The organism is Peribacillus sp. P4_B1 (genome assembly GCF_056402395.1).
Genome location: NZ_JBFUHM010000006.1, coordinates 1 through 115,343, shown reverse-complemented (window position 1 = coordinate 115,343; position 115,343 = coordinate 1). Strand labels below are relative to the sequence as shown.

The 115,343-nt window shown below is 39.8% G+C and carries 112 protein-coding genes, 1 tRNA gene, 3 pseudogenes and 2 riboswitches; of the genes and pseudogenes, 80 read left to right on the top strand and 36 right to left on the bottom strand.

What is annotated here, in order from left to right; genetic code table 11:
• Positions 1 to 14: 14 nt before the first annotated feature.
• The 3 genes from AC1DVK_RS05275 to AC1DVK_RS05265 form a co-directional block, all read right to left on the bottom strand.
• Positions 15 to 443 (bottom strand): GNAT family N-acetyltransferase, encoded by a 429-nt coding sequence (locus AC1DVK_RS05275; protein WP_061462129.1) that lies wholly within the window; start codon positions 441 to 443, stop codon positions 15 to 17.
• Positions 444 to 447: 4 nt separating this feature from the next.
• Entirely contained in the window at positions 448 to 963 is a 516-nt protein-coding gene (locus tag AC1DVK_RS05270) for a YjcG family protein (RefSeq protein WP_089364809.1), read from the bottom strand.
• A 90-nt stretch (positions 964 to 1,053) separates the two neighbouring features.
• Positions 1,054 to 1,776, bottom strand: coding sequence for an alpha/beta hydrolase (locus AC1DVK_RS05265; RefSeq protein WP_477625995.1), 723 nt, complete (start codon positions 1,774 to 1,776; stop codon positions 1,054 to 1,056).
• A gap of 192 nt (positions 1,777 to 1,968) precedes the next feature.
• On the opposite strand from AC1DVK_RS05265, the gene AC1DVK_RS05260 reads away from it, so the two are divergent.
• The gene (locus AC1DVK_RS05260; RefSeq protein WP_061462132.1) at positions 1,969 to 2,526 is read left to right on the top strand and encodes a phosphatidylglycerophosphatase A family protein; all 558 of its coding nucleotides are present in this window, start codon (positions 1,969 to 1,971) and stop codon (positions 2,524 to 2,526) included.
• Positions 2,527 to 2,543: 17 nt separating this feature from the next.
• Here AC1DVK_RS05260 and AC1DVK_RS05255 read toward each other — a convergent pair whose 3' ends face one another.
• Entirely contained in the window at positions 2,544 to 2,765 is a 222-nt protein-coding gene (locus tag AC1DVK_RS05255) for a hypothetical protein (RefSeq protein ID WP_061462133.1), read from the bottom strand.
• A 215-nt stretch (positions 2,766 to 2,980) separates the two neighbouring features.
• Here AC1DVK_RS05255 and AC1DVK_RS05250 point away from each other — a divergent pair.
• The 3 genes from AC1DVK_RS05250 to AC1DVK_RS05240 all read left to right on the top strand — a co-directional run bounded on the left by AC1DVK_RS05250 (position 2,981) and on the right by AC1DVK_RS05240 (position 5,391).
• Positions 2,981 to 3,052, top strand: a tRNA-Val gene (locus AC1DVK_RS05250).
• Between the two features lie 966 nt (positions 3,053 to 4,018).
• A complete protein-coding gene (gene truA, locus AC1DVK_RS05245) occupies positions 4,019 to 4,756 on the top strand; it encodes a tRNA pseudouridine(38-40) synthase TruA (protein ID WP_089364811.1) in 738 nt (245 codons plus the stop codon).
• Between the two features lie 110 nt (positions 4,757 to 4,866).
• Positions 4,867 to 5,391: a type 1 glutamine amidotransferase domain-containing protein gene (locus AC1DVK_RS05240; RefSeq protein ID WP_477625994.1), complete on the top strand. Its 525-nt coding sequence runs from the start codon at positions 4,867 to 4,869 to the stop codon at positions 5,389 to 5,391.
• Positions 5,392 to 5,501: 110 nt separating this feature from the next.
• Here the strand turns inward: AC1DVK_RS05240 and AC1DVK_RS05235 are convergent, their stop codons facing one another.
• Complete coding sequence (locus AC1DVK_RS05235; protein ID WP_477625993.1) at positions 5,502 to 6,194, bottom strand: YetF domain-containing protein; 693 nt, start codon at positions 6,192 to 6,194, stop codon at positions 5,502 to 5,504.
• 580 nt (positions 6,195 to 6,774) lie between these two features.
• On the opposite strand from AC1DVK_RS05235, the gene AC1DVK_RS05230 reads away from it, so the two are divergent.
• The 4 genes from AC1DVK_RS05230 to AC1DVK_RS05215 all read left to right on the top strand — a co-directional run bounded on the left by AC1DVK_RS05230 (position 6,775) and on the right by AC1DVK_RS05215 (position 11,758).
• On the top strand, positions 6,775 to 8,877 hold the full coding sequence (locus AC1DVK_RS05230) for a YhgE/Pip family protein (RefSeq protein WP_477625992.1): 2,103 nt from the start codon (positions 6,775 to 6,777) through the stop codon (positions 8,875 to 8,877).
• A gap of 298 nt (positions 8,878 to 9,175) precedes the next feature.
• The gene (locus AC1DVK_RS05225) at positions 9,176 to 10,018 is read left to right on the top strand and encodes an ABC transporter ATP-binding protein (protein ID WP_061462137.1); all 843 of its coding nucleotides are present in this window, start codon (positions 9,176 to 9,178) and stop codon (positions 10,016 to 10,018) included.
• Complete coding sequence (locus AC1DVK_RS05220; protein ID WP_061462138.1) at positions 9,951 to 10,709, top strand: ABC transporter permease; 759 nt, start codon at positions 9,951 to 9,953, stop codon at positions 10,707 to 10,709. The genes AC1DVK_RS05225 and AC1DVK_RS05220 overlap by 68 nt, the downstream gene beginning before the upstream one ends.
• Before the next feature lie 35 nt (positions 10,710 to 10,744).
• Positions 10,745 to 11,758 carry an aliphatic sulfonate ABC transporter substrate-binding protein gene (locus tag AC1DVK_RS05215; protein ID WP_477625991.1) on the top strand — a complete coding sequence of 338 codons (1,014 nt, stop codon included), beginning with the start codon at positions 10,745 to 10,747 and terminating at the stop codon, positions 11,756 to 11,758.
• Between the two features lie 155 nt (positions 11,759 to 11,913).
• Here AC1DVK_RS05215 and AC1DVK_RS05210 read toward each other — a convergent pair whose 3' ends face one another.
• A complete protein-coding gene (locus tag AC1DVK_RS05210; protein WP_477625990.1) occupies positions 11,914 to 12,852 on the bottom strand; it encodes a DHH family phosphoesterase in 939 nt (312 codons plus the stop codon).
• Positions 12,853 to 13,319: 467 nt separating this feature from the next.
• Here AC1DVK_RS05210 and AC1DVK_RS05205 point away from each other — a divergent pair, with 467 nt between their 5' ends.
• Genes AC1DVK_RS05205 through AC1DVK_RS05195 form a run of 3 tightly spaced genes read left to right on the top strand, consistent with a single transcriptional unit; the run spans position 13,320 to position 16,062 of the window.
• On the top strand, positions 13,320 to 14,507 hold the full coding sequence (locus AC1DVK_RS05205) for a CaiB/BaiF CoA transferase family protein (RefSeq protein ID WP_477625989.1): 1,188 nt from the start codon (positions 13,320 to 13,322) through the stop codon (positions 14,505 to 14,507).
• 14 nt (positions 14,508 to 14,521) lie between these two features.
• Positions 14,522 to 15,727 carry an acyl-CoA dehydrogenase family protein gene (locus tag AC1DVK_RS05200; protein WP_410860819.1) on the top strand — a complete coding sequence of 402 codons (1,206 nt, stop codon included), beginning with the start codon at positions 14,522 to 14,524 and terminating at the stop codon, positions 15,725 to 15,727.
• Between the two features lie 23 nt (positions 15,728 to 15,750).
• Positions 15,751 to 16,062 carry a DUF3870 domain-containing protein gene (locus tag AC1DVK_RS05195; RefSeq protein ID WP_061462142.1) on the top strand — a complete coding sequence of 104 codons (312 nt, stop codon included), beginning with the start codon at positions 15,751 to 15,753 and terminating at the stop codon, positions 16,060 to 16,062.
• 134 nt (positions 16,063 to 16,196) lie between these two features.
• On the opposite strand, the gene AC1DVK_RS05190 is transcribed toward AC1DVK_RS05195, so the two are convergent.
• Both AC1DVK_RS05190 and AC1DVK_RS05185 read right to left on the bottom strand, forming a co-directional pair.
• On the bottom strand, positions 16,197 to 16,631 hold the full coding sequence (locus AC1DVK_RS05190; RefSeq protein ID WP_477626011.1) for a hypothetical protein: 435 nt from the start codon (positions 16,629 to 16,631) through the stop codon (positions 16,197 to 16,199).
• Between the two features lie 22 nt (positions 16,632 to 16,653).
• Positions 16,654 to 16,707 (bottom strand): annotated as a pseudogene (locus tag AC1DVK_RS05185) (hypothetical protein); the annotation flags it as partial.
• Positions 16,708 to 16,858: 151 nt separating this feature from the next.
• Here AC1DVK_RS05185 and AC1DVK_RS05180 point away from each other — a divergent pair.
• Together AC1DVK_RS05180 and AC1DVK_RS05175 are read left to right on the top strand one after the other, a co-directional pair.
• Positions 16,859 to 17,950, top strand: coding sequence for a CotH kinase family protein (locus tag AC1DVK_RS05180; RefSeq protein WP_477625988.1), 1,092 nt, complete (start codon positions 16,859 to 16,861; stop codon positions 17,948 to 17,950).
• A 157-nt stretch (positions 17,951 to 18,107) separates the two neighbouring features.
• Positions 18,108 to 19,079, top strand: coding sequence for a TRM11 family SAM-dependent methyltransferase (locus AC1DVK_RS05175; protein ID WP_477625987.1), 972 nt, complete (start codon positions 18,108 to 18,110; stop codon positions 19,077 to 19,079).
• A gap of 214 nt (positions 19,080 to 19,293) precedes the next feature.
• Here the strand turns inward: AC1DVK_RS05175 and AC1DVK_RS05170 are convergent, their stop codons facing one another.
• From AC1DVK_RS05170 to AC1DVK_RS05155, 4 genes are all read right to left on the bottom strand, one after another.
• Positions 19,294 to 19,503, bottom strand: a complete 210-nt coding sequence (locus AC1DVK_RS05170) for a DDE-type integrase/transposase/recombinase (protein WP_410860773.1) — start codon at positions 19,501 to 19,503, stop codon at positions 19,294 to 19,296.
• A gap of 439 nt (positions 19,504 to 19,942) precedes the next feature.
• On the bottom strand, positions 19,943 to 21,145 hold the full coding sequence (locus tag AC1DVK_RS05165) for a M14 family zinc carboxypeptidase (protein ID WP_410860774.1): 1,203 nt from the start codon (positions 21,143 to 21,145) through the stop codon (positions 19,943 to 19,945).
• 89 nt (positions 21,146 to 21,234) lie between these two features.
• Positions 21,235 to 21,378, bottom strand: coding sequence for a hypothetical protein (locus AC1DVK_RS05160; protein WP_477625986.1), 144 nt, complete (start codon positions 21,376 to 21,378; stop codon positions 21,235 to 21,237).
• 57 nt (positions 21,379 to 21,435) lie between these two features.
• Positions 21,436 to 22,392 (bottom strand): MBL fold metallo-hydrolase, encoded by a 957-nt coding sequence (locus tag AC1DVK_RS05155; protein ID WP_410860776.1) that lies wholly within the window; start codon positions 22,390 to 22,392, stop codon positions 21,436 to 21,438.
• Between the two features lie 342 nt (positions 22,393 to 22,734).
• On the opposite strand from AC1DVK_RS05155, the gene AC1DVK_RS05150 reads away from it, so the two are divergent.
• Complete coding sequence (locus AC1DVK_RS05150) at positions 22,735 to 23,712, top strand: 2-hydroxyacid dehydrogenase (RefSeq protein WP_410860778.1); 978 nt, start codon at positions 22,735 to 22,737, stop codon at positions 23,710 to 23,712.
• 400 nt (positions 23,713 to 24,112) lie between these two features.
• A complete protein-coding gene (locus AC1DVK_RS05145; RefSeq protein WP_477626009.1) occupies positions 24,113 to 25,336 on the top strand; it encodes a multidrug effflux MFS transporter in 1,224 nt (407 codons plus the stop codon).
• A 148-nt stretch (positions 25,337 to 25,484) separates the two neighbouring features.
• Here the strand turns inward: AC1DVK_RS05145 and AC1DVK_RS05140 are convergent.
• Positions 25,485 to 25,892: pseudogene (locus AC1DVK_RS05140) on the bottom strand (transposase); the annotation flags it as partial.
• A gap of 262 nt (positions 25,893 to 26,154) precedes the next feature.
• The gene (locus AC1DVK_RS05135) at positions 26,155 to 26,940 is read right to left on the bottom strand and encodes an SDR family oxidoreductase (RefSeq protein WP_089364705.1); all 786 of its coding nucleotides are present in this window, start codon (positions 26,938 to 26,940) and stop codon (positions 26,155 to 26,157) included.
• Between the two features lie 205 nt (positions 26,941 to 27,145).
• Between AC1DVK_RS05135 and AC1DVK_RS05130 the strand changes: the two genes are divergently transcribed.
• From AC1DVK_RS05130 to AC1DVK_RS05030, 21 genes are all read left to right on the top strand, one after another.
• Positions 27,146 to 28,132 (top strand): Gfo/Idh/MocA family protein, encoded by a 987-nt coding sequence (locus AC1DVK_RS05130; protein ID WP_061462151.1) that lies wholly within the window; start codon positions 27,146 to 27,148, stop codon positions 28,130 to 28,132.
• A gap of 109 nt (positions 28,133 to 28,241) precedes the next feature.
• Positions 28,242 to 28,550, top strand: coding sequence for an iron-sulfur cluster assembly accessory protein (locus AC1DVK_RS05125; RefSeq protein ID WP_477625985.1), 309 nt, complete (start codon positions 28,242 to 28,244; stop codon positions 28,548 to 28,550).
• Between the two features lie 21 nt (positions 28,551 to 28,571).
• Positions 28,572 to 29,693 carry an NADH-dependent flavin oxidoreductase gene (locus AC1DVK_RS05120; RefSeq protein WP_477625984.1) on the top strand — a complete coding sequence of 374 codons (1,122 nt, stop codon included), beginning with the start codon at positions 28,572 to 28,574 and terminating at the stop codon, positions 29,691 to 29,693.
• 477 nt (positions 29,694 to 30,170) lie between these two features.
• Entirely contained in the window at positions 30,171 to 31,580 is a 1,410-nt protein-coding gene (locus tag AC1DVK_RS05115; RefSeq protein ID WP_089364708.1) for a GH1 family beta-glucosidase, read from the top strand.
• Between the two features lie 625 nt (positions 31,581 to 32,205).
• Positions 32,206 to 33,846, top strand: a complete 1,641-nt coding sequence (locus tag AC1DVK_RS05110) for a SulP family inorganic anion transporter (protein WP_477626008.1) — start codon at positions 32,206 to 32,208, stop codon at positions 33,844 to 33,846.
• 84 nt (positions 33,847 to 33,930) lie between these two features.
• Positions 33,931 to 34,344: a MerR family transcriptional regulator gene (locus AC1DVK_RS05105; RefSeq protein WP_410860781.1), complete on the top strand. Its 414-nt coding sequence runs from the start codon at positions 33,931 to 33,933 to the stop codon at positions 34,342 to 34,344.
• Positions 34,345 to 34,571: 227 nt separating this feature from the next.
• Complete coding sequence (locus AC1DVK_RS05100) at positions 34,572 to 36,086, top strand: carboxylesterase/lipase family protein (protein WP_477625983.1); 1,515 nt, start codon at positions 34,572 to 34,574, stop codon at positions 36,084 to 36,086.
• A 6-nt stretch (positions 36,087 to 36,092) separates the two neighbouring features.
• Positions 36,093 to 36,407, top strand: a complete 315-nt coding sequence (locus tag AC1DVK_RS05095) for a hypothetical protein (RefSeq protein ID WP_477625982.1) — start codon at positions 36,093 to 36,095, stop codon at positions 36,405 to 36,407.
• A 426-nt stretch (positions 36,408 to 36,833) separates the two neighbouring features.
• Positions 36,834 to 37,094, top strand: a complete 261-nt coding sequence (locus AC1DVK_RS05090) for a kynureninase/PvdN C-terminal domain-containing protein (RefSeq protein WP_477625981.1) — start codon at positions 36,834 to 36,836, stop codon at positions 37,092 to 37,094.
• A gap of 1 nt (position 37,095) precedes the next feature.
• Entirely contained in the window at positions 37,096 to 38,457 is a 1,362-nt protein-coding gene (locus AC1DVK_RS05085; protein ID WP_089364712.1) for an amino acid permease, read from the top strand.
• A 17-nt stretch (positions 38,458 to 38,474) separates the two neighbouring features.
• Positions 38,475 to 39,320, top strand: coding sequence for a tryptophan 2,3-dioxygenase (gene kynA / locus AC1DVK_RS05080; RefSeq protein WP_477625980.1), 846 nt, complete (start codon positions 38,475 to 38,477; stop codon positions 39,318 to 39,320).
• A 464-nt stretch (positions 39,321 to 39,784) separates the two neighbouring features.
• On the top strand, positions 39,785 to 40,438 hold the full coding sequence (nadD, locus tag AC1DVK_RS05075) for a nicotinate (nicotinamide) nucleotide adenylyltransferase (protein ID WP_410860784.1): 654 nt from the start codon (positions 39,785 to 39,787) through the stop codon (positions 40,436 to 40,438).
• 279 nt (positions 40,439 to 40,717) lie between these two features.
• Entirely contained in the window at positions 40,718 to 41,749 is a 1,032-nt protein-coding gene (locus AC1DVK_RS05070; RefSeq protein ID WP_410860785.1) for a sulfate ABC transporter substrate-binding protein, read from the top strand.
• A 76-nt stretch (positions 41,750 to 41,825) separates the two neighbouring features.
• Positions 41,826 to 42,656, top strand: coding sequence for a sulfate ABC transporter permease subunit CysT (gene cysT / locus AC1DVK_RS05065; RefSeq protein WP_375166307.1), 831 nt, complete (start codon positions 41,826 to 41,828; stop codon positions 42,654 to 42,656).
• Positions 42,657 to 42,685: 29 nt separating this feature from the next.
• Positions 42,686 to 43,552: a sulfate ABC transporter permease subunit CysW gene (cysW, locus tag AC1DVK_RS05060; RefSeq protein ID WP_477626007.1), complete on the top strand. Its 867-nt coding sequence runs from the start codon at positions 42,686 to 42,688 to the stop codon at positions 43,550 to 43,552.
• Positions 43,553 to 43,562: 10 nt separating this feature from the next.
• Positions 43,563 to 44,627 carry a sulfate/molybdate ABC transporter ATP-binding protein gene (locus tag AC1DVK_RS05055; RefSeq protein WP_410860786.1) on the top strand — a complete coding sequence of 355 codons (1,065 nt, stop codon included), beginning with the start codon at positions 43,563 to 43,565 and terminating at the stop codon, positions 44,625 to 44,627.
• Between the two features lie 520 nt (positions 44,628 to 45,147).
• The gene (locus tag AC1DVK_RS05050; RefSeq protein ID WP_477625979.1) at positions 45,148 to 46,524 is read left to right on the top strand and encodes a C40 family peptidase; all 1,377 of its coding nucleotides are present in this window, start codon (positions 45,148 to 45,150) and stop codon (positions 46,522 to 46,524) included.
• A 208-nt stretch (positions 46,525 to 46,732) separates the two neighbouring features.
• Positions 46,733 to 47,179, top strand: a complete 447-nt coding sequence (locus tag AC1DVK_RS05045) for a hypothetical protein (protein ID WP_061466005.1) — start codon at positions 46,733 to 46,735, stop codon at positions 47,177 to 47,179.
• Positions 47,167 to 47,466, top strand: a complete 300-nt coding sequence (locus AC1DVK_RS05040) for a YxcD family protein (RefSeq protein WP_089364719.1) — start codon at positions 47,167 to 47,169, stop codon at positions 47,464 to 47,466. Before AC1DVK_RS05045 ends, AC1DVK_RS05040 begins: the two co-directional genes overlap by 13 nt.
• A 60-nt stretch (positions 47,467 to 47,526) precedes the next feature.
• Positions 47,527 to 47,703, top strand: coding sequence for a hypothetical protein (locus AC1DVK_RS05035; protein WP_477625978.1), 177 nt, complete (start codon positions 47,527 to 47,529; stop codon positions 47,701 to 47,703).
• Between the two features lie 248 nt (positions 47,704 to 47,951).
• Positions 47,952 to 48,929: an aldose 1-epimerase gene (locus AC1DVK_RS05030; RefSeq protein ID WP_477625977.1), complete on the top strand. Its 978-nt coding sequence runs from the start codon at positions 47,952 to 47,954 to the stop codon at positions 48,927 to 48,929.
• A gap of 41 nt (positions 48,930 to 48,970) precedes the next feature.
• On the opposite strand, the gene AC1DVK_RS05025 is transcribed toward AC1DVK_RS05030, so the two are convergent.
• Complete coding sequence (locus AC1DVK_RS05025; protein ID WP_061462169.1) at positions 48,971 to 50,359, bottom strand: amino acid permease; 1,389 nt, start codon at positions 50,357 to 50,359, stop codon at positions 48,971 to 48,973.
• A gap of 522 nt (positions 50,360 to 50,881) precedes the next feature.
• On the opposite strand from AC1DVK_RS05025, the gene AC1DVK_RS05020 reads away from it, so the two are divergent.
• The 3 genes from AC1DVK_RS05020 to AC1DVK_RS05010 all read left to right on the top strand — a co-directional run bounded on the left by AC1DVK_RS05020 (position 50,882) and on the right by AC1DVK_RS05010 (position 52,735).
• Entirely contained in the window at positions 50,882 to 51,046 is a 165-nt protein-coding gene (locus tag AC1DVK_RS05020; protein ID WP_081108733.1) for a YezD family protein, read from the top strand.
• Between the two features lie 179 nt (positions 51,047 to 51,225).
• Entirely contained in the window at positions 51,226 to 52,011 is a 786-nt protein-coding gene (locus AC1DVK_RS05015; RefSeq protein ID WP_061462170.1) for a serine hydrolase, read from the top strand.
• A 157-nt stretch (positions 52,012 to 52,168) separates the two neighbouring features.
• Positions 52,169 to 52,735 (top strand): YdcF family protein, encoded by a 567-nt coding sequence (locus tag AC1DVK_RS05010; RefSeq protein ID WP_089364727.1) that lies wholly within the window; start codon positions 52,169 to 52,171, stop codon positions 52,733 to 52,735.
• Positions 52,736 to 52,790: 55 nt separating this feature from the next.
• Here AC1DVK_RS05010 and AC1DVK_RS05005 read toward each other — a convergent pair whose 3' ends face one another.
• Positions 52,791 to 53,051, bottom strand: coding sequence for a hypothetical protein (locus AC1DVK_RS05005; protein ID WP_089364722.1), 261 nt, complete (start codon positions 53,049 to 53,051; stop codon positions 52,791 to 52,793).
• Between the two features lie 330 nt (positions 53,052 to 53,381).
• Between AC1DVK_RS05005 and cspC the strand changes: the two genes are divergently transcribed.
• Positions 53,382 to 53,582 carry a cold shock protein CspC gene (gene cspC, locus AC1DVK_RS05000; RefSeq protein ID WP_010331195.1) on the top strand — a complete coding sequence of 67 codons (201 nt, stop codon included), beginning with the start codon at positions 53,382 to 53,384 and terminating at the stop codon, positions 53,580 to 53,582.
• A 124-nt stretch (positions 53,583 to 53,706) separates the two neighbouring features.
• On the opposite strand, the gene AC1DVK_RS04995 is transcribed toward cspC, so the two are convergent.
• Positions 53,707 to 53,874 carry a hypothetical protein gene (locus AC1DVK_RS04995; RefSeq protein WP_164855016.1) on the bottom strand — a complete coding sequence of 56 codons (168 nt, stop codon included), beginning with the start codon at positions 53,872 to 53,874 and terminating at the stop codon, positions 53,707 to 53,709.
• 384 nt (positions 53,875 to 54,258) lie between these two features.
• Between AC1DVK_RS04995 and AC1DVK_RS04990 the strand changes: the two genes are divergently transcribed.
• Complete coding sequence (locus AC1DVK_RS04990) at positions 54,259 to 54,546, top strand: hypothetical protein (RefSeq protein WP_089364723.1); 288 nt, start codon at positions 54,259 to 54,261, stop codon at positions 54,544 to 54,546.
• Positions 54,547 to 55,058: 512 nt separating this feature from the next.
• On the opposite strand, the gene AC1DVK_RS04985 is transcribed toward AC1DVK_RS04990, so the two are convergent.
• Together AC1DVK_RS04985 and AC1DVK_RS04980 are read right to left on the bottom strand one after the other, a co-directional pair.
• Entirely contained in the window at positions 55,059 to 56,291 is a 1,233-nt protein-coding gene (locus tag AC1DVK_RS04985; protein ID WP_477625976.1) for an aminopeptidase, read from the bottom strand.
• 414 nt (positions 56,292 to 56,705) lie between these two features.
• Positions 56,706 to 58,193 carry an aldehyde dehydrogenase family protein gene (locus tag AC1DVK_RS04980; RefSeq protein ID WP_061462174.1) on the bottom strand — a complete coding sequence of 496 codons (1,488 nt, stop codon included), beginning with the start codon at positions 58,191 to 58,193 and terminating at the stop codon, positions 56,706 to 56,708.
• A gap of 270 nt (positions 58,194 to 58,463) precedes the next feature.
• Between AC1DVK_RS04980 and AC1DVK_RS04975 the strand changes: the two genes are divergently transcribed.
• Positions 58,464 to 59,669 (top strand): MFS transporter, encoded by a 1,206-nt coding sequence (locus tag AC1DVK_RS04975; RefSeq protein ID WP_477625975.1) that lies wholly within the window; start codon positions 58,464 to 58,466, stop codon positions 59,667 to 59,669.
• A gap of 35 nt (positions 59,670 to 59,704) precedes the next feature.
• Here AC1DVK_RS04975 and thiE read toward each other — a convergent pair whose 3' ends face one another.
• From thiE to tenA, 5 genes and pseudogenes are all read right to left on the bottom strand, one after another.
• Complete coding sequence (gene thiE / locus AC1DVK_RS04970) at positions 59,705 to 60,337, bottom strand: thiamine phosphate synthase (protein WP_061462176.1); 633 nt, start codon at positions 60,335 to 60,337, stop codon at positions 59,705 to 59,707.
• Complete coding sequence (thiM, locus tag AC1DVK_RS04965; protein ID WP_477625974.1) at positions 60,318 to 61,133, bottom strand: hydroxyethylthiazole kinase; 816 nt, start codon at positions 61,131 to 61,133, stop codon at positions 60,318 to 60,320. The genes thiE and thiM overlap by 20 nt, the downstream gene beginning before the upstream one ends.
• Entirely contained in the window at positions 61,130 to 61,936 is an 807-nt protein-coding gene (thiD, locus tag AC1DVK_RS04960; protein ID WP_284471402.1) for a bifunctional hydroxymethylpyrimidine kinase/phosphomethylpyrimidine kinase, read from the bottom strand. The genes thiM and thiD overlap by 4 nt, the downstream gene beginning before the upstream one ends.
• The gene (gene thiW / locus AC1DVK_RS04955; RefSeq protein WP_477625973.1) at positions 61,905 to 62,426 is read right to left on the bottom strand and encodes an energy coupling factor transporter S component ThiW; all 522 of its coding nucleotides are present in this window, start codon (positions 62,424 to 62,426) and stop codon (positions 61,905 to 61,907) included. The genes thiD and thiW overlap by 32 nt, the downstream gene beginning before the upstream one ends.
• A 14-nt stretch (positions 62,427 to 62,440) precedes the next feature.
• Positions 62,441 to 63,117: pseudogene (gene tenA, locus AC1DVK_RS04950) on the bottom strand (thiaminase II).
• A 94-nt stretch (positions 63,118 to 63,211) separates the two neighbouring features.
• Positions 63,212 to 63,316, bottom strand: a riboswitch (TPP riboswitch).
• A gap of 159 nt (positions 63,317 to 63,475) precedes the next feature.
• Positions 63,476 to 63,580: riboswitch (SAM riboswitch) on the top strand.
• 176 nt (positions 63,581 to 63,756) lie between these two features.
• Between tenA and AC1DVK_RS04945 the strand changes: the two are divergent.
• Positions 63,757 to 63,945, top strand: coding sequence for a Fur-regulated basic protein FbpA (locus AC1DVK_RS04945; RefSeq protein WP_061462181.1), 189 nt, complete (start codon positions 63,757 to 63,759; stop codon positions 63,943 to 63,945).
• A gap of 251 nt (positions 63,946 to 64,196) precedes the next feature.
• Positions 64,197 to 64,391, top strand: coding sequence for an aspartyl-phosphate phosphatase Spo0E family protein (locus AC1DVK_RS04940; RefSeq protein WP_125160892.1), 195 nt, complete (start codon positions 64,197 to 64,199; stop codon positions 64,389 to 64,391).
• Positions 64,392 to 64,461: 70 nt separating this feature from the next.
• Here the strand turns inward: AC1DVK_RS04940 and AC1DVK_RS04935 are convergent, their stop codons facing one another.
• On the bottom strand, positions 64,462 to 64,968 hold the full coding sequence (locus AC1DVK_RS04935) for a GNAT family N-acetyltransferase (RefSeq protein WP_061462182.1): 507 nt from the start codon (positions 64,966 to 64,968) through the stop codon (positions 64,462 to 64,464).
• A 223-nt stretch (positions 64,969 to 65,191) separates the two neighbouring features.
• Between AC1DVK_RS04935 and AC1DVK_RS04930 the strand changes: the two genes are divergently transcribed.
• From AC1DVK_RS04930 to AC1DVK_RS04905, 6 genes are all read left to right on the top strand, one after another.
• A complete protein-coding gene (locus tag AC1DVK_RS04930) occupies positions 65,192 to 65,893 on the top strand; it encodes a DUF459 domain-containing protein (RefSeq protein ID WP_410860791.1) in 702 nt (233 codons plus the stop codon).
• A 126-nt stretch (positions 65,894 to 66,019) separates the two neighbouring features.
• The gene (locus AC1DVK_RS04925) at positions 66,020 to 66,328 is read left to right on the top strand and encodes an MFS transporter (RefSeq protein ID WP_477625972.1); all 309 of its coding nucleotides are present in this window, start codon (positions 66,020 to 66,022) and stop codon (positions 66,326 to 66,328) included.
• A 366-nt stretch (positions 66,329 to 66,694) separates the two neighbouring features.
• Positions 66,695 to 66,871, top strand: coding sequence for a DinB family protein (locus AC1DVK_RS04920; RefSeq protein ID WP_477626006.1), 177 nt, complete (start codon positions 66,695 to 66,697; stop codon positions 66,869 to 66,871).
• On the top strand, positions 66,796 to 67,185 hold the full coding sequence (locus tag AC1DVK_RS04915; RefSeq protein WP_477625971.1) for a hypothetical protein: 390 nt from the start codon (positions 66,796 to 66,798) through the stop codon (positions 67,183 to 67,185). The genes AC1DVK_RS04920 and AC1DVK_RS04915 overlap by 76 nt, the downstream gene beginning before the upstream one ends.
• Before the next feature lie 149 nt (positions 67,186 to 67,334).
• A complete protein-coding gene (locus tag AC1DVK_RS04910) occupies positions 67,335 to 67,799 on the top strand; it encodes a M15 family metallopeptidase (protein ID WP_089364166.1) in 465 nt (154 codons plus the stop codon).
• A 124-nt stretch (positions 67,800 to 67,923) separates the two neighbouring features.
• Positions 67,924 to 68,466: an acyl-CoA thioesterase gene (locus tag AC1DVK_RS04905; protein WP_061462186.1), complete on the top strand. Its 543-nt coding sequence runs from the start codon at positions 67,924 to 67,926 to the stop codon at positions 68,464 to 68,466.
• A gap of 193 nt (positions 68,467 to 68,659) precedes the next feature.
• Here the strand turns inward: AC1DVK_RS04905 and AC1DVK_RS04900 are convergent, their stop codons facing one another.
• Positions 68,660 to 69,295, bottom strand: a complete 636-nt coding sequence (locus AC1DVK_RS04900) for a Bax inhibitor-1/YccA family protein (RefSeq protein ID WP_089364152.1) — start codon at positions 69,293 to 69,295, stop codon at positions 68,660 to 68,662.
• A gap of 493 nt (positions 69,296 to 69,788) precedes the next feature.
• Between AC1DVK_RS04900 and AC1DVK_RS04895 the strand changes: the two genes are divergently transcribed.
• From AC1DVK_RS04895 to AC1DVK_RS04855, 9 genes are all read left to right on the top strand, one after another.
• Complete coding sequence (locus tag AC1DVK_RS04895; protein ID WP_410860796.1) at positions 69,789 to 70,814, top strand: ABC transporter ATP-binding protein; 1,026 nt, start codon at positions 69,789 to 69,791, stop codon at positions 70,812 to 70,814.
• On the top strand, positions 70,792 to 71,718 hold the full coding sequence (locus AC1DVK_RS04890; protein WP_061462189.1) for an ABC transporter ATP-binding protein: 927 nt from the start codon (positions 70,792 to 70,794) through the stop codon (positions 71,716 to 71,718). Before AC1DVK_RS04895 ends, AC1DVK_RS04890 begins: the two co-directional genes overlap by 23 nt.
• Before the next feature lie 15 nt (positions 71,719 to 71,733).
• Positions 71,734 to 72,699, top strand: a complete 966-nt coding sequence (opp4B, locus tag AC1DVK_RS04885; RefSeq protein WP_061462190.1) for an oligopeptide ABC transporter permease — start codon at positions 71,734 to 71,736, stop codon at positions 72,697 to 72,699.
• A 22-nt stretch (positions 72,700 to 72,721) separates the two neighbouring features.
• On the top strand, positions 72,722 to 73,621 hold the full coding sequence (locus AC1DVK_RS04880) for an ABC transporter permease (protein WP_061466008.1): 900 nt from the start codon (positions 72,722 to 72,724) through the stop codon (positions 73,619 to 73,621).
• A 17-nt stretch (positions 73,622 to 73,638) separates the two neighbouring features.
• Positions 73,639 to 75,402, top strand: coding sequence for an oligopeptide ABC transporter substrate-binding protein (gene opp4A / locus AC1DVK_RS04875; protein ID WP_477625970.1), 1,764 nt, complete (start codon positions 73,639 to 73,641; stop codon positions 75,400 to 75,402).
• 149 nt (positions 75,403 to 75,551) lie between these two features.
• The gene (locus AC1DVK_RS04870) at positions 75,552 to 75,686 is read left to right on the top strand and encodes a hypothetical protein (RefSeq protein WP_286141056.1); all 135 of its coding nucleotides are present in this window, start codon (positions 75,552 to 75,554) and stop codon (positions 75,684 to 75,686) included.
• A 36-nt stretch (positions 75,687 to 75,722) separates the two neighbouring features.
• Positions 75,723 to 75,860, top strand: a complete 138-nt coding sequence (locus AC1DVK_RS04865; RefSeq protein ID WP_155727262.1) for a hypothetical protein — start codon at positions 75,723 to 75,725, stop codon at positions 75,858 to 75,860.
• Between the two features lie 90 nt (positions 75,861 to 75,950).
• Positions 75,951 to 76,997, top strand: a complete 1,047-nt coding sequence (locus AC1DVK_RS04860) for a M42 family metallopeptidase (protein WP_477625969.1) — start codon at positions 75,951 to 75,953, stop codon at positions 76,995 to 76,997.
• A 180-nt stretch (positions 76,998 to 77,177) separates the two neighbouring features.
• Complete coding sequence (locus AC1DVK_RS04855) at positions 77,178 to 77,381, top strand: hypothetical protein (RefSeq protein WP_477625968.1); 204 nt, start codon at positions 77,178 to 77,180, stop codon at positions 77,379 to 77,381.
• Positions 77,382 to 77,388: 7 nt separating this feature from the next.
• On the opposite strand, the gene AC1DVK_RS04850 is transcribed toward AC1DVK_RS04855, so the two are convergent.
• Positions 77,389 to 77,811: a pyridoxamine 5'-phosphate oxidase family protein gene (locus tag AC1DVK_RS04850; RefSeq protein WP_477625967.1), complete on the bottom strand. Its 423-nt coding sequence runs from the start codon at positions 77,809 to 77,811 to the stop codon at positions 77,389 to 77,391.
• Between the two features lie 184 nt (positions 77,812 to 77,995).
• Between AC1DVK_RS04850 and AC1DVK_RS04845 the strand changes: the two genes are divergently transcribed.
• Both AC1DVK_RS04845 and cphA read left to right on the top strand, forming a co-directional pair.
• The gene (locus AC1DVK_RS04845) at positions 77,996 to 78,808 is read left to right on the top strand and encodes a cyanophycinase (protein ID WP_477625966.1); all 813 of its coding nucleotides are present in this window, start codon (positions 77,996 to 77,998) and stop codon (positions 78,806 to 78,808) included.
• Positions 78,805 to 81,426 carry a cyanophycin synthetase gene (cphA, locus tag AC1DVK_RS04840; protein ID WP_477625965.1) on the top strand — a complete coding sequence of 874 codons (2,622 nt, stop codon included), beginning with the start codon at positions 78,805 to 78,807 and terminating at the stop codon, positions 81,424 to 81,426. Before AC1DVK_RS04845 ends, cphA begins: the two co-directional genes overlap by 4 nt.
• Positions 81,427 to 81,566: 140 nt before the next feature.
• Here cphA and AC1DVK_RS04835 read toward each other — a convergent pair whose 3' ends face one another.
• The 3 genes from AC1DVK_RS04835 to AC1DVK_RS04825 form a co-directional block, all read right to left on the bottom strand.
• Complete coding sequence (locus AC1DVK_RS04835) at positions 81,567 to 85,826, bottom strand: S8 family serine peptidase (protein WP_477626005.1); 4,260 nt, start codon at positions 85,824 to 85,826, stop codon at positions 81,567 to 81,569.
• 465 nt (positions 85,827 to 86,291) lie between these two features.
• A complete protein-coding gene (gene yidC, locus AC1DVK_RS04830) occupies positions 86,292 to 87,077 on the bottom strand; it encodes a membrane protein insertase YidC (RefSeq protein WP_284471386.1) in 786 nt (261 codons plus the stop codon).
• Positions 87,078 to 87,104: 27 nt separating this feature from the next.
• Entirely contained in the window at positions 87,105 to 87,398 is a 294-nt protein-coding gene (locus tag AC1DVK_RS04825; RefSeq protein WP_089364146.1) for a hypothetical protein, read from the bottom strand.
• A 198-nt stretch (positions 87,399 to 87,596) separates the two neighbouring features.
• Here AC1DVK_RS04825 and AC1DVK_RS04820 point away from each other — a divergent pair, with 198 nt between their 5' ends.
• Positions 87,597 to 87,884: a hypothetical protein gene (locus AC1DVK_RS04820; RefSeq protein WP_141133682.1), complete on the top strand. Its 288-nt coding sequence runs from the start codon at positions 87,597 to 87,599 to the stop codon at positions 87,882 to 87,884.
• A gap of 19 nt (positions 87,885 to 87,903) precedes the next feature.
• A complete protein-coding gene (locus AC1DVK_RS04815; RefSeq protein ID WP_477625964.1) occupies positions 87,904 to 88,074 on the top strand; it encodes a hypothetical protein in 171 nt (56 codons plus the stop codon).
• A 52-nt stretch (positions 88,075 to 88,126) separates the two neighbouring features.
• Here the strand turns inward: AC1DVK_RS04815 and AC1DVK_RS04810 are convergent, their stop codons facing one another.
• A complete protein-coding gene (locus tag AC1DVK_RS04810; protein ID WP_089364143.1) occupies positions 88,127 to 88,954 on the bottom strand; it encodes a glycerophosphodiester phosphodiesterase in 828 nt (275 codons plus the stop codon).
• Positions 88,955 to 89,172: 218 nt separating this feature from the next.
• On the opposite strand from AC1DVK_RS04810, the gene AC1DVK_RS04805 reads away from it, so the two are divergent.
• Positions 89,173 to 90,489, top strand: a complete 1,317-nt coding sequence (locus tag AC1DVK_RS04805; protein ID WP_176432002.1) for an MFS transporter — start codon at positions 89,173 to 89,175, stop codon at positions 90,487 to 90,489.
• A gap of 40 nt (positions 90,490 to 90,529) precedes the next feature.
• On the opposite strand, the gene AC1DVK_RS04800 is transcribed toward AC1DVK_RS04805, so the two are convergent.
• Complete coding sequence (locus AC1DVK_RS04800) at positions 90,530 to 90,946, bottom strand: organic hydroperoxide resistance protein (RefSeq protein ID WP_089364142.1); 417 nt, start codon at positions 90,944 to 90,946, stop codon at positions 90,530 to 90,532.
• Positions 90,947 to 91,139: 193 nt separating this feature from the next.
• Here AC1DVK_RS04800 and AC1DVK_RS04795 point away from each other — a divergent pair, with 193 nt between their 5' ends.
• The 3 genes from AC1DVK_RS04795 to AC1DVK_RS04785 are packed head-to-tail and all read left to right on the top strand — an operon-like array spanning position 91,140 to position 94,355.
• A complete protein-coding gene (locus tag AC1DVK_RS04795) occupies positions 91,140 to 91,523 on the top strand; it encodes a GntR family transcriptional regulator (RefSeq protein ID WP_410860805.1) in 384 nt (127 codons plus the stop codon).
• Positions 91,520 to 92,419, top strand: coding sequence for an ABC transporter ATP-binding protein (locus AC1DVK_RS04790; protein WP_410860807.1), 900 nt, complete (start codon positions 91,520 to 91,522; stop codon positions 92,417 to 92,419). Before AC1DVK_RS04795 ends, AC1DVK_RS04790 begins: the two co-directional genes overlap by 4 nt.
• Positions 92,394 to 94,355: a DUF6449 domain-containing protein gene (locus AC1DVK_RS04785; protein ID WP_477625963.1), complete on the top strand. Its 1,962-nt coding sequence runs from the start codon at positions 92,394 to 92,396 to the stop codon at positions 94,353 to 94,355. The genes AC1DVK_RS04790 and AC1DVK_RS04785 overlap by 26 nt, the downstream gene beginning before the upstream one ends.
• Positions 94,356 to 94,484: 129 nt before the next feature.
• Here the strand turns inward: AC1DVK_RS04785 and AC1DVK_RS04780 are convergent, their stop codons facing one another.
• The gene (locus AC1DVK_RS04780; protein WP_061462203.1) at positions 94,485 to 94,688 is read right to left on the bottom strand and encodes a cold-shock protein; all 204 of its coding nucleotides are present in this window, start codon (positions 94,686 to 94,688) and stop codon (positions 94,485 to 94,487) included.
• 865 nt (positions 94,689 to 95,553) lie between these two features.
• Here AC1DVK_RS04780 and AC1DVK_RS04775 point away from each other — a divergent pair.
• From AC1DVK_RS04775 to nhaC, 6 genes are all read left to right on the top strand, one after another.
• Positions 95,554 to 97,128, top strand: coding sequence for a peptide chain release factor 3 (locus AC1DVK_RS04775; protein WP_477625962.1), 1,575 nt, complete (start codon positions 95,554 to 95,556; stop codon positions 97,126 to 97,128).
• 1,117 nt (positions 97,129 to 98,245) lie between these two features.
• Complete coding sequence (gene dcuS / locus AC1DVK_RS04770) at positions 98,246 to 99,847, top strand: DcuS/MalK family sensor histidine kinase (protein ID WP_477625961.1); 1,602 nt, start codon at positions 98,246 to 98,248, stop codon at positions 99,845 to 99,847.
• Positions 99,844 to 100,551, top strand: coding sequence for a response regulator (locus AC1DVK_RS04765; RefSeq protein ID WP_477625960.1), 708 nt, complete (start codon positions 99,844 to 99,846; stop codon positions 100,549 to 100,551). Before dcuS ends, AC1DVK_RS04765 begins: the two co-directional genes overlap by 4 nt.
• A 296-nt stretch (positions 100,552 to 100,847) precedes the next feature.
• Positions 100,848 to 102,542, top strand: coding sequence for an NAD-dependent malic enzyme (locus AC1DVK_RS04760; RefSeq protein ID WP_477625959.1), 1,695 nt, complete (start codon positions 100,848 to 100,850; stop codon positions 102,540 to 102,542).
• Between the two features lie 121 nt (positions 102,543 to 102,663).
• Complete coding sequence (locus tag AC1DVK_RS04755) at positions 102,664 to 103,611, top strand: AEC family transporter (RefSeq protein ID WP_089364133.1); 948 nt, start codon at positions 102,664 to 102,666, stop codon at positions 103,609 to 103,611.
• A 728-nt stretch (positions 103,612 to 104,339) separates the two neighbouring features.
• Positions 104,340 to 105,719 (top strand): Na+/H+ antiporter NhaC, encoded by a 1,380-nt coding sequence (gene nhaC, locus AC1DVK_RS04750; protein WP_427087240.1) that lies wholly within the window; start codon positions 104,340 to 104,342, stop codon positions 105,717 to 105,719.
• Between the two features lie 129 nt (positions 105,720 to 105,848).
• On the opposite strand, the gene AC1DVK_RS04745 is transcribed toward nhaC, so the two are convergent.
• On the bottom strand, positions 105,849 to 107,042 hold the full coding sequence (locus AC1DVK_RS04745) for an FtsW/RodA/SpoVE family cell cycle protein (protein WP_089364132.1): 1,194 nt from the start codon (positions 107,040 to 107,042) through the stop codon (positions 105,849 to 105,851).
• Positions 107,043 to 107,333: 291 nt separating this feature from the next.
• On the opposite strand from AC1DVK_RS04745, the gene AC1DVK_RS04740 reads away from it, so the two are divergent.
• From AC1DVK_RS04740 to AC1DVK_RS04715, 6 genes are all read left to right on the top strand, one after another.
• Complete coding sequence (locus AC1DVK_RS04740; RefSeq protein WP_477625958.1) at positions 107,334 to 107,603, top strand: hypothetical protein; 270 nt, start codon at positions 107,334 to 107,336, stop codon at positions 107,601 to 107,603.
• Between the two features lie 57 nt (positions 107,604 to 107,660).
• Positions 107,661 to 107,873, top strand: a complete 213-nt coding sequence (locus AC1DVK_RS04735; RefSeq protein ID WP_477625957.1) for a hypothetical protein — start codon at positions 107,661 to 107,663, stop codon at positions 107,871 to 107,873.
• Positions 107,874 to 108,177: 304 nt separating this feature from the next.
• Positions 108,178 to 109,740 (top strand): aldehyde dehydrogenase family protein, encoded by a 1,563-nt coding sequence (locus AC1DVK_RS04730; RefSeq protein WP_477625956.1) that lies wholly within the window; start codon positions 108,178 to 108,180, stop codon positions 109,738 to 109,740.
• Positions 109,741 to 109,995: 255 nt separating this feature from the next.
• Entirely contained in the window at positions 109,996 to 110,769 is a 774-nt protein-coding gene (locus AC1DVK_RS04725; protein ID WP_089364129.1) for a TerC family protein, read from the top strand.
• Positions 110,770 to 111,123: 354 nt separating this feature from the next.
• On the top strand, positions 111,124 to 111,867 hold the full coding sequence (sigI, locus tag AC1DVK_RS04720; RefSeq protein ID WP_061462214.1) for an RNA polymerase sigma factor SigI: 744 nt from the start codon (positions 111,124 to 111,126) through the stop codon (positions 111,865 to 111,867).
• Entirely contained in the window at positions 111,864 to 113,108 is a 1,245-nt protein-coding gene (locus AC1DVK_RS04715) for an anti-sigma factor domain-containing protein (RefSeq protein WP_477625955.1), read from the top strand. Before sigI ends, AC1DVK_RS04715 begins: the two co-directional genes overlap by 4 nt.
• A 55-nt stretch (positions 113,109 to 113,163) precedes the next feature.
• Here the strand turns inward: AC1DVK_RS04715 and AC1DVK_RS04710 are convergent, their stop codons facing one another.
• On the bottom strand, positions 113,164 to 113,361 hold the full coding sequence (locus AC1DVK_RS04710) for an alpha/beta-type small acid-soluble spore protein (RefSeq protein ID WP_061462216.1): 198 nt from the start codon (positions 113,359 to 113,361) through the stop codon (positions 113,164 to 113,166).
• A 232-nt stretch (positions 113,362 to 113,593) separates the two neighbouring features.
• Between AC1DVK_RS04710 and AC1DVK_RS04705 the strand changes: the two genes are divergently transcribed.
• Complete coding sequence (locus tag AC1DVK_RS04705) at positions 113,594 to 114,946, top strand: TrkH family potassium uptake protein (RefSeq protein ID WP_477625954.1); 1,353 nt, start codon at positions 113,594 to 113,596, stop codon at positions 114,944 to 114,946.
• A 158-nt stretch (positions 114,947 to 115,104) separates the two neighbouring features.
• Here AC1DVK_RS04705 and AC1DVK_RS04700 read toward each other — a convergent pair.
• Positions 115,105 to 115,343: transposase (locus tag AC1DVK_RS04700; protein ID WP_477625953.1), on the bottom strand; the 239-nt coding region annotated here is incomplete at its 5' end.

Genomic DNA, 115,343 nt, shown 5'->3' with positions numbered 1-115,343 from the left:
ACAGCGTTTTTATATCATAAAATGGTCTTCGTCATCGTTTTATGAGGAATGCCAGCATCCATGAATTCGTCGGAAACGATCTCATATCCTAACTTTGAATAAAAAGGAATCGCGTGCACCTGGGCATCAAGCTTTAATTGAGGTACTTCCCGTTCGCTTGCGTATTCCTCAATAGCGTTCATGATCATGGCACCGGCACCATTCTTTCGGCCCGATGATAGTACACAAATGCGCTGGACTTTACCAATGTTGTCGATGACCCTGAAGCGCCCGGCACCTATTGGCTGATCCTGATCATCATATAAAACGAAATGTGCAGACTCTTCTTCATATTCATCGATCTCTTCTTCAAGAGGGACTTTTTGTTCTTGGACGAATACTTTTTTTCGAATCATATAAGCATTTTCAAGCTCTTGGCTGTTCTCTGCAATTTTTACAAACACGAAATCATTCAGCTCCTAATCTAAATGTTTCATAAACGGTCCATGCCCCATCTTCAAGCTGATACAGCAAGTGAACTCGTTTCACCTCTTCTTCATGGCTAACGTCAAGCATGCTTAATTGGCCTAAAACATCAGAATGCTCATTATCGGATAAATCTTGAGCGATGGTAATATGCGGGACGAATGCATGTTCATTTTCACTTTTCATGAATTCCTCATTATTAAGTGCATCATGCAGCTCTTGAAGCCCTTCGGATAATTCCACTTTGAAATAAATAGTATTGCTTACGGGTTGGAAGGACTTCGCTTTCGTTACGTTCATCGTAAAAGGACTGCACTTTTGAGCAATGCCTTTTAATTGTTCCGCGATCGTCGAAATTTCCATATCCGTCGCTTCGAATGTTGGTTTAAGCGTTAAATGCGGTGGAATGAAAGCATATTTCGTATCATACCTTTTTCGATAGGAGTTAGCTAAATCTTGAAGTTTTTTTGAAGGGAAAATTGCAACACCATATTTCATAAATAAAACCTCCTGATATTTTTTTATTGTTGTATTATAGTTGGACATGTTTTTCTTGAAACCATCTCAAAAGAGATGATTACGAGTAAGTTAGAACATTTCCAATAGTGCTCTTTTTAAATCTGCCTGCCAATATTTCCAGGTATGATTACCTTCAAATTCTTCATAGAAGCATGGAAATCCTTTTTGGTTTAATAATTTATGCAATTCCCTGTTGGGTTCTATGAAGTTTGACCTGTTGCCATCAGTCGTCGGAACATCAGTTTCCCCAGTCCCGATCACATGGTAAAGTTCGAGGAGATGCGGATCCTCAAAATTACGTACAGCATCCATTACTGCTTCATTGGCAAGTGGCGACTGCATGATGCATTTCCCGAATGTATGGGGATACTTTAGTGCGGCCAATAAAGAAACTGTACCACCAAGAGAGTCACCTATCAAAGCTCGACCATGTCCCATTTGATAGGTCGGAAATTCATCATCTAAAAACGGGACAAGTTCATGGGCAAGAAAACGTATGTATGCAATGTGCTGTTCCCCGTCCGGATGATATTTGCTCCTGCGGTCAAAGCGGTCTTTATAGGGAATGCCGACAACGATGATATTCTCGATCTCTTCGTTCCCTAATAGTTCATCGGCTACGCGACCAATTCGGCCCATTTGAAAATAATCACGGCCATCCTGAGCAATCACAAGCGAATATTTATACAGTGGCGAAAAATTAGCAGGCAAGTAAACAAGTAGTTCCAACTCTTCTGCTAAAGCTTCGCTTTTAAACATGTACTCTTTAATTGTGCCTTTGCGTAAACTCATTTTCCCGCACCTCGATGATAATTAATAATGAAAAACAACTTACTTGACTATTTTAGCATAGCCTAGCGATTTTTTCCTGTGAGAAGAATTTAGAATAGAATATTTTCATTATATTTTCTAAAAATTTAAATTATAAGGTGCTATAATACTAGCATATAGGAAAATAATACAATAAAAGAGGTGGCGAATAAAATGGCAGATGTACAAGTACACAGCAGGGAAGTAACAAAGGCGGCTAAACGAACATTAATAGAGCGTGGTGTAAGTGTGGAGGCAATTGCAAAAATCGTTTTTGAATTGCAGTTCCCGTATAAAGCTGATCTTAAGCTGGAGGAATGCATCCACAGCGTCGAGCGTGTCCTGTTAAAAAGGGAAATTCAACATGCCATTTTAGTCGGTGTGGAGCTGGATAGACTGGCAGAGCAAAAAAAGCTATCAGAGCCCCTGCAATCGATTGTTGAATCTGATGAAGGGTTATTCGGAGTGGATGAAACGATTGCCTTTGGTGCAGTACTCGGTTACGGAAGCATTGCTGTAACGACCTTTGGCCATTTGGATAAAAATAAAATAGGCGTCATTCACGAACTCGATAAGAAGCAAGAAGGAATCGTGCATACCTTCCTGGATGATATCGTTGCAAGTATTGCCGCGAGTGCCGCCTCAAGGTTAGCTCATCGTCTGAGAGATGAAGAAGAATCGTTAACTGAACAGGAAAAGGACATTCAGGAAGAAGAAGAGTTGATCGGTTGAATCTTGTCGACCAATTTTCATCCCGACCTATCAAACCTGGCCTTAATGAGGCGGGCAGAAAGGATATTGTCCATTTTAAATGTCCGTTTTGTCTGCCTTAGAAAACAGAATGCGTGAAAATTGCCTGGATAAATTTCAAGCACCTGGATTTTCCGCTGCGTAATCTTTCCTTGTTCGGAGAGATAAATTATCTCTAATGGAGCGTTTTCTTCCATATGTTTTCGAAGTATATATTTCATTCCTTGTCACTCCTTTGCTGACTTACTTGCAATCATTATATGCGAACGTACGTTTCTTATGCAAGTGAAAAGGGAACGCCAGTTCTTGTTTTGCGGATAGGCAATAAAAAATAAGATGAAAATAAAACTTTTTTAATATAATGCGTTGACTTTTTAACAAAAAAACATATAATAAATTATGTGCTTAAGTATTTTACTAATCAGTTATTACATACGACTTGTTAGCTCAGTGGGAGAGCACTTCCTTGACAGGGAAGGGGTCGTGGGTTCGAATCCCTCACAGGTCATCCGAACGGCGAAAGCATTGCTAAGCAATGTTCTTGCCGTTTTTTATTTTAAATCAACGACTGTATGATGGGTTCAAGGTAAACACCATAGAATGCCTAAAAACCACTTCACGCTAAAATATGTGAGGTGGTTTTTTTGCTTTTAAATTTCGAATTCAAGAATTTCATGAAGAGAAAGCACTTAAGTAACATTCAATTATGCTAGGTTTACTGTGAAGAAAATGAATTTGTAAATGTTAAGATGTTACTGCTAACATCAGTTTCTTTTCCTTGTATTGCAGTATGGATTTTCCAAAGGGCATTTCTATTACAGTATCGAGTATGCTGGACATATAATTTGAAAGTTGTTAAGCATTACTATACTCAGGTAGTCATCTCTAAGGAATAAAGACGCAAAAACTTTTGAATGACTCGTTCGTTGCATGACGTTAGCCTCTTTGGTAGACTATGCAGAAGTACATTTGACTTTGGCTAGGATTTACTATGGAACGGCATAGAGCTTCCCATTTTCAGGTTTCGTTTGGGACATCTCACTTTAGTAGGAGAATAGAAAGGGATACAGCTTTATAAAAAGAAATAACCCATGAATCACACATACATTTTCCATATGTGGAGTGTGTGTCAAATCAGTTTTAAAAGTGTAACCCAATCATACAGGGTCCCGATGCTAACTCTAATTTCGTGGGGATCTTTTTCATGTCTATCCTTTTTCTATCTTTTCCTTCTCTCCTCTCCCAAAAAAGTAAGAATTCTTTAATTTAACTCGAACGGCAGGGGGCAGTGAAACTTCTAAGGAATAATTTTTGGATGTACAAAAATACATTACAAAAATAAAAACTTAACAATTTGATGTGTTTCTAAGAAGAAACCATCTTTTCTCATAAAGCAGGGGTTGTATGTGGGCTTGTAATTTATCAAGAATTTTCTGTTTAGATGACTATACAGGAATAATATAAGGAGGAAGCAATGAACAATTATAAATTGACCATTCAATATGATGGCGGGCGTTATAGAGGCTGGCAACGACTCGGTAATAGTGATGATACGATTCAAGGGAAAATTGAAAATGTATTAACGGAAATGGTAGGGGAAAAAATTGAAATCATCGGATGCAGCAGAACGGATGCCGGTGTACATGCCCTTGCCCAAATAGCCAATTTTAAGATCGGTGAAAATCTGACTGAAGTTGAAATCATGAATTATTTGAATAGATATTTACCACGGGATATCAGCATTGTCGAGGTTAGGCTAGTTCCTGAACGTTTTCATGCCCGTTATAATGCTAAGGATAAAACCTATTTGTATAAGATCTGGAACGAGCAATATACAAATCCTTTCATGCGAAAGTACAGTATGCATGTAGAGGAAAAGCTGAATATCACAAGAATGAAAAATGCATGTCAACATTTTATAGGTGAACATGATTTCACTGCTTTTTCAAATGCAAAGTCTAAGAAAAAGTCCATGGTGCGTGAAATATATTCCATTGATATAGAAGAAAATGCCGGTTTTATCGAAATTGCAGTGCGAGGCGATGGATTTCTTTATAATATGGTTAGAAAGATTGTCGGGACGTTGATAGAAGTTGGGTTGGGTGAAATAGATGCTGAAAATATACCAAGTATTTTAGAGTCAAAAGAAAGAATCCAAACGGGTCGTATGGCGGAGGCAGCTGGTTTGTACTTGGTAAAGGTTGATTTTTAGGCCGGATGTTGATGCATCGGTAATTGTATGTTAAGTGTACAGGCAGTAGAAAAAGGGAAGTAATAGGGAAGAATGGTAAAGCGGAAAGTACGAAAGAAGGAGAGATTTTCATGAGATTAGCAGGAAAGAAAATAATCTGTCTTGTGCACCATGATTTTGAAGATTTAGAGCTCTGGTATCCGATTTTACGTTTAAAAGAAGAAGGGGCGATTGTTCACCTCGCTGGTGAAAGGGCGAATGAAACATACATTGGAAAATATGGTGTACCAGCCATTTCTGATTATGAGTATGGCAGTATCAATGCTAGAGAATATGATGCCATTCTTGTACCGGGCGGTTGGGCACCCGACAAAATTCGCCGGTTTCCTGAAGTGTTATCGCTCCTTCAAAGCATGGAAGAAAATAAAAAAACCATTGGGCAAATTTGTCACGCTGGTTGGGTGTTGATATCCGCGAAAATTTTACAGGGGAAGAATGTAACGAGTACACCTGGCATTAAAGATGATATGGAAAACGCAGGGGCAACTTGGATAGATGAGCCCGTCGTCGTAGATGGAAACCTTGTGTCAAGCAGACGTCCACCTGATCTGCCGGATTATTTAAGAGAATTGATAAACGTGATTGAAAAGGGTTAAATCCATAGTACGGTGAAAAAGTGGTTTTTCCTTCTGGAAAAACCACTTTTTCTTTCCATACCCGAATTTATTTTTAATACTGATTATGATACTTACTGAAATGCTAAAGATCATTCCCTTGATTGATCCTTAAACAAGTCAATAGACAAATTTCCTTTTGTCCCTACGACAGCATAAGAGATGTCAATAACAGAAAGGTTTCTTTTTCTAAGTTCAGCCATTAACCATTCGTCATCGTAGGTTTGTTTGGATAAGTTTTCGTATAGGATCTTCCCATCATAGACCATCTCTATCGGTATAGTTCCAGCTGAGGACCGTATAGCCAAATCCTGTTTGGTGGTATTTTGGTATTTTGTTTTTTTTAATACAGAAAGGGAGCCATTTATCTCTAATATGGCACACTCCACTTCATCAAAATGGAAGATATCCTTGCCCCGCAAAGCCTGTTTAAGAGAATCCAGTGAATACCCCATTCGCTGCATGGACTCCTCAAGAATCTGTCCTTTCTGAATTAAGGCAACAGGTTCTCCAGCAATCCATTTTCCGAAGCGCGGATTTCGAACCGCTACAAGATTCAGTATAAAAACGACGGCACCCATAATAATCATTGCAAGGATAAAATACAAGAATTTAATTTTAATATTGAATGCTAGATTGCCTGCAATTGTCCCCATCGTAATTGAAGCGATATAAAGGTGATAGGTCCTTTGGGCAATCGTCTGTTTACCGAGCAGATGGACAAATACCCATAATAAAATAAAAGCTGTAAAGGTTCGAAAGATGATTTCAACAGATCCTGGCATGACTATTTCTCCCTTTTAAAAATCCCGACAGTTCGTTTGTCATAGTATGTTCTTACAGCAAGCCCATTATTCTGTAATTTGGGTGCGAAAGTTGAAGAAGAATTAAGTTTTTTAGGGTCGTGGCCATATTTTAAATATTCCATAAAGGGAGCGATTCTTTAATAAGGATTGGTTTTCTTCCTGAACGAAGGCATAAGTCAAAAATAGGTAGGGAAACTAATTGGATTTTTTTGTAATTAATTTGATCAACTATTAAAAATGAGGTATACCAGTTTACATGTCCCTTTTCAATAAAAGGGACCCTATAGTTTTCGGCCTTACATTTTTTTATATCGTTCACTGTTTCAATATGCATTCCTGAATCAGTATCATCACTGTGTGTTTCAAAAATCAACATAATTATGAAACGTACTTCCTTATAAATCAGGCATTCAAAATAGGTGAAATAGGAAGCAAGTAGCATATCGTTACTTGCTTCTTTTTATTTGGTGTCGAAAATCCATGGATATGTTTACTTAGTATTGATTTAGAACATTTTTCGAATAATAGTATCAAAATACTTTTTGCACGGGGGTATGTTTTGAGTAATATTCGGGAGATATTCATTGACGATTTAAAATGCATTTATAAAAATTTCTTTATTTGTATCGTTGTTGTGTTTCTTATGTTCATCCCATCCATTTATGCGTGGTTTAATATTGTTGCATCATGGGACCCATATGCAAATACGGAAGGAATCCTTGTCGGTGTTTCAAATAATGATAAAGGTGCGGAGTTAAATGGCGAAGCCGTAAATATAGGCAAGGAAGTTATAGAGGGGTTAAAGGGAAACAAAGATTTGGGCTGGAGATTCACAACTCAAAAAGAGGCGTTAGCAAAAGTGGAAAAGGGGGATTATTACGCATCCATCATCATTCCAGAGAATTTTTCGGAGCATATTGCGACAATCATGACCGATGACCCTATTAAAGCGGAGATTGATTATTATGTGAATGAAAAAATCAATTCCATTGCTCCTAAAATTACGGCAGCGGGGGCCAACAGCATTGTGGGAAATGTGAGCAAAAGCTTTATCAAATCAGCTAGCGGGAGTATTCTTGCAATCTTTAATGAACTGGGAATCACCTTGCAAAATGAGTTGCCGACAATTCAGAAAATGAAGAATATGGTGTATTTATTAGAGGGAGAACTTCCGGAGCTTGAACAAAATCTGAAAATCGTACAAACACATGTGAAAAGAGCAGAAGAAATCATTAAAATGGTCAATGATGGTCTAGATTCAATAGAAGGTTTAACATCACAAAAAGACAAATTGGTGTCAGGTGTTTCCAATTATGTAGACTCAACCAAGCAGGCATTTGCCGAAATCCATCCACTCTTGAAAAATGATATTGCGAGCATCAGGAGTGATAATGAATCGATTTTAGTGCTTGCAAATAGGTTAGCGGATCAGGATTTGTCCGGTAATGAGGGGAATCAGCTAGTTGAACAAGGGAGAACGAGGATAAATAAAGAGTTATATCTTTTGGACAGTATGTATAACTTATTGGTGAGCGTCAATCAATTTAGTGAAAAAAACCGCCTTCAGCCAGAAATAAATCTAGTGGATGGTTTACGGGATAATGCTTCGGATCAACTTCAAGCACTGAATGACCATTCCTTCGACTCACTTAGAAATCTTGGTGAAAATAATGATGAAGTCTTGGGAAGCTTCCAGGATACCTTTTCAAAGGAGACAGGACCAAAATTCAATGAAATTTGGGCTGAAACGGATACTATATTACAGAATGCCCAGCGTATGCTTGAGGAGGGAAGCCAAGCTCTTCCTGAAGTGAAGACATTGTTGAATGAGACGAATCGAACGTTAGTAACTCGTACGGGAGATATCGATAAGTTACAGGATAAATTTCCGGAGATCGAGGGAAAAATCAAGGCTCTGGCTTCTAAAATGAGAGAAATCGATAAATCTTATAATATGGAAGAAGTGATTGATTTCCTAAAGAATGATATTGAACAGGAAAGTGACTTTTTCTCGGAGCCAGTATTGCTCAATAAACACAGTTTATTTCCCATTCCGAACTATGGATCTGCCATGTCCCCCTTCTTCACGGCACTTTCCCTCTGGGTGGGTGGGACAATATTGATTTCCATGCTTAGCGTGAGCGTCACACAAAAGGGTTACAGTCCATATCAAATTTATATTGGCAGGTACCTTATATTCTTCATCATTGGATTGATGCAGGCATTAGCCGTATCCATCGGTAACCTTTTTCTGATTGATGTATATGCAGTAGATAAATTCGAGTACGTCATGTTTTCCGTCTTGATAAGTACAGTATTTACTTTAATGGTCTACACCTTCGTATCGGTTCTGGGGAATGTTGGGAAGGGAATAAGCGTAGTTCTGATGGTGCTTCAAATATCAGGCTCGGGAGGCACCTTCCCCATTCAAGTAACACCGCCATTTTTCCAACATATCAACCCCTTCCTGCCGTTTACCTATGCCGTTGGTTTACTTCGTGAATCAGTTGGAGGGATAACCTGGAGTGTCGCTGGCAAGGATATATTCATCTTATTCCTCTATTTAATAATCACGCTCAGCTTTGGCATCATATTGAAAAAGCCACTGCATGAAAGGACGCAAAAGATGAAGGATAAATTGTATGGAAGCAGGATTTTTTAAGTTACTGAATGGAGCGGTGACCTCGGTTAACATAACTGAAATGAAGGCATGAAACTGGATACTGAAAAATCAGCCTGAACCCTTGAAAAGGGCTCAGGTTTTTTATTTGTTGAATGGAATTTGTTTATATGAACCTTTATGTAAAATTGGAATATTTATCAATACATTGACAGTTTAATAGAAAGATACCGATAAATTAGAATTTTTGCATTTTTATTGTTGACAAAAACCATTGGATTAATCATTATTAAGAAATAATGTTTAGTTAATCGGTGCGATATAAAAGTGGGGTGACTTTATGTATTTAACAATAGATGGCATTGAAAAAAGTTTTTCGAATGAAAAGAAAGAAAGCATAAAGGTGCTCGATGAGATTAATATAGAGGTCGAGAAAGGAAGCTTCGTTTCGATCGTCGGACCTTCAGGATGTGGCAAATCGACACTCCTTTATCTAATTGCCGGCCTTGATAAGGCTGATAAAGGTGAAATACGTGTAGCTGGAAAAAAGGTGATGAAGCCAGGTCCGGAGCGGGTTGTAGTGTTTCAAGAGGCTGGGTTATTTCCTTGGTTGACGGTTCTTGAAAATGTTACATACGGATTGAAGTTAAAGAAGATTCCCAAAGAAGAGGCTAAAGCCAAAGCATTGGACATTTTAAAAATGGTTCACCTCAGCAGATATGTTGACTCCTATCCACATCAACTCTCGGGGGGGATGAAACAGAGGGTAGCCATCGCAAGAGCGCTGGTGATGGAACCTGATATCCTGTTGATGGATGAACCATTTTCTGCTCTTGATGAGCAAACGAGGATGGTCTTGCATAAAGAGCTGCTCGAAATCTGGAGAAAAACTAAAGTGACCATTTTTTTCGTTACCCATAATATTCGTGAGGCTGTTCAGCTTTCCGAAAAAATTATCGTCTTTGCAACCCGTCCCGGGAAAATTAAAGAGACGATTTCCGTCCCTTCCATGAAAGATGGAGTTATGCCGGATAGTGTAACTTTGCATACTGAACAAAGGGTTCTATCGATCTTGCAGGAGGAAATTGAAAAAGTGCTGAAGGAGGAAATGGGGAATGATTACAGCTTTAAGACGAATCATATTCATCGCGATGATAGCGGGGATATGGGAAGTCACATCTAGACTTTCCAGTCTTCCGGACTTCATGTTTCCCAGCCTGACTCAAGTGTTGGAAACTCTGTTTAATGGACTAGTAAGCGGACAAATAACCGAAGCCATCGGAAAAAGCCTTGGCCGTATCCTAATCGGCTTCACGATTGCCATTATAATAGGTCTAATCTTAGGATATTTCATTTGGCGCTTTAAACTGGTTGAGGATACGCTTGGATTCGTAGTGACTGCTTTACAATCCATCCCGAGTATCGTTTGGTTCCCTTTGGCAATAATTTGGTTTGGATTGAATGATTTTTCAATTCTCTTTATCGTCACGATCGGCGCAACTTGGACGATGACAGTTAATGCAACAAGTGGATTCCGGAATGTGCCCCAGCTGTATCAACGTGTTGCCAAAACATATGGATCAACCGGTTTTCATTTTCTGCGTACCGTAATTTTACCAGCATCTGTTCCACAAATTATATCCGGGCTGCGAATTGCATGGGCATTTTCTTGGCGTGCATTGATGGCAGGTGAATTACTTGGCGGTGGCGGCGGTCTTGGACAGTTGCTGGAAATGGGCAGATCACTTGGACAAATGGATTTGGTCATCTCCGTAATGATCATTATCGCAATCATTGGAACAATCGTGGATAATGTTGTCTTCTCACGCCTAGAGCGTAATGTTCAACTGAAATGGGGAGTAAACCAACGGTAGATTAATAAGATTATAGTGTAAAAGGAGAGGGAAATATGCTGAAAAAATCATTTTTTGCCCTTATTATGTCCGTATTGTTAATCGGAATAGTAAGCGGATGCACACAATCCACCAGTAAAGAAGAGGAAAAAGGCTCTGGTAAACAAACTGTGAAAATTGGATATTTTCCTAATTTAACTCACAGTGCAACGATCATTGCACTTGAAAAAGGCTTTTTTGAAGAAGAGTTCGGTAAAGATGTTAAGATTGAAACCAAAACAGTGGCCAATGGCGGATTATTCATGGAAGCAATGGCTACAAACGCTATTGATGTCGGAACGGTTGGACCTGGTCCATTGCTTAACTTTTACGTGAAAAACCCTGAATACCATCTGATCTCTGGCGCTGTTAATGGCGGTGCCGTTCTAGTGGCCAGCGAGAACAGCAAGGTAACGGATTTAAAAGATTTGGACGGTAAAAAAGTAGCGATTCCCGTCATTGGGAGCACACAGGATGTCATGCTTAGGAAAGCTCTTCAAGATGTTGACTTAAAACCGACTACAAATGGGGGAACAGTTGAGTTGTATGCGGCAGCCCCTGCTGACACAACCGCTCTCTTTGTCCAAAAATCAGTCGATGCAGCTGCTACCCAGGAACCATGGGGGTATGTATTGGAAAACCAGGCAAAAGGAAAGTTAGTGCTTGACTGGGATCAATTTGCATGGGGAAAAGATTCACCTAATACGGTAGTGGCTGCAAGCCAGAAGTTCTTGGATAAAAAGGGGCTCGCTGCTTCCTATTTGAAAGCGCATGAAAAAGCGGTGAAGTTTATACAGGACAACCCTGAAGAAAGCCAAAAACTGGTTATTAAGCATTTGAAGGAACTGACTGGAAAAGAATTAAGTAAAGAAGAAGTGGCTTCAGCATTTTCACGCTTGGAAGTGACAACTGAAGTTAATGAGCAAGTCATCCAGGAAATGGCTGACATAAGCAAAGAAGCCGGTTATATTCCTAGCAGTGATATAAAAGGCATGATCGATCTATCAACTCTTGAAAAATTGTCCAAGTAAATTGTAATGAGAAAGCGCCTCAGCCATCCAGGCTTGGGCGTGTTTTTGTATTCCGGTAAAGGTCGAAAAAATCTAGTTTAGGTCGGATTAATCCGTTATAATGGCCTGAGAAGATGATTATACATATAAACACGGCACTGTCATGAACTCCTGTATTATGGACAGACTCGATCCAATGCCTGAATAACATGATCAACCTCTTCCCAGGAATGGATGGTAGCACCTGACGCCAGTGAATGTCCTCCCCCATTGAATTGACGTGCGACAGAAGCGATGGGAATACTCCGTGAACGAATCCTGACACGGATTTCAGAAGGATATTCGATGAAGAAAGCCCAGATTTTGGTTCCCCTTACACTTGATAGAGTATTTACTAAATTCGAAGCTTCGATTCGATCTATTCCATACATATTTAACAAATCCTCCGTAATAATGAAGTAAGCTACCCCTTTATCGGTTACCTTGAAGCTCATGAGAATGTCTTTTTGAAGTCTTGAAGAGTTTTTCGACTTTATATTAAGCCAGTTATGGATTCTTTCTGGCTGAAAATTATAAGTTCTTAAGTACGAAACCATTTTTAATGTCCTAGGAGTGGTATTCCCATTCATGAAATTCCCTGTATCACCTAGAATTCCTGCATAAAATGATTTAGCTGCTTCTTTATTCATGATAAAGCCTTCTGGAAATTGCAAAAATAAATCAACAAGCATTTCACTTGCAGAGCTATAAGAAGGGTCGACCCAAGAAAGGTCACCGAATTGTTCATATTCGGGGTGGTGGTCAATTTTGATCAGCAGGTCCCCGTGATCATAGCGGGAATCACTTATCCGTGAAAGGTTGGCGGTATCACAAACAATCACTAATGCCCCTTTGTATTTTTTATCGGTAATGACATCCATTCCACCAATGAATAAAAGCCTATCCACTTCTTCGCCAACCACAAAAACTTCCTTGGCAGGGTAGGAGTGCTTCAAAAGCCGTTGTAAGCCGATTTGTGATCCCAATGCATCGGGGTCCGGATTAACATGGCGGTGAATGATAATGGTTGGGTATTTCTTGATCGCTTCGATTATTTCCTTTTTTTTATTGACCATATTGCCATCTCCCTTTGAATCTTTCCTTGTCTGTCGACCGATAATTGATTGTATGGAAAATTCTCATTTTAAATATAGACAGTTATGTATATCCAATCATCACATGCCTCACGAATAAAGGCAATTCCAATTACTTTAGCTTGAGGGAGACCTGGAAGTATTTTTATATTAAACGGGAAGTATGCTAAAGAGTATTTCAGTGGAAGTAATAAAAACACCCAACAAAGTTATTGCAAAATTCAAAAAATGAAACTATACTTAATTTACCAAACCGATGACAACAAGTTACCTTGTTGCATGGCCGGCTTGTCATAAATCTGGAATTCATAAAAATTGACTTGGTTCACTTGATCTTCCTTTGCAGGAAGACAGTTCGTGGATAAGGGTCAGTGAAACATCAATGTATGACATTGTTGGTTTTACTGGCTCTTTTTTGTGTATCCTGATAGTTTGAAAGGGGTGATGATATGAATGGAGCTTTGGAAGGAGTCAGGATTATCGATGTTTCCCGTGTTTTGGCGGGACCGTTCTGTTCAATGATTCTCGGTGATTTGGGTGCGGATGTAATTAAAATTGAGCATCATGAATCAGGTGATGAAACGAGAGGGTGGGGTCCGCCATTCGCCCAAGGAGAAAGCGCTTACTATTTATGTGCCAATCGAAATAAGCAAAGCATGACCTTGAATTTAAAATCTGAACAAGGGAAAGAGATTTTCCAAAAATTAGTGTCTTCAGGGGATATAGTGATTCAAAATTTTAAGACGGGTACATTGGAAAAAATGGGGTTAGGTTATGAAGACTTAAAGGAAATTAACCCTAAATTGATCATGGCCTCGATTACGGGATTTGGTTTAACCGGTCCTTATAAAGATTTGCCTGGCTATGATTATATCATTCAAGCAATGAGTGGTTTGATGAGCATCACAGGAGAAAAAGATGGAAGCCCCGTGAAGGTCGGAGTGGCCATAGCTGACATATTGACTGGCTTGTATACAGGCATTGGCATTCTATCCGCTTTACATCATAGGGATAAAGAGGGGGAAGGACAGGAAATTGATATTTCGTTAATGGATTGTCAGGTTTCTTCATTGGTGAATGTTTCCAGCAACTATTTATTCAGTGGCTTGACCCCTGAACGAATGGGAAACCAACATCCCAATATCGTTCCATACCAGACGTTCCGGACAAGGGATGGGGAGCTTGTCGTGGCTGTAGGAAATGATGATCAGTTCAGGAGATTCACAACCGTTTTAGGCAGACCTGATTTAGCAGAGCAGGAACAGTTTAAGCATAATGAAAAACGTTTGCAAAACAAGGAAGAATTAATACGGATTATAGAGGATTCGTTGAGAGGAAAGACAAAGAAAGAATGGAAAAGGCTGTTTGATGATGCAGGGATACCCAATGGTCCGATTAATGATATCGCAGAGATGTTCGAGGATCCACAAATCATCGCAAGAGGCATGTTGGTGAACATGGAACATCCGACAATCGAAAATCTTAGAGTGACGGGATCGCCCCTGAACCTTTCGAAAACGCCGGTTACGATGAGAAAGCATCCGCCGTTGTATGGTGAGCATACCGATTCCATTTTGGCTGAAATTGGATATAGTCCAGACCAAATAAGCAAATTCAAGGAAAATAAAATTATTTAGGAGGAATTTTAATGATGAATTTCGAATTAACAGAAGAGCAGCAAAGTGTAAAGAAAGTGGTAAGGAAATTCGTGGATAGGGAAATTATCCCATATATTCAAGAGTGGGATAGGCAGGGTCAATTCCAGCCACATATTTTAAAAAGATTAGCGGAATTGCAGTTGATGGGCGTTTGTATACCAGAAGAGTACGGTGGAGTCGGAATGGATTATAATACCCTGGCCATCGTTTGTGAAGAACTGGAGCGAGGCGATACGGCTTACCGAACCGCAGTTTCTGTACATACAGGGTTGAATAGCATGACCCTGCTGCAATGGGGGACGGAAGAACAAAAACGGAAATACTTAGTTCCTCAAGCAAAAGGGACCAAGATTGGCGCTTTTGGGCTGACTGAACCGAATGCAGGATCTGATGTAGCGTCAATGAAATCAACGGCAAAACGTGTTGGGGACCATTATATCCTGAATGGATCAAAAACTTGGATTTCGCTCTGTGATTATGCAGATCATTTCCTTATTTTCGCCAAGACGGATCATGATGCCGGCTCAAGGGGAATTACCGCTTTTATAGTGGAACGGACTTTTGAGGGAGTGGAGTCGAAAGCCATTAAAGGGAAATTAGGAATCCGTGCGGGGAATACAGGCGAAGTCTTTTTAACGGATGTAAAAGTTCCGGTGGAGAATAGGCTTGGTGAAGAAGGTGAGGGCTTTAAAATCTCCATGTCGGCATTGGACAGCGGCCGGTTTACAGTGGCCGCAGGTGCTGTAGGTTTAATTGAAGCAAGCCTTGAAGCAAGCTTGAAGTATTGCCATGAACGAAGTACCTTCGGAAAAGAGATTGGCAGGCATCAGCTCGTTCAACAGATGATTGCCAAGATGACCGCAAATTTAGAGATTTCAAGATTGCTGGTCTTTAAAGCGGGTACCTTAAAAAATCAAGGAAAAAGGAATACGAAGGAAACATCACTTGCCAAGTGGATATCATGTAATGCTGCTAACGAAGCGGCCAATGATGCTGTTCAAATTCATGGTGCCTATGGCTACTCGGATGAATATCCAGTCGAACGTTTTCTCCGGAATTCAAAGGCTCCGGTCATTTATGAAGGAACCCGTGAGATTCATACTGTAATGCAGGGTGAATACGCTCTTGGCTACAGACAAGATAAAGGGCTTCGCAAGCAATTGCCTGCATGGCCCTTCGAGCAAATTTCCGTACATTAATTATAGATAGAGGAGATCAGATGATGAACACATACTTTATTGCAGGGCATGCAAAACTTCCACAAGGGATGGCAGCGAGAAATATATATGATTCCATCACGATCACGGTAGAACTTGATTTTAAACATGGTGTCATTGTCGAGGCTTCCTGTACACTTGCTACAGAACATGGCAGGGAATTCATTCGTCACCTGCTGCGAGGGTATTGCCTGAAAGATGGTATCGAAGAATTGATTGATCGTGTACAAAAGTATTATCGTGGGAAAGCTGGTCAAGCCATTCAAGCAGGACTGAAGGATGTGTATGCACAGTTCGAATTGGTCTCCGTCAAATAAGGGAAAATGGAAGGATCCTACCGGTATGTGAAACCGATAGGATCCTTTTTTGAGGATTAAAAAATCATTCAATTTTCGTTTACAGGATATAAAAAAGAGGCGTTGATGTAAACACCTCTTTGTCTTATAAATTATTAAAATACATGAAAAGGGACGATGAAACTAGAAGCCCCAATTCCATTTCCTGTTGCCGCTGCCGTGGTTAGAAGATCTCCGATTTCTGCTAGTACGTCTTTGGTTTCTGGATGTAGATCTCCGATTTCTGCTAGTGCGCCTTTGGTTTCTGCAAGTAGATCTCCGATTTCTGCTAGTGCGCCTTTGGTTTCTGGATGTAGATCTCCGATTTCTGCTAGTGCGCCTTTGCGTGCTGCAAGTAGATCTCCGTTTCCAGCAAGATCCCCATCGTGTGCCGGAAGTGGACCTTTTCCAGCAAGTGGACCGATTTCTGCTAGTGCGCCTCTGAGTGCTGCAAGTGGACCGATTCCTGCTAGTGCGTCTTCGAGTGCTGCAAGTGGACCGTCTTTTTTTGTTTCTTTTACGTGAAGAACGGCAATTTGAACGTGGGTCATTAAACATGAAATCGCTTAACCCGAAGGAATTGGCTCTATCCACCGCATTTTGTATATCACGAATGATGTTTGACATATATATCCTCCTTTCTATACGTTAGACTATTCGGCTTGTACGTAATGTGCTAGTGATAAACGCACAACTTTTTTGAAAAAAAAAGTTGTTTTTTTGTGACGTCCTTCGCTTTTTCCCATAATTTAATAGGAAAGTGAAAGGGAAGGGTTATATGAATAATGACCAGAAGCTGCCTGTATATCAGCTTTTTATTCCACCGGTAAATTTAAAGGAACTTCGCAGGGATATATGGTGCAATGATCCTTTACCTGCAAAGTTAACCATTAACAGAAAAAAATTGGATATTGATATTGTTTACCGTGGCTCACATATCCGCGGTTTCCAGAAAAAGTCTTATAATGTAGTCTTTTATAAACCTAATACTTTTAGGAATGCTAAGGAAGTTCATTTAAATGCTGAGTATAAGGATAAATCTTTACTAAGAAATAAATTATCCTTAGACTTTTTTGCGGATATCGGGACTTTATCACCGAAATCCCAGTTTGTTTTCCTGAATCTGAACGGGAAGGACGAGGGAATATATCTAGAATTGGAATCAGTGGATGAATTTTATTTGAAGAATAGGGATCTTCCTAAGGGATCAATTTTCTATGCAGTGGACGGCGATGCAAATTTTTCATTGATGAGTGATTTGGATAAAGGAATCAAAAAATCATTGGAAATGGGATATCAAAAAAAATGCGGGTCAGCAAAGGATGAATTATATTTACAAGAATTGATTATCCAAATCAATACAACTTCAAGGGCGGATTTTGAAAGGGAAATCGTAAATTATGTCGATGTGGAAAAGTACCTGCGCTGGCTGGCTGGTGTCATATTCACGCAAAACTATGATGGGTTTGTTCACAACTATGCCCTGTATCGAAATGGAGATACTGGACTCTTTGAAATGATTCCATGGGATTATGATGCGACATGGGGCAGGGATGTTAACGGAAAAGTGATGGAAGAGGATTATGTGGGAATCGAGGGATTCAATACATTGACTGCTAGAATTCTTGATGTAAGGGCATTTCGTGTTCGATACCAAAGACTCCTAAAAGGGATTTTGAACACCCGGTTTAACGTTAAGCATATGAAACCCATCATTCAGGGAATGCATGATCAAATAAGTCCTTATGTTTCAAAAGATCCATATATCAAGGATAATAAGAAAACTTTTGATAATGAGCCTGATTTTATCCTGAAATTCATAGAGAGCCGTGCAAAGTATATAAAGGGTCGGCTGCATAAATTAGATTAATGATTTCCATACTTTAACTTTGAAAATTATAATTGGAAATGGGAAAAAATAACGGGAGCATGAAAGAAAAGCATTCCTGTTGTTTTTTCTGTACGATTCCATTTGCTTTTCCATCCTATTACAGCTATGTTTGATAGAAAGATATAATCTATAGCAAATGAAGGATGGGAATGGATTGACTAATCAAAGCCGTATACCGGCATATATATACACCTTTACGTGCAGCCCTGACGAACGCTCATTATCTAAAATGGAGATGCGCTCGTTCTTTGGCTTTGAGGCTTCAGAAAATATACTAAAAAGTGATATAAAAATTGAACCGAGCAGAAGTCCCTTTATAAAAGGACGGGTCGATATCATGTTTGAAGGGGATAGCATATCCGAAATTGTTGAGCAAGTGAAGGATATAAAATTGCCTGATTCGACGTTCAAAGTGTTATTCGTAAAAATTAATGATCTTAATAAAGAAGAAAAAATAGATTATGATGGACAGCGTGAAATTGAACGGGAGATTGGCTGGCACATTCAGGGGGATGCCGATGTGAGAAATCCTGATCAGGTTTATGGAATAGTGACCCTGGGCGGCCGTTGGTATTTTGGGAAGTATGTAAAACCTGAAGCGGTTTGGTTACATCATATGAAGAAGCCGCGTGAATATTCAACAGCACTTAGCACACGAGTGGCGAGGGCCATTGCCAACATAGCCGTTCCACATCCAGATGGAGTGAAGGCCATTGATCCATGCTGCGGAATTGGAACGGTATTGGTGGAAGCACTATCAATGGGGATAAATATTGTTGGCCGAGATATCAACCCACTTGTTACTGACGGTTCCAGGGAGAACATTGCCTATTTCGGACTCGAAGGTGATGTAACTACAGGTCCGATTTCGGAGGTCACCAGTAAATATGATGTAGCGATTATCGATATGCCTTACAATTTATATACGCATGCGACGCCGGAAGATCAGCTATCGATCCTTAAACATGCGAGGGGCTTTGCTGACAAGGTCGTTGTCGTTACGATTGACACGATGGATCATATGATTGAAGAAGCAGGATTTGAAATTGCTGATCGCTGTGTAGCGAGGAAAGGCATTTTTTCCAGACAAGTTGTAGTGTGTGTATAAGTTTCGTCAGCAAGGTGAAAAAAGCTGAAATCTTTAAGAATTTGAAGTTACCCCTGTAAAACAGACAACTAAAAAGGCTAAGTTGCCATCTGGCATCGATATTCTATCGGTGCGATGTGGCAGAGTCTTATTTGGAATCGTTCACAATGGCTGCTTGTAGTTATTTTCAGATTCAAAGTGATTTACAAAAATACATTCTGATTCAATACAAGCATTATAAATGACAGTTTCCCTTACGAAAGGGGCTTCCAATAACACCCAGTTGTGCTAATTGCTTATGATAGGCGTGAGATGTGTATTGAAACCCTTGATCCGAATGGAGAATGGTTCTGTACACATTTCTTTTTTCTGTTACTGAATTTAATCTATCCAACACAAGATGTAAATCCCTTCCGTGAAGACAACTTCCAAGCAATAATCTCATTGTTATAATGTCTTATACGCAGATAAATAATGAAAATCCACACTTCAGCAAATATAGGTAATATCCCTAACGAGTACTTCAGTGGGCTCTATTCTGAAATTTCCGTTCAAATGTGGATAGGTTCTAGAGTATTCGCCTTTAAAGAAACGCGGTTTCCCTTCTAATAATGGACTGTACTTGTAATTCCCACATTAAGCATATACTTTTTTGTGAATGACGAAAAAGCCTCGACCGCAATGCAATTTTCACTCGAGGACATCTATACCATTTAGAAAACTTTGAACTGCTTGAATCTTTAACTCACAAGAGTAGCGTTATTTTTTCCAGGCATAATAAAATCCCTCTCCAAGAATGAACGTTTTTTACACTGTCCACTTAGAGGGGATAATATCAATTTATCTATTGAGATAGCCGCCTTTAAATTTAAGTTTCAACGTGATTAGAATCCCGGTGTAGATGAACTTTCAGGAATATTTTCATAGTCTGATGGATTAAGATTATGAACCGATCCATCTGTTACACCATTGATAATACCCATTAGACCCGTTTCAACCGTGTTTACTAGCTGGCCTTTCTTTTTTTGCCCAAAGTTTTGTGTTTGTCCACTTACTTCAAATAGAACCGTACCACTTCCGTTTAAAGCAAACGTTCCTAAAGCAGTACCTGGCAGGTCGATAGATTGATCGTACAATGAAATATTTGTAAACACGGAATTCCCTTTTGCTTGTAGTGCGTTATACGCAGTAAGTGTCAACTGACGGGAGAAATCATATTTAAAATTATCTGCATACTCTGCATATTTAGCCCCTGCAGGAGTGCTTGGGTTGGCAACGAATTTTCCGGATATTGACATTGTTACACGATCATCAGTTCCTTCGATATATGGGAACCCTTGGTGATGAAGGTCGATAAAAACATCCACTTTACCAAATTTCGATTTTAACCCTTTATATATGTCACGTACCGTTTGCGATTCAGGTGTAATAAACCAGCCCGGCTTTTCAGATGCCCCCGGGAAGTCTTGAGGCTTTGGTACATAGTTAAGGTTTGGATTAAAGTCACGATTAACATCAAATCCCGGTTTGCTAGCATAGTCGTCTCCAGATCTGGGAATCGTGTAATAGTTCCAAGCGGGTTTCACATTTGAAAGTTGTGGGAATTTCCCTACAACCTCTGACCATGTCATCTCATTTCCACGGCGATCAAGCTCTGAGGCGTCTACGTTCATCATTGGAATAGCAACGATTGTTAATTCATCAAGCATTTTCTTTACCTCAGGCGAGTTGCTTTGACCAAGGTTTTCAAGAATGTTCAATAACGCAACAGTTCCTGTTTTTTCATTTCCGTGAATTTCACTTTGAATAAGAACGACTTTGTCACCATGACCGACCGTTACCTTGTGAATGGAACGCCCCTGATTTGTTTGTCCAGCCACTTCTACTTTTACTTTCCCTTTACTCACTTGCTCAAGTTGATTTAATTTTTTTACAAGCTCGTCATAATTAAGGAATGCTTCAGTAGAAAGATTCGTTCCACCTGTCGGGTTTGGTCCTCGTTCAGCAAAGCTGACATTAGGGCCAAGTAATGCTGCTGCTATTACTGTTGAACTTAAAACCTTAAAAAGCTTATTTTTCACATTCATTCTCCTTTTTTGAAAATATCCAATATTCAGATAAATTCTTCGTTTTCTCTTCTTTTTCCTGTTGGATTATTAAAAACACCTAAAAAGGCCTATAAATGTGAAAAGAAAAATTCAATCCAAAATGACAGTTCACCACGCAGCGCAATTTTCATCCGACGGTATCCATACCATTTAGATAACCTTGAACTGCTTGAATCTTTAACTTTCAAGAAGCTATTATTTTTTCTAGACATAGTAAAATCCTCACTGAGGGGACAGTGGGGATAATATCTATTCAGCCTTATTGATTGTCACTTAGTTTGATAATGAACTACATATTCGATAAGTTGTTTCTTGACCTTCCCCTGATATTCCAAGTAATCCAAATGGCCGATGATTTCTGACATGACGAGCGGGAATTCTGATGTATACTTTTGTTTGTAAAATTCCTTTGCCAGTTCATTTCCTGTAGAAATTCCAGATTCTATTAAGGCCAGGATTTTTTGTGACTTTCTCTCAATGCTATTGAGTCTTTTTTCAATCAATGGACCAGGTTGTTCCATGATGTTGCCGTGACCTGGTAAGAGGAGATTCACCTGTAATGCTAAACATCGCTTTAATGAGTCGATATGATCGACAAGGGTCAGCATCCTATTGCCGTTTTCATCAGGTTCGATCAAGGCGTTACTTGAAATATGTTCAATCAATAAATCACCGGAAAGAAGCAGTTTCCCTTTTTGGTCAAGGAAAGCAATTTGATCCGGGGCATGCCCGGGAAATTCGATCACTTCAAAATTCAGCCATTGTTTTCCTGTGATTGCGATGATGTCACAATTCAGTTTTTGATCTTTATTATTGTCGACCGCGTTGAAAAGGTATGCTACTTGTTTATCTCCAAGTTCGCCACAGCCCATCTCAATGTAAAGCTGCTTATAAAATTCTATTCTCATATTTAAGAAGTCAGGGTCCCGTTTTAGACGGGGAACGGATTTAGAATGGGCATAGACGGGAATAGGATGGAGTTCAGTAATCCGGTTGACCAAACCAACATGGTCCCCATGATGATGGGTTAATAAAATTCCCGTGATATCCCCAACGGTAAATCCATTTTCCTTTAAGGTTTGCTGCAGTGCATTCCAGCAAACGTCATCATTCATACCAGCATCGACTAATGTTAAAGATTCATCCTGTTTGACTAAATAAAAGTTTATACTTTTTAAAGATAAAGCGCTTGGAGCTATAATTGGATAAATTTTATTGTTTTTCATGAACGTCCCATATCCTCCTAAATCGAGATAAACTTCATCTGAAAAATTGCGACATTACTAAATAAAGTAAGAATAGAATTAAAAGGTTATTATTTATGATTAGTTGAATGAAATGAAACTGTCAAGCGGAAGCTTTCAGATAAACAATAATTTAATAGTAAGAATGATTGGAAATGAATGGTCTAATTATCTAGTTTATTTTAAAATTGAATAAACAAGCCGGTTACTTAGCCAATATTATCATTACTTATTTTGAAGTCTTATATGAAATGAAATCTGAATGCATGACGAATGAAGCAAGTGTGGCTCCATGAATAAAAAAACGGTATGGGGGGTTATGGTTTGAAGCCTAAAATTTATATTACAAGGAAATTGCCGGAACAAATCATCGATGGTCTTAGTGGGAATTATGATGTCAGGATGTGGGACCAAGAGGATATACCGGTCCCTAGAGAAGTCCTTGAACAAGAAATGCAAGAAGTAGACGGGCTGCTTTGTTTGTTGACGGAACAAATCGACGAGTCACTGATTGAAAAGGCGGCTAATCTGAAAATCATCGCGAATATGGCAGTAGGCCATAATAATATTGATGTTCAAAGTGCAACTAAACGGGGCATCATGGTAACGAACACACCGGGGGTCTTAACGGAAACGACAGCCGATTTAACCTTCGGCTTGCTCCTTGCAACGGCAAGGAGGTTGATGGAGGCAGAAGATTATTTAAGGAGTGGGAGATGGGAAACGTGGTCGCCAATGCAACTGACCGGACAAGATGTAAACGGTGCGACGCTGGGTATCATCGGGTTAGGGAGGATTGGTGAAGCCCTTGCAAAAAGAGCAAAGGGATTTGATATGAACTTAGTTTATTTTAATCGTAGCCGAAAGTATGAAAAGGAAAAAGAATTGGGAATCGAATATCAGCCCCTTGAAAAATTGCTCCAAATCTCGGATTTCGTTTGTGTCATGCTGCCGCTCACACCGGAAACCGCTTATATGATCGGCAAGGAGCAGCTGGGATTAATGAAAGGGACGGCTGTGCTCATTAATACCGCAAGAGGCGGGATTATTGATGAAAACGCGTTATATCAGGCGCTGAAAAATCAGGAGATTTGGGCGGCTGGACTGGATGTATTTGAAGAAGAACCCGTTCCTTTGGATCACCCTCTGCTTACATTGCCCAATGTGGTTACATTACCCCATATCGGGAGTGCAAGTATTGCCACAAGATTAAAAATGGCAACTCTTGCTGTACAAAACTTGAAGGAAGGATTATCTGGTGATTCTCCCCGTAATTTAGTATTGTTGAATAAAGGAAAATGACCCCAAAATGGGGTCTTTTTTATGGGGAATTTCAATCGATACCTTAGTCATAAGCCGAAGTTGAAAATAATGTTTAAATGAAGTCACATCTGAAGGTGGGGAATTGTTTCGCCTTTAAAAGGTGGAATTTGTTTTAAGAGGGCCGTGTTTGCCTTAGGTTCGCAGTATCAAAATCAAGTATCCTGATATTTGATTTTGTTCTTTTCACTGAGATTTTGGAGTTTCGAAGCATAGGCAGATTAATAGGGAACCACATTGAAGGATTGCTGTCAGTAAGCATCCAATTCAAGTGAAGCATACTTATCGTAAATTGTTCGGGTTTTTTGTAAAATAAAGAAAGTCGGGTTTTATTTAGGGAAAAAAACAATTAGTTGAAAGGGATAGGGTAATAATGATTGAAATGAAAGAAACGATATCAACAGGCAACGAAATGACTAAATCCAAAAGGCTGTGGATGGCTCTTATGCTGGGGTCTTTTGCAGCGATTGGACCATTGTCACTTGATATGTATTTACCGGGTCTCCCTAGACTAGCTGAGGATCTGAAAAGCAGTACGTCTTTAGCCCAGCTGAGTTTGACTGCCTGCTTGTTAGGATTAGCTTTAGGCCAAATTTATTTAGGGCCGCTAAGTGATGCAAAAGGAAGACGGACACCGTTAATCATATCATTATCCATTTATAGTATTTCATCACTGTTATGTGCTTTTGCTCCATCCATTGAATTGCTTTTATTATTACGTTTGATCCAAGGTATTGCGGGAGCAGGAGGCATTGTCATTTCAAGGGCCATAGTTCGTGACCTTTTTTCAGGAACGGATTTGACCAAATTCTTCTCCATGTTAATGCTGGTAAATGGGGCGGCACCGATTTTGGCACCAGTTTTTGGCGGTCAACTTTTGCAATTCACTTCTTGGCGGGGAGTTTTCATAGTCATTTGTGTATTAGGTGTCCTTATGGTTGCGGCTGCATTTTTTGGGATAAAGGAAACTTTATCGCCTAATCTCAGGAGTGCTGGTGGGATAAACGATACAATCAAGACGTTTGGGAATTTATTGAAGGATAGGGTGTTTATGGGCTATGCTTTTTCACAAGGGTTCATAAGTGCCGCTATGTTCGCTTATATTTCCGGATCGCCTTTTGTTCTCCAGAATATTTATGGGGTTTCCCCACAGACATTCAGCCTGATCTTTGCAATAAACGGAATGGGAATCATCATTGCTTCCCAAGTTGCCGGAAAGCTGGCGGGGAAGGTTAAAGAAGAAAAGCTGCTTCAAATGGGATTATGTCTTGCTTTGTTTGGAGGAATATTCCTTCTTGCCTCAGTCTTTCTCGAAATTGGGCTGGCAGGAATCTTGGTCGCTTTGTTCCTCTCCGTTTCCAGCGTCGGTATCGTCGGTACAATGAGTTTTTCGTTAGCGATGCAAAATCAGAAAAAAACAGCAGGCAGTGCTTCCGCTCTAATCGGACTGCTTCCTTTTATATTGGGATCACTAATGGCTCCGCTGGTAGGCCTAGGTTCAGGTGAGTCATCCTTGCCGATGGGAATTGTGATGGTAAGTTGTCATTTCGTTGCCATGTTCGCTTATTTGATTCTTGCCCGTCGTGGGTTAAGGAAAGTTACTTAAAAAGGAAAAGCTGAAATCCTAATATGGGCTTTCAGCTTTCAGTTTGTAGACAAAAGGGATTCGGAATTAAAACATTCCGAACCCCTTTTGAAATTCCCTTTGAACTTTGCTCAATATTAAGGAATTGGGTCTCTATGAGCCCCCTATGTTAGGCCATTTTTGGACCTTGCCATGTCCAATTGGCCATCTTCTTTACATTCATGGCAGTGAAAGTGAGCATCGCCTGCATCGACAATTTTTTAAGTCCCCTTAAAGTARTCCAACGCATGCCATGCTTTTCTTTTGCATCTGCGAAAACACGCTCCGCATAGATAGGTTTTACATCTTGATGATGACGCAGATGATCGGCTTCTTTCATATAATCTTGCCAGATATGACGTGTCACTACTTTTTGATGGTCAGTACTTTCGGTCACCTTGATAAAAATGGACATGTCACACAAATGTGTTTTGGTGTTTTGTCTCGCGATAGCCCTCGTAATTCGTTGTTGAGTACTTTAAAATCTCGCCGATGGGCAAAAAAAATGTTCATCGTAAACATAGTCATGTTTGCAGAAATTTTAAAACAAAAAAGACTGTAGGCAAAAGAGATTTTATCTAAATTTTATAACAAAGTTGATTGGAGCCGAAGGCGCGAGACTCCTGCGGGAAAAGCGCGTCTAGGGGAGACACCAAAGGCGCAAGCCGAGGAGGCTCCCGGACCGCCGGCGGAAAGCGAGTGCCTGGAGTGGAAATCAACGCTACAGTCTGAAAGCTGAAATCCTAAATGGGATTTCAGCTTTTTCCTTTTAATGGAATATCTAGAGAGGGAAGTATGAATTATAATAGAGATTCTGCTCCATCGATATAAACTTCCGTGCCCGTAATATGGGAGGACATGTCTGATGCTAGAAACAATACGAGATCACCAGCTTGTTCGGTAGTCCCTGCTTTCTTCGCCAGGGGCTGAGAACCTTGCGGATATTCTATTGGAATCCTGATTTTTTTTAAGTTTTCATCTTCCGGGAAAGTGTTATCGTGAATGTTCGTATCGATGGAGCCGGGACAAATGGTGTTCACCCTGATTTTATATTTTGCCAATTCGAGTGCAGCCATTTTACCAAAAGCGACTTGACCAGCTTTGGATGAGCTATAGGCGGAAAATCCAAAATTCTTGAAATATCGGTTTCCGTTGATGGAGCTATTAATTACGATGCTGCCACCCGTTTCCTTCATATAGGGAATGGCGTATTTGATGGTGAGAAAGGTGCCTTTGAGGTTGATGGTATGTGTCTGATCCCAATCTTCTGGCTTTATATCTTCAATAGGGGCTATCACTCCGTTTATGCCTGCGTTTGCAAATACAAAATCAATTTTGCCAAAATGGTCATAGGCGGCCTTGTAGGCATGTTCAACTTGCTCAGCCTTGGAAACATCCGTTTTAATGATTAAAGCCTCTCTGCCCAGGTTTTCCACTTCTTCCTTCACCTTTTCGGCATTTTCGACTGTACGGTCAAAAAAGATGATGTTTGCGCCGTTTTCAGCAAGTTTAAGTGCTGCACCGCGGCCAATTCCAGATCCTCCACCGGTAATGATGGCAACTTTGTTTCTCATTAAATCTGTCATAAACTTCACACGCTCCTTTTAAGTTTTCTTTCCCGTTTAGGGAGTATGTAGAAACATCATGGCAGTGGTTATATAGGAAAATTATAAACGAATATTGCCTGAAAAATCCAATTTAAACGGTTGCCAGTGTTCATTATTCTTTGTTTTTCAAGGAAATGTCTGTATATTGAGGACATGATAAGTTAGCTTGAAAGGGGATAGGCTGTTGATACGAATAGGGGTAATAGGTACAAATTGGATCACGGAACGATTTTTGGAGGCTGTAAAGCATGTAGCGGATTTATCTTTAACCGCCGTGTATTCACGTACAGAAGCGAAAGCCAAGGAATTTGCCAATAAATACGATGTACATACGATTTTTACAAATTTAGAAGAAATGGCGGCCAGCGATGAGATCGATGCTGTATATATTGCCAGCCCTAACTCTCATCATTGCAGGCAAGCCGTGTTGTTTTTACAAAATAAAAAACATGTATTATGTGAAAAACCAATGGCCTCAAATGCGGCAGAAGTAATGGAAATGTTTGAAGCTGCAAAACAAAATGAAGTGCTATTGATGGAAGCGATGAAGTCGACCATCATGCCGAATTTCGAAAGTATAAAGGGGAATCTGGATAAAATCGGGAAGATACGACGTTTTTCGGGAAGCTTTTGTCAATATTCATCTCGCTATGATTCGTATAAACAAGGCACTGTGCTGAATGCATTCAATCCTGAATTCTCTAATGGTTCTTTAATGGATTTAGGTATTTATGTCCTCTATCCACTTGTTGTACTATTCGGTAAACCAAATAAGGTGCAGGCGTCAGGAACGATGCTTGAATCAGGAGTTGATGGACAGGGTACGATCTTGCTTTCCTATGATGAAATGGAGGCGGTCGTCATGTTTTCGAAGATTACCGAATCCAATTTGCCATCGGAAATTCAAGGTGAACTTGGAAGCATCCTCATTCAGAAAATTTCAGGACCGCAAGCGGTGGAAATCCAGTATCGGGATGGAACAACTGAAAGCATTTCGGCTAAACAGGATATGCCTACCATGTATTATGAAGCGAAAGAATTTGTTGAATTGATACAGCAGGGGAAAATGGAGTCCGATATAAATTCATATTCTAATTCACTGTTGACTATGGAAATCATGGATGAAGCAAGAAAGCAAATTGGCGTCGTCTTTCCTTCAGACCGATTATAAGCACTTAATTGGACATGGCCAAGCAGGAAGGATATAAATGGATGTTACTGTTACCCCTTAATTGGGTAGAATTTAGTACATGGAAATTTTTATTGTTGGAGGAATGGACATGAATTGCAAAATTAATCGTAATGCAGCAAAGGTCTTACAAAAGATGCTCAGCACTGATGAAGCCGAAGGGAAAATGATTCGTGTATATATCACGCATATGCATGGCGATCATGCCCATTATGAGATGAAACTAGATACACCGGCAGAGCATGATGAAATCGTCAAAACAGATAAAGATATCGATATCTTGCTTGATTCACGTGAGGAATTTCTGGATGGCGTCTGGATTAAATATTTTTATGTACCTGAAGAAGGCTTTGAAATCACGAACCCTTCTAAAGTGCCGCACGGACATCATCACAATTAAGATTAAGGGGGAGGATTTGGCATGAATCAAAAATACGAAAAGATCTTTCAACCATATAAATTTTTATCAGGGGTAGAAGTGAAAAATCGTATCATGATGGCTCCTATGACCACTTATTCTTCGGATGATCAAGGTGTTGTAACCGATGATGAACTGGCCTATTACGCTGAACGCTCGGCTGGTGTAGGTGCGGTGGTCACGGCATGTGCCTATGTATCTGCTGGAGGAAAGGGATTCCCAGGTCAATTTAGTGCAGATGACGATTCATTTATCCCATCTTTGAGAAAATTAGCGGAAACGATTCAGGCTAATGGGTCAAAAGCGATATTGCAAATATATCATGGAGGCCGGCAAAGTCCTCCGGAATTATTGCCAGATAGCCAACCTGTTTCTGCAAGTGCCATTGCTTCCAACGATGAAGCACCGGTACCGCGGGAAATGGGTGAAGATGAAATACAAGACGTAATTAAGGCATTTGGAGAAGCAACAAGAAGGGCCATCGAAGCAGGATTTGATGGTGTGGAAATCCATGGTGCCAATACTTACTTGCTTCAACAATTCTTCTCGCCACACTCGAACCGCCGTACGGATAAATGGGGCGGAACATTGGGAAAACGATTGATTTTCCCGCTTACCATTGTGAATGAAGTCGAGAGAACGGTTGCCGACCATGCAGAAAAGCCGTTTATAATTGGCTACCGCCTTTCTCCTGAAGAAGGCAGCAATCCTGGAATCACTTTGGATGATACGCTCCAGTTTGTTGATAGATTAGCGAATCAAAACCTGGATTATCTACATATATCGGTAGGTCACTTCTGGAATGGGTCTTTCCGTGAGAGTGATAGGACAAAGTCTCGCATCGTTAAGATCTACGACAAAGTTGGGAATCGTATCCCGGTTGTCGGTGTAGGGGCCCTGCATACCCCTGATGAAGTTGCAGAAGCTATGGAAACGGGTGTCCCATTTATCGCCCTTGGCCGTGAGCTTCTTATGGAACCGCATTGGATTGAAAAAATCAGGTCTGGAAAAGAAGTGGAAATACGGACAACCCTTTCGAAAAAAGATCAGGAAGAACTTGTCATTCCAGATCCGCTTTGGGAAAAGTTGATCGGGATAAAAGGTTGGCTCCCGGTTGTGGAGTGATGATGAAACACCATGAATAGATGAGTTACCCGTCCTCTATAGGTGGACGGGTTTTTGTTGCATTCACACAATAAACCGAGATTGAGAAACGGGCAAACCGATAAAATATCTGATGTGGAATTCAATTAAAATGTAACTGTCATACGTATATTACGCACATTCGAAACCGAGTATATTTAATTGCCGAAAAGCTTGTTTCTAGGGCAAATTGCTTTATTATTCTATTAGTTCAAAAAAGAATATCAACTTCGGCCAAAGTAGAAGCATTGAATCAGCAGAACGAACAAACGTTTATTTTAGTATTGGCACTCGATTTAATCATTTCATTACAGTGAATACTATCTATAACACATATGTTTTTACGAAGATTCTGTAGTCATATACTGAAAAAAATTATATAATTGCATTAATATTTGTACCAATAAATAAAATGTATTATTATCAATTTAATAAGATGGTATAAAAAGGGGTGTTGCAATGAAGTTTCCGCACGATTTTTTATTAGGAGCAGCCTCTGCTTCTTTTCAAATAGAAGGTGCATGGGATGAGGATGGAAAAGGTGTAACGAATTGGGATGTCTTTTCAAAGATTCCGGGGAAAACTTTTGAAGGTACAAACGGGGATGTAGCCATAGACCATTATCATCGTTACAAAGAGGATATTAAATTAATGGCAGAGATGGGACTTGAATCATATCGCTTCTCCATTTCATGGGCCCGTATTTTGCCAACAGGTGATGGGGAAGTAAATGAAAAAGGCTTGGAATTTTATAATAATGTGATTAATGAATGCTTAAAATATGGGATTGTTCCATTTGTTACGCTGTATCATTGGGATTTGCCTTTGACGCTTGAACAAGATGGGGGATGGACGAATAAGCGAACAGCTGAAGCATTCGTCAAGTATGCGGAGATTTGTTTTCGCGCATTCGGAGACCGCGTCAAACATTGGATCACGTTTAATGAAACGGTTATGTTTTGCGGTTTAGGGTATTTAAAAGGAGCGCACCCGCCTGGAATCCAAAACGATGAAAATAAATACTTTCAAGCGACACATTATGTTTTTTATGCACATGCCAAAGCGGTAGAGGTATACAAGGCACTGAATCATTACGGAGAAATTGGGATTACCCATGTTTTCCTGCCAGCTTACAGTATAGATGATAAACATGAGAATGTATTAGCTGCTCGGCATGCCAATGAATATGAAACTTTTTGGTATTATGACCCAATTTTAAAAGGTGAATATCCATCTTATGTGGTTGAGCAATTAAAGGAGAAAGGCTGGACGCCAAGTTGGACTGAAGAAGAACTGGATACGTTAAAAAGAAATGCGGAGAACAATGATTTTATTGGACTAAATTATTACCAGCCCATTCGGGTGGAAAAAAATCGCGAAGCTGTTTCAAACGTGGAGCATTCAAGAGAAACATCTACCCTCGCTCCAGGGAACCCGTCTTTTGATGGCTTTTATCGGACCGTAAAAATGGAAGATAAAACATATACAAAATGGGGCTGGGAAATCTCACCTCAAGGATTTTTAGATGGGCTGCATATGTTAAAAGAGCGTTATGGTGATATTAAAATGTATGTTACAGAAAACGGACTTGGTGATGAGGATCCGATTATCGATGGTGAAATAGTGGATGTTCCCCGTATTAAATATATTGAGGAACACTTAAAAGTGATTAAGCGTGCAATCAAAGAAGGCATCCATATAAAAGGGTATTATGCATGGTCTGTCATTGATCTATTAAGTTGGTTAAACGGGTATAAGAAGCAATACGGATTTATTTACGTGGATCATCATGATCAGTTAAAACGAAAAAAGAAGCTGTCGTTTCATTGGTATAAGCATATTATCGAGACGAGAGGGGAAGAGCTGTAAATAATAAGAAAACCTCTTGATTTCAATCAAGAGGTTTTCTTATTTATAAGGTAATGATTGAATGCATCATTTAGTCGGACTAAGGTAAGAGCATGTTTGAGCAACCTTTTCAAACATGCTCTTTCTATTGTTCATTAATCAAGGTTCCTGGTCTTAATTTGATCCAAATTAGTTTCAAAACTACACCATGAGCTGAATGGGGAATTAGTCGAAAGGTCAAACCTCCTGATTCCTAGTCTAAATCTCCGGCTTCAAATTTACCAGGCTGGAAGTATGGTCCCGGATTGTAATGTAAATGTAAAAAGATGCAAAAAGTTGTAAACAAATGTTAACGTTACTAACAATGTACAGTTTTACGTTTTACTGTATAATGTTGAAGCGTGGCAAGAACCATGTCAAATAACCTTACAAAAGGAGAGTGCATATGACGATTATTCCTTAGTTTTGGAAAGGCCCCCCGCATGTTTGTAGTGAACGAATCAGTCCCGTTGAAAGGATAGTATCCTCTACAATAGTTAATTTATTTTCGATCGTGTAACTCCCTCTTAAATGAAAGAATGTCATTTTTCCTGATGATGGTAGATTCCAATCTTAAAAAACGAATAAGGATGTGAGTTTGAAAAAGATGATAAAAGATTCTAGATTTCAGGGATATAACATGAAGGGTTTTCAAAAAGACGTAACGGCAGGATTGGTTGTAGGTGTTATAGCCATTCCTTTAGGGTTGGCTTTTTCAATTGCTTCAGGTGTCGAACCGATATACGGGTTATATACGACCATCATAGCTGGAATTCTCATATCGATTTTGGGTGGCTCCAAGTATCAAATTGGAGGACCAACCGGGGCGTTTGTTCCTTTATTATTTGGAATCGTTATGCAATATGGGTATGAAAGTCTGCTAATTGCCGGAATTTTAGCGGGAATGATATTAGTCTTGATGGGTCTTCTTAAGTTAGGCAATTTGATGAAGTTCATCCCCCGTCCAGTAATCATTGGATTTACAACAGGAATTGCGATAATAATCTTCTCGGGGCAAATTGCCAACTTCTTTGGTATGAAAGTGGAAAAACATGAAGCATTCATGGATAACATGAAGGAACTGGTGATTAAAGCAGACACGATCAATATATATAGTGTGTTTGTTGCGATCATATGTTTTGTCGTCATACTGCTGGCACCTAGACTCCTGCCACGAGTGCCAGGACCGCTCCTGGGTCTGCTAATATCCACAATGGCAGCTTACTTTTTATTTCCCGATAAGGTGGCTACAATTGGTTCCACGTATGGAGCGATTCCGAAAGGTTTTCCTGAATTCCAAGTGCCGGAGCTTTCAGTGGAGATTATTATCACCCTCCTTCCCGTTGCTTTTACCATTGCCTTGTTGGGCGGTGTCGAGTCATTGTTATCAGCTACAGTGGCCGATAATATGGGGGGAACCAAGCATGATAGTAATAAGGAATTGGTTGCCCAAGGGATTGCGAACATCACGACTCCATTCTTCGGTGGGATACCGGCAACAGGTGCTATTGCCAGGACAGCTACCAATATAAAAAGCGGGGCAGCCTCCCCGATGTCCGGAGTCATTCACGGAATTGTCGTTTTACTGGTTTTGCTAGTACTTTCTCCATATGCAGCGCATATACCTTTGGCTAGCATGGCGCCCATATTGATGTTTGTTGCCTGGAATATGAGTGAAAGAAAGGAATTCGCTCATGTATTGAAAACGAAGACGGCGGATTCGACGGTTTTGCTAGTCACCTTCCTCATCACTGTCTTCACTGATTTAATCATGGGAGTGGGAATCGGCTTATCGATTGCATTCATCACCTTCATTGCAAAAATGAGCCAAACGTTAAAGGTTAGGGAAAGAAGTCATGAGATCACTGAGATTGTTCCAATTGATAATTCGGATTCAAAGATCAACGTGTATAACTTGGAAGGTCCCCTCTTCTTTGGTTCGATAGACGTCCTGGAGTCATCGATATTGGCGAACCTGGATAATAAGACGAAAGTGTTGGTATTAAGCATGCGCCGGGTAACATATATGGACACTTCAGCAGAGGCTGCACTATTGGCGATTGTTAATCGAATCGGAAAATATAAGGGGAAATTAATCATTTCCGGAATCCAGCAGCAACCAAAGGAATTGTTACTCAGCACTGGTTTGTATCATAAGATAGAAAAACAGCACTTTTTTAAATCGAAAGAAGATGCCTTGTATTTTGCCAAGAAGCAGTTGAAGGGCAATTCTGATAAAGTAGTCTAATAGATTCATCCTCGAGGTCACCTTATAGGACAGTTATGTTATAGTATCGTTAACAGTAGATTTTAAAAGAAGGTGACTATCTGGGTGAATGTATATCGGATTGGCCAGCTTGCTGAACTTGCGAATGTTTCGAGGAGAACCATTGACTATTACACACAATTAGGAATGCTGAGCTATGAAAAAACTGGGTCAAGATATCGATATTATACCGAAGATGCTCTAAATCGTCTTCAAATGATTAATCGGTATAAAGAACAGAATATGCCGTTGACTGAAATCAAGGAACGGTTACTTGTTTGGTCTGAATCCACTGTTGATTCTGAGCAAGTGCTCTTGATGGTGGACAAGCTATCTACAGACCTTAAAGGACTGGAGAACGAATTGCTTGAATTAAAGCCTTTACTGGAACAGCTCGATGAACGGCAGTTAACATATGCTGCAAAACAGCTTTCCGTTCGGGGCAGCTCTTTATTGAGCATCATTGCCATGTTCTCTTAAGATTTTGCCAAAATAAGACCTGATTGGGTCTTTTTTTGTCCTTTTATTTACATGGGGTAATATCCTCAAAAACGTTTTCAAATCCTAGGCATGACTTTAACTTTTATATAAGATAGTGGTACTTTGTTGGAATGGCCAAATAATCTTTTTCGATAAAGATGAAGGATACTGGGGAATGGAAAAAGAAGAACATAAGTATCTACGACTATATGAAGAGGTGAGAGTGAATGATTGGATCAATAGTAACGACGGCTAAAGGTCATCTTCAAGGCACTTTGGAAAACGATATTTGCGTGTGGCGTGGAGTCAGGTATGCGAAAGCGCCGGTTGATTCTCTGCGTTTCCGCTCACCTGAGCCCGTTGAGAATTGGAGCGGTGTCATGGATGCAGTGGATTTTGGTCCCATTCCCCCACAGCTGATGGATCGGGCTGTAAGAACAGGAATGGCAGGAAATGGAAAAATGGATGAGGATTGCTTGTTCCTGAATATTTGGTCACCTAGAGCTGATGATAAAAAACGTCCTGTAATGGTGTGGATCCCTGGTGGAGCATATCTAACGGGAGCCGGATCTCTTGATATGTACAATGGACATTTATTGGCTAAGAATGGAGACGTAGTCGTTGTAAGCATAAACTATAGGCTGGGTGCACTGGGTTATTTGGATTTTACCGAGTTATCAGTTGATGGTGAAATATTCGAAACCAATTTAGGTTTACGTGATCAAGTGGCGTCTCTGAAATGGGTTAAAGAGAATATAGAAGCCTTTGGCGGCGACCCTGAAAATGTTACGATATTTGGAGAATCAGCGGGAGGGAATGCCGTAACGACCTTACTTACTGTCCCTTCTGCAAGGGGTCTTTTTAAACAGGCTATTGCAGAAAGTCCCGCTCCGACATCTGTTTACGGAAAAGGATTTGCACGCCAATTCAGTGAAAGGTTTCTTGAAATCTTGGGCATTGGAATGAAAGAAATCCATCGATTAAAAACACTTCCAGTTCAAGAAATTGTCGCGGCGTCCTACCAACTCTTACGGCAGAACTCACAAGCCTTGCCGGGTTCCCTATCATTTGGACCTGTCGTGGATGGTGACTTCCTGCCTGATTATCCACTAGATTCGATTCGATCAGGAAAAGCAAAGGGAAAACCCTTGCTTATAGGAACAAATAGGGATGAAGCTACATTATTCGACCAGATGGATCACCCGTTAATCCCGACTAATCCAGAGATGATTCATAAAATGTTCGAAAATACTGATCCTGAGGCAAAAGAGCGAATTACGAATGCTTATTTGAACTACCCGGAAAAGGAGGCTTTGCTAGGCATTGGCCGTGATGCGACTTTCCATATTCCCTCGGTTTGGTATGCGGAGGCATACAGTCGCTTTGAAAAAACATGGATGTACCGTTTTGATTATAAAACGGCGGCAATGCGCATAAGTAAATTAGGGGCGACACATGGTATGGAAATTCCTTTTGCCTTCCAGACTTTCGACTCGTCATTGGGCAAACAGATTACTTCATATGGTTCCAGGCCAGCGGCTTTAAAGGTATCCAATAGAATCCAGGGCCATTGGGTCAACTTTGCTAAGCGTGGAAACCCAAATCCCCCGGAAGGTGAAGTATGGCCAAAATATGATGAAACCAATCACTACACAATGATTTTTGATAAAAAGGATTATATTGAAAAAGATCCTAACAGAATGATAAGGTTGGCATGGGAAGGAGTAGGGATTTACAAGTGAAATGTAGTGGATCGGAAGAAAGCGAGGAGAACATGGGCATCAATAAATATGTCAACGAAGTCATTGGCCCTTTTATCGAAGCGGGCTTTAGAAAAGTTTAAAGAAGTCATTGGTGGATTGGAAAAGGCATGGAATCGATGTGTGGACGGACGGTGCCGAGCACTAATTTACTTTTTTGAGAGATTGGGTGAATTGAGCGCCCAATTGGTAGGGGCTGCAGGTGATGAAGTGATGGCAATGTTAACTACAGCTAATCTGCATCAGCTTGCGGCCACCTTTTTTGAACCAAGAGCTGGCAGGAATAAGATTTTGGCGGAATGATTTCATCTTCTTCATGGAATTTACCACCCCGGCTTTTCACCTGGGTTAAATGTGTCGAAGGATTCAGTCCATGTAATTGAAGCGGCTTTGAGTGCATAGATATCACTGGGAAAGGGTAGATCTGCAGAGATGAACGAGGAAAAGCGTTCATTGTACTTCCGACGATCTTATTTCGTAGCGGTCAGAGGTTAACAAAGGAAGCCCATGCGCGTATAATCGAGATTGGATTCGATGCCTGTCATTCCGTGGGTGCCATTCCGCATCGGTTTGACAAGTGGGAAGTGCCCCCCCATATATTAAGCATAGGCCTTTTGGGCTCGCTAGAAATGATTACGGAAGTAGGAATAAAACAAGTCCGGAAAAAATCTTTGAGGTTGACTCAATATCTTATGGATTTAATCGATTCGGAATTATCGGGATAGGGATTTGAAATTGGCAGCCCAAGAGATGAATCAAAAAGGGGAGGTCATATCATCATTGAACATCAAGAAGGTTGCAAGAATATGTAAAACATTGAAACAAGACGCTATCATACCCGATTATCGTGAACCGAATATGATTCGTCTAGCACCTGTTGCTCTTTATACCTCTTTTCAGGAAGCTTATGAAACGGTACAGGTCCTTAAAAAGATCATGGATGGCAGGTTATATGAAAACTATGAAAATAAAAGGGGAATCATTGCCTAGAATGGAGCACCATATGGAGAAAAGTAAACTGCAACGTGAATTATCATCGAATCAAATCACAATGATTGCCATGGGATGTGCAATAGGCACCGGATTATTTTTGGGAAGTGGCCTTGCGATTTCGACGGCAGGTCCAAGTGTACTGATCAGCTATGCAATAGGTGCATTCATTGTCCTTCTATTGATGGGCTGTTTGGCGGAAATGACTGTAGCTTATCCAACATCGGGATCCTTTGGAACCATTGCTGAAAAATATATAAGTCCATTTGCGGGTTTTGTTGTGAGGTATTCATATTGGATAGCGAATGTCCTGGCCATTGGTGTCGAAGTGAGTGCCATCGCTGTATATATGAAATATTGGTTCCCGGATGTACCAGGAAGCATTTGGATCTTCCTTTTTGCTGCATTGCTCATCTATGTAAATGCAACGAGTGTCAATACATTCGGGAATTTTGAGTATATTTTTTCAATGATCAAAATTAGCGCCATTGTCATTTTCATTCTACTGGGCGCCTACGTGGTGATTGGCGCCGAACCTTCAAGCGGGATCGGTGTAGAGAACTATGCCAATGATGGAGGTTTTATGCCTTTTGGGTTTTGGGGGCTTTGGGTCGCTATATTTATTTCTCTCTTCAGCTTCTTAGGAACGGAGTTGATTGCGGTTACGGCGGGAGAAGCAAAGGACCCTGATATTGCCGTCCCTAAAGCTTTGAAGGCAACCGTCTTAAGGCTTACCACTTTTTATGTACTGACAATCGGGCTCATGTTACTAATTGTACCCTGGCAATCCGCTGGTATTGATAAAAGCCCATTTGTTAGGGTGATGGAAATCCTGAATATTCCTGGAGCATCGGGGATAATGAATTTCATTATTTTAACGGCGGCTTTATCTGCAATGAATAGTCAATTATATGCCTCCACCAGAATGATATTTTCATTATCCGAGCAAAAGCAGGCTCCAGCCCTATTTCAAAAAGTAAGCCGGAAAGGAGTCCCGATAAGGGCCCTTCTCATATCCACTTTGGGCATATTTCTTGCTGCAGGAGTAAAGGTCCTTCTTCCGGATACTTCATATGCATTCATGATGGGGGTATCGATGTTCGGTGCCATTTTAACCTGGTTCATGGTGTTCATCTCCCATTTATTTTTCAGAAAGAGGTGGGAGAAATCAGGGGGGCGTAAATTACCGGTTAAAATGTATGGCTTTCCGTATTTAACGATTCTTGGTGCATTACTTTTGTTTGCTTTGACGGTATCTACTTGGTTCACTGGCCCGTTTAAAATCGTTCTCCAGTTCGGTGTACCTTGGCTGGTCTTTCTTTGCATCGTCTATTTATTAATGTCGAAAATCAAAAGAAGGTAAAGGGAAAGAGGGATGGTATGGATGAGGGACCAATGGATAAAGATGGATTGGAAGAAGGTATGGTAACTGATTTTGATAAGGATATGTCCTATGGGGACTACCTGCGATTAAATCAAATATTATCAAGTCAGCATCGGCTTTCCGGTCATCACGATGAAATGTTGTTCATCGTTATTCACCAAACAAGTGAATTATGGATGAAATTGATCCTCCATGAATTGACTGCAGCAAAGGACCATATTGAGGCAGGACGTTTGGAGCCATCCTTTAAGATGCTATCCAGAGTGGCTAGGATCCAACAGCAACTTATTCAATCCTGGAATGTGCTTTCGACCTTAACGCCATCTGATTATATGGAGTTCCGGGAGAAACTAGGAAACTCTTCAGGGTTTCAATCATTTCAGAACAGGTTGATAGAATTTGCGATGGGTCAAAAGAATTCGCAAATATTGGCCGTTTTCCGTCATCAGCCTGAGCTTTATGAGTCGATGAAAGCAAATTTGAATAAACCTAGTATTTATGATGCGGCTATAGGGGCATTGGCTGCAAGAGGGCTTCCTGTTGATGAATCGGTCTTGAACAGGGATTGGCCTGAAACCTATCGGGAAAATGCCAGTGTTGAAAGCGCGTGGCTGACAGTTTACCGTGACGTGCATAAATATTGGGATTTGTATGAGCTGGCCGAAAAACTCGTTGATATTGGAAGTCAGCAACAATTCTGGAGATTCAATCATATGAGCACTGTAGAGCGTATCATCGGTAATAAGACGGGAACGGGCGGATCATCCGGTGTAAGTTATCTGAAGAAAGTGGTCGAACAGCCATTTTTTCCTGAGCTTTGGACATTAAGGACCAAGCTGTAAGATTTGACTGGAAGGGAATATGCATGAGTCAATGGAGATATTTCCAGCACCTTAATGAAAGTTCGCGATATTGCCCTGGAGAAACGCAATATTCATTTTGGTTGAATTCATTAACGGAAGGGTCATCCGTCAATGTAGGGGAAATTCGGATGAGTACCCATTTAGGAATCCATATTGGATGCTCCCTTTCATTTTGATGGATAGGGAAAAAACATTACCGAACTTGATCTTGATTTATACTATGACCTTAGCCGTTTTCCTGGATGGATTCCACCGGTTGAAGTAAATCCAGCCAAAGCAACCTGACCCCTTTTTTTAGGAGGGATTCCTATCCTGGAAGGGCTTGTTCTTGACGAGGTGGAGTCTGGGTTGTACGATTTGGCTGCTTTGCCGCTTGCAATAGAAAGAGAGGATGGCAGTCCGGTCCGTGGAGAAAAAGATAGGCTGATAAGGGGGATATGGGAATGGGCAAAATTGGAGTTTATGGATCTTCCTTCGATCCAGTCACCAATGTGCATTTATGGACAGCATCCACCATTGCGCATCGTGCTAAGCTAGACAAGGTGATTTTTTTGCCTTGTGCAAATGGACGTATCGATAAACAGATGAAAACGAGCAATGAACACCGTTGGGAGATGCTTGGGCTCGCAATAGGGGGCAACCCGTTATTCGAAGTTAGTGATTATGAAATTAATGAACGCGCTGGAATGAGTAAACAATATACTTGGTATACGATGGAATATTTTAAATCACGATATCCAAAGGATGAAGTTTATTTCATTATGGGTGCAGATTTACTTGAGGATATTGACAATCAGGAGTTACCGGTACACTTACGATGGAAATTCAGGGAAAAATTGATTGCCAATCATAAATTCATCGTCATGGCACGGGATGGGATCGATATGTTAAAAATCATATCGAAAAGTCCGTTGCTTAGGAATTATGATGATGGCAATACATTCCACCTTATAGATAAAGGCCTTTCAATGGAAATTAGTTCTACATATATAAGGGATGAACTTGCGATGGGAGGGGAACCAAGATATTTACTGCCTGATCAGTGTTATCAGTATATTGTGGATAATAAGCTATATAAAAAAGAATCAAATCCTTAGTGTTAGCTGGGGATGAATGGGCTCGATCTCTCCGTTGGATCGAGCTCCTTTCGTTTGGAAAATGCATTAACCTTATATACGTGAATAAGTTTAAATAAAGGACTGGTGAAAAACAAAAACATAGTTGACAACTTGGTATACTTTGTTTTATGGTAATGATACATAAAATCAGAATATTCGCTGATCAGAGAACTGAAGGCATACTATCTCCTTGAATAAAATTAAGAAGGGAATAGTATGCCTTTTTTGTTGCAAAAAGTGAAAAACGGGAGGAAGTTCATGAAAAAATTGATGATATTGACAAGTTTGATATTGGCTTTCGGTGTACTCGCAGGATGCAACTCGGAAAAAACGGAAGGGGACGGAACATCAAAGCCAGTCGAGCTATTGAATGTGTCATATGATCCGACACGTGAATTGTACCAGGAATTCAATGAAGCGTTTGTGAAGCATTGGAAAGAAGAATCGGGTCAGGATGTATCGATTCAACAATCCCATGGCGGGTCTGGTAAACAGGGCAGGGCCGTTATTGATGGATTGGAAGCGGATGTCGTTACATTGGCATTGGCCTATGATATTGATGCCATTTATGAAGCTAGTAACCTATTAGCGGAGGATTGGCAGAAACGTTTACCGGAAAACTCGACACCTTACACATCAACCATTGTATTTTTGGTGAAAAAAAATAACCCTAAAGGCATTAAAGATTGGGATGATCTAATCAAAAAGGATGTATCCGTCATTACACCAAATCCAAAGACAAGCGGAGGGGCAAGGTGGAATTATCTGGCTGCATGGGCATATGCAGAGAAGAAATTCGGTAGTGACGAAACAAAGGTTAAGGATTTCATGAAAAAGCTTTATCAGAATGTTGAGGTTCTGGATTCAGGGGCACGGGGTGCAACCACCACTTTTGTAGAAAGGGGAATTGGTGACGTACTTATTGCTTGGGAGAATGAAGCCTATTTAACACTTGAAGAATTCGGTGATGACAAATATGAAATTGTCAATCCCTCCATCAGTATATTAGCAGAGCCACCGGTAGCTGTTGTTGACAAGGTGGCCGAGAAAAAAGGAACAAAGGAAGTGGCTGAAGCCTACCTGGAATACTTATATTCGGATGCCGGTCAGGAAATTGCCGCGAAAAACTTCTATCGTCCAAGGGATGAGAAGATACTCGCTAAATATGAAGACCAATTTGCAAATATCGATATGGTGACCGTTGATGATACGTTTGGCGGGTGGAAAAAAGCCCAAGAAACACATTTCAATGACGGTGGTACATTTGACGAAATTTATCAACCGCAATAAGCAGGGGGGAGAAGATGGATAGACACATCTTCTCCTTCATAATAAGAAGAAGAGCTGGGGCGAAGCGATGAATATAATGACAGAAGGTAAACAGAAGAAAAAGAGGACTATACCCGGTTTTGGTTTGACGATGGGTTTTACGTTGCTGTATCTCTCCATCATCGTTTTGATTCCATTATCCATGGTTTTTCTAAACACATTTTCAATGGGATTTCAGGATTTTTGGGCGACCATAACTGAACCAAGGGTTGTCGCTTCGTATAAATTGAGTTTTTTATCAGCGTTAACTGCGGCCTTCGTGAACGCAGTTTTTGGCGTTTTAATTGCCTGGGTGCTTACTCGTTATGAGTTTCCCGGCAAACGGATCATCGATGGGCTGGTGGATTTGCCTTTTGCCCTGCCGACTGCTGTGGCAGGGATTACTTTGACCACTTTGTACTCACCGAACGGGTGGATTGGGCAATTTTTCAACTTTAAAATCGCTTTCACCCCTACCGGGATCATCATCGCCCTTATATTTATAGGTCTCCCATTCGTGGTGCGGATGGTTCAGCCGGTACTTGAAAATATAGAAAAAGGGATGGAAGAAGCATCTGCTTCTCTAGGGGCGAATCGAATGCAGACATTCATTAAAATTATCTTTCCGGAATTGATTCCAGCAATATTGACGGGTTTTGCACTTTCTTTTGCGAGAGCACTTGGAGAGTATGGATCCGTTGTCTTCATTGCTGGAAATATGCCATTTAAAACGGAGATTTCCCCGCTGATCATCATGACAAAGCTTGAACAGTATGATTATGAAGGTGCAACAGCGGTAGCAGCCGTCATGCTCATTATTACATTTATAATTTTGTTCACCATCAATATCTTACAATGGTGGACTGGCAAAAGATATTCAGGGAAGTAGGAGGGGACATGTTGGAACATGATAATTCAGTGGTTGTAAATACGAATGATCCAGTCATTATAACGAGAAACACAACAAAAGAGCCTAAATCCATACAGTGGGTCCTTATTTCCATTGTATTGCTATTTCTGACTTTGTTTTTAGTTGTCCCATTAATCGCAATCTTTGTAAAGGCCTTTGAAAAAGGTGCTGAAGCTTATTTTGCGGCTATTGCACACCCTGATACATTGGCTGCAATTAAATTAACATTGATAGTTGTTCTCATCACCTTGCCACTCAATGCCATATTTGGGATAGTGGTTGCGTGGACAATTACAAAATATGATTTTAAGGGAAAAAACTTCTTAATAACGTTGATTGATTTGCCTTTTTCCGTTTCACCCGTCATTGCAGGGTTGATATTTGTCCTTCTGTTCGGCCTACATGGAACACTTGGTCCATTGCTGCAAACCTTTGACATTAAAGTGATCTTTTCAATACCAGGGATTGTCATCGCTTCCATTTTCATTACCTTCCCATTCATTGCGCGTGAATTGATCCCGCTCATGCAAAGTCAGGGGACGTCTGAAGAAGAGGCATCACTCACGCTGGGGGCGGGAGGGTTCAAGACATTTTGGTATGTGACGCTTCCCAATATAAAATGGGGACTTCTATATGGAATCATCCTTTGCAATGCAAGGATAATTGGGGAGTTTGGAGCTGTATCGGTCGTATCGGGCCATATACGGGGGATGACAAATACGATGCCGCTTCATATTGAAATCTTATACAATGAATATCAATTTTCGGCCGCTTTTGCCGTTGCATCCCTGATGTCCATTTTTGCAATCATAACCTTGATCATTAAAAGTTTCATAGAATGGAAAACCGACTTTAAATCAACCAAAGCGAGTTAGGAGGAAGGAAATGAGTATCATCATTGAAAATGTTACAAAATATTACGGGTCCTATCAAGCACTCCAGAACATCGATTTGGAAATAAAGAGCGGGGAACTCGTAGCCCTTCTTGGCCCTTCCGGATCTGGAAAAACGTCATTATTGCGTATCATCGCGGGGCTTGAACAGGCAGAGAACGGAAAGATCCTCTTCAATGAAGAGAATTACACGCATAAGCATGTAAAAGATCGGAATGTAGGTTTTGTCTTTCAGCATTATGCCCTTTTTCGTAATATGACCATTTTTGATAATATTGCCTATGGATTAAAGGTCCGCCCTAGAAAAATAAGGCCCAGTAAAAAAGTGATTGAACAAAAGGTTACCGAATTGCTTCAGCTCGTCAAGCTGGAAGGCTATAAAGATCGTTACCCATCCCAATTATCAGGGGGGCAGCGCCAGCGTGTAGCATTGGCAAGGGCACTTGCGGTTGAACCGAATATTCTTTTGCTTGATGAACCATTCGGGGCATTGGATGCTAAAGTTCGAAAAGAACTTCGGCGTTGGCTAAGAAGGCTTCATGATGAATTCAATGTTACGAGTGTGTTCGTGACGCATGATCAAGAAGAGGCGATGGATGTTGCTGATCGGGTCGTTATCATGAATGAAGGGAAAATTGAACAGATTGGAACTCCGGAAGAAGTGTATGATCATCCGAAAAATCCATTTGTTTATGATTTTCTCGGCAGTGTCAATCTTTTTAAGGGCAACGTTCACCAAGGGAAATTGGTAACTGGGAATGTGGAAATGAATGCTCCGGACAGTGAAGATGGAGAGAGTACGGGTTATGTAAGGGCTCATAACTTTATAATAGAAAGAGAATCATCAGGAAAGGATTCGATTGCATCCATTATTGATCACATTCATACAATTGGCCCCATTGTCCGGATAGAAGTGATTCGTCAGGATACAAACGAACCGCTAGAAATCGAACTGACAAAAGAGCATTATATGAATCTGGAAATAAGGAAAGGTGAAAGGGTGTTTGTCCGACCAAAAGAATTGAAAGTCTTTGTCGACTATATGGCTGGAATTTAGCATGGGTCGAATATTGACGAAAAAACCGCTGAGAGCGGTTTTTTAGTTTTTAATGAGGATATTAGTGACTACCCTATATGAAAGGTTATAAGCTGGCATCAGCTACAGAGTTGATATGCGGTTTGGATTTTGGTGAGTTTTTACCGCCAATAGTCTATGGTCCCTTGGTTCTAAACACTAGATAGAAAGTCTTGCATCAAAAAACGAAGATGCTTATGTAAAATATTGGTTGGTTTATCACAGGAAAAAGTCGAATTTTTATATATTATGTTAAAAATGAAATGTAAATGTAACATTGTTATTACGTATTTGACAAAATCTGATGATATACTACGACTTAGGTAAAAACATAGAAGAGTTTCAGCAATGTATTCAATAGTATTACAACCTTAGAAGATTACATAATGAGTAAAAAAAATAGAGAAGAGTTCCCAGCAATTTATTTTGACTAATTATTTTTCATAGAGAAAAAGATGTGGGTCGATGGAAATGCAAGGGGAGGAAAGCAGGGGAAATGAGTTTGAAGAAAAAACTTATCGTTTTGAACACGACAATTATGCTAGGCTTAGGAAGCGCTTTTGCCATCCCGTCGGTTAAAGCTGAATCTATCTCGGATATTCAATCGCAACGCACAGGAGTACAATCAGATATTTCAGAGGCAGAACAGGTTATTAAGGAATTGAAAAATGAACAATCGAAAATGAATTCCCAAATTGCCCAGATAGAAACGGCAATGAAAGAAAATGACCAAAAAATTAAAAACACTAAACAAGAAATTAATGACACCGAAAAAGACATAGATTCTTTAAAGAAGGAAATTAAAGCTTTGGAAGAAAGAATCGCAAAACGTGAGGAAGTCTTGAAAGAGCGTGCCCTTTCATTCCAAGAGAGCGGTGGAGACGTTGACTACCTAGAAGTTGTTTTAGGTTCTAAAAGCTTTGGTGAATTCGTTAATCGTGTTGGAGCGGTAGCTACCATTGTGGAAGCTGACCAACAGATTCTTAAGGAGCAGGAAGCGGATAAAGCTGACTTAGAAAAAAAACAAGCGACTGTTGAGGAAAAATTGCAGAGCCTGAAGGATATGGAAGTGGAGCTTAAAGGCATGCAATCCCAAATTGCAGATCAAAAAGCAGAAACTGTGAAGATGAAGGCAAAGAGTGAAAAGAAGGAATCGGAAACAGCTGCCCTTAAACAATCTTTAGAGAATAAAGATGCAGGTTTGGAAGCGCAAATAGCATCCATACGTGAAGATATCAAAAAAGAGGAAGAACGTAAAGCATCAGAGAAAGCAGAACTTGACCGTGCTGCTAAAGAAGTGAGTTCTTCAAATTCTTCTAGCGAAGAATCATCAAATTCTTCTAGTGAAGAATCATCAAGTTCGCCTAAAGGTGAAGCATCTGAATCAGGTTCGTCTAAAGGTGAATCATCATCATCATCAAATTCATCTAAAAACAGTTTTGCTAATAAACCTGCAGCGAGTAAAACTGAAACATCAAGTAAGCCAAGCAGTGCAAATACTGGCTCTGCAATTACAGCAGGGTATAAATATATCGGTAACTCCACATATAAATTTGGTGGCGGAAGAACGGCTTCCGATATTGCTAACGGCCGATTCGATTGTTCAGCGTTCGTTGCATGGGCTTATAGACAGGCTGGTGTGAACCTTCCACCAAGTACGGATGCATTGAAAAGTGCAGGACGTCAAGTATCTAAAAGCCAAATGCAACCTGGAGATCTAGTATTTTTCAATACCTATAAAACTGATGGGCATGTCGGTATTTATGTCGGCGGCGGCAAGTTTATCGGTTCTCAAAGTTCAACAGGTGTTGCTATCGCTAATATGGATAGTGGATATTGGGCAGGGGTATTCAATGGCCGTGTCGTTCGTGTAAATTAATAGTTCATTAATAAGCAGGGGAGTAAACGCTCCTGCTTTTTTTTTATATTTTTTTTGAAAAATATCGAGAAAAGTGAAACTTATTTTGATATTAAACGTAAATACTATAAGATAAAACAAGGGATAGGTGATGTGGACTTTCAGTAAATCTGGGAAGACATATAATGAAACAACATTCCATACTATTAAACGGAGGCAAAAAAAAATGATGAAAAAATTTATGGCAGCATTACTTACAATTACACTAGCATTCTCGCCAGTCGGCACTTATGTTTTCAAGGATCATTCGGAGTCAGTCGATGCAAGGGGTTACAAGTCTGGGAAAAGAAGCTTTAATAGCAACAACAATAATAAATCGATTTTCCAAAACAAAGAAACGAAGAAATCCGATGTCACTACCACTAATAAAGCAAAGACTGATACAAAAAGTGGGAAATCATTCTCTAAAGGCGGCTTAATGAAAGGAATTATGCTAGGTGGACTAGCAGGTTTACTTTTTGGTGGCCTATTCGCCAATATGGGAGCCCTTGGTTCTATACTTGGACTAATGATCAACGTGTTAGCGGTAGTTGCATTAATCGTTGTAATCCGTAAAATATTCACATACTTCAAAGATAAGAAGAAGAAAGAGGATCCAAACCCATGGAGAGGCTAAAGATTTCCGAACAAGATATCATCAATGCGGTTTGTGTTTACATTGCCCGTAAAAAGCAGGTAGAACCTAATGAGGTAGAAGTGGAGTTAATGTATGATGATGATTATGGCTTTTCGGCTGAAACGTTTGTAGATGGCCGGAAACAAGTGTTAATTACCATCAACTTGATAGAAGCGCTTCGCTCATGGCTCGATGAATATTTGAATATAGATCCATATTCAGGTATTGAACTTGTTTTGGATGATGAAGAGGGCATAGTGGCATTAGTAAGTGAAAGTAATCGATAATATGAAAAAGGATGCCGTGAAGGGCATCCTTTTTTATTTAGGCTCTTTTCGTAAAGATTGTTGTTTTTAAAACGAAACTATTTAAGGCTGATTGGAGCGGAAGTGCGAGACTCCTGCGGGAGCAGCGGGACAGGTGAGACCCCACAGGCGTTTACGCCGAGGAGGCTCACCGCCCGCACCAAGGAAAGCGAGCATCTGGAGGGGAAATCAAACCACAACTCACTACCTCGTAAATAGCAACAAAGTATGTGAAAACAGCCTTTATTTAATAAGGTACCTAGTAAAGTAACGGTAGTCGAGCAGTGCACAGTAAAAAGTATAAAAGAGAAACAGAAAAATAGTAAAGCAAACTAAGCAAAATCCTAGATTACCAACACTTAATTCAAACAGGGAAATATTAAGAAAGAAATGTATTTTCCATTTGTTGCAAAAAGTGGTCATTGGAAGTAGGATGGATATATGTTCAAGCCAAAGGGGGAGAATAAGTGACAGGGTATATAGAGGATATCATTTTTTTAAATGAAAAGGCCATAAAGTTCGGCAATGCAAATGTGGAAGCGATGCTTGCACCATCTTTAGGCAGCAATCTGCTTTCGTTGAAGTACAAGCGAAAGGATATTGAGGTGCTGCGAACTCCGGATAGTTTGGAAGATTATAAAAAGGACCCCATATTATACGGTATGCCAATCTTGTTTCCTCCCAATCGAATTGAAGATGGTCAATTTACATATAAGGGGAATACGTATAAGTTTCCAATCAATGAAATGGGAAAATACAATCATATTCATGGTCTTTTGCATGACAAGCCGTGGCGAGTCTGCAAAAAGGAAGTGAACGGGAATGAAATCGTCATTAATACTGAATTTTCAAGCAGTGATTTTACTAATCTAAAAGGTAGCTTCCCACAAGATATCACTGTGAATATGTCTTTGTCTTTAATGGATGATACATTGGATATCCAATTGGAAATCACCAACAAGGGCATTGAACCCTTTCCGTGGGGAGCAGGTTATCACACTGTATTCAATTTTCCATTTGGACCAGGGAGCAAAATGGAGGATTGCAGAATATCACTTCCCGTCAATAAACAATGGGAGTTGAATGAAAGGTCATTGCCCACTGGTGAAATTCATGAAACGGCCAATACGTTGGAAATCCAAAATGGATTTAGCTTGGAAGGTTGGCGGTTTGATGATCTTTTTGGCTATGATGAGGAAAGTGCTCTGGAAAACGAGTGTGTTCTCACTGATCAAGATGCTGGCATACAAGTCATTTATCAAGGCGATCAACGTTTTAAGTTTTGGGTATTGTTCAATCAGGAGGGGTTCGTCTGTCCGGAACCATATACATGGGTAACGAATGCTCCTAATCTGGATTTATCGGCGGATTTGACTGGATTGCGGGAGCTAAGCTCAGGGGAAATGGTTCAGCTGAAGACTAGACTGATAATGAAAGAGATATAAATAAAACACCTTGGCACTTTTGAATGCCAAGGTGTTTAAGTTTATGCTTTCTTTCTCATCCAGAGTGGGTATAGAACGATTCCAAATACATATAAGGCAATGCCAAGTATGAATGTATTCATATCGGCTGTACCGGTCTTGATGACCCAGATCGAGTAGACTAACGCTAAGATGGTGATGATGCCATCACGTACCCTTGAGCCTTTCATGATGTCATATGTTTCACCAGTCATGACTAACTTTAACTGGTACAGAACTGATGCAAGATAAGGAATCAAGTAAGCGAGTGTTGCGACAATCATTGAGAATTTATAAGCTTCCAGGATCGTTCCCGAAATAGTGGAGAATAAGAATATCTGTGTCATGATATTTGTTATTGTCATAGAACGGACGGGTGTGCCATTTTTGTTTGCCTTTGCAAAGTAGGCCGGAAACAGATCTGATTTCGCTGCCTGGTAAGGAACTTCAGATGCAACGACAATCCACCCGATTGTTGATCCCAATAAGGAAATGACGGCAAGAGCGGCCATTAAATACGTGCCGCTTGAACCAACTATAGCTTGTAGTGCGTCAACAAGTGGCTTTTGGGATATTTTCAAATCATCTTGAGATATGGCACCCATCGTCAATAAGGTAATGCCGATATAAATGGAAACAGCGATAAGTAAACCAAGAATCGTCGCTTTCTTTACATCATTTTGTGACTTAGCACGGTTTGAAAGCATGACGGCAGCTTCAATACCGATGAAGGCCCATAATGTTGAAATTGCAGCAGCATTCACTTGAGCACCTAAAGAGATGGCTGAACCTGCTTTATCATAAAATTCAGCACCGTTCCCTAGATTGGAAGAATCGAAGATGAATATCGTGATAATGATGAAAAATAAGAATCCAAGCACTTTGGTAACCGTAGCAAAAAGATTCAGTTTTCCAGCACTGTTAAAATTTCTTACCAAGATTGCCTGGATCCCCCAAAGTGCAATGGAGCATACCGCAAATGTTAGTGCTTTACCCACTTCGAGATCAAATGAACCAGCAGTATAAATCACTTTGGTACTATGCATGACCGGGAAAAATGTTGATAGGTAACCAGCAAATGAAATGATGACAGAAGCTGTCGCAGCCCAATTTGCAGCCCAATAACCCCAAGCCATGCTATATCCTGAAACCCTTCCTTTAGCCGGAGATTTAAATAATGCTTGAGCATAACTTTGAGGTCCAGCCTTCAAGTCCGGTTTCCGGACTGCCAAGTTACCAAACACCAGAGCTATTAGAAAAACTCCCAGTCCAGTAACCACCCACGCCAATGTGGCCCCTAATGGGCTGGATACTTGTGCTAATTGAGCAGGGAGCATGAAAATTCCGCCGCCGACCATATTCCCGATTACGAATGTGGTCAAAATTAATAAACCCCATTTTTTATTTACCATTTATAATCGAACCTTTCTTAAATACAAAGTGTGTGTTAATACCGACAACTTATACTAAAATAGTATATCTTAAATAGTTTAGTTTGGTAAAGTGGTAAATAGGTAAAATGTAAAACACATACTAATCAGAAAATTCTAATTCATATTGACAAAACGAGGGAATTGGATTATATTAGTAAATACCAAGTTAGTTGGTAAGAATAATGCGGTTTTTGCTTTAAATCGTATTTTTCTATAACATATGCAACTCTCAAATATTGCCGATTAGTCAACTAAAGGCACCCTTACATCTACTTCTGTTAGATGGCGGGTGCCTTTTATTTTTATAGTGGGGGGAGGGGAATGTGGAGTTCCTATTAACTGGTTATTCTTATACGCAAAGTATGATGAGGATATGATAGGTAAACCAAGTTCCTCAAGAAAACATGGAAAGCGGGGAGAGTACGTGTGATGTTCGTACGATCTCTTTTTAACATTAGGTATGAAACGAATCTTTATTACCAGTAGTGAAGGGGAGAGATTATGGAAAAGAAAGAAGAATTCAAATTTAGGCATATCATTTCAAGCTTGGAAGATCTACAATATGGATCCGTCATAATAACCGTACATGACGGTGAAATCACTCAGGTGGATACAACTGAGAAGAAACGATTCCCAGTTAAGGGCCGGGCTGTTAAAACAAGATAAATACCACTTTTTAAGGGGGCTTTCAAGACGAAGGCTCTTTTATTTTGCTTTTTATACAAATTAATTCGATTTGGAATTTCGTAGAAGATTGTACTGCTTTTAACATGGTAGAATAAGTTAAGGTATAAGGGAGTTTTTAAAGGGACTTAAATGAAATAATAAGGAGGAACAGGGAATTTATGACCTTACAAACCATAGAACATGATATCTTGGCATTAGTTGAATCATTTAATGGGAAAATTGCATATAAAATTGAAAATGGTCTAGGAGAGACTATTGGATATCACGTGAATGAATCCTTTCAATCAGCTAGTTTAATCAAAATACCAATGATCATCGAAGGTTATCGTCAAAGTGAACAAAAGAAAATCTATTTGAATCAACCAGTGACCATCCCCCCTAATGAAGTGACCGGCGGATCTGGGGTCCTGCATGCCTTATCAAATAAGGTATTTTTAACGGTTGAGGACTTATTGACATTGATGATAACCGTTTCTGACAATACTTCCACGAATATGATGATGAGCCTGTTAGGCATTGATGAAATTAATCGATGCATCAAGGAACTTGGTTTGAAAAATACCATCCTTGAACGAAAAATGCAGGATTTTAAGGCATTAAAGGAAGGACGGGACAATACCATTTCGGCGGAAGATACGATTACCTGCTTAAAAGCCATACATACAGGCGACTTTTTAACGAAAGAAAGCCAGGAAAGAATAATGCGTGTATTTGATAATCAGCAAATACGGGATAAACTTCCATCACTGATGGGCAGAGGAGTTAAGGTCGCAAGCAAAACGGGCGGAATTCGGGGAGTTGCCCATGATTGTGCAATCATTCGGTCAGAAACACAAACAGTTTATGCTGCAGTTCTAACTGAAGATATGAAATCAGAGGAAGAAAGCCGTCAAGTAATAAGTAAAATTGGAAAGTTGATATATGATGATATGGTCTCAGAATAGATTATCCGATTTGGAATGGTCATCACTATAATAAGAAGAAGAGCGGGAAGTCAATTATGATTCCCGCTCTTCCATATTATTAGTTATAAGGGGAAATGAGGGGAAAGTGGTATATAATGAAAGTAAAACGAAGCGGGGAAAAACATTGAAGAGGACGATGAAATTTGGCGTAATTGGATTTGTGGTGTTACTGGGTTATTTTGGTTTTTTACATATGAAAATTCAACAAAGCATTCACCAGCCAATTCCGGAAAATGCCAATTACCTCATAATTCTTGGAGCAAGGGTCAAAGGTTCGGTTCCATCATTATCTTTACAATACCGGATTGATAAAGCTGCAGAATATTTATCGGCGAATGAACATACTGTGGTTATTGTATCTGGCGGCAAAGGTCCGGGGGAAGATATTTCGGAAGCAAAGGCAATGCAACAGGGGCTAATCGCGCATGGAATAGAAGCAGCGCGTATCATGATGGAAGACAAATCTACAACAACTCACGAAAATATTGTTTTCTCAAAAGAACTCATTCCTGATAAAGCTGCTTCCGGATTGATTGTCAGTAATGATTTTCATATCTACCGGGCAGTTGAAATAGCAAAAAAAGAAGGCTTGGACATGAAGGGAATACCGGCAAAGACACCAAAAGTGGTATTGTTGAAATCGTATACCCGTGAATATCTTGCTATTACCAAATATTATTTGACTGAATTAATTGGGAGATAACCATCCCAGGGGCATAATCCGAATTCCCTTTCCTTATAGACGGGGGATTCTTTTATTATTCGACTTCCACGACAACATTGGGAATTTCCCAAAAATCGTTTTCTTGATATATTTCCTTAAGTGTCTTATAGACGGGATACCCGGTGTAGGAAATCTCGACTTGTTCATCAGGATCTACTTCTTCCACATCTATATCATCAACAAAACCAAGTTGATCATTGATTTCCATTAAATAGAATCCAAGTGCCTCATACCCGCTATAGGCTACAATAACCTTGCTTTCAAAACCGCTATTGGAAACTTTGTAATATTTCATTGATTGACCTCCTTGCTGTTTACTCTTTAAGTGAAATGGTACTGTTTCTTATTTGATATACCCTTTCATCATTATCTGAATCATTCTATTGGATAAATAAAGTAAATAAAGGAAAGAGGGAAATGGGCAATTGAAAAAATCTATCCAATAGGAAGGCGAAGAAGATGTAATCCTTGTATTTTTAAAATATCTCTAGATAATTTGCTATATTAATCATTTCATGTTAATCTAATAAAGAATTGTTTTTGATTGTGGAAGAGGATACTAGTTATTTTCCAAATGGTTAAAAATAGTAATAACATGTGTGTTATGCACTAGGAGGCAACAAAAATGGAACAAGGTACAGTTAAATGGTTTAATGCAGAAAAAGGTTTTGGATTTATCGAACGTGAAAACGGAGACGACGTATTCGTACATTTCTCAGCTATCCAAAGCGAAGGCTTCAAATCTTTAGACGAAGGTCAAAAAGTAACTTTCGACGTTGAGCAAGGTGCTCGTGGAGCTCAAGCTGCTAACGTTCAAAAAGCTTAATTTTAAAATTAAATCGTAACCTATATGAACAGACTCCTCTACTGGAGTCTGTTTTTTATTGTTTTAAAAAATGAAGGCATAAAAAAACCCACTCTGAGCGGAGTAGGGTTTTAGGGACGTGTTATTAAGCTTTTTTTAATTCTTCTTCAAAGAAAAAAGTAGTTGGATGTTCTTTTACCGTATAAGAATATCTTTTCATGTTCTTTACGTATGCCCATTTATTAATGGTTACTGATTCATTAGTATCCTGAATAGTTACTGTTTCGCCAGTATTATACTTATTGCTTTTCAATTTATGCACCCTCTTTATTAATAGTATAACATATTTGGGAATAAAAAATGTGTTCAAGATATTCCAATGATATATTATGTAGCTTCCTAAACGTGATAAGTGGACGTATTGTGAGATCTTTTGCCTTGAACAGAGCATATTTAAAAAGGTTCTGCACATTCGGATATTATAAAAGGAATGAGGATGCCTAAAACTAATTTTAGGATCGGGAAAATTAATATTAATCCATTGCCCACTAAATGCTTCTTCATATTCTCCCCATACCTTTTTTGACTGGCTAATTGTCTGTAAACACTTGTGAATTTTTAATATAGGCAAATGTCTATTCCCTTTTGAATATGGACACATACACTATTTTTGAAGCAATTTGAGGAGGAGATATAAATGGAAAGACAATTCTTTGGCGGTTATCCTGGTTATGGTATGGGTTATGGTGGTTTAGGCGGTTATGGCATGGGTTATGGCGGTTTAGGCGGTTATGGCATGGGTTATGGCGGTCAACCTGGATACGGTATGGGCTATGGTGGTTATCATGGTTATGGTATGGGCTATGGCGGTCATCCTGGATATGGTATGGGCTATGGCGGTCATTCTGGTTATGGTATGGGTTATGGCGGTCATTCTGGATACGGTATGGGTTATGGCGGTCATCATGGACATGGTTGTTACTAGCCTCATTAAGTAATATTAGTTAATTTTGCACATGACGTTAATTTAAAATGAACATTTGCCTTATTAGACGCTGGTTTGAGTTCAATAACACAAATATTTAATAAGCTGTTTATATACAAAATTTTATTCATAACCTGTATATAAATGGCTTGTTTTCCATGAGTATCATATAGGTAAAGCAGCAGGAAAGTTGTAAGGAAGGAAAGAAGTATTGATTCCAGACTTCGACAAGCAATATAAAAGATATACCATTCGAGAATTCTCAGCTTGCAAAGGAATTAGGTGGATCAAGACCAACACTAGACAAATTAATTAAAGAGCATCAACAGGTGACTATTTAAAGGGACTTCCAAAATAAACTGTACACTTTATAGCCACGTGCTTCCTAGTATGCAGAAACACGTGGCCAATGAGATGGATAATTTGTTTAAATCTAATGAAATGTGATGTGACCAATTCTTTGACAACTCAAGGCTATGGACCTTAAAAACCCCTCTATATCAACGCTTTAATTAAAACGCCCAATCCCCATTACGGAAGACAGGTTCTGAAGTGCCATCCTGTTTGATGCCGTCGATGTTCATTTTCACGGATCCAATCATGAAATCGACATGTGCAAGGCTTTCATTCAGCCCATTTTCTGCAAGCTCTTCTGGACTCATATTTTTTCCGCCTTCAATACAGAAAGCATAGGAGCTGCCGATAGCGAGATGGTTTGACGCGTTTTCATCGAATAATGTATTGAAGAATAAAACATTCGATTGGGAAATCGGTGAGTTGAATGGAACGAGTGCCACTTCCCCAAGATAGTGTGAACCTTCATCCGTTTCAACCAATTGTTTTAGGATTTCTTCCCCTTCTTCAGCTTTTACTTCAATGATCCGTCCTTCCTTAAAGGTTACGGAAAAATTATTAATGATGTTGCCGCCATAACTAAGAGGTTTCGTACTGGAAACCGTACCGTTAACACCTGTTTTCAATGGAACCGTAAACACTTCTTCGGTTGGCATGTTAGCCATGAATTCATGACCCTGTACGTTAACGCTTCCTGCTCCGACCCAAAGGTGTTTGTCAGGCAACTCGATTGTCAGGTCGGTTCCAGGAGCCGTGTAATGCAATTTTTGGTAATGCTTATCATTTAAATAATCAACCTTTTCATGCAGGGTATCATCGTGTTTTTTCCAAGCCTCTACAGGATCCTTCACATCAACACGAACTGCCTTGAAAATGGCTTCCCATAGCATATCAACGCGTTTTCCTTCTGCTTCTTCAGGAAATACTTTATCAGCCCAAGCCTTGGAAGGGACGGCGACTATGGACCAGCTTACTTTATCCGATTGCATATACTGACGCCACTTCTTCAGAGCAGTCCCGGATGCCTTTTGGAAGTTGGCAATCCTTTCAGGTTGTACACTTTTCAATAAGTCAGGGCTTGAGGAGATGACGGACAGATACGCAGCTCCGTTTTCCGCAAGTTCAATCGTTTCTTCTGCCCGCCACTTTGGATACTCGTGGAACACCTCATCCGGAGCCAGTTCATATTTGGTACGTGCAACGATATCATCATTCCAATTAACGATGACATTCCGCGCGCCGTTCTCATATGCTTTTTTTACGATGAGACGCACAAGGTCAGCTCCCTCTAATGTAGTGTTTACAACCAGGGTTTGATCTTTTTGGATATTAACGCCGACCTTAACGGCCAGTTCTGCATATTTTTCTAAATTCTTTTGAAAATCACTCATCATTTAAAAACTCCTTTTCCATTTTCTACATCTATAATTGTACTTATTGTCAGATAAAAAAGAAACTTTTTACATCGTTGTATGGAAAAACTTTATAGTTCTATGAAAGATTATAAGATCAAAAACAACTTTTCAGTAAATCATGGTCCACATAACATTCCCAATTGATTTCACATAGGTGATTAATGGCCGCCTCAACACCATCACCGGGGTTTGAACACGTACACCCGCGCTAGCTCCAGCAGTAAAGGTGCCTTCAACATTCTTTTTGTCCATGTTTCAACCTACCAAAACTAAAGAAGGAAAGACTATCGGAAAGGTTTGAATAGTCGCAATAATTTTGTTGTTTCTCAGTTCATCACGGACTGAAAGAAAGGGGGTCTCTTTGAGACCCCCTTTCTAATATTCAAAAAATCACTTACCCAAATTGATCCAGACGCTTTTCACTTCCGAATAGTTATCAAGTGCATAAGATCCCATTTCACGTCCGATTCCTGATTGTTTGTAACCGCCGAACGGGGAAGCCGCGTCGAAAGCGTTATAACAGTTCACCCACACTGTACCAGCACGGAGTTTTCCTGCAACATAATGGGCATTGGCTAAATCGCTTGTCCATAAGCCAGCAGCCAATCCATATTCACTGGCATTTGCGCGGTTAATGACATCGTCTAAATCCTCGTATGGCATTGCGGCAATGACCGGCCCGAAAATCTCTTCTTTAGCGATCGTCATTTCCTCTTCAACACCAGCGAATATGGTAGGAGAAACAAAGTAGCCTTGTTCACCCGGTTTGTTACCGCCGACAAGAACTTCCGCGCCCTCGTTTTTCCCTTTTTCAATATAGCCCATTACCCGATTTTGCTGCTCCTGGGAAACAAGCGGTCCAATTTGTGTGCTTGGATCTAAACCTGCCCCTTGTTTGATATTTTTTGCATGGCTGGCCATATCGGCAACAACGTTGTCATAATGTTTCTTTTGAATATAAACCCTGGATCCGGCACAGCATACCTGCCCTTGGTTAAACATGACCCCATTCAAAGCTCCAGGTATGGCTTTTGAGAAATCCGCATCGGGTAGGATGATGTTTGGGGATTTCCCACCAAGTTCCAATGTGACCCGTTTCAATGAATATGAAGCGGAACGCATGATCAATTTTCCAACTTCAGTCGAACCGGTAAATGCAATTTTATTTACTTGCGGATGGTCGACAAGTGCTTGTCCCGCGGTTTCACCAAAGCCGGGAACGATATTGACCACCCCATCAGGGAAACCGGCTTCAGCGAACAATTCAGCCAAATAAAGTGCGGAAAGCGGTGTTTGCTCAGCAGGCTTTAATATTACCGTACAGCCTGTAGCAAGTGCCGCTCCAAGTTTCCACATCGCCATAAGAAGCGGAAAGTTCCATGGGATGATTTGTCCCACAACACCAACAGCCTCGTGTTTTGTGTAGTTAAAGTAATTTCCACTTACCGGAATGGTTTGTCCAACAATCTTGGTGGACCAGCCAGCAAAATATCTCATATGTTCTATAGCTAAAGGAATGTCAGCATTGGTAGTTTCACTGATTGGTTTCCCATTATCCAGCGTTTCCAATTGAGCAAGTTCAGTTTTGTTTTCTTCCATTAAATCTGCCAGCTTATACATAAGCCTGCTGCGGGTAGCGGCGCTCATCCTTGACCAAGGACCTTCATCGAATGCTTTCCGTGCAGCTTTGACGGCTAAGTCGATATCTTCTTTATCTGCTTCATATACTTCGGCAAGTTTTTGTCCTGTAGCAGGATTAGGAGTGGAGAAGGTTTTTTTTGAAGCACTTTCTACAAACTGACCATTAATATAAAGCTTTTTTGGTCCTGTTAAAAATTTTTGCAGCTTTCCACTTACTTCTAACGTTAGATTTGTCATTAGTACCCTCCTGAATATGAATATCAGCAAAACATGATGACTTATTTGATAACGCTATGATCTATGCCAATTTTTATAATAAATGAAAAAAAGGGAATATTCAATCTTTATCATTCGACATAATACCCCAATCAAGAGTCATTCTTCATTTATAAACGATGAAGTTTTTTGTCATGACATGTGTAAATACTATAGCGGAAATTAAAGTTAATAGTTAAAATGAATAGGGATAAAATAACTAGAAGGTCTAAAGTTCTTCAGGAGGAATATATGGGAAATGATGTTAAAACGATATCGCAGCGTAAATTATTAAGTGTTGCGGGTCTTGGGTGGATGTTCGATGCACTTGATGTCGGTATGCTTTCTTTCATTATAGTTGCTTTGAAACAGGAATGGAACTTAACCAGTGAACAGGTTGGCTGGATAGGGAGCATAAACTCTATAGGGATGGCTGTCGGAGCTGTTTTCTTTGGTGCGATGGCTGACAGGGTCGGACGCAAGAATGTCTTTATCATTACATTATTATTGTTTTCAATCGCAAGTGGCCTGTCTGCAGCAGTCGGTACACTCAGCTTGTTCTTGATATTGCGATTTTTGATTGGAATGGGACTTGGAGGCGAACTTCCGGTTGCATCGACATTGGTTTCTGAAAGTGTTGATGCTAGTAAAAGGGGAAGGGTTGTCGTCCTCCTTGAAAGTTTTTGGGCGGTTGGCTGGATATTGGCAGCACTCATCTCCTATTTCATCATTCCGGCTTATGGTTGGAGGGTTGCGTTGATATTAAGTGCAGTTCCCGCTTTATATGCACTGTATCTGCGCTTGAAGCTACCAGATTCACCGAAATTTACGGAACTTGAAAAGAAGCAGAGACCAACAGTAATAAGCAACATGAAAAGTGTCTGGAAAAAGGAATATTCTCGCCAGACCCTTGTTTTGTGGATTCTTTGGTTTTGCGTGGTCTTTTCTTATTATGGGATGTTTTTATGGCTGCCAAGTGTGATGGTCTTAAAAGGATTCAGTATGATTCAAAGCTTTGAATATGTTTTGATCATGACGCTTGCACAGCTTCCGGGCTATTTTTCAGCTGCATGGCTGATAGAGAAGATGGGTCGTAAATTCGTTTTGATCACATACTTAATTGGAACAGCCATCAGTGCCTTTTTCTTTGGATCGGCAGAGGGGTTGGCACTGCTGATAGTTTCTGGAATGTTCCTATCTTTCTTCAACTTAGGGGCATGGGGTGCGCTTTATGCGTATACACCTGAGCAGTATCCAACTGCAGTTCGTGGAACCGGTACAGGGCTAGCTGCTGGTATTGGCAGGATTGGCGGTGTCCTGGGGCCATTGCTTGTAGGGTATTTAGTTGCTGCCGGTACCCCGATTTCAACGATTTTCACCATATTTACAATTGCTATTCTAGTGGGAGCCGCTGCTGTGGCTTTTGGGAAGGAAACAAAGAATACCGTTTTGACATAAACGAAGGAAGGGGACCAATCAGTCCCCTCTTTTCTTTACTTAAAGTCTTTTATTATTTTTAAAAGGAGTTCGGAGGCAATCTTTGGACTATCTGCATTCATGATGGCTGAAACGACTGCGGTACCGGATAGCCCGCTATCTGAAAGTGAGGAAATGTTATCGGCTGTGATACCCCCGATTGCTACGGCAGGAATCGATACGCTGCGGCAAATTTCCTCCAAATCTTCAATGGCCATTAGCGTTGCATCTTGTTTGGTCTTCGTCGGGAAAACGGAACCGACTCCGATATAGTCTGCTCCATTTTGTTCGGCTTCGAGAGCTTCTTCAAGTGTGGAGACTGAAACACCGACAATCATATCGTCAGGAACCATTTGTTTGATGACAGGCAGTGGAAGATCATCTTGCCCAATATGAATTCCGTCCGCTTCAACAGCGAGTGCTATATCTACCCGGTCATTAATGATAAGGGGAATGGACAGCTCGCTCAATAACTGTTTTAATGCAGAAGCCTTTTTATAAAAGGAGAGGGAGGAATTGTTTTTCTCTCTAAGTTGTACGATCGAAACTCCTCCTGAAACCGATTCTGCAATGATTTTGGTCAATTCTTCTATTGCTATCGACTCTTCCGTAACTAAATATAGACTTAAATCAATTTGGGACTTCTTCATTTATTTTCACCTCATGCATCCAGATTTCCTTATCCATTCTTGATATTGCATCCATTAATCGCACTCGAAACGTTCCTGTCCCTTCATCTTCTTGAAGTTTTGCAGCTGCCAGGTCCCCTGAAATGCTCATGGTCGAGATACCGGCAATTGCCGCAGAATAGAAATCGTCCGTGACTCCGGAAAAGGTGCCGATAAGAGCAGTGGCCATGCATCCGGTACCAGTAACATTAGTTAAAAGGAGATTCCCGTTGTCGATAATTGACGTATGTTTTCCGTCGCTGACCGCATCCTTAGCCCCGCTGACCACGATGATACTATTCAAATTATTTGCTGCTTGTGCAGCCAGCTCTGCATTGCTAATCGCTAGTTCCCCTGAATCCACTCCGCGTGTAACGATATCCCCCCCCATCAATCGAAGGATCTCACTCGCATTTCCGCGAATGATTTGGAAAGTAACCTTACTTAGGAGCTCTGTGACTTTCTCTGTCCGATAGGAGGTGGCACCCACTCCCACCGGGTCCAAAATGACTGGGATATTCAGGGCATTTGCCGTCTTGCCGGCAATCTCCATTGCTTCTAAGGCTTTATCATCAATCGTACCGAAATTCAGGACCAATGCATTCGCTAATTTGACCATATCCGCCACTTCACTGGGGCTCGATGTCATTACAGGTGAGCCACCGATGGCAAGGGTGACATTGGCACAGTCGTTGACCGTAACAAAGTTGGTGATTTGGTGAACGAGAGGTTTTCTTTCTCGTACTTTCACGAATAAATCGGCTGCAGCAACATTCATATTAAGTCACTCCGTTCTTTTTTTGAAAATGAATGAAAATGATGGACAGGTCCATGCCCCCTACCGATTGAAAAGCTATTACGTATCGCTTCGGAAATATAGGTTTTGGCCAGTTCAATCGACTCTTTCAATGGCAGTCCATTTGCCAGGTTGGATGTAATGGCGGATGATAGGGTACAGCCTGTACCATGTGTGTTTTGTGTATGAATGCGTTCTCCCTTGATCCATTGGAAGTCAGTTCCATCATAAAAAAGATCGTTTGGATTTCCTGCTGCATGGCCCCCTTTAAGTAAAACGGCTTTAGAACCTAGTTCATGTATGGATATGCATGCCCTGTAAAAATCTTGTTTCGTTCGAATCGACAAGCCAGTAAGGACTTCCGCTTCTGGTACATTCGGGGTTACAAGTGTTGCAAGCGGAAGTAATTCCATTTTTAAGGCAGTGACAGCTTTTTCGTCTAGCAAATGGTGGCCGCTTTTTGAAATCATGACTGGGTCAAGGATAACGATGGAAGGTAAGTAGGTTTTAATGGACGCAGCGACTGTTTTCACTATTTCTTTTGATCCAAGCATTCCTATTTTTACTGCATCGACATGAATATCCTCAAAGATGGCAGCAATTTGATCCGAGATGATAGCTGTTTCGATGGCCTGAACTGAACGCACTTCCATTGTGTTTTGTGCAGTAACGGCTGTAATGGCAGACATTCCAAAGACACCATGTGCAGAAAATGTTTTTAAATCTGCTTGTATTCCAGCACCGCCCCCTGAATCAGAGCCTGCGATGGTTAATGCTGTTTTCATAAAAAATCCCCTTCATATAATTATTTTTTAGAAGTATGTTAAGTAATATGAAAGCTAAAAGCGCACCTGCGAATGAACTAAGCATAAAAGCTGGTAAAAAACCAAAAAGAGCAGCTTTTTCCCCCAATAGGAGGAGTGCAAGTGGATAACAGGATAGGGATCCGAGAATGCCGGTCCCAATCACTTCCCCTAGACAGGCGAATTTCAAGCTTTGTGTTTTTCGATAAAGGACGGCAGCCAATAGTGCACCTATCATGCTGCCAGGAAAGGCGAAAATTGAACCGGTACCAGACATGTTTCTAATGATGGAAACTAATAAAGCTTGTGTTACCGAATAGGCAGGTCCCAATAAAACGGCTGTCAGGACATTTGCCAGATGCTGTATCGGGAAGATTTTAGCAAATCCGACAGGGATGAAAATAATTGAACTGGTCAGAGTCGTTATACCCGTGATCATGGCAGTCAACGTCATTTTCTTGATTGGATTCATCATCATGTCAATACCTACAGTGGCCAATCCTGTTCATTTTGAACCATATCCCAGAATAAATATTCATATCGGGAAGTCACCAAAAAGTGCTTTTCTAATCTCAGAAGTTCCTTTTCAGGCATGCCTCTTGTTAATTCTTCCAATAAAGCAATCAGCCACTTGTGTGCCTCACCGAATTCAGGAGATGAATAGGACCTTATCCAATCTGCGTAGCGGTTGTTTTCCAATGCTTCACCATTTTGTTTTTTTAATATCAAACCGATTTCGTAATAATCCCAAGCACATGGTAGGAGACAAGCGATGAGGTCTGCCAAAGTCCCATGCTGAGCTGCATTTAGCATGTAACCCGTATAGGCTAAAGTGGTAGGCGTAGGTTCTGTTTCTTCCAATTCCTTGGTACTGATTCCGAATTCCGAAGCATATCCATTTCCACTTGAAGAGTTTCATTTAAAATACTGGAAAATCTTGCCATGGTTTCGATATTATGAGCTTTGATGACACCTAGAGCAAAAAGCTTGGAATATTCCATGAGATAGATATAGTCCTGCTTCAAATAATAAGAAAACTTCTTTTCAGGTAGCGTGCCGTTTCCAATTGCCTGGACAAAGGGATGTGAATGGTTCCTTTTCCAAATTTCTTTTGCCCGTCCATGAAGTCTTTCACTGAAGGTTTCTAATTTAGTATTCTCCATTGTTCATCCTCCTTTAGAATAGATCCCCTATTTACATCCATAAAAAAAACCGCTCCTGAATACGGAACGGGGTAGATGGATAAAGTCTGCAAATGGACGATATCATCCACTTCCCTCCGCCGGTATGAGCCGGTTCAGGTTCAAAGGGTCCGGAACTAATTCCATCTCAGTCTAAAAAAAGACTCCCCTAGTGGTGTGAATTGTATGTAATTACTGACATCATATCAGAAAGACAAGAAAATGCAACCCACATTTGAAAGGGGAAACCCATTTATGGCAAGTGGAAAAGGAAGAACCAGGTAATTGACTTTTGATGTTTATTGGGATAAAATCATTTCTACATCATTTATATATTGAATTCTTATCCAGAGAGGTGGAGGGACTTGGCCCAAAGAAACCTCGGCAGCAGACCCATTTTGGGAACTGTGCTAAATCCAACAAGCATTTGCTTGGAAGATAAGAAGAGCCATACGGACACTGTAAGCCTCTTCTTGAATTAGAAGAGGCTTTTATTTTTGCGGAATAACGTTTAGTGGCATACTAGAAAAGGTATATATAATTTGGTGAAATCAAACCGGTTAATACAGTTTAGCTCAACTAGAAGCGGGCTCTATGATGACTAGGAAAGGAGCCATTTACATGGCAGAATTATTTAAGAGGATTGAACAGAGGAAGGCAATGCTTATTGAAGAGTTATTGGCCAATGGAGTATACAAAACCTCTGATGAAAGGCACCTTTATGATGCCCCGTTAAAAGTACTTGAAAATGAATATAAGATTGTAATAAATAGACCAAATAACGAGTCTCCTTCGGAATGGATGACATAGTATCCGATAGGCTATAATCTTGGGATAAGGGATATGATGTAAGCATTCGCAGTCTATACTTGTGGATGCTTTTTTTATTTGTGTTTATATAGGGGATGACACAATATATACATATTTAGAAAATGAAATAGGCTTTTTGTCACATTTAAACAGTAAAATTACACATTTAATTTCAAATAAATAGTTGATTTTAACTATAAGTTTCATTATGATGAAGGTGTAAAAAAATTGAATAAATGGGAGGTGGCTTGATGCTTTGCCAGAAGGTAACTGTGGAAAAAGTAGAAGAGAAGAGACAAGAAATGATTAAATTGGCGGCAATTTATGGTTTAACAAGTCTTCTAACTGTTCAAGCAAGCCAAGAATTGGATACGCTGTTGAATGCTTTAACAAATAAAAGAGATTCTGAATATTTTTCCCTTAAGAAAGTATATAGGTATTTCTAAATTCTCCATTTCGGCCTAGTTTAATCTGAAAAAGGCTACTGCTCAAGGCAATAGCTTTTAAATGAATATTTTAATTATCGACACGTTTCCCAAGTATAATCAAATCTCTTTCAATGCCATCGAGCTCTGCAACTCGAGGCAAATTTGCCCATTTTTCAAACCCGAATTTTGAAAAAAGCTTCAGGCTAGGTATATTGTGGGCAAAAATGAAACCTAATAAAGTCTTCACCCCTAATTTAGGGCTCACTTCAATTGCCTTTTGAATCGAAATTTGTCCGATTCCTTTTCCCCGGAAATAATCATCGATATAAATGCTGATTTCGGCCGTAGAATCATAAGCTGGCCGGCCATAGAAAGATTGAAAGCTCATCCATCCGGCAGTTTGCCCTTCTATAGTAATGATATATAGTGGTCGACTTTCTGAATGATGTTCCTCAAACCATTTAACCCTCGATTGTACGGATACAGGTTCCGTATCTGCCGTGACCATTCTTGAAGCAATTGTCGAATTATATATTTCAACGATTCTGGGTAAATCCGAAAGTGCTGCCTCCCTAAACTCTATGTGCTCTGCCATCATTTAAACTCCTATCTATCATTTATATTCAATCTCCAGAATAAAGGGTATCATCCCGCTTACATAAAGGCCGGTGAATGAAGCCCAATCCATTGAAAGTTTTATATTATCATACACTCTTTACTATTTATCTGACAATTCATTTTTGTATGTTAAAACTACAGATTTTTGGGTATTTAAAATGATGAAATACTTCATAGTAAATAGACAAAAGGAGAAACCAATGAAAAAAGTAGCAGGTTTGTTAATTATTGTACTAGTTATTTGTTTTGCTGCATATAAATTTCAGGCCTCGGAGTCGAAAGATGTGCAAAGGGTAATGGCTTTTGGAGATTCGTTAACCTATGGAAAAGGGGATAAGGACGGGGAGGGATATGTAGAAGGTCTGGAGGATGAATTGAATAATCCGGAATCGGAACAAAAAGTGAGTTTTTGGAATTACGGGATAAAAGGTCAGGAAACGGATGGGATCATGAATCAGCTTGATGATTACCGCATTAAATCGAAACTTGATAAAGCCGATACTTTCATCGTTTATATTGGAACCAATGACTTGATCAATAGTAACGGCGGTGACTTGAAGAAAATAAGTGATCGAAAAATCGATGAGGGTAAACGGGAGTATATCAACCATCTTGATAAGATTACTTCGACACTGATAAAGGCAAACGATAAAGCGGATATACTTGTAGTGGGACTGTATAATCCGATTAAAGATAATCAAAAACTTGAAAAGCACATCCAAGATTATAACCAATCAATAATGGGAATATCGAAAAAGGATAAAAGGATGGTATTCATTCCTACAAATGATCTTTTTGAGAATAAAAAGAAAACCGAGTATTTCAGTGATAAGATTCATCCCAATGAAAAGGGATATCAGCTCATTACGAATCGGATTTTGGAAAGTTATCATTTCAAATGAAAGTAAAAATGCACAGAAGGCTGAATTATACCCCGGATAACGGACATACATAAAAAAGTGTCCCTTATCCGGGTTTTTTTGAGATTGAGACTGTTCCCATTGATTTAATGGCTGCTGTTCTTACTTTTGCTTATGCGGGCGTATTTTACTTTTATCCCTATTTATGCTGAGGCATTAGGTATGACATCTATTACAAGTTATTTCTTTGTAATCTTCGCACTCTTTATAAAACTGTCACGTCCATTTGTTGGAAAACTATTTGATCGTAATGGAGCAAATCATATAGTCTATCCATTCGTATTAATTTTTATCATAGGTATGATCATTTTGAGTCAAGCACATACCATGAATGCATTTTTAAGTGCGGGAGCAATCATAGGGGAAGAGTTTGGTGTTCTTCAACCTGCTATGCAAACTCTTCTGTTCAGTCAGTAAATACTGAGCGAAAAGGGTTAGCAACTTCAACGTTTTTTTTATTCAATGATTTAGGTGTGGCATTAGGTTCCTTCACTATAGGTATTGTCTCCTCACATACTACCTATAGTTTTGTATATATAGTATGTGAGCTGTAATGATTTTTCTTTATGTTCTTTATTATTGCTTACAACATCGCAAAGTCATTGCTATTTGGAGCTATATGGAATTTCGGAATTTATTTGTATTAGGTAAATTTTACCTTTATGACTATCATAGAGCTTTTTGAAAAATAGACAACTATAAATCGGTTCGTTTCGTCAAAAAGCATTATTATTTTACACATTCATATAGAAAATGGAATAATTAAAGGAGATTAGCTAGGCCATAAGAGGAGATGCTATAAATGAAAATATCAGGGGAGAACTTTTAATTGGGGTCAAAGGACTATCGGATGAACAACTGGACGCCCATCCTGAAGAAGGACGTTGGAGCATCATTCAGATATTGGATCATTTATATTTAATGGAGAGGGCCATAACAAGGATATTGCCGATAAATTGAATAGCGATGAAAGCATTCCAGCTGTGGATAAACCAATCGAGCTTACTTTAAATCGAGAATTGAAGGTTCTGGCCCCGCCATTTGTCATTCCGTCAGAATCATTCCAAACTTTGAGCAAGGTTAAGGATAAGTTGTCCGAATCCCGCAAAGCCTTTATACAAGTCGTTGATCATGCAAAACGAAATGATCTCGAACAAAAGTCTTTTCCTCACCCTTTGTTTAAAGAATTAGGCTTGAAGCAATGGGTTACTTTCGTGGGACTTCATGAAAAACGGCATTTAATGCAAATAGAAGAATTGAAATCAAAGTTATAATAGAAGAAAAACTCATCCTTCTTTGGTTGAGTTTTTCACTTTCTGACTGTTATTCGTAAAGGAAGGATTTTTCAGTGAAAGCTACTTGGGTAAGGACATGTTTGGTATTGGGCTTTTTCGGATTATTGTTGGGGCTCTTGTTCAAGTATATGCTGCCGCCTGATCTAGATGAAATCAAACTGACTGACGAGCTTAATCCGATCGTCGCCGAAAAAAAAGATGAGCTCATTCAACAGGCTAATGACAAAGGCATCCCGGTAATCATTACAGCGGGGTTCCGGTCAGTAGCCGAGCAAAATGAACTCTATGAAAAAGGCCGATTAACCAAGGGCAAAGTCGTAACGAATGCAAAAGGAGGGGAGTCGCTTCATAATTTCGGTTTGGCGATAGATTTTGCCCTCCTTAACAAACAAGGCGAGGCCATTTGGGATATGGGTTATGATGGCAATCATAATGGGAAGTCGGATTGGATGGAAGTCGTAACCATCGCTAAAGGGTTAGGTTTTGATTGGGGCGGGGATTGGGCAGGGTTTAAGGATTATCCTCATTTACAAATGACATTTGGCTTGAGCCTGCGTGAGCTGCAACAAGGCAAGCAACCAAAAGGGCAGTGAAAGGTTATTTTAAGGCCGAATAATTTTGACTAATAGCAGGAAAATAAGCATGTATATTGCTTTACAGGTAAGAATTCGATAAAGTGGACTAGTGAGAAATCAGACAAAAAGGAGTGCAGTCACCATGGAAGAAATAAAACATTGCCGGGATTCTTTGGTCATAAAAACAAGCCTTGTCCTCCCGCCGGATACAAATAATATTGGTACGATGTTCGGAGGCAAATTAATGGCATACATTGATGATGTAGCGGCTATATCCGCCATGCGGCATGCGAGAAGCAACGTCGTGACGGCATCAACTGATTCTGTCGATTTCCTGCACCCTATTCACGAAGGAAATGCAGTTTGCCTTGAAAGCTTCGTGACGTATACGGGCAGAACATCAATGGAAATCATCGTAAAGGTGATTGCGGAGGATTTAGTTACAGGAGATCGGAATTTATGCGTCATTTCCTTTTTGACCTTTGTTGCCATTAATGAAGTAGGTAAACCAATTCCGGTTCCGCGTTTGGTTCCCGAAACAGAGATGGAAATGAATTTAAATGAATCGGCAAAACAACGGGCCCAAATAAGGAAAAAAAGAAGAGAAGATACACAGTTCATTGCAAGTACCTTTGGTGTGAAACTGCCATGGACCGATCAATCAAATCCAGGATTATATAAATAAGATACAGTACCTTCAGCAGTTCATTGCCAGGGGTTCAAAATTTTTGGGGAACTCTCATGAATTGGTTTTATACAGTGATTTATATAAAATACCTGATAGATGCTTTTTTACCCAAATGGGGCACATACGTGAAAAGACGCTTGGACAGCCAAGCGTCTTTTTCTGTTACCATGTAGGATTGGATACCATCCTTTTAGTCATCACTTGCTAAAATACCAAAGAAACGTAAGATGTTAATGAAAAGGTTAATGAAATCAAGATATAGATTCAGGGCCATGAGTGGTACTTCTTCGGCTGTTACCCCGTAATGCTTCATTCGATTGAAATCATATAAAATATAACCACTGAAAACTAAAATGCCAATAAATGAAAAGACCAGCATGGCTGTAGAGCTTAATGGAAAGAAAATGTTGAAAAGGCTAATGACCACTAAAGCCAGCAAGGCTGCAAATAACATTCCTCCCAAGAAAGAAAGATCCCTTTTGGTGGTTGTCGCATAAACCGCCAGTCCTCCAAATACAACTGTCGTCGTAACACCGGCTAAGATTACCACATTTGCCCCTGCAGCTGCTAAGTAGTGTGCAATGATCGGATAGGTGGTTATTCCTGAAATTAACGTAAAACTATACAAGAATGTGTACCCGATAGATTTTTTCCTCCGCATGATGAATGCTCCAATCAACATGGCGATCTCGAGGATCGCTAAGGGAAGAAACAAGGATGGCGGAATAAAAGTGCCGAGAGCCATCCCTAAAACGGAAACTGCTAGAGATAACGCGAACGTCCTCATCACTGAAGGCATATATGTTTGTACAGTTTGTGAATACATTCAATCACCTCATCATTTATTTGCTACCGATTTCTACGGATCTGTTTTAAAAAGGTTTCATTACATTTAATAAATTTAGTTGTTTTTTCGAAAGTATCGAAATATATATGAAATAATTACCTATTTTATGATATCCTTACAATTAAACTAACTTTTCTGAAATATTAAAATATTTTTATTCTAAATCATATTAAGGTATGTAAATCGATATGCTCAATAAATAGATATAAACTTATCGATAGTTATTTAAAGATAATAATTTTTTTAATAATCGTTCTGCTCAAATAACCAGGCTTCATAACTTTACTGTATAACAGTCATAAAGAAAATGATTTTTTATTGCAGAAAAATATTCCTGTAGTTATAAAATATGAAAAAAATGTGATTATTTTGGATGAAAACTATTGTATAAATGTAAAAAATTGATTAAAATTTTAAATAATTATCAGAAGATTAGTTATTTTCTCGATAAAATAGTTTAGGGGGATCAAGGATGAAGAAAGCTATTTTGCAAATAGAGAACCTAACTACCTCATTTCGAATCCGTAACAAATATCATGCAGCGGTGGATGATGTTTCATTTACGGTGAATGAAAATGAAATTGTTGCAGTTGTTGGTGAATCAGGTTGTGGAAAGAGTGCATTGGCCTTATCTATCATGCAATTACATAATAAGCAGAGAACGAAATCCGAAGGAACCATAAATTATAAAGGCCAAAATCTACTAAAGTTGAATGATATGCAAATGAATAAAGTCCGTGGTAAGGAAATGGGCATGATATTCCAGGAACCTTTAACGGCTTTGAACCCGCTCATGACCATTGGAAAACAGATCGAGGAGAATCTTGATTACCATACTGAACTTTCCAGGGATGAAAAAAAGAACAGGACAATAGAGCTTTTGACACAAGTCGGAATTCCTTATCCTGAACGGACGTACAAGCAATATCCACATGAGCTCTCGGGTGGAATGCGGCAAAGGGCGATGATTTCGATTGCCATTGCTTGCAACCCTGCACTGGTCATTGCCGATGAACCCACGACGGCACTGGATGTTACGATTCAAGCGCAAATACTTGATTTGCTGAAAGATATCCAAAGCAGGACAAAAATGGGGATCATCTTAATTACACATGATCTGAGCGTCGTTGCAGAGGTCGCTGACAGAATCGTTGTCATGTATGCCGGACAGGTAGTGGAAACGGGATTTGTTAAAGAGATATTCAATAATCCGCTGCATCCATATACGAGGTCGTTATTAAATTCGATTCCTTCGGCTACAAATGAGAAAAACCGTTTGCACGTTATTGAGGGAATCGTCCCATCGATAGCGAAAATGGATAGGATAGGTTGCCGTTTCCAGGATAGAATCCCTTGGATACCAAAACATGCGCATGAAGAGGCGCCCCGACTTCACGATGTGGGCAACAATCATTTTGTACGATGTACCTGCTATAAGGAATTTTATTTTCAAGCTGAAGGAGATGCATCGACACATGACATTACTCAAAGTAGATAATTTAAAAGTGCATTTTCCAATAAGGGGCGGTTTTTTCCGAAGGGTGGTCGATCACGTAAAGGCTGTGGACGGTGTTTCCTTTGAACTGCAGCAAGGGGAGACATATGGTTTGGTAGGAGAATCCGGTAGCGGCAAGTCCACGACAGGCAAGGCAGTGGTTAAGCTGAATGATGTGACATCCGGACAAATCCTGTTTGAAGGCAGGGATTTAGCATCATTAAGTAGAAAAGAGATTAAACCATTTAGAAAAGATATCCAAATGATTTTCCAAGACCCGTATTCATCATTGAATCCCAAGAAGAGGGTGCTGGACATCATTGCCGAACCGCTGAGGAACTTCGAACGGTTATCACCAGCGGAGGAAAAGAAAATCGTCCAGGACTTCTTGGACAAAGTCGGGCTTAGTCCTGAATCGATTCACAAGTATCCTCATGAATTTTCAGGGGGCCAGCGCCAGCGGATTGGAATAGCCAGATCATTGACATTGAAGCCTAAGCTGATCATTGCTGATGAACCGGTATCAGCCCTGGATGTTTCCGTTCAGGCACAAGTTTTGAATTTCCTTCAGGATCTTCAACAGGAGTTCAATTTGACTTATTTATTTGTCGGGCATGATTTAGGCGTAATCCGGCATATGTGTGACCGGATGGGTGTTATGTACCGAGGTAGATTGGTAGAGGAAGGTAAAAGTGAGGAAATCTATGAAAATCCCCAACATATTTATACGAAACGCCTGATTGCCGCCATTCCGGATTTAGAGCCAGAAGTTCGTGAGGATAAAGTGCGGCTTAGAAAAAAACTCACTTCAGAATATGAGTCAACCTACTCGAAATATTTCGATGAGAATGGACGTGCTTACGATTTGAAGCCAATCTCGGCAACACATAGAGTCGCATTACAATAAGGAGGTGGAAAGAATATGTGGAAGTTTATCCTCAGACGTTTATTAGGTATGATCCCGCAGCTCTTTTTATTGAGTATCATCGTTTTCATGATGGCCAAAGCCATGCCGGGAGATGCCTTATCAGGCCAGGAAATCAACCCCAGGGCCAATCCAGCCGAGCTCGATAGGATCAGGGAAGAATTGGGTCTGAATGATCCTTGGTATCAACAATATTTAAGGTGGGCATCCAATGCTGTACAGGGGGATTTCGGTATTTCCTATACACATAAAACGCCCGTTATGGATGTTATCGAAGACAGGCTTTGGAACACGGTGTTCCTGGCGTTGGTCACTCTGATCTTTACATATATGCTTGCGATTCCATTAGGCATACTTAGCGGAAGGTATAACGATACGTGGGTGGATAAAACCGTTACGGGTTATAGTTATGCAGGGTTTGGCACACCGATATTCATCTTTGCGTTAATCATGTTATTCATTTTCGGATTCGCCTTGGATTGGTTCCCATCCGGCGGCAGTGTCGATTCAAAAGTGGATGAAGGCACATTCGCCTATGTTGTAAGTAAGATCAATCATTTGATATTACCAGCTTTAAGTACAGCATTAATTGCAACTACAAGTACGATCCAATATTTACGAAATGAAATCATCGATAATAAAATCAAGGATTTCGTCAGGACTGCGCGTTCAAAGGGAGTGCCTGAATCAAAAGTATATTCACGTCATATCCTTAGAAATTCCTTTTTACCGATAGCAGCATTCTTAGGTTATGAAATTACTGGATTGATCGGCGGCGCGGTCATAATCGAGACCATTTTCAGTTATCCGGGACTTGGGCAGCTTTTCCTTAGCTCAGTCAGTCTGCGGGATTTCAGTGTAGTGACGGCCATCGTCATGATGACGGGATTTGCCACTCTGCTTGGCACCCTTCTTTCGGACATCATACTTAGTGCGGTCGATCCGCGCATACGGATAGAATAGGGGCGGGGTGAGTCGTATGGAAATGAAAGTAGAAACCGGAAAGAACATACAAGTGAAAGATGTAAGCCCTTCAGGAATCAAAATCATCTGGCAGGAAATTAAAAAGGATAAACTTGCCATGGGCTCATTGATTATATTAGCAGCTATTTTGCTGTTTGTTTATGGTGCGGCTTTCTTCATGGATGCCAAGGAAATTGCCAAGGTCGATTTCCTCTCCATTTATCTGGAACCATCTTCAGACTATTGGCTCGGTACCGATTATGGTGGCCGGGATGTATTCGGACAATTGATCATCGGTACGAGAAACTCATTTACCATCAGTTTGTTCATTACCTTATTCACGGCAATCATCGGTTTATCATTAGGGCTTCTTGCTGGTTACTTTGGCGGCGCAACCGATAATGTGATCATGCGTGTTATAGATTTCGTGATTGCCCTACCTCAATTGATGTTCATCATCGTTGTAGTCACGATTGTACCAGTATTCAATGTGTATGTTTTCATATTGATCATGACGATGTTTTTATGGACAGGAAAGGCACGGCTAATTCGTTCAAAAGCTTTGTCAGAGCGTGAGCTGGACTATATCCACGCCTCACAAACACTCGGGACGCCACATTGGAAAATCATCTTGTTTCAGCTTCTGCCTAATGTCAGTTCACTGATTATCGTAAATTTCATTTTGAATCTTGCAGGCAATATTGGCCTAGAATCCAGTTTGACTTTCTTAGGATTCGGTCTTCCGGAGAGCACACCGAGTCTCGGGACGCTTATCAGTTATGCTCAAAATCCAGATGTTCTGGAAAACAAGTGGTGGATATGGGTACCCGCATCACTCATGATTTTAGTGTTGATGCTGAGTATAAATTTCGTTGGTCAAGCGTTAAAACGCGCCGCCGATGCAAGACAAAGAAGAGGATAAAAAGGGGAGTGTAGGATATGAAAATCAAAAGCTACAGTAAGGTATTAAGTGCATTGGCCATTTCGTCTCTACTGCTTGCTGCATGTTCGGATGATACGGAGAAGTCATCAACGAAAGAGAAAAAAGGAAAAGATGTCGAGCAGGTTGATACCTCTAAATTCCCGACAAAGACGACTAACCAAGGAGAGCCTATTGAAGGCGGTCATTTGACATATGGATTGGTATCCAATACCCCGTTTGAAGGGATATTAAACAAAGTTTTCTATCAAGGCGAACCCGATAACCAAGTTATCACATTCTTTGATGAAGATTTGTTGGATACAGACGAAAACTATGTTTTCACGAATGAAGGTGCCGCTTCCTATGAGATTTCAGACGATCATAAAACGGTTACACTTACGATTAAGGATAATGTAAATTGGCAAGATGGGAAACCGGTGACTGGTGCCGATTTAGAATATGCGTATCTCGTCATGGGAAGCAAAGATTACAAAGGTGTACGCTATGATGAACAGATGGCTTTAATTGAGGGGATGGAAGAGTATCATGAAGGGAAAGCCGATAGCATTTCAGGCATTAAAGTGGACGGAAAGAAAATCACTTTCACTTTCAAGAAAGGGAATCCATCCGTCACGACTGGTTTATGGACATATCCGCTTCATAAAGAATACTTAAAAGATGTACCAATTGCGAAGTTGGAATCTTCTGATAAAATCCGTAAAAACCCGATTGGTTTTGGACCATTTAAAGTGAAGAAGATCGTTCAAGGGGAAGCGGTTGAATTCGAAGCGAATAAGGATTACTGGCGCGGTGCTCCTAAATTGGACAGCGTGACATTGAAAGTCGTGAATCCGTCTGTTGTCGTTAAATCCCTTGAAAATGGTGACCTTGATGTAGCTGAGGTCCTGGCTGAGCATTATGAGCAGGCCAAGGAATTGGATAATGTCGAATTATTGGGCAAAGTTGAATTGGCTTATTCCTATATTGGTTTCAATTTCGGTTATTATGATAAGGAAAAAGAAGAAAATGTTATGGATGAGAATCCAAAATTCAAAGACAAGCGCCTTCGTCAGGCAATGGCCTATGCCATCAATAATGAAGAAGTTGGCGAAAAGATGTTCAAGGGCCTTCGCTTCCCTGCCAACTCGGTCATTACACCGAACTTTAAATATAACAATAAAGATGTAAAACCATATGAATATGATCCTGAAAAAGCGAAAAAACTTTTGGATGAAGCAGGATTTGTAGATACGAATAAGGATGGCATTCGTGAAGATGCGGATGGAAAAGAGTTCAAGATCAACTTTGCTTCCATGAGTGGATCCGATGTTTCTGAGCCTCTAGCAAGGTATTATATCCAACAATGGGAACAAGTGGGATTGGACGTTGAATTGCAGGATGGAAGGCTTCATGAGTTCAATTCATTCTATGACCTTTTGAAAAAGGATAATGACAAAGTTGATATTTACCAAGCTGCATGGGGAGTAGCTTCCGATCCGGATCCATCAGGCTTATGGTCTAGATCTGCAGAATTTAACTATACCCGCTGGGTGAATGATAAAAATGATGAGCTTCTTGCTAAAGGGATTTCAGAGGAAGCTTTCGATGATCAATATCGGATCGACACATATAATGAGTGGCAAGAATTGATCCATGAAGAGGTTCCAGTCATTCCGACATTATTCCGTTATCAATTGGCGGGAGTGAATGAACGCGTTACGGGATATGATTACCTAGCGGAGCGACAATATAAATGGTTCAATGTCGGTGTCACTAAATAAAAAATTGTATGAATCCAATCGGCTGCCTTTATGGGCGGCCGATTTTTTTGCGTTTCAAGGGTGTGGATTAAGGTTATATAGTAAGTAATTGGAAGGGTGGTATTTATGTTAGTGAGATATCCTAATGAACAAAGAGAGAGTTAGAAATATTGTTTACTGAATCGGTTGGCCGTTTACTGAAACCTCAGGAAATCATTGCAGACATTGTTGCCTTTCCTAGACGGAATGAGAATGACCTTCTTGGAATTTATGAAAGAAAATGTCCGACAAGCAAAGAAAGTTGAAGTAAGTTGAACTTTCATTATGGAGGAGGTTTTTTCATGAGAAACGAAGATATGAGCAGATATAAAGTATGGCGCGCTAAATGGAAAAGAAGAGTGAATATGGAGAATTTAGCGATATATGGAATTACCACATTAGTCATGGCCATCTTGCCTATTCTGGCCCACATGAGTTAAATCGATATAAGGACCGCCATTTGGCGGTCCTTTATATGTTAAAAGTTGGCATGAAAAGATATAATGAAAAAAAGGAAAGGAGAGATATTTATGAGCATTATCGAAGAAAAGAAAATCGTATCTTACATAAAAGAGTTAGTATCAATACCCAGTCCCTCCGGCTATACGGAGCAAGTCATTAAATATGCGGCCGAATTCATGGAACGGAGGCAGGTCCCTTACAAGATCACGAATAAAGGAGCATTACTTGCTTCATTAAAAGGAGAAGATGATGGCAAACATCGTTTGCTGACTGCCCATGTCGATACACTAGGGGCCATGGTAAAGGAAATTAAGTCAAATGGCCGCCTTAAATTGACGATGATCGGTGGTTTCCGATGGAATTCAGTGGAAGGGGAGTATTGTAAAATCCATACGGCTGATGGGGCAATTATCACCGGGACCATTTTAATCAATCAGACCTCTGTCCATGTATATAAAAATGCCGGGGATGCCAAGCGTGATGATGAGACAATTGAAGTCCGTATCGATGCAGTCGTGAAAACCAAGGCGGAAACGGAGGCCATTGGCATTTCAGTTGGAGATTTTGTCTCCTTTGAACCGAGAGTGGAAATGACAGATGCAGGCTTTTTGAAATCAAGGCATTTGGATGATAAAGCTAGCGTTGGCATCCTCCTTCATATCATTGACCTCATTTCCGCAGGAAAGGTAAAATTGGCATATACGACCCATTTCCTGATTTCCAACAATGAAGAAATCGGCTATGGCGGTAATTCCAATATCCCAGAGAAAACAGTCGAATATTTAGCCGTCGATATGGGTGCGATCGGTGATGGACAATCGACGGATGAATACAGCGTTTCCATTTGTGCTAAAGACTCCTCAGGCCCTTATCATTATAAATTGCGTCAGCATCTTGTCACACTTGCCCAAGGGAATGCTGTCGACTACCGTGTCGATATTTATCCGTATTATGGATCGGACGCTTCCGCTGCGATCCGGGCAGGGTATGATGTCGTGCATGGTCTAATCGGACCGGGGATTGATGCTTCCCATGCCTTCGAGAGAACACATATCTCCTCATTAAAGCATACAGCCAATCTGATTTTGCATTATATACAATCAGAGTTGGTGTAATCGTGAAAAAAGCCCGCACTCAAGTCATATGAGTGCGGGTTTTAAACTGGCTTTTATAGCGATAGTTTTATTTTATGTGAGTTTCGGTCATATACTCGTGAATTTCACGCATTTACTCGTGAATTTCACGCATTTACTCGTGAGTTTCGCGCATTTACTCGTGAATTTCGCCATTTACTCATGAATTTCGCGCATTTACTCGTGAATTTCGCGCATTTACTCGTGAATTTCACGCATTTAATCGTGAATTTCGCACATTTACTCGTGAATTTCACGCATTTAATCGTGAATTTCGCACATTTACTCGTGAATTTCACGCATTTACTCGTGAGTTTCGCACATTTACTCGTGAATTTCGCGCATTTACTCGTGAATGCCAAATAATAATTTTTTATAATGTTAACTCTTGTGGAGGTTGACCATTGTTGTTCATCAACCGGATGCTTTCAGGCTTAATTTGAAGGATTAAATAATTTGGATCGTTTGGACTGTCAAACCAATTTTCAAATGACTCATTCCATAATTTATCTTTTAATTCCTTTGAAGCGTTAATTTTCGAGGTACCTGAGATTTCTAAGTAAGAATCGCCTAATCCTTCATTTTCATAACCAATCAGGATATGAACATTTGGATTCTTTTCAATTTCATCAATTTTTTCCGTATTTGCATTCGTTGGCGTGTATAAAGTTAATTCTTCATTAAAAAATGTCATATAGCGTGAATGTGGTTTGTTATTTTCTACAGATGATAAAACTCCTATTTTATGATCACCGATGATGTTCAATACTTTTTCTTTTAATTGGTTTTGGCTCATCTTTGCACACTCCTTTTATTTTTTACTCTATTACTTTTCCTCTCTTTTCATTAAGTTAAACAAAATTCTGCTGTTTGCCATTTTTATGAATGAAGACTTAGACAAGTTGCCATACTAGTCATTATGTGTTCTGTATAGAGCAACTTAATGATTCTTAATCCATTTGTAAAGGTGAGTATGAGGAATGAATTGTGGTGAATTACTTATCATTGGCGGGGCAGAGGATAAGTGCCTTGAAGGTGAAGTATTAAATAAATTTGTCGAGCTTGCAAACCGTTCAGATGGCGGAATAGGAATATTGCCTACAGCGAGTGAAATTCCTGAGGAAGTGAGTACCGAGTATATCAAGATTTTCAGGGATTTAGGCGTGGACAGGGTGGAAGTGATCAAACTGGATTCAAGGCAGGATGCAGACGATCCGGAGATTTGTAAACAGCTGATATCCTTTTCTGCCATCTTCATTACTGGAGGAAACCAAAGCCGGTTATCTGAGCGGATTGGAAAATCACCATTCCATCATGCCCTTTCTAATGCCTGGCATAAAGGAATGGTGATAGCAGGGACAAGTGCTGGCGCCTCCATTTTAGGTAAGCATATGATCGTTGCTGCTGACACGATGCTGAATGATAATAAGTTAAAGGTAGAGATTGGGATAGGTTTCGGCTTCCTTGACGACCTGATAATTGACCAACATTTTTCCCAGCGTGGCCGCTTTGACCGTCTGTTAAGTGCGATAGCAGGGAATAAAGAAATTATGGGTATTGGCATTGATGAAAATACAGCAATTTTAGTTAAAGAAGGATATTTTGAAGTATTTGGCCAACATCAAGTATTAGTTCTTGATGGCAGCAACAGTGATTATATCAATATCACATCTTCCGATAATGGCAGTGAAGAGTTGACTCTCTCGGGATTTAATCTTCATGCACTTACCAGGGGATACCGCTTTGACCTGCTTACCAGGAAATTGTTGATGAAAAAGGGGATCCAACCATGATTATCAATCGAGTCCGTTATTTAAAAGGACCTAATTATTTTGCTTATACACCAACGATTTGCATTGAATTGGATATAGGGGAATTGGAAGAGAAACCATCTGATTCGATTCCTGGATTCAATGAAAAATTATTGAGGACGCTCCCGAACCTGGGAAGCCATACATGTTCAAAAGGGTATCGAGGCGGTTTTGCTGAAAGGCTTAGAAAAGGTACATGGATGGGACATATTTTAGAGCATATGACGATTGAGCTTCAAAACTTAGCTGGAATTGATGCCATTCGGGGTAAAACGGTAATGATGGAAAAGAAGGGTCATTATTATGTAACCTTCGACTATAAGGAGCCTCAGTCAGGCCTTCAAGCTTTTTTAGCAGCAAAAGATATCGTGGAAGCCATCCTTAATGGTGAAAACCATATAAATGTACAATTTTATGTAAAACAAATAGAGCAGCTATATTATAAAAATAAACTGGGGCCTAGTACAGAAGCCATTTTTAAGGCTGCGCAGGCAAAAGATATCCCTGTCGAGCGAATGGGTGATGAGAGTTTACTACGTATAGGAACCGGTTCAAGGCAAAAGTATGTCCAGGCGACAATTTCTAGCCAGACTTCGAATATTGCCGTGGAGAATTCATGTGATAAATCATTGACCAAATCTATATTAAAAGGGTGTGGCCTTTCTGTACCTGAAGGGGATATTGCCCATTCCATTGAAGAAATCTTTACCACAGCGGACAAGCTGGGTTTTCCACTGGTTATAAAACCGTATAATGGTAGACAGGGAGAGGGTGTCATCACCCATATTAAAAATAAGGATGAACTATTCAATGTAGTCAATTGTTTGGAGTCGCATGTGGAGAAGTACATTGTCGAACGACATATTGAAGGACATGATTACAGGATATTGATAGTAAATGGAGAATTAATAGCCGCTAGTTTAAGGCTTCCTCCCTATGTTATTGGAAATGGTAAGGAAACGATACGCAAGTTGATAGAAAAGGAAAATCGTAATGCATTGCGTGGAGAAGGTCATGAAAAACCGATGTCAAAAATCCCCCTTACACATACCGTGACGTGTTATTTGGAAAAATCGAACCGGACACTGGATACAATTCCGAATCAAGGAGAAGTGGTTCAAGTTGTCGGCAATGCAAATCTTTCGACTGGTGGAAAGGCAATAGATGTAACGGACCAGGTCCATCCAACCATTAAGAATATGGCACGTGCTGCCGCAAAAGCAATCGGTTTGGATATAGCCGGAATAGACTTGATCTGTGAGGATATCTCAAAATCAATCGAACATTCACAGACTGCGATAATCGAGGTGAACGCTGCACCGGGAATTCGAATGCATCACTATCCGAGTGAAGGGAAAAAAAGGGATGTAGGCAAAGCCATTATCGATTATTTATTTCCGACACGGGAAGAGGCGGCGATACCGATCATCGCGGTGACCGGAACAAATGGAAAAACGACAACGACCCGATTGGTTCATTATTTTCTTTCAAATGAAAATACGAAGGTAGGAATGACGAATTCCGATGGAGTATATATCGGCGATAAGGTATTGGATCAAGGTGACTGCAGTGGTCCGGTCAGTGCAAAAATGGTATTGGCACATCATGAAGTTGATGTAGCTGTATTAGAAACGGCACGGGGCGGGATTCTGCGTGAAGGTCTGGCATTTCGTCAGTGTGATGTTGGCATCATTACAAATGTTAGTGAGGATCACCTCGGCCGTGATGGAATTGAAACATTGGATGATCTCATAAAATTAAAGAGGCTGGTAGCCGAAATCGTTCAAAAAACAGGCTATTGTGTGCTGAATGCAGATGATCCGAATGTAGCTGCCATGGAAGCTTTTACAGATGGGGAAGTGATTTTTACTTCTACAGATGCCACCCAGCCTCAGGTGAAGGCCGCCATTAAGGGTGGATGTAAAGTTTGGTTTGTCAATGAACAAGGTATGATTTGCCATTCATCAGATGGTGTCATTTCTCAGTTTATGGATTGCTCGATGATTCCAATAACGATTTCCGGCAATGCACGTCATAATATCGCCAATTTACTTCAGGCGTTAGCCGCAGCCCAAACCCAAGGTATTTCCATGGAAGAACTAAGAAGGAAGGCTGTCACGTTTATGCCTGATACGAATTTGTCCAAAGGGCGTTTCAATTTAAAAAAGTTGAATGAGCGAACGATCATCATCGACTATGCCCATAATGAAGCAGGATTAAAGGCCATATTCGAAACGGTCAGTGCCTATAACAAAAATCGTCTTATCACTGTTTTGGCAGGACCGGGAGACCGTATTGATGAAGAGCTCATCAGACTATCCAAGGTGGCGGCAATGAATTCTGATCTGTTCATCATTAAAGAAGACGATGATTTGCGGGGAAGGGAGCCTCTCGAAGTAGCGAGGCTGCTAAAGGAAGCTGCGGTAGAAGCAGGGTTACATAAAGATCAGGCATTTATCGTTCTTAATGAATTGGACGCATTCGTAAAAGCTTGGGAAACATCACAACCTGGTGATCTATTATTGTTCTTCTACACCGATTTTGAATATGTAGAGCGGTTTTTCGAAAAAGTTGCAACAAATCCATTGCCAAAAAAATAAAAGAAAGTGCATTACGCAGGGCGAAATGCACTTTCTAATAATCTGAATCAAAATGATATCAAAAGCTAATTTTCAGTACCACGATAACATCGGAAAGCCATGCTTCCCATTTTCATGAATGGGAAGCATGGCCTTTGCACTTATTTATTAGCGTTAATCCATAGGATGCCAGTCGCCTTTTGTGTTGTGATATTTCCATGACCATCTGCAGCTTTTACTTCCACGACGGCACCAGGTGCCTTTACATTCGCTGTTGCAGTATAGTAGCCAACGTAATGTCCTGAAGATGTTTCTTTCATCGGCAATTCAGTTGCATTTGCGATGCTCCTTGCATTTGTCAAAGGCATCAGTATCGAGAAACTGGTTGTTAGTCCGGGTTCACTGTCAAATTCGATTTTGACCGATTCGCCACTTTTCAAGGTCTTATCCTCTTTCGGCAATAAATCAGTTATTTCCGGGGCGATATACTTTGCATCGATCGAGACGGATTTAGTGCTTTTATTGCCTGCCTTGTCCAGTGCGACTACCTTAATGTTATTGATACCTTCATTCAACATAAGTCGATAGGAGAAGGTGTTGTCTTTCACAGTAGCTTTCTGACCATTTACTTTGACATTATTAAGATTTTCATCCGAAATCGCACCTGTAACGATTACCGATTCACGGTTGGTTTTGGAACCGTCTACAGGTGCAGCAATCGCAAGTTCCGGTTTAGCCGTATCCAATATCACTTTTACAGATGGAGAGGCCTCAGTAGAACCTTGACTAGTTCGAGCTTTTGCTGTCAAAGTATTTTCACCATTCCCTAATGTGACTGGAACAGTGAAGGTTCCTGCTTCAGTTGAATCAGTACTTGCTACTTTCTCACCTTTGTTAAAAATATCTACCTTTGTTGTAGGTGCGGATATACCTTCAACTGTTACTTCTTTTTGATTCGAATACGCATTGTCTTTAGGAGAGGTAATTACAGGTTCCTTCACTTCGTAATTGACAGTGGCACGAATCATGTAGTTTCCTTCCTCAGTTGGTGATTGCGACCATGAACCACCGACACCCTGCCAGCTTCGTCCTGCATTAGGTCCATCTTCATCTGTACCTAATCCTGGAGCATTCGGATTGGCCTTTGATTGGGTATAAACAATAAAGAAATCACCCTCAACCATGATTCCATGCTCGCTCAGATCAACATGTGTCCATTGACCGTCACGCAACGCAGTCTTATTGAAAGGACCTGCGATTTTTTTACCTGGCGATCCGTCTGTTCCTGAAGCATCATATACAGAAACTTGGAATTCAGTCCCGCCCGGAACAGGCCATGTGGTATCCCAGAAGCGTAAGAGAGCGCCGGTTACATTTGCCGTTTTATTTCCCGAAGCTAGCGACATCTTTACTGCCCAGCTGTTTCCTGCCGCATTATAGGCACGGGCATTTTCTGCTGTTCCGTCGTCATACTTAATCTCATCTGGGTACCCGATGAACGGTTTCAGTTCAATATCTTTCGTGGAGTTATTACCGTCCGAAATCGTTACTGATGCTTCATTGCCGTAATAAGAAGGAGCCACGACTTTCAAGGTGTATTTACCTTCATAAGCAGTTAAGGAGTATTCACCCTTTGAATCTGTGGTTACCGGTTTAATGGCAGCATCTTCAAGAAGGTATACTGTAGCGCCAGAAACTGGTTCACCAGAAATTTTGTTGGTGATTGTACCGTTGATTGTACCTTTAGGAATTTCTTGAAGTATAAAGTTCGCAGTTGTTATGTCATCCTGTTCTACGTTGACTCTTGCTGTTTGCGATAGATACCCATAAGTTTCTGCTTGCAAAGTGTATGAACCTGATGCATGTGTTAGTTGGTAGGAACCATCTTGTGGGTTTGTATACACAGATCTACCTGTTTCTAAAACACTGACCTGAGCCTGCAATGGAAGAAGTAATGGAGCAGGCTGAGCTTTTTCAGGGTCACTCACTTTTTCTGCAATGGGCTTAATTTTATCAGGATCAACTTTCGGTTTGGCTGAAACGGAAGAGTCAGACTTGTTAATACCTAATCCTGTTTTAGCTTTTGCAGACGGTTGAAGGGCGGTATCAGCCAATTTAACATCATCAATATACCAGCCAGGTTTTTGGACTGAACCATCAGATGTTACATTAAAGGCAATATAGATTCGTTCTCCAGCATATTGGCTAAGGTTTACTTCTCCATCAATCCAACTATTTGATTTATCGTTAAAACGAGCTGCTTGAACCCAGTTCGTTCCATCCTTAGAGATAAATAAATGGGCGAAATCATAATTCTTTTCAAGTTCGTACCAATGTTTAAATTGTAAATAGCTTGTCCCTTCTGGAACATCGATTGGAGGCATTTGCAGACTCATGTTGGCACCATTGGAATAGTTTCCAGCAAGATTTGTTGCATAAACCTTTTGACCGGAAGATGCAGAACCTGGTCCGCTTGACGGAACGCCCCAATCCCAGTCATTATTCGTTCCAAATGAGCCCCATCCAGTTGGTTTCTCTTCGAAATCCTCTGTATAACCTAATCCAATTCCAGGCAAAAGATCGATGGTATAATCATCTGTAGCTGTCTCTGAACCACCGAAGTCTGTAGCGGTCCATTTATAAACGATGGTATCTTCCGTCAAGTCCGAACCCGGAATAGTAGCCTCAAACGTTCCCGATTTATGGTCACCGTCCGATTTTTGACCTTTGATTTCAGCCCAAGTTCCATCGGCTTTTTGATAGATAAGGGTAACGGAAGTGACACTTACATTATCAGACACTTCAGCCTGAAGCGATAGATTCATTTTTTTATACGACTTTTCTGGTGCTTGATGCGAAATGACAGCTGCTTCTGAGTCATCTCCAGACTTGGTTACTTTTCCTTCAATTTTCCCAAGTCCGCTTACAACTGACGAAACTGCATCAAATGCATTTACAAGGCCATAGCCATAGGCATGGTTGGGCGTTACTGGATAATTATTGTCTGTCAATGGAGTAGCAGTTGTTAGTAAAATTTCCTCAAGTTGGTCAACTGTTAAGCTGGCATTTGCTTGTCTTAATAGAGCAGCGACCGCTGAAATGTGAGGACCTGCCATAGATGTCCCGTTCCATCCGCCTTCATATGCACCGCCAGGAACGGCAGAACGAATGTTGACGCCTGGTGCAGAAATATCCGGTTTAATTTCTCCGTAGGGTGATGGTCCGCGTAAGGAAAAACTGCCGACCTTATTGTTTAGGTCGGTTGCTCCAGTGGCAAATGCCTCTGGATAGTTCGCTGGATTCGCTACTGAACCAGCACCGCCAGGATTTGATAATGTAGTGTTTCCTGCAGAAAATTCCGGGAATATCTCTGCAGCTTTCCAGGCTTGTACCATTGGACGGTACCACTCATCGAGACCTGCTCCGCCCCCCCAAGAGTTATTGACAACATCAGGTGCTTTCTCAGGATGGGGATTTCCAGAAGCATCTTTCGGAGCGATAACCCATTCTCCTGCCTCTAATAAATCTATGTCTGACCCGCCATCTTCAGAAAACGCTTTAACGGAAATGAATGTGGCACCTGGGGCAACCCCGATTTGATTTGCACCATTTGGTTCAGAACCTACCATTGTACCGATTGTATGTGTTCCATGACCCAAGTCATCATAGGGAGCGGCTTGTCCGCTAACTGCATCAAACCAATTATATTCATTGTTTGGCACGTCTGGATTGGCAGGATTATACCCGCGATACTTTGTTCTCAGTGCTGGATGGTTCCACTGAACTCCTGTATCGATAGAAGCGATAACCGTACCCGCACCATCAATGCCCATATTCCAGACAGCAGGTGCTCCGATTTTTTCGATATTCCATTCAATTCCTGCAGTACCGGCCCGTTTATTGCTGGCTTTTGAAGTTGCAGTTTTGCTTGCCGGCTGAATGAGCTGCCTCTTTTCATTTGGCATGATTCTTTCCACTTCGGGAAAGAGGGCGATTTGCTTCATGACATCTTTTGTAGCAGTAACAGCAATCGCATTAACAATATAAAAAGATTGAAAATCCTTTGCATTACCGGCTTTTTCTTGCTTTTTTAAGTAGTTCTTAATATTGACTTGTGTTTCAAGAGCAGTAGCACGAAGCTCAGAGACTACACTTGATCGTTTAAGTAACTTTGAATTATTTGCAGATAATTTTTGTGATTTTGCTATTTTTGCAGCTTTTGAGGATACGTCCTTGGTGTCCACTTGTTCTTTGAATTTAACGAGAAAGGTTACCTTTTCTTTTTTTTCAAACTGTTTAAGTACTTTAGAGGCAACTTTCTTTTGATTCTTTCCCGATAATTCATCTTTAGCGGAAGTATGAAGTTTATTAGATGCTGCTGTGATGGAGCTTGTCGGCAGAATGATCGATCCAATAAGCATGATCGTGAATAATAAACCTAACCATTTTCGTTTGTTTTGCAAGTTTTTTCCCCCTATTCCATTTTCAAAGAACAAAAAGCGACCAGCCTATACCCAATTTCTCCTCCTTTCTAAATAATTGGCCACTATGTAGAACCATGTTAATGATAACCAATAAACATATGAGAAAAATGTCATATTTTGGAATTAAAAATGCTATTTCGTGAAAATGAACACATTGTAGGAAGAGTGTGTATGGAAAAATAAGGGGAAATACCTCTGGTTTGAAAAGAGAACGGAAGGAATATAAAAAAAACATGCTATTCTACGGGTGTCAAAAGGACTCTTTTTTATTTCAAAAATAAAAATGGTAATAAAGGTTCAAAATGTCTTGTTTACAATTTGTTATATAGACGGCAATCTTTACTCGAGACATGTCAGTGAATGGAAAGTCCTTGAACGAAAAAAAAGCTAATCCAATTTGGATTAGCTTTTTTTCATAACCGTTTCATTCTTCGCAGGCACATTGGCATGATCTTTTTTATAAACTCGTTGCAGCACGATGGACTGAACAATCATGAATAAACCTCCGATTGACCAATACAGTGGCAATGCTGCAGGAGCGGAGAAAGAAATGAATAAAATCATCACTGGTGAGAGCAGGCTCATCACCTTCATTTGTTTCTGCTGTTCTTCCGGCATTTGTCTCATGGAAATGACTGATTGGAAATAATAGATGACACCAGCGATAATCGCCATGGCAATATTCGGCTGGCCAAGGCTGAACCAAAGGAAATTATGGGTCGCAATTTCATGGGAACCTTGAATCGCATAATAAAAGCCCATTAGAATCGGCATTTGGATTAAAAGCGGCAGACAGCCCATATTTAGCGGATTGACTCCGTGCTTTTGGTATAGCTGCATCATTTCCTGTTGCAGGGCCTTTTGTTTAACTGGATCCTTAGTCTCTTTAATTTTCTGTTGGATTGCTGCCATTTCTGGTTTCAGCCCATTCATCTTCGTTTTCATGCTGAGCTGTGTTTTATATTGCTTGGCAGTCAGTGGAAGCAAGACTAGACGGATGAGAAATGTCATCATAATGATACTTAAACCATAGTTACCATTAAATATATCAGCATTGAATTCAAGCATTTTTGTCATGGGGTTAACCAATGCTGTATGAAATGGGCCGCTCGTTGCTGCAGAGCATCCTGTCAAAAGGGTCGTAGCTAAAAATAGGACGGTAATTAGTAACATGCTTTTCTTCTTCAAAATAATTCCTCCTCGAATTGTAAGTGGTTAAACAACAATAAGGAGGCTTGGTTCATCTGAATCATCGAGTGAATCCTTTTGCTTTTGCCGGATAAATGTGAAAAAGCGCTGTGCACCCCGCCAGTCAAAAATGCTGCATGCTTGAACAGGGGATTTACCTTTATCTGAGTGAATCGAAGCTTGATGTTTATCATTCAAAAGCGATTGCTTTTTATTTAAGAAGTAAAACGCAGCCAGTGGAAAGACAAAGGTCAATAAGTAACCTGCCCATACCGCATGACGAACGGTCTGATAATCGAATTCTAATAATAATTCCCACATAGGAATCCCTCGTTTTTTCTAAGATAAAAAAATTTAGTTCAAGCTGGCCTCCACGTTGATTTAGGGGCCAGGAATGACTATCTTGATTTAATGAGTTTAAATCATTAAGAACACTATATCAAATTTTAGTGCATGAAAGCTAAAAAATATAGGGTTATTTTCAAAAAATACACAGGGAATATTTTCTGGAATATTAATTTGACATTAAACGTCTTGCAGAATCCAGATCGTGAATGTAATTCGAGCGAGATTGCACAAATGGACATTCGTCTACATATGGATAAAAGGAAGTTCAAATATGAGGTGAAGAAGTATAAACCGACCGATACAATCGACCAAAATAACGGTACCGAAAACTCCGTGGCAGGTAAAAGATGGAGACGAAGCCACCAGCGATGGGCCTATTATGGAACGGACGCGCATGAAATACCATCATTTCAATGTTTTAAAAAACCAATCCGTATGAGGGATTGGTTTTTTATTTAGGCTCTTTTCGTAAAGATTGTTGTTTTTAAAACGAAACTATTTAAGGTTGATTGGAGCGGAAGTGCGAGACTCCTGCGAGAGCAGCGGGACAGGTGAGACCCCACAGGCGTTTACGCCGAGGAGGCTCACCGCCCGCACCAAGGAAAGCGAGCATCTGGAGGGAAATCAACCACAACTCACTACCTGGTAAATAGCAACAAAGTATGTGAAAACAGCCTTTATTTTTTAATTCATTCAAAGTTTCAATCCAAAAAATAATCAGGAAAATCGGAGATGATACCATCTAACTTCATCTTTTTGAACATGTGTATTTGTTTTTTATTGTTGACGGTCCATGTATACACTTTCATCCCGTGCTCCTGGATGCGCATTTGCAGCTTAGGACTCATAATCGTTTGCTTTGGATTCAAAAATGATGCAAACTCTGCAATCTCTTTTAATTTTTGGTCATTAATTCGCCGTTTTATCAAAACGCCCACTTGTATGTCCGGCATTAGCTGATGAAACCTTTTCATGGATTCCAAATCGAACGAATGAACCATAACCCTATTATTCCCTGATGAATATTCTTGGATCTTTCCTAATTCTTCAGCAAGTTTCTTTTCAATGCCAGGATAAGAAGATGGATGTTTTATTTCGATTAAGATTCCAACTTCAGACCCGAAATTCTCCAATACCTCACTAAGTAAGGGGATCCTTTCGTTTTTATAACGAGCATGATACCAGCTCCCTGCATCCAATTCCTTTAATTCGGCCGCCGTGTAATCACGGAGGTTTCCTTTGCCGCTTGTGGTTCGATCCAGTGTGGGATCATGATGAACCACAATTACACCATCTTTACTAAGATGAATATCCACTTCCAGGAAATCAGCTCCCAATTCAATTGCTTTATTAAAAGATGCCATTGTATTCTCGGGGCAATATCCAGATGCACCGCGATGTCCTATCTTAAGGGGGGAATGCTGCATAATGAAGTTCCCAGGGAATTCACTCTTTGTTCTTTTAGAGTAGAGGACGAACAAAACAAGTACAAGTATGGTAACCGAGATAATAAGTAAAAATGCAATCACCGTTCACACTCCTTTTAGACACATTAATAATAAAAATCTTCGTTATCCTTTACCTTAACTTAAATAAAATAAAAGAAATTTGCAATTTGACAGCTTCATTTCATAATTTTATTTGTTAAATAGGAAAAAAACATATTTAACACAATCCAGACTTAAGAGGATTTATTGGAAAGGCATGGAATACTTATAATTTAAGTATCAATAAAGGGGGAAAGCTGATGGAATTGCAGGTGAAACCGAAGTCTAAAAAGTGGAAGGGGAATTTTGGTTTATTTTTTTCCCTGCCCATTATTTCATGGGCCTTATACGATTTTGCCAATACGATTTTTTCTTCTAATATCAATACGATTTTCTTTCCATTTTTCCTCCAGGAACAGATAGGGGAAAATGCTGTCCTAGATCAGATTGCCAGTACCTTCATCTCCTACGCAAATGCGATTGCCAGTTTGTTTCTTGTTTTGTTTTCCCCGCTGTTCGGGGTCATGATCGATAGAACGGGAAAAATGAAAAAATACATTATGATTTTCACACTCATTTCTGTTGCAAGTACATTTTTAATGGGGATTTTTGGAGGGATTTCATTCGATGGAAAGTTTCTTGGCATCCCAATTTCCTTAGCGATCGTCATTCTTTTATTTGTAATCGCTAAGTTTTTCTATCATTCAAGTCTTGTTTTCTATGATACGATGATGAGTGATCTAGGCACGAAAAAGCAATTGCCGCTTATATCAGGCTTTGGAGTGGCGGTAGGCTACCTTGGAACGTTAGTGGGATTGTCGATCTATCCATTCATAAGTAAAGGGAGTTCACATGAAGCCTTTATGCCTACGTCCATTTTATTTCTGGTTTTTTCGCTTCCCTTATTCTTTTTTTTAAAAGAGACCCCAAAACAGCAAAAAGCCAAACAACCTTTTTTATCCGGTTATAAGGAAATTAAATCAACATTCAAAGAGATGCAATCCTATCGATCCGTTTTTACATTCATGATTGCTTATTTCTTTTTAAACGATGCAATTGCGACCACTATTGGCATGATGGCCGTATATGCCAAGACTGTTGTCGGATTTTCTTCAAGCGGGTTCATTTTGCTTTACTTGGTATCGACAGTATCGAGTATTGCCGGATCGTTTCTGTTTGGATACATCACACAGTCGAAGGGATCGCGGATAGCTGTGACATATGTGGGAATTCTGCTCTTGGTCGCTTTATTTATTGCGGTCTTTGCCCAAACCGCTCTTTGGTTCTGGATTGCAGGAAGTATGTTCGGCATTTCGCTGGGGTCGATGTGGGTTACATCACGGACATATATAATTGAATTGACCCCGGATGAGAAGAGGGGCCAATTTTTTGGGCTATTTGCATTCTCTGGAAAAGTATCTTCAATAATCGGTCCGCTTTTATATGGAACGATTACGTTGGTTTTCCATGACCTCGGTACATTGGCGAGCCGGATGGCATTAGGGTCACTGATTATCATGGCGGTAATTGGTCTGGGCTTTCTTTTGAAAATGAAGGGTTTGGAAGAAGTGAAATAAGGAAAAGGGAATGGAGCAAGGCCCATTCCCTTCCTAATCTTTATACCAAAATCAAGGTGACATCAATGTTCCCACGAGTTGCTTTTGAATAGGGGCAGGTCATGTGGGCTTTTTTGACAAAGTCTTCGGCTTCTGCTCTGCTTAAGTCAGGAATTGAAACATCCAACCTTACAGCCAATTTAAAGCCACCGTCTTCCTCATCTTTACCGATCGTGACATTTGCCGTCACGGAAGTATCGACTTTTTGCTTTTCTTTTTGCAGAACAAGATTCAAGGCACTGTCAAAACACGCAGCATAACCGGCTGCAAATAATTGTTCAGGGTTTGTAGCTCTTTCACCGGAACCACCCAATTCCTTAGGTGACCTCACATCAAAATCCAGAATTCCATCCTCTGACTTAACATGTCCTTCACGACCGCCGTGTACGGTAACAGTAGCTGTATATAATGGTTTCAATAAAAACAACTCCTTTGTATATTCTTACTATCATTAGTTCCCGCCTTTAAGTCTTATTAAACAAAATAAAGGGGGTTTATAGGAGTGCATTGCTTGAATTTTGGTTATTAATTGGTTTTAAATTGGAAGAAATTGTTTTATAATGAACTGTATTAGAAGGTGTAATACACCCAATGTTCAAGGAGGGTTGATGATGTTTGAGTTGGATGTACAAAGCAGAAAGCCGATATATGAGCAATTGATGGATAAGTTTAAGGAACTAATGATCAATGAAGTTTTACAGGCACATAATCAGCTCCCATCCATTCGAATATTGGCTCAGGAATTGACCATCAATCCAAATACAATCCAAAAAGCATACAAGCAGCTTGAATTCGACGGGTATATTTATACTTTACCAGGAAAAGGGAATTTTGTGGCACCTCCTAAATCTTTGAAAAATTCATTTAATGAAGAAAAGATCAGAAATGAGCTTGCAAAGGTTCTCGCTGAAGCTCTGTATATCGGGATAGATAAACATGAAATTTATAGATTAGTAAAAGAAATCAGTCCATTGGCAAAGGGGGGAGATTCATGATTGAAATAAAACAGGTGAGTAAATTATATGAGGGAAAAGAAGCAATCAAGAACGTCACCTTGGTCATACAAAAAGGCTCCATTTTCGGGTTATTAGGTTCCAATGGAGCGGGGAAAACGACTCTATTAAAAATGCTTTCAGGCAATCTGATACAGGATTCCGGTGAAGTCTTTATTGATCGATCATTTGTGTTTGAAAACCGTGAAGTGAAAAATCGTTGTTTCTTCCTCCCTGATACGCCATATTTCCTGGCTAACTATACGATCATGCAAATGGCAGGTTTTTATAGCCATATTTATAGTGATTGGAATCAAGAACGTTTTTACCAATTACAGGAAGTTTTCTCGATGCCTTTCCAATATAAAATACATAAACTATCAAAGGGTATGCAGAGACAGGTTGCTTTTTGGCTAGCACTCTCGACGATGCCGGAAGTTCTCATCCTAGATGAACCGTTTGATGGGTTAGATCCGGTCATGCGTAAAATTGTGAGACAGTTGTTGATTCAGGATGTCTCGGAAAGGGATATGACGGTATTAATATCGTCTCATAATCTCCGGGAAATTGAAGATCTAGCTGACCATGTAGGGATATTGCATAAGGGAGAGCTTGTTATCCAAAAGGATCTGGACGACTTAAAAGCAGATGTACATAAAGTGCAAATTGCCTTTAAACATAAAATCCCCCATGGTTTATACCGTGGAATTCAAATTCTTAACAAGGAAAGGCGCGGCAGTGTGATCGTTTGCATTGTTAAAGGTGCAGAATCCGTGATTAAATCGCACTTTAATCAATTTCAGCCTGAAATATTCGATATTCTCCCCCTTACTCTAGAGGAGATATTCATTTATGAAATGGGGGATATAGGTTATGTCATCCAGAATAACCTGGTTTAATCAAGAATTGATTATCTATATTTTCAGAAGCACTGGCTGGATTGGCTTCCTATACTTCGTCGGCCTAATATTTGCACTGCCACTGGAAATGTTAACGATTATTTTGAATGAGAATAATGAATATGTTGAGTTCGAAAACCTTTTTTCCAGTCAGCAGATGATTCAATATGTCTTGGTCATCGTTATTCCAGTATTATTTGCCATCTTCCTCTTTCGGTTTTTACAGATGAAACAAGCTTCCGATTTTATTCATAGTTTACCGATTACTAGACGAAACATCTTTTTTCATATGATTGGGACGGGAATGGGCTTCATAGTTTTGCCTATTTTACTTACAGGCTCAATCTTGATATTATTCCACTCTGCAATAGACATAGAAAGGCTTTATACCATTCCGGATATTTGGTCCTGGATGGGGATTACATTTATTTTGGAAGCTTTGATCTTTTCTGTTGCCGTTTTAATTGGAATGGTGACGGGATTATCGGCCTTGCAAGGCTTGCTGACATATATTTTTCTAGCTTTGCCGGTGGGATTGTTTGTCTTGTTTGCAGCCAATGTGAAGTTTTTGATAGCAGGATTTTCTGCAGATTATTATCTTAGTGCCAATATGAATGCCATTTCACCCTTATTAGCTGCAACGGAGATGGAAAAAATCACTTTTTTCTCAGTTGATATATTAATCTACAGTATATTGACCCTTCTTTTTCTGCTTAGTTCTCTTTTTCTATATGAGAGGAGGAAGCTGGAGCATGTATCGCAGGCATTTGTTTTCCCTAAGATAAAGCCATTATTTAAATTCGGACTGACTCTATGCATGATGCTGCTGACAGGGCTTTATTTTAGCGGAACGACAGGCAAACCAGGCTGGATTTTCTTCGGATATATCGTTGGTTCTTTGCTTGGATATTATTTAGGGGAAATCGTCCTGCAAAAGACTTGGCGAATACGGCTCAACCTGAAAGGTTATACAGCATTCACAGTGTTTATTATTGTTCTGGCGCTTATTTTAAAAATAGACCCCATTCAATATATGTCCAAGATTCCTGATGAAAAGATGATTAACCAAATATATATTGGCGATGCTCCTTTATTTTTTGATGATGACACGTTGGATCATGCACCCACTTATCTTAAAGAGAAGGAAAATAAAGAAGCGATCAGGTTATTGCATCAGCAAATTATCGAAAAGGGAAAAAAAGTTTCAATTGGTGAATTGGATGATGGAAAATCCATATTTCTGATGTATGAACTCAAGAATGGAAGACGGTTAGCGAGGGAGTATCATTTGCAAAACTATGACTTATACCTTCCGCTTTTGGCGAAAATTTATGAATCGAGTGAATATAAAAAAACGGTTAATGAGTTATTGAATGTTTCCGCTGAAGACGTTTCTAAAATCAAGATAACGGCGAGCGGACAAGTGGAAAAATCAGTAACGATTACAGATGGTCAACAGCTGGACGAAGCAGTGCAGGCTTTGTCGGAGGACCTGAATAATCAGTCGTTCACCCAAATGACATCCTCATTTGGTGAATATGCTTCCATTGACATTCTTTTGAATAATAATAAAATCATTTATCTGAATTGGGACTCTTCTTATACTCAGTTTTCAAAATGGATGGAAAATTCCGGACAAGCGGAAGAAGCGCGGTTAATGGCTGATGATATCTCTTATATTCTGGTTGCAAAGACGGATCCGAAAATTTATAATTCGAATTCTGAAAGTAAGCTTGTACAACAGATTGAACAAAAGCCGAATCGCATGAAAATTAACACGTCTCCGGAAATCGATTTGGCCATTGATAATGCCCAAATCGATTGGGGCGGAGAGTATTCAGCTGCCTTTTATTATAAAGATAGCAGAGATGTGGATATCAAGAGTTTTTCTGGCGAACATGTTCCCGGCTTTATTTTAGATCATTTTAACGAATGAGTGACAAGGTGAACAAAGATATGCCGCCTGTACACTGTGAATGAAAGGAATAAAATATAAAAGGATGCCGCCCTACTACGGGCGGCATCCTTTTGCAATGCATAAGACTTATTTTTGTGTTACTTTACTTTAAAGTTTTACGACGTTTTTAGCCTGAGGTCCGCGGTTTCCTTCTTCGATCTCGAACTCAACCTCTTGACCTTCATCAAGGCTCTTGAAACCCTCTCCCTGAATGGCGGAAAAATGTACGAATACATCATCTTCATTTGGTACTTCGATAAATCCAAATCCTTTGTCGCTATTGAACCATTTTACCTTACCTGTTACTGTCATTCTATGAATCCTCCTAAAAAGTTAAAAAATATTAATGGTGATGATTTTACCTGGATGGGAAAATCAATTCACACATTATCAAGCATCCACATTCAAGTTAAAGTATCATACGAAGATGCTTGATAATGTGTGAAAGCCTAAAGTAAAAATTAACTCACTAACCTCTGGAGCAATTTCCAGTTTTTTAGTATATACCCACCTTTATAAAGGATAAAACAAATGGAAGTAATTTATACATTGTGAATTGGGAAAAATACTATTAGGGAGGTTATATAAAGGGAAGTATAACGGTATTGTCGTGCAGAATTCTCCTGGTTTGAAATTTGACGGGAATGCCATGTCCCAAAAGGAAAAGCCTTTATGGTTGAAATTAAAATAATCGGGTATAGGATAAGGAAGAAAGGACTGATGGATAAATGAAGAAATTATTAAAAAGGGCCCTCATATTTGCTGCTCCCATCATATTCAAAGAAGTAAAGAAACGATGGAAAAACAAACGGAATCAAAAAGCGATGAAAACAGCAAGGTAAGTTGGAAAAACAATGAAATAATGAACGATAATCATAAGAATTCGGGTAAGGGGCGCTGATTAAGCGTCTTTTGTTTTGCTATCTGAACAAATCCTTTTATAGTGTTCCATTCACCTCTACATCTTTCCTTCATATCGTGTTAAAATAGTAAGGTTGATTGAAATGAATGCCGAGTAGCCAAGGCTTAAGCCTTATGATATATTGCTTCTTACATATATTGTGTATGATCAGGATCTTTGCTGCATACAAAGAAAGGTTGCCATTCCAATGTAAAAATTACGATAAATCCCCTATATATTTTTTATTGATGACTCCAATAATGAAAGGAACATTTTATGACTACATTAAAAGACGAGGTTCACTCTCGAAGGACCTTCGCAATCATCTCTCACCCGGATGCCGGGAAAACGACTTTAACAGAAAAATTATTGCTGTTTGGTGGTGCGATTCGTGATGCCGGAACAGTTAAAGCAAGAAAAACAGGGAAATATGCTACAAGTGACTGGATGGAGATAGAGAAGCAACGGGGAATTTCCGTTACATCCTCGGTCATGCAATTTGATTATGATGATTTCCGTGTTAATATTCTCGATACACCAGGTCACCAAGATTTCAGTGAAGACACATATCGTACACTGATGGCTGTTGATAGCGCCGTGATGATCATCGACTCGGCAAAAGGGATCGAGGATCAGACGGTTAAATTATTCAAAGTATGTCGGATGAGGGGTATCCCGATTTTCACTTTTATCAATAAAATGGACCGACAAGGTAAAATGCCGCTCGAATTGCTTGCCGAACTTGAAGAGGTATTGGGGATTGAAACATACCCGATGAACTGGCCGATTGGAATGGGAAAAGACTTCGTGGGTATTTACGATAGGTTCAATAATCGGATTGAACAATTCAAAACTGAAGGGGATGAGCGTTTCCTTCCGTTGAATGACGAAGGTGAACTCGAAGTGGATCATAAACTTAAGGATTCCCAGTTATATGAGCAAACTTTGGAAGAAATCATGCTGTTGACGGAAGCGGGTAACCAATTCTCTGAAGAAAACATTGCGAATGGAAAACTTAGTCCCGTATTTTTCGGAAGTGCTTTAACGACATTCGGTGTTCAGACGTTTTTGGATGCCTATCTGAAATTTGCACCAGCCCCACAAGCACGGATGACAACATCAGGTGAAATGAGTCCTGTCAGTAATGATTTTTCCGGCTTCATTTTCAAGATACAGGCGAATATGAATCCGAAACACCGTGATCGGATTGCTTTCCTTCGTATCTGCTCCGGTAAATTCGAGCGTGGAATGAGTGTCAACTTGAGCAGGACAGGGAAACCAATCAACCTTTCTTCATCTACTCAATTCATGGCAGATGATCGGAACACCGTAAACGAAGCCGTAAGCGGGGATATCATCGGTTTATATGATACCGGGAACTACCAAATCGGCGATACGATTACAACAAGCAAAGACATGTTCCAGTTTGAAAGGCTACCGCAGTTTACACCGGAACTATTCATGAGGGTAACAGMTAAAAACGTCATGAAACAGAAACATTTCCATAAAGGAATTAACCAACTTGTACAAGAAGGGGCAATTCAGCTCTTCAAAACGGTTCGGATGGAAGAATACCTGCTTGGTGCGGTTGGGCAACTTCAATTTGAAGTATTCGAGCATCGAATGAGGAATGAGTACAATGTTGAAGTCGTGATGGAGCGCATGGGCAGTAAGATCACACGTTGGGCTGAAGATGAAAAGCTGGATGAAAATCTTCATAGCACAAGAAGCATTCTTGTTAAAGACCGGTTTGATAAATATGCATTTTTATTTGAAAACGAATTTGCACTTCGTTGGTTCCAAGATAAAAATCCTGACGTGGAATTATATAATCCAATGGATTTGAAATAATGGAGAGGCCCGTGTAATATACACGGGTTTTTTCATTATCTGGAGCATTGTTTAAATATCGAAAGGTTTTTTTGATAGTAACTTAAACATGTTTCCGGGGCTATATTTACCTGTTATTATGTGAAATTACCTATAGAGCGAATTTATGGAGGAACTTCATAATCAATCAGGCTTCGACTTAACTTGATACATTGGAACAGAAATCCCTGACATTTGGGTTGTATATCATTTTAATCAATAGTTTAACTGGAAAACATCTGATAGTGGAGGTTGTTCAGCTTGTAGAATAAGGTCCCTTTTAGGGTCTAAATCTGCAAGCTTTTTTTGTGTAATCAAAAAAAAACAGATTCCAGATAAAAGTTATATAAACAATAAAGACTGATGTTATATATACATAAGTAGGATTTGCATGTATTTTCGATTTATAGGTTTCAATTGCCCCGTCTACATCCGCACTGATGTCTACAATTACTAATCTTTTTTCATAATCATTAACATATCTCTAGTAATTAAATGACCTTTTCTATGTTTAGGCCATTTTACACAATTGATGACTAAGTCTAAACCTTGAGTACTGTCTTAATACATTGTTGATTTGAAATCTGTTGAAAATGCGGGTATTTTAATCATTACCCCCTGTTTTAAACATGTCGACTTTAGATAAACGGAAACAGGGAGATAGAAGATGTTAGACAGCTGAATTTTTGAAAATTAAATAGTAACTAATTGGAAAGGTTAAAAGAAAAGCGCAGTAACTTTTAGCATGGTAAGAATTGCTGGGATATTCCGCGAAACTTCTTATAACTGCATAATGCTAATAGAAAATTTGTGGCTTTAACCCTGGTGCAGGAGGAGAATAGCAAAAATAACTTATATTGAACTACCGAGGTATGCATTTATATCCAAGTACGAAGGTATAGTCGGTTTTATCATTGGAGTATTTTTAAGGATACGATTGGCAAATGGTTAGGTTAATTGAATTAAATCAATTGGCTACCTTTTTGGAACTTGATAAAGTACCGAATAATTGTGTGATGTAGGCAAAATGAACATACTTAACATAAAAAGTATCTTCCTTAAAGTTAATAGAGTTTTTAGACCAAAGAGGTGTGTAGCAGTGAAAAAAGGGAAATGGAGTCTACAGTTTACTATTATGATACTGGTGTGTGGAGTAGTAGCCCTATCATTATTTATTACAGATATTCTTATTAGCCAAACAGTAGCGGATACAATAGAGAAGAGCCAGACTGAAAAAGCAGTAAACGTAGCACGCATGGCAGCACAAACGCCGCTTGTAATCGAAGCGTTAAGTGGAAGTGGGAACAATCAGGAAGTTCAGCAATTTGCCAATAGGATAAAAAAATCGACAGATGTAGAATTTGTAGTAATAATCGATAATAATGGAATCCGGAAAACTCACCCCGATCCAAGTAAAATAGGAAAAAAATTTGTTGGGGGGGATGAGAAAGATGTATTACGAGGTAGAGAGCACATATCTATTTCCAAAGGAACTTTAGGCAGGTCATTGCGTTCTTTCACCCCTGTTTATGATTCAGAGGATAATCAAATTGGAGCCGTGGTGGTCGGTATTTCTCTTCAAAAAGTTAATGATGCTGTTTTAAAAAGCCGTTTTAATATTTATGTGGGAACCGTTTTTGGAATATTAACCGGAATTGCCGGGGCAATCCTTTTGGCAAGGTATATTAAGAAAATATTATTTGGGCTGGAACCTTTTGCTATTGCAAAGGTTTTAAAAGAGCGAAACGCCATTTTACAATCAGTTCGGGAGGGAATTATAGCGGTAGATCAGAGTTCAACCATTACTCTCATAAACAAAGCAGCTTTAAAGATATTTAAAAAAGCGGGCATTAATGAAAATCCAACGGGTAAAAAGGTAACTGGTTACATGCCTGGCTCAAACCTGGATAGAATCCTGGAGACCGGCAAGGCCGAATTGGATAAAGAGCAGGATTTAAACGATAGTGTCTTACTAGTGAATAGGGTGCCAGTATTTGTAAAGGATGAAATCGTGGGTGCCGTGGCTACATTTCGTGATAAAACAGAAATACATCTGCTGGCGGAGCAGCTTACTGGAGTCCGTTTATATGCTGAATCTTTAAGGGCCCAGTCGCACGAATTCATGAACAAACTTCATGTAATACTTGGTATGGTGCATATGCATTATTATGATCAGCTTGCAGCATATATTAGTGATCTTGTTGACCACAGAGAGAACGAGATTGGCTTTATTACCAAAACCGTTAAAGATCCAGTACTAGCCGGTTTTTTAATTGGAAAACTAAGTTATGCCAGGGAAGCAGGTGCTAAGCTGGCATTATCCTCTGACTTTCAATTGCCAGAACCAGAAAATGCATCTATTACTCATGAGCTAATTACGATAATAGGAAATTTGATTGACAATGCTATAGAAGCAGTGGAAAAAAGGCCCGTTAAACGAATTGAATTAAAGTTTGATTATGCAGATGATATTTTAACTATTGAAGTTCATGATACTGGACAGGGAATATCTGATGCCAATCTTAATCATATCCTTCTAAAAGGATTTACAACAAAAGGAGATGACAGGGGGATTGGTTTATATTTGGTTAAGGCAAGCCTGGATAAGCTAGGTGGAGATCTCGATATTAGGTCAAAAGAAGGTCAAGAAACAACGTTTGTGGTTTATATACCATACAAAAGCAAGGATGATGTAGGATGATTAAGGTAATGATCGTAGAAGATGACCCGATGGTTGCTGAGTTCAATAAGCGCTATTTGAATCAAGTCGATGGCTACGAATTAGCTGCTGTCTGTTCCTCAGTGGATCAAGCTCTGAATGTATTGGAAAATCAAAGAATAGGGTTAGTTCTATTAGACATTTTCATGCCTGGGAAAAATGGACTCGATTTACTCTCACAAATTCGAGAAAGTGAAAAAGAAATAGATGTTATTGTCATTTCTGCTGCGTCGGACATTGAGAGGATTCAGAAAGCATTGAGACTAGGTGCTGTTGATTATTTAATTAAGCCGTTTGAATTTGAACGTTTTAACGCGGCCTTATCAGCATATCGGAACAAATCAGCTTTTATTCAAGATAAAAATATGCTAAATCAAGAAGAATTAGATTATCGAATATTGCATCAAGAAGAAAATCATTTACCAGAGGAATTACCGAAAGGATTAGCTCAAGATACCTTAAAGATTATATGGAATGTGATACGGGTATTTAAAAATGCTCCCTTTTCAACAGAGGAAGTCGTAAATGTGGCGGGTATATCCAGKGTATCAGTAAGGAAATATTTAAAATTCATGAAGGATATCGGGGTCCTTGATGTTAAGGTAATCTATGGAACGATAGGCCGACCAGTCTCCCAACACAAATTTAATGATGACAAGAGCCATATTATTCAACGTTATCTGTAAGTAGCCAAATGGCTGCTTACTTTTTTTAATTACATAATACTAAAAATAGTTAAATAAGCTAGTGTCCCCCGTAAATGACTACTAAGATATACACTGGCGATTGAGTTATGTATAAATTTTTCATAGGATTAAACAAATAAGCAGTAATGAGGAAATATTTATGTTTTTATGTGCTGTATATTTATTTTCCTTTTTACAGTTTTCTTTTAGTAATTACACTTCCACAGGGAAGAATATACTCTATTGCCTGGTAATGATCATTTGTAAATATACATTTTTAGGAAGAGGGTACGTCTATGACAGCTTATGATAAGACAAAAAAGGGCTTGGAAACAACTTTAAGAGGAAAAGGTATTCTGTCAAACCCTTTTATTAATAAAGGGGTTGCTTTCACTAAGGAAGAAAGAAATGAACTAGGATTGGTAGGTTTGCTGCCATCCCAGGTGCTTACTCTTGAGGAACAAGTAAAAAGAGCTTATGTACAATTTTCCACTCAACCTAGCGATATTCGGAAGAATGGAATGTTATATGATTTGTTTAATAGGAATGTGGTACTGTTTTACCGCCTACTTAAAGACCATCTAAGTGAAATACTTCCAATCATTTACACACCTACTGTAGGAGAGGCCATTCAACAGTACTCCCAAGAATATCACCGTCCAGGAGGTCTATACCTATCTATAGATAATATGGAGGGAATGGAAGATGCATTTAAAAACCTGGACCTTTCATCTGATGATATCGATTTAATAGTTGTTACAGATTCTGAAAGTATTCTTGGAATCGGAGATCAGGGAGTTGGTGGAATTAACATAGCCATTGGCAAATTGGCAGTCTACACTGCAGCTGCGGGAATTGATCCAAGCAGGGTGCTACCTATTGTCCTGGATGTTGGGACTGACAACGAAAGCCTGATTAGTGATCCACTGTATATTGGTAACAGGTTTGGGCGTGTTCGCGGTGATGAATACACCGAATTCATTGATTTATTTGTTAAAAATTCTCAAGCCTTCTTCCCAAGGGTATTACTTCACTGGGAAGACTTTGGAAATATAAATGCACGAAATATAATCGATAATTATGGTGAAAAGATTCTCACTTTTAATGATGATATACAAGGTACAGGTGCAGTAACACTAGCCGCCGTAAAGTCTGCATTACAAGTAACTGGTGTTCCTTTAAAGGAACAAAGAGTTGTTGTTTTTGGTCCAGGTGCAGCAGGAATCGGTAATGCTGATCAGATGGTTGAAGCCATGATTCTTGATGGCATTTCAAGAGAAGAGGCATATGGTAACTTTTGGGCTGTCGATTATCGTGGATTGTTGATAGATGACATTCCGGATGTTTTGAAATTCCAAAAGCCGTATTGCCGGAAAGCTGAAGGAGTTGAGGAATGGGCTCGGAATGAAGTCGGAATTATCCCATTATTAGAGGTAATAAAAAAGGTTAAACCAACCATCTTAATCGGTACTTCTGGTCAAACAGGAGCTTTCTCAGAAGAAGTTGTAAAAGAAATGGCAAAGCACGTGGAACATCCTATTATTATGCCGATGTCAAATCCGACTCCCTTAGCGGAAGCTGTTCCTGAAGACCTTATAAAGTGGACTCAAGGTAAAGCCTTAATAGCGACAGGAAGCCCGTTTGATGATGTTGACTATAATGGTGTGATTTATACAATCGGACAATCTAATAATGCATATATTTTTCCAGGACTTGGACTTGGTGCAATTGTCGCAGAAGCAACAATAATCTCTAAGGGCATGCTTGCAGCAGCATCATCTGCTGTTTCAAGATTATCGGATAGCAGTAAGCATGGTGCTTCTTTACTCCCTTCAATCAAACAATTGCAAGAGGTTTCTAAATCTGTAGCCATCGAAGTGGCAAAGACAGCCATTGAAGAAGGAGTTGCGAAAGCGGATATAACAGATATTGAAAAAGCAATTACAGAATACATGTGGAAGCCGGAGTACAAAACCATTCATGGGAAATAAATCCGGGATTATTTTGTTGTCTCAAAAGAAAGGGGATCCGTTTTAGGGGATCTCCGTATAAGTCAGTCAAAGTAGAATCTTTTAAATAGGACAATTTTTTGGAAAGAGAAGTGCATCTCGAGTGAATATTGGGAATATATTTTTAACATTAATACCAATCTTTTTTACAATTATTATTGGTTATTTGGGTGGCTATTTTAAAATTTTTAATTCAGAATCATCCAAAGGGCTTAATACGTTAGTTACAAAATTTGCATTACCTGCACACTTATTCATTGGGATCACGACAACCTCAAAACAAACCTTAATTAATCAATGGTCATTTTTCTTAACTATGACCATAGGTGTTATTGGCTTTTACATTATCCTTTTAATAGTGGCTCGTTTGGTGTTTAAATACGATTTAACTAAAGCATCTATGTTCTCATTAAACGCAACTCAGCCAGCCTTTGCTTTTATGGGGATATCTGTATTAGGCAGTTTGTTTGGGGCGCAAGAGATAGCTATACCTATTGCGATTACCGGTATTGTGGTGAATGCCCTTCTGGATCCATTAGCAACAATAGTTGGTACGGTCGGACAATCCAGATTGGGTAAATCTAAAGATGAAAAAACAAACATTCTAGGTATTGTTTTGCATGGTCTTAGCGAACCGCTTGCATGTATTCCCCTACTTGCTGTTGTATTAACACTATTAGGGTTCCAGGCACCGGATATCATAAAAAATGCGCTTGATCAAATTGGGTCAGTGACATCTGGGGTTGCATTATTTGCTGTTGGTGTAACCGTGGGTATCCGTAAGATTAGCCTACGACCAATTGCTTTTGGTATTTCCATTTTAAAAGTTGTGGCTATTCCATTATTTATGATTCTGGTTGCTCATCTAATTGGCCTTGATCATGCAGATACAATTAAAGCTATTTTGCTAGTATCATTTCCGGGATCTGCTGTAGCTGCAATGATTTCAACTAGATTTGATTCATTATCAACTGAAACAGCATCTTCATTTGTAATTAGTACCATTCTATCTTTAATTACATTACCTATCTATATTTCCTTGTTAATGTAGCCTTCTAAGTATCCATCCTTCTAGGATGGATACTTTTCAACAGAAGTTTGTGAAATACTGAACAAACTTATTATATAACATTAACCTTTTTTTGAAAAGAGTAGATGTTGGCTATTTTGTTTTAAAGGGATGGCGTTTGATTAAAGGTGTAAGCCTAGGAAAATGCGTCGCAAATATTATCGATTGTGAAAACTATCCACTTATAAAAAAGATTATAATAATAGGATTTGTGTAATTACATATTCGAATGCAGCAGTTGACCAAATCTAAAATCTAAATCTTCGGTGTACAGGAATCATTTTTTTACTTACAAAAAGTAGTTTGTACACAATAATAATTTTTATTAATTGGTAAATTAAAAACCAAATTATATGATGATCAGGAACGGTTTGCAGTTCATTTAGGTGGGACTACGACATAACTGAAAGAATTGTAGGGACATGATTAAGATAGGGCCTTATTTGGGGCTAAGCAAAGAAGAGGACTTATATCTTAGGGAATATTTAGCTGAACCTATACGAATCGAAGTATGGGTTTTTGTTTTGTGATAAAAAGGAATGAAGAATCGAATTCTACTAAAATAGATTATTATTCCTTTGACAATCGCCCGAAACTCCTTTATATTTAGCTAGTACTTTAGTGCTTAAAAGCGTTTCAGTAATTGTAGGGAGTGAAAAGTCCTATCCTTACCTTAGAGAATATACAAAATGAAAGCGGGGAAATACATTATGCGTCTTGAAGATGCAAAGCTAAAACTCTCCTTACCTGAAGCAATTGGGGTTTTGGCCGTTCTATTATTAATTATTGCAACTGGTATCATACATTATGGACTTGCCCCCCATATTCCAATTATAGCGGCAATCCTATTTCTATTTGTTTATGGAAAGATCAAGAAGCTGCCATTTTCAATTATGGAGGCGGCTATCGTCAAAGGTGCAGTTTCTGGTATGGGAGCTATCTATATATTCTTTTTCATTGGAATGCTGATTTCAATCTGGATGGCAAGCGGGACGATCCCTACCATCATGTACTATGGTTTTGACTGGATTTCCGGTGAATATTTCTATGCGGTCACATTTTTGGTGTGTTCGCTACTTGGGCTCTGTATCGGGAGTTCACTTACAACAGCAGCCACAATCGGCGTTGCTTTCATAGGCATGGCGTCGGCGATGGATTTTTCGTTGGCGATCACAGCCGGTGCAATCATTTCCGGTGCATTTCTTGGGGATAAAATGTCTCCATTATCCGACTCGACCAACCTTGCTTCGGGAACGGTTGGAGTACCATTATTTGAACATATCAAAAATATGCTTTGGACAACGATTCCAGGTTTTTTAATATCACTTATTCTCTTCTACTTCCTTTCACCTAATGTCAAACTGGCTCGCGTTGAGGAAATTGAAGCCATGACGAAAGCCCTGGAGATGGAAACGAACATAAGCATATGGAGTTTGATTCCGTTTGCCATCGTTCTAGTCATGGCTTTGAAAAAGGTGTCAGCCATTCCGACATTGTCGGCAGGAATCATTTCGGCAGCTATCATCGCTTTCATTCAAACTCCTAATTTGACGGTTGCAAAACTAGCAGATATTTTATACGGCGGATTTGTACTCAAGAGTGGAATGGAACAACTGGACTCAATCCTATCGAGGGGCGGCATTGAAAGTATGATGTTCTCCGTTTCGATGGTGTTGTTGGCATTGGCGATGGGCGGACTATTGTTTGAATTGGGAGTGATTCCTTCAATTTTAAATGCGGTCCAGGATTCACTGACGAGTGTAGCGAAAGTGATCTCCGCTACTGTATTTGCAGGAATCAGCGTGAATTTCCTAGTGGGTGAACAGTATTTGTCAGTTATACTGCCTGGGAAAGCCTTTCAGCAGAAATATGAAGATTTAGGCTTACACCCAAAAACTCTTACGAGGGTACTTGAAGATGCAGGAACAGTTGTTAATCCTCTGGTTCCTTGGGGTGTTTGCGGTGTATTCCTGACACAGGTATTGGGTGTTCCAACCCTTGAATATGCCCCATTTGCATTCTTTTGCTTACTTTGTCCTTTGCTTAGTTTGATTTCAGGCTTTACGAAAATCGGTATCCATTATAAATGAAAAAACAGGCGGTCGGTTTTGACTGCCTGTTTTTTTATGTGATATCCCATAACCAAAGATTGGAGAGAGGGTATGACTAAAAACCCCCTGACATGAACAGAAATGTCAGGGGGTGAAGGATTGGATCGTTTATTTTGAAGAAGCGATCTCATCTTTTGGGATGGACACGACTTTCTCTTTCTGTTCAAGTAAATTCATTCGCATTACGACATTTTGGTATATTCCCATTGACAGCATGAGCAGCAGTAAGGAAGATCCTCCATAGCTGATGAACGGAAGAGTGATACCAGTAATGGGAATTAGTCCAGTCGCACCGCCGATGTTGATACCAACTTGAATGCCAATCATGGATGAGATTCCGATCAATAATAGGCTTCCAAATGGATCTTTACATTTTGCTGAGAGTATAAACCCCCTAAGGACGATAAACCCAAGTGTCAATAGAACGAAGCCTACACCGAATATTCCAAGTTCTTCTGCAATGATGGAAATGATGAAATCCGTATGTGATTCGGGCAGGTACCCGTATTTTTGTACACTGTCACCAAGTCCCACGCCTGTAAGGCCTCCTGATCCTATCGCATACAAGGAATTCACGAGCTGATACCCATTTCCTCCCTCTTGACCAAAAGGATCTGCAAACCCGGTAAATCGAGACACTTTATTTTCAGAGAAAACGGATGAAAAATTTCCTGTCACGATTACTCCTAATGCAAATATTGTAACGAATATCGCAGTAATCAAAGAGAGTTTGGAAATACTCTTAAATGACATTCCGGATGAAAAGATCATCGTACTTGAAATTAGGAAAATGACGGCTGCCGTTCCGTAGTCAGGTTGAATCCCGATTAAAAAACAAATGAATACGAGAAAGAAAATCGGGGGGATGACGGCTTTATCAATGCTATTGATTCGATCCTGCCTTTTTCCGTATATGGCTGCCAGATAAATGATCATGACTAACTTGGAAAATTCCGCAGGTTGGACCGATTTTGTCCCTAACTTGAACCAGCTTGTGGCATTTCCTGCTGTATGGCCGAAAATAAATAGCAGCAAAAGGATACCGGCCATTCCAAACATCATAGACATCAAGAAAACTTTGTTTTTGTACATCTTATAAGGAAGAATCATCGTCACGATCATTGCCAGGAATGATATGACAAAGGCCGTTTTTTGTTTCTCGAAGAAGAAATCCATGGACTGGTGGTACCGAGCAACAGCAGTAATCATGCTCGAACTGTAAATCATCACTAAACCAAACAAACAGAGTAATACGACAGCGATGAAAATAGGGAAGTCGTATGCTTTAATTATTCTTTTCATTTGTGCGCTCACCTCAAATATGTATGCGCGAAAAAATCGCCTTCTTATATAGTAACGGAAAATCAGTTATATAGATAATAATTTTATTCGATAATATGAATTTATCCTCCCAAACCCCATATTAAACACTAAACCCGATAAACTTGACAGCTGCAATTCCCTTTGGTTTCCTATACATTAACTTCGATAGTTATCGTGAATTCTCCTTTTAATCGTGATTATTTTTACTATATATTCCATTTTGGTAGTGCTATTATGGCTAGGAGATTACTATTCAAGGTAAATTGGTGAGTGGAATTATTCGATGAACTTCAACAAAAAGTCACACACATATTTAATCTTGACGCGATATACGATTTAGCTATCCCTGAAAAAATTGACCGGCTTGTCAATGTCGTAGGTAAGGACCATGTAAACGAATTTGATAAAGGGGTAACTAATCTTAAGAGGTATACGTTTTTAGCACCCGTTATGTGGCAGGGAATCGGGAAGGGATTCTTTACGAGCATGAATTGCGCTTTCCGAAAAGCTTTAAGAATCATTATGAACGACAAAATTTGAGGCTGAATTACTTGACGAGGAGCTTAAAAAGAGATTCCTATTACGACAATCAGGCCCATGATTGTTAAGGGGCATTCCCAAACAGGGGAAACGATTAAATTCGATGGTCGCTATTTCAACCTCAATTTTCTTGATCCATATATTTCATCGGAGAGGGAAACGGTAGTGAACCTGGTTACAATCGATTATATTATACAGGCTACTTTATCTCCGGCATTATATAATGAAGGCAGGGAAAACCTATCATTTAACTGGTCCCAACCCAAGTAAGGCTAGAGAATTTTATGAACTTTTCGTTGATGAATTGTATAAGAAAAACCAAAAGGCCATATTCCAATGGACTAAGCCAAGCGCTTCTATCAAGGGTCCTATGAAGGCATATTCAGGACAAGAAGCCCCTTGATTACTTCACTTGGAAAGGACGTTTTGACAGTACTGCAGCCCAAAACGATTTAGATGCTTCTGGAATCATTTGTCCTGATTTCAGGGAAGTTGTTCCTGGTCAATTTTTATTTAAAACATAAAAATGATAAGGAGTACCAGATAAGAATTTGGTAAAGAAAGGGGAATAGTTATGGAAAAAATACAAGGCAAGTGGGATGTGTATTCCCCGGCAACAGGTGAGAAGATTGCGGAATTCGTTCCAACGCCACTGACCTCGATCCCTGATATATATAAGAAATCAAGATATGCGTTTCAAACGTGGTCAAGTCTTCCCATCAAAGAACGGCTGCTATATTTAAAACGGCTTCGCTTATTGATGGTTGAAAAAATGGATGAAATAGCTGAAGTTATTTCAAAAGATACGGGAAAAGTAAAAATTGAAGCGCTGGTTGCTGACATTATGCCCACCATTGATGCGATCAAGCATATCGAGAAACATGCAGTAAAAGCTCTTTCCGGACAGAGGGTGTCCACTCCACTCATGCTAACTGGGAAAAAATCCTATGTCCATTTTATGCCCCGTGGAACGGTTCTCGTCATTTCACCATGGAATTATCCGCTGCAGCTCTCCATGGTACCCATTCTAAATGCTCTAGCAGCAGGAAATACAGTCATCGCCAAGCCATCAGAGGTAACTCCTTTAGTTGGGCTGTGCATTGATAATCTGTTTCATGAAGCTGGTTTCCCAGAGGGAACTATACAGTTTGCGCATGGGGGGAAAGAATTGGGTGCGGCACTAACTGAGCAAAAACCAGATTATATATTTTTCACTGGATCTGTAAGGACCGGAAAAATGATCGGTGAGGTCGCAGCTAAACAACTTATCCCAACTACTCTTGAGCTTGGCGGGAAGGATCCGATGATTGTTCTGAGTGATGCTAACCTGGAACGGGCTGTGAACGGGGCTCTTTGGGGTGCTTTTACAAACAGCGGGCAAGTGTGTATGAGTGTCGAAAGGGTTTATGTAGAACGTTCCGTTTATAAGGAATTCCTAACGGTGCTTAAAGAAAAAGCGAAGTCCATGAGGCAGGGGATTCAATTAAACGATGATATCGGTTCAATGACTTTCCCAGCACAAGTTGATATTGTGGCTGGACACCTGGAGGACGCACTGAATAAAGGGGCCATAATTGAAACTGGAACCTCTCCGAAAGAGTGGAGAACGGGACAGACCCACTTCATCCCGCCGACGATTCTGTCCAATGTCGACCATTCCATGAAAATCATGAAAGAAGAAACGTTCGGACCCGTGTTGCCTGTTGTGCCTTTTGATACGGAGGAACAAGTGATTGCCCTTGCAAATGAAAGTGAATATGGACTCAATTCGAGCGTATGGACGATGGACAGGGAAAAAGCAAGTCGGATTGCGTCACAGTTAGTTACAGGAGCGGTGACGATCAATGATGTGCTGATTACTGTTGCTAATCATCATTTACCATTTGGAGGTGCCAAACAAAGTGGCATTGGCCGCTATCATGGCGAGCATGGATTGAAGATTTTCTGTCATGAAAAAGCGATCATGATCGATAAAGGTAAAAAGAATACAGAAATCCAATGGTATCCATATGATGGGAAATATCCGAGGTTTTTATCGTTGTTTCAGAACTACTTTTCTGGAAAACCGAACTGGATCCGTTTTGGTAAAGAATATTTGCAGTTGATTAAATTATCCAAAGGGAAACGAAGAGGATGATCCAAATATAAAAAAGATTGTTATTTTCATAATAAGTGCGTATACTATTAATATACTTAATAACTGATTTTCCTTTCAAAGGGGAGTAGCGTTAGGGTTCGCCCTAAAACAAAGTCGTCATTACGTGAATGGAAACATTCATCGGCTTTGTTGACATGTTTTCATGTTCAGCAAGACCTTTGCCTATACGGCAGAGGTCTTTTTATTTTGCCAATGCCGATAGGGAGAGAATACAAACTATTGGAGGTTGAATGGATGGAAGCATCAATATTATTGGAATATGGTTGGGTCCTTCTTATCTTGGTTGGACTAGAAGGAATACTCGCTGCGGATAATGCAGTCGTCATGGCTGTCATGGTTAAACATTTACCAAAAGAACAACAACGAAAAGCCTTGTTTTATGGTCTGATGGGAGCTTTTGTTTTCCGCTTTGCAAGTCTATTCCTTATTTCCTTTCTTGTCGACGTGTGGCAAGTTCAAGCGATCGGTGCCATTTACTTACTTTTCATTGCTTTTCAGCACATTTACAAAAAATACGTTGGTAAAGGTGAGAAGGAAGTCACAAAACCTAAAAAGCAATCTGGCTTCTGGTTGACCGTGGTAAAGGTTGAAGCTGCTGATATCGCTTTCGCAATCGATTCCATGTTGGCCGCCGTTGCACTGGCTGTTACACTTCCTGCAACAGGCTGGATGAAAGTCGGCAGTATTGACGGAGGGCAATTCGCCGTTATGTTCCTCGGTGGTATGATTGGATTGATCATTATGAGGTTTGCAGCAAATGCATTCGTGAAATTGCTTCATCAGCGTCCTTCACTTGAAACGGCAGCATTTTTGATTGTAGGTTGGGTTGGGGTGAAGTTAGCGGTATATACACTCGCACACCCTTCACTGGCTGTCATCGATCATCATTTCCCTGAATCAACTCTTTGGAAATCGATATTCTGGGTCGTATTGATTGGAATTGCCGTGGGTGCGTGGATCATTTCAAGCAAAAAAGAGAAAAAAGAGAATCAAATACAGGAAGCATAAAAAAACAGGCGTGCAAGTTTACGCCTGTTTTTTTATCTTCTTAATGTATTTATGGAGGCTACCCACACAAGACCAGGGATGTTTGCGAATGATATGTTAAAAGATGTGAATATTAAATTCTCGTTAGAAAAATGACAATTGTCCCATTGATTTGTACAATGATCCTGTAAAAGATATTTTACTGTAATTGCACTGTAATAAACGAGAAGAAACTAAGTATTTTATCATGTGGATATATTATGTGATTTCATTTATATCGCAAAAATAGTTCTTTTAGCACTGTCTTTTAGACTCGCTCCGCTTAAGATAAGTATGTTGATGCGTATTTTTGTTCAACAGGAGCGAGGTGAGCAAATGCTTGGATTGATGTTTACAGCATTCAAAAAAAAGCGTTCTTTAGAAGAAACCGTATTGAAAATTCAACAAGGCGATATAAGCCTTCGTAATGATACTATAGAGTCTTTCAAACCTTTTATTGCAAAAACCGTCTCATCAATCTGCAGACGTTACATTTACGAATCAGATGATGAATTTAGTATTGGAATGATTGCTTTTAATGAGGCAATCGATAAATATTCCCCGGAAAAAGGCCGTTCTTTATTGGCATTTGCCGAAACCCTCGTTAAACGAAGGGTTATAGATTATTTAAGAAGCCAGTCGAAACGGAAAGAAGTCCTTTTGGATTTATCTCTGAATGATGATAATGATCAAAGCCATATATATATCGATAATGAAAATTCCATGAATGAATACGAGAAGCAAAAGGAATCGGAAAGAAGAAAAGAAGAAATTCACCTTTATATAAGCCATCTACAGGATTTTGGTCTGTCATTTGAGGATTTAGTCGAAAACTCTCCAAAACATGCGGATGCCAGGAAGGGAGCTATTATGATTGCTAAATTGTTAATGGAAGATGACGAACTGAAAGAAATCCTGTTTGCAAAAAAGCGGCTGCCAGTAAAGCAGCTTGAAGGAAAAGTGGATGTAAGCAGAAAAACGATTGAACGGAACAGAAAGTACATCATTGCTGTGGCAATCATAATAAACGGAGATTTTTTGTACTTGAATGATTATATAAAAGGGGCTATCAATGGATGAAAAAAGGAGTAATTCTTTCAGTTAATAAGCGTTTTGTAACCCTATTGACCCCCGAGGGTGAATTTCTAAAAACCAAAAGGCAGGAACGGGAATATGAAGTAGGTGAGGAAATCGCTTTTTCGCCTATTAAACAAAAGGTCACTTTCGCCTTTCCCAATTTTAATTCATCTTTCAAAAAAAAGGCCGTGCTAAGCATTGCCTCCACTTTCCTGATTCTCTTTTCGTTTCTTCCATCCTATTTCTCTGAGCATGTATCGGCATACATGACAATAGATGTGAATCCCAGCATTGAATTGGAGCTTGACCATCATTTAGAAGTTCTCAAACTTAGCGGTTTAAATGAAGACGGCAAGCTTGTGATTGGTCAGCTGAAAGATTGGAAAGGTAAGGACATTAAAACGGTTACAAACCGAATCGTCGAAACGACGAAGCAACTTGGATATCTGAAAGAAAAAAAACAAATAGTCGTTTCCACAACGATATTGGATAAAGATAAAAAATTGGATAAGAACTTAAAAAAAGAGATAAAAGAAATATCAGAACAGAATAATGTTTCTAATACGAAGATGAAAGTGATTCAGGCAACAAAAAGCGATAGGAAGCAAGCAAGGGAACAAGGCATATCCACAGGTAAGTATGTCGAAAAGAAGTTAAATGAAGATAAAGAGAAGGTAAAAGTCAATACGAGGGAGTCAGCACCAGCAACGGATAAAAAAGTAGAGGAAAAGGTTGTTATTCCGAAAGAGCAGAGCGAAACGCTGAGTACAGAAAAAAAATCGGTTGAGGAAAAGAAAAAAGAGAACAATACAACAAATGAATTAAAGCAAAAGTCGGTAAATGAAGCAAAACCAAATGAACAGAAAAACTTAGGAACACCATCAGACCAAAATAAGGGAAAAACCAAAAGTGAAGATAAAAATGGAAAACGGAATGAGATAAATGACTTTAAGAAAAAAAGCATGGAATCAAAAGGAAAACCTGTCAGCAATCAAAATAATCACAGCAACCAATTTAAGGACAAGCAGAAAAATGAAAAGGAAGATAAAAGGCTTGATGGGAAAAGATATACATCGGTCAATGAAAAGGGAAGAGAAAGAGAACAGAATAATGGCGATCATATAAAGCTCGAAAGTAAAAATAAAAAAGATAAACAAGATAAAATAGTGATAAAGGTTAAACAAGATTGGGATAAGTGGAAAAAGGGTAAGGGCAATAATGGAAACGGACAAGGGAATAATTAAAAGAGTCCAGCACGGAGCTGGACTCTTAGCCATGGATATTTAATTGTGATAGTAATTATTGACCTTGACCTTTAAGTTGAGATTGAGCTTGTGCTACAAGTCGTTTCGTAATTTCTCCGCCAACTGAACCATTGGCACGTGCTGAAGTATCGGAACCTAGTTGTACACCGAATTCTGATGCAATTTCATATTTGATTTGTTCTAATGCTTGTTCAATTCCAGGAACAAGAAGGTTGTTACTGCTGTTAGCCATTTGAATCTCCCCTTTACTTTTTCAACGGCTTTTGCCGCTGTAATGATAGTATAAGTAGAATGCGGAGTTTTACTTATAGTAGCGGAATCAAACTTTTTGGTAAACCTGCCTTATTGTTGTAAGTAAGACAGTTTTAAAAGAGAATGGAAAAAAGAATGAAAAAAGGGTAAACTAGATTTTTAATGGTTATGTGATTCACATAACTATAAAGGAGTAAGAAAGGAAACTCTTTATGTTTGCTATCAAAAAAATATTATCAAAATTAACACCAGCTCAGCTTATCGTCGGTTATTATTTTTTAGCTGTCAGCATCTCGACAGCGTTGCTTAGCCTGCCGGTTGCCCTAAAACCTGGTGTTGAGTGGGAATTCATGGATGCCTTATTTACAGCTATCAGTGCTGTCAGTGTTACAGGATTAACTGTAGTCAGTACGCCTGATGTGTTAAGTGAGGCTGGCTATTTCATTCTGATGTTCGTTCTCCAGTTTGGCGGGATTGGCATCATGACACTCGGAACCTTTTTCTGGCTAATATTGGGCAAGAAGATCGGTTTGAAGGAAAGGCAATTGATCATGACCGATCAAAACCAATCGAATCTTTCGGGCCTTGTTAAATTATTGATTCAAATCATTCAGATATTCCTCGTTATTGAAATGATTGGTGCCCTGGTTTTAGGTATTTATTTTTTGAATTATTATCCAAACTGGAAAGACGCCTTCTTAAATGGCTTATTTTTGGCAGTCAGTTCCACTACCAATGCCGGTTTTGATATCACCGGTATATCGATGATTCCTTTTAAAGGGGATTACTTCGTACAGTTCATCACGATTATCCTGCTTACCCTTGGAGCCATTGGGTTTCCGGTCTTGATCGAGTTGAAAGAGTTTTTGTCCAATAGTGCCCGTACTTATAAGTTTCATTTTTCTTTGTTCACGAAGCTGACATCAGTCACTTTCTTTTTTCTTATCATTGGGGGGACGATCCTGATTTACCTGCTGGAAATGAATGGGTTCTTTAAAGGTAAGAGCTGGCATGAATCGTTCTTCTACTCGTTATTCATGTCCTCCAATACGCGAAGCGGAGGGCTAACAACAATGAATGTGGGTGACTTTTCGGAACCGACCCTTTTATTGATGAGCATATTAATGTTCATTGGGGCATCCCCAAGCTCAGTCGGGGGAGGGATCCGCACAACCACTCTGGCTATCATGATTCTTTTCTTATGGAATTTCATGAGGGGAAGGCGATCCATCAAAGTGTTCAAACGGGAGATTCATCCAGATGATATCCGAAAAGCGACAGCAGTTATGATCATGGGTTCCTTCCTGTGCATATTGGCCATCTTCATTTTATCGATTACCGAGAATTTCACTTTAACCCAAATCATTTTTGAGGTATGTTCGGCTTTCGGTTCAGTTGGCCTTTCGATGGGAATCACGCCTGATCTCAGTAATACCGGTAAAATTGTCATTATGATCATTATGTTTATTGGCCGAGTCGGGATAACGTCCCTGCTTTTTATCATTGGCCATAAAGAAGTTACGGAAAATTATCATTATCCAAAGGAACGCGTCATCATTGGGTAAATGATTTAAGTTGAAAAGAGACCTTTCCATCGAGGAAAAGTTTCAGTTTGTAGACAAAAGGGGTTCGGAATTAAAAAATTCCGAACCCCTTTTTGAAATTCCCTTTGAATTTTTGCCTGAAGTTAAGAGATTGGGGCTGGCTCTACGAGCCCACTATGTTAGGCCATTTTTGGACCTCSYCATGTCCAATTGGCCATCTTCTTTAAATTAATGGCAGCGAAAGTAAGCATCGCCTGCATCGACAATTTTTTAAGTCCCCTTAAAGTTGTCCAACGCATACCATGCTTTTCTTTTGCATCTGCGAATACACGCTCAATCGTTTCTTTACGTTTCGCATATATAGTTTTTACATCTTGATGATGACGCAGATGATCTGCTTCTTCCACATGTGTTTGCC

Excerpts from the sequence above, each read along its gene's own strand:
- AC1DVK_RS04860 (WP_477625969.1), top strand. The coding sequence starts at position 75,951 with ATGAGCATTATCGAAGAAAAGAAAATCGTATCTTACATAAAAGAGTTA.
- AC1DVK_RS05055 (WP_410860786.1), top strand. The coding sequence starts at position 43,563 with ATGAGTATCATCATTGAAAATGTTACAAAATATTACGGGTCCTATCAA.
- AC1DVK_RS05025 (WP_061462169.1), bottom strand. The coding sequence starts at position 50,359 with ATGGTAAATAAAAAATGGGGTTTATTAATTTTGACCACATTCGTAATC.
- AC1DVK_RS05190 (WP_477626011.1), bottom strand. The coding sequence starts at position 16,631 with ATGACCCACGTTCAAATTGCCGTTCTTCACGTAAAAGAAACAAAAAAA.
- nhaC (WP_427087240.1), top strand. The coding sequence starts at position 104,340 with ATGCGTCTTGAAGATGCAAAGCTAAAACTCTCCTTACCTGAAGCAATT.
- AC1DVK_RS04935 (WP_061462182.1), bottom strand. The coding sequence starts at position 64,968 with ATGGCAGAGCACATAGAGTTTAGGGAGGCAGCACTTTCGGATTTACCC.
- AC1DVK_RS04975 (WP_477625975.1), top strand. The coding sequence starts at position 58,464 with ATGGGAAATGATGTTAAAACGATATCGCAGCGTAAATTATTAAGTGTT.
- AC1DVK_RS05120 (WP_477625984.1), top strand. The coding sequence starts at position 28,572 with ATGAATCAAAAATACGAAAAGATCTTTCAACCATATAAATTTTTATCA.
- AC1DVK_RS04940 (WP_125160892.1), top strand. The coding sequence starts at position 64,197 with ATGCTTTGCCAGAAGGTAACTGTGGAAAAAGTAGAAGAGAAGAGACAA.
- AC1DVK_RS04790 (WP_410860807.1), top strand. The coding sequence starts at position 91,520 with ATGATTGAAATAAAACAGGTGAGTAAATTATATGAGGGAAAAGAAGCA.
- AC1DVK_RS05005 (WP_089364722.1), bottom strand. The coding sequence starts at position 53,051 with ATGAAATATTACAAAGTTTCCAATAGCGGTTTTGAAAGCAAGGTTATT.
- thiM (WP_477625974.1), bottom strand. The coding sequence starts at position 61,133 with ATGAATGTTGCTGCAGCCGATTTATTCGTGAAAGTACGAGAAAGAAAA.
- AC1DVK_RS04780 (WP_061462203.1), bottom strand. The coding sequence starts at position 94,688 with ATGACAGTAACAGGTAAGGTAAAATGGTTCAATAGCGACAAAGGATTT.
- AC1DVK_RS04865 (WP_155727262.1), top strand. The coding sequence starts at position 75,723 with ATGAGAAACGAAGATATGAGCAGATATAAAGTATGGCGCGCTAAATGG.
- AC1DVK_RS05165 (WP_410860774.1), bottom strand. The coding sequence starts at position 21,145 with ATGAATGTGAAAAATAAGCTTTTTAAGGTTTTAAGTTCAACAGTAATA.
- AC1DVK_RS05265 (WP_477625995.1), bottom strand. The coding sequence starts at position 1,776 with ATGAGTTTACGCAAAGGCACAATTAAAGAGTACATGTTTAAAAGCGAA.
- AC1DVK_RS05235 (WP_477625993.1), bottom strand. The coding sequence starts at position 6,194 with ATGCCAGGATCTGTTGAAATCATCTTTCGAACCTTTACAGCTTTTATT.
- nadD (WP_410860784.1), top strand. The coding sequence starts at position 39,785 with ATGGGCAAAATTGGAGTTTATGGATCTTCCTTCGATCCAGTCACCAAT.
- AC1DVK_RS05225 (WP_061462137.1), top strand. The coding sequence starts at position 9,176 with ATGTATTTAACAATAGATGGCATTGAAAAAAGTTTTTCGAATGAAAAG.
- AC1DVK_RS05170 (WP_410860773.1), bottom strand. The coding sequence starts at position 19,503 with ATGAGATTATTGCTTGGAAGTTGTCTTCACGGAAGGGATTTACATCTT.
- AC1DVK_RS05145 (WP_477626009.1), top strand. The coding sequence starts at position 24,113 with ATGAAAGAAACGATATCAACAGGCAACGAAATGACTAAATCCAAAAGG.
- AC1DVK_RS04825 (WP_089364146.1), bottom strand. The coding sequence starts at position 87,398 with ATGTGGGAATTATTATTAGAATTCGATTATCAGACCGTTCGTCATGCG.
- truA (WP_089364811.1), top strand. The coding sequence starts at position 4,019 with ATGAACAATTATAAATTGACCATTCAATATGATGGCGGGCGTTATAGA.
- sigI (WP_061462214.1), top strand. The coding sequence starts at position 111,124 with ATGCTTGGATTGATGTTTACAGCATTCAAAAAAAAGCGTTCTTTAGAA.
- AC1DVK_RS05045 (WP_061466005.1), top strand. The coding sequence starts at position 46,733 with ATGAAAAAATTTATGGCAGCATTACTTACAATTACACTAGCATTCTCG.
- AC1DVK_RS04705 (WP_477625954.1), top strand. The coding sequence starts at position 113,594 with ATGTTTGCTATCAAAAAAATATTATCAAAATTAACACCAGCTCAGCTT.
- AC1DVK_RS05015 (WP_061462170.1), top strand. The coding sequence starts at position 51,226 with ATGACCTTACAAACCATAGAACATGATATCTTGGCATTAGTTGAATCA.
- AC1DVK_RS05110 (WP_477626008.1), top strand. The coding sequence starts at position 32,206 with ATGATAAAAGATTCTAGATTTCAGGGATATAACATGAAGGGTTTTCAA.
- AC1DVK_RS05135 (WP_089364705.1), bottom strand. The coding sequence starts at position 26,940 with ATGACAGATTTAATGAGAAACAAAGTTGCCATCATTACCGGTGGAGGA.
- AC1DVK_RS04850 (WP_477625967.1), bottom strand. The coding sequence starts at position 77,811 with ATGAGCCAAAACCAATTAAAAGAAAAAGTATTGAACATCATCGGTGAT.
- AC1DVK_RS04805 (WP_176432002.1), top strand. The coding sequence starts at position 89,173 with ATGGAATTGCAGGTGAAACCGAAGTCTAAAAAGTGGAAGGGGAATTTT.
- AC1DVK_RS05085 (WP_089364712.1), top strand. The coding sequence starts at position 37,096 with ATGGAGCACCATATGGAGAAAAGTAAACTGCAACGTGAATTATCATCG.
- AC1DVK_RS05210 (WP_477625990.1), bottom strand. The coding sequence starts at position 12,852 with ATGGTCAATAAAAAAAAGGAAATAATCGAAGCGATCAAGAAATACCCA.
- cspC (WP_010331195.1), top strand. The coding sequence starts at position 53,382 with ATGGAACAAGGTACAGTTAAATGGTTTAATGCAGAAAAAGGTTTTGGA.
- AC1DVK_RS04895 (WP_410860796.1), top strand. The coding sequence starts at position 69,789 with ATGAAGAAAGCTATTTTGCAAATAGAGAACCTAACTACCTCATTTCGA.
- AC1DVK_RS04890 (WP_061462189.1), top strand. The coding sequence starts at position 70,792 with ATGACATTACTCAAAGTAGATAATTTAAAAGTGCATTTTCCAATAAGG.
- AC1DVK_RS04855 (WP_477625968.1), top strand. The coding sequence starts at position 77,178 with ATGAATTTCGCGCATTTACTCGTGAATTTCGCGCATTTACTCGTGAAT.
- AC1DVK_RS05260 (WP_061462132.1), top strand. The coding sequence starts at position 1,969 with ATGGCAGATGTACAAGTACACAGCAGGGAAGTAACAAAGGCGGCTAAA.
- AC1DVK_RS05195 (WP_061462142.1), top strand. The coding sequence starts at position 15,751 with ATGAACACATACTTTATTGCAGGGCATGCAAAACTTCCACAAGGGATG.
- AC1DVK_RS05270 (WP_089364809.1), bottom strand. The coding sequence starts at position 963 with ATGAAATATGGTGTTGCAATTTTCCCTTCAAAAAAACTTCAAGATTTA.
- AC1DVK_RS04715 (WP_477625955.1), top strand. The coding sequence starts at position 111,864 with ATGAAAAAAGGAGTAATTCTTTCAGTTAATAAGCGTTTTGTAACCCTA.
- AC1DVK_RS04730 (WP_477625956.1), top strand. The coding sequence starts at position 108,178 with ATGGAAAAAATACAAGGCAAGTGGGATGTGTATTCCCCGGCAACAGGT.
- AC1DVK_RS05020 (WP_081108733.1), top strand. The coding sequence starts at position 50,882 with ATGGAAAAGAAAGAAGAATTCAAATTTAGGCATATCATTTCAAGCTTG.
- AC1DVK_RS05215 (WP_477625991.1), top strand. The coding sequence starts at position 10,745 with ATGCTGAAAAAATCATTTTTTGCCCTTATTATGTCCGTATTGTTAATC.
- AC1DVK_RS05040 (WP_089364719.1), top strand. The coding sequence starts at position 47,167 with ATGGAGAGGCTAAAGATTTCCGAACAAGATATCATCAATGCGGTTTGT.
- AC1DVK_RS05200 (WP_410860819.1), top strand. The coding sequence starts at position 14,522 with ATGAATTTCGAATTAACAGAAGAGCAGCAAAGTGTAAAGAAAGTGGTA.
- opp4A (WP_477625970.1), top strand. The coding sequence starts at position 73,639 with ATGAAAATCAAAAGCTACAGTAAGGTATTAAGTGCATTGGCCATTTCG.
- AC1DVK_RS05205 (WP_477625989.1), top strand. The coding sequence starts at position 13,320 with ATGAATGGAGCTTTGGAAGGAGTCAGGATTATCGATGTTTCCCGTGTT.
- AC1DVK_RS04735 (WP_477625957.1), top strand. The coding sequence starts at position 107,661 with ATGATTGTTAAGGGGCATTCCCAAACAGGGGAAACGATTAAATTCGAT.
- AC1DVK_RS05255 (WP_061462133.1), bottom strand. The coding sequence starts at position 2,765 with ATGAAATATATACTTCGAAAACATATGGAAGAAAACGCTCCATTAGAG.
- AC1DVK_RS04945 (WP_061462181.1), top strand. The coding sequence starts at position 63,757 with ATGGCAGAATTATTTAAGAGGATTGAACAGAGGAAGGCAATGCTTATT.
- AC1DVK_RS04795 (WP_410860805.1), top strand. The coding sequence starts at position 91,140 with ATGTTTGAGTTGGATGTACAAAGCAGAAAGCCGATATATGAGCAATTG.
- AC1DVK_RS04980 (WP_061462174.1), bottom strand. The coding sequence starts at position 58,193 with ATGACAAATCTAACGTTAGAAGTAAGTGGAAAGCTGCAAAAATTTTTA.
- AC1DVK_RS05155 (WP_410860776.1), bottom strand. The coding sequence starts at position 22,392 with ATGAAAAACAATAAAATTTATCCAATTATAGCTCCAAGCGCTTTATCT.
- thiW (WP_477625973.1), bottom strand. The coding sequence starts at position 62,426 with ATGAATCCAATCAAGAAAATGACGTTGACTGCCATGATCACGGGTATA.
- AC1DVK_RS04710 (WP_061462216.1), bottom strand. The coding sequence starts at position 113,361 with ATGGCTAACAGCAGTAACAACCTTCTTGTTCCTGGAATTGAACAAGCA.
- kynA (WP_477625980.1), top strand. The coding sequence starts at position 38,475 with ATGGATGAGGGACCAATGGATAAAGATGGATTGGAAGAAGGTATGGTA.
- thiE (WP_061462176.1), bottom strand. The coding sequence starts at position 60,337 with ATGAAGAAGTCCCAAATTGATTTAAGTCTATATTTAGTTACGGAAGAG.
- AC1DVK_RS04880 (WP_061466008.1), top strand. The coding sequence starts at position 72,722 with ATGAAAGTAGAAACCGGAAAGAACATACAAGTGAAAGATGTAAGCCCT.
- AC1DVK_RS04835 (WP_477626005.1), bottom strand. The coding sequence starts at position 85,826 with ATGCTTATTGGATCGATCATTCTGCCGACAAGCTCCATCACAGCAGCA.
- AC1DVK_RS05115 (WP_089364708.1), top strand. The coding sequence starts at position 30,171 with ATGAAGTTTCCGCACGATTTTTTATTAGGAGCAGCCTCTGCTTCTTTT.
- AC1DVK_RS05220 (WP_061462138.1), top strand. The coding sequence starts at position 9,951 with ATGATTACAGCTTTAAGACGAATCATATTCATCGCGATGATAGCGGGG.
- AC1DVK_RS05100 (WP_477625983.1), top strand. The coding sequence starts at position 34,572 with ATGATTGGATCAATAGTAACGACGGCTAAAGGTCATCTTCAAGGCACT.
- AC1DVK_RS05240 (WP_477625994.1), top strand. The coding sequence starts at position 4,867 with ATGAGATTAGCAGGAAAGAAAATAATCTGTCTTGTGCACCATGATTTT.
- cphA (WP_477625965.1), top strand. The coding sequence starts at position 78,805 with ATGATTATCAATCGAGTCCGTTATTTAAAAGGACCTAATTATTTTGCT.
- AC1DVK_RS05175 (WP_477625987.1), top strand. The coding sequence starts at position 18,108 with ATGAAGGATGGGAATGGATTGACTAATCAAAGCCGTATACCGGCATAT.
- AC1DVK_RS04990 (WP_089364723.1), top strand. The coding sequence starts at position 54,259 with ATGGAAAGACAATTCTTTGGCGGTTATCCTGGTTATGGTATGGGTTAT.
- AC1DVK_RS04745 (WP_089364132.1), bottom strand. The coding sequence starts at position 107,042 with ATGAAAAGAATAATTAAAGCATACGACTTCCCTATTTTCATCGCTGTC.
- AC1DVK_RS05180 (WP_477625988.1), top strand. The coding sequence starts at position 16,859 with ATGAATAATGACCAGAAGCTGCCTGTATATCAGCTTTTTATTCCACCG.
- AC1DVK_RS05125 (WP_477625985.1), top strand. The coding sequence starts at position 28,242 with ATGAATTGCAAAATTAATCGTAATGCAGCAAAGGTCTTACAAAAGATG.
- AC1DVK_RS04725 (WP_089364129.1), top strand. The coding sequence starts at position 109,996 with ATGGAAGCATCAATATTATTGGAATATGGTTGGGTCCTTCTTATCTTG.
- AC1DVK_RS04760 (WP_477625959.1), top strand. The coding sequence starts at position 100,848 with ATGACAGCTTATGATAAGACAAAAAAGGGCTTGGAAACAACTTTAAGA.
- AC1DVK_RS05160 (WP_477625986.1), bottom strand. The coding sequence starts at position 21,378 with ATGTCTAGAAAAAATAATAGCTTCTTGAAAGTTAAAGATTCAAGCAGT.
- AC1DVK_RS04785 (WP_477625963.1), top strand. The coding sequence starts at position 92,394 with ATGTCATCCAGAATAACCTGGTTTAATCAAGAATTGATTATCTATATT.
- AC1DVK_RS04905 (WP_061462186.1), top strand. The coding sequence starts at position 67,924 with ATGGAAGAAATAAAACATTGCCGGGATTCTTTGGTCATAAAAACAAGC.
- AC1DVK_RS04930 (WP_410860791.1), top strand. The coding sequence starts at position 65,192 with ATGAAAAAAGTAGCAGGTTTGTTAATTATTGTACTAGTTATTTGTTTT.
- AC1DVK_RS05070 (WP_410860785.1), top strand. The coding sequence starts at position 40,718 with ATGAAAAAATTGATGATATTGACAAGTTTGATATTGGCTTTCGGTGTA.
- AC1DVK_RS04900 (WP_089364152.1), bottom strand. The coding sequence starts at position 69,295 with ATGTATTCACAAACTGTACAAACATATATGCCTTCAGTGATGAGGACG.
- cysT (WP_375166307.1), top strand. The coding sequence starts at position 41,826 with ATGACAGAAGGTAAACAGAAGAAAAAGAGGACTATACCCGGTTTTGGT.
- AC1DVK_RS05010 (WP_089364727.1), top strand. The coding sequence starts at position 52,169 with ATGAAATTTGGCGTAATTGGATTTGTGGTGTTACTGGGTTATTTTGGT.
- AC1DVK_RS04845 (WP_477625966.1), top strand. The coding sequence starts at position 77,996 with ATGAATTGTGGTGAATTACTTATCATTGGCGGGGCAGAGGATAAGTGC.
- opp4B (WP_061462190.1), top strand. The coding sequence starts at position 71,734 with ATGTGGAAGTTTATCCTCAGACGTTTATTAGGTATGATCCCGCAGCTC.
- AC1DVK_RS04910 (WP_089364166.1), top strand. The coding sequence starts at position 67,335 with ATGCTGCCGCCTGATCTAGATGAAATCAAACTGACTGACGAGCTTAAT.
- AC1DVK_RS04985 (WP_477625976.1), bottom strand. The coding sequence starts at position 56,291 with ATGAGTGATTTTCAAAAGAATTTAGAAAAATATGCAGAACTGGCCGTT.
- thiD (WP_284471402.1), bottom strand. The coding sequence starts at position 61,936 with ATGAAAACAGCATTAACCATCGCAGGCTCTGATTCAGGGGGCGGTGCT.